The sequence below is a fragment of the Glycomyces amatae genome (assembly GCF_020991375.1).
In the GTDB taxonomy this organism is placed as follows: Bacteria; Actinomycetota; Actinomycetes; order Mycobacteriales; family Micromonosporaceae; genus Glycomyces; species Glycomyces amatae.
The window spans coordinates 1-113,553 of the sequence record NZ_JAJLQZ010000011.1; the positions used below are offsets into that span (position 1 = coordinate 1).

Genomic DNA, 113,553 nt, shown 5'->3' on the forward strand with positions numbered 1-113,553 from the left:
GGGGGGGGGGGGGGGGGGGGGGGGGGGGGGGGGGGGGGGGGGGGGGGGGGGGGGGGGGGGGCGCCCCCCCCCCCCCCCCGCGCGCCGCTACAGCAGGTCGTTCGCGCAGCGCACGGCGGCGGCGAGCGCGTCGGGGTCGGTCCCGGCGGGGGCCTCGACGCGGATCGCGGCCGTCTGCCCGGCGCGCAGGGTGATCATGCCCCGGTCGGCGCGGGCGCGGGGGGACACGGTGTCCGCGTGGCAGAAGACGTCCCTGGCGAGGGAGGTCGCGGTCACGCGCAGCTCCACTGTGGTTCCCAACGACGTGCCTCCTGACGACGTGCTTCCCGACGACATGGTTCCTGACGACATGGTTCCCGACGGCGCGCCGTCGACGGCGGCGGCCTCGACGCGCAGAGGGCTCGGGTCGAGCCGCTGGTCGACGAGTTCGGCGCCGTACCGGAAGGCGGGCGCGAAGACCCCGTCGTCGGCGACGGCCACGATGGACTCCGCGGCCGGGTCGCCGAACTCGGCGACCTCGGCGGGGACGGCCACGGCGGCGGCGTCGCGCGCGGGCACCCGCACCTCGACGCGGGCCTTGGCGAGCTCGGTCCCGTCGAAGGCCTCGCGGACGACGGTGAAGGCCCCCTCGTAGTCCTCGCCGGTGTCGTTGACCAGGACGAGCGCGAGCATGTCCGGTTCGGGGGGCAGGCCCTCCCAGGCGTTCGCGCGGGCGGCCTCGGAGGCTCGCGGCTGGAGCGTCGCCAGCCGCGGGGCGTACATGTCGCGCAGGGCGTGCCACAGCGGTTTGCGGTGCTCGGCGAAGTCGACCGCGGCCCAGGAGACCACGGGCCAGTTGTCGTTGAGCTGCCACAGGATCGTGCCGGTGTTGTGGGGCGTGAGCGAGCGGAAGTGCTCGACGCCGAAGCGGATCGCGTGCGCCTGGTTGAGCTGCGTCGTCCAGTGCCAGTCCCGGATGGACTCCGGGTCGGGCAGGTGGCCCTGCCAGCCGCGCTGGAGCTTGGCGTTGCCCTGGTTGGCCTTCTGGTGCACCAGCATCTCGTGCCCGAAGGGGTCCATCGGCTCGTCGTGGACGACCGCGTCGAGGGTCGACCACGCGGGCGGGGCCTGGAACCCGAACTCGGAGACGAACCGCGGCCGGTAGTCGGCGTAGACCCGGTAGTCGACGCGGTTCCACACGTCCCAGACGTGCATCGTGCCGTAGCGCTCGTCGTTGGGGTGCCGGTAGTCGCCGAACGAGTAGGGGCTCGCGGGCGAGTACGGGCGGGTCGGGTCCAGTTCGGACAGGATCTCGGGGATGAGGCCGTTGTAGTAGGCGTCGCCCCAGCCGCGGCCCTCGAGGCGGTGCGCCCAGGACCAGTCGACCGAGCCCCAGGTGTTCTCGTTGTTGCCGTTCCACAGGATCAGGGAGGGGTGCGGGCTCAGGCGGGTCGCGTTCTCGCGGACCTCGGCCTCGATCTCGGACCGCAGCGGGTCGTCCTCGCTGTAGGCGGCGCAGGCGAACAGGAAGTCCTGCCACATGAGCAGGCCGTGCTCGTCGGCGAGGTCGTAGAGGTCGTCGGACTCGTAGATCCCGCCGCCCCACACGCGCAGGAGGTTGACGTTCGCCTCGAGGGCGTCGGCCACGCGCCGGGCGTACCGGTCGCGGTCGATCTCGGTGAGGAACGCGTGGTCGGGGATCCAGTTGGCGCCGCGCACCAGGACGCGCTCGCCGTTGACGCGGATGTCGAAGGGCGCTCCGGCGGCGTCGGGGGCGGTGTCGAGCTCGACCGTGCGGAAGCCGACCCGGCCGCGCCAGTGCGCCTGGTCCGCTTCGATGCTCACGTCGTACAGGGGCTGGTCGCCGTGGCCGACCGGCCACCAGCGGCGCACGTCGGGCACGTCGACGACCACGGTGGCCGAGTCCGAGCCGGAGGGGACGGTGGCGGCGGTCTCCAGCGGGCGGCCGTCGGGGCCGGCGACGACGACGAGGACCTCCACGTCGCCGTCGTCGCAGGCGCGCTCGATGTCCAGGTGGACGGTGAGGACGCCGTCGTGGCCGCCCTCGGCGTTCGCGGCCACGTCCACCAGGGGCCGGACGGCCGCGATGCGGGCGCCGGACCAGGAGTCGAGGCCGATGGGCTTCCAGATCCCGGCGCCCGCGACGTCGACGCCCCAGTCCCAGCCGAAGGAGCAGGCCATCTTGCGCAGCTGGTTGTAGGCGTGGTGGTTGGTGTGCGGCAGCGCGCCGTCGCGCTCGGCCCGGGCCGCGGCCTCGGGCACGGGGGCGGCGAAGGTCACGGCGAGGGTGTTCTCCCCCTCCCGCAGGTGCTCGCGGACGTCCCAGCGGTAGGAGCGGTGCATGTTCTCGGTGCGGCCGACCTCGACGCCGTTGAGCTCCACGACGGCGACGGTGTCGAGGCCGAGGGCGACCAGGTCGTGGCGGTCCTCGCCGCCGGTCCACTCGAAGGCGGTCGCGAACCGCCAGGCGGTGTCGCCGATCCACTGCTGCGCGGCCTCGTTGTCGCCGTCGAACGGCTCGGCGATCAGCCCGGCGCGGCGCAGGTCCAGGTGGGCCTCGCCCGGCACGGCGGCCGGGACGCCGGCGGCCAGCGCCGCCGGGTCGACGGGGGCCCCTGCGGGGAGTGCGGCGGCGGTCAGGGTCCAGCCCTCGTGGAGCGGGCGGAACGTCGGGGGAAGGTGGCTCATGCGGATCCTCTGGGTCGTGGGTGTGCGGCCTGGCGGGAGTATGGCGCTCCCGTGCGGAGGGGCGGTTCGGCGGGTCGGGGGCGCCCGCCCGCCGGGGTCGTCCGGCGGGCTCCGGCGCCCGGTCACGCGGCGGCGGGGACGCCCGCTTCGCGCCACTCGCCGGCGAAGTGGTCGTAGCAGGCGCTGTTGTCGATCGCGTCCCGGTCGAGCGGCTCGGACGCGGTCACGCGCCCCAGCCGCTCGGGGTCGGGCGCGGCGGCCGCCAGCAGCTTCGTGTAGTCGTGGTGCGGGTCGAGGATGACCGCGTCGGCGGGTCCGCGCTCGACCACGCGGCCCCGGTAGAGGACGGTGACCTCGTCGGAGAAGTGCCGCGCGGTCGCGAGGTCGTGGGTGATGTACAGGACCGCGAGGTCGTCCTCGCGCTGGAGGCGACCCAGGAGGTTGAGCACGCCGAGGCGGATCGAGACGTCCAGCATGGACACCGGCTCGTCGGCGATGAGGACCTTGGCGCCCGGGGCCAGCGCGCGGGCGATCGCCACGCGCTGGCGCTGCCCGCCCGACAGCTCGTGGGGGCGCCGCGGCGCGATGCTCGCGGCCGGGGTCAGGTTGACGCGCTCGAGCATCTCGAGCACGCGCCCGCGGGTCTCGTCCTTGGTCGAGGTGCGCCGGTGGATGCGCAGCGGGCGGGCGATGTGGTGCTCGATGGAGTGGAACGGGTTGAGCGAGGCGAACGGGTCCTGGAAGACCATCTGGACCTCGCGGCGGTAGGCCGGCCCGCCCACGGCGGTGCCGTCCTCGCGCCGGACCTCGACGGTCCCGGAGGTGGGGCGCTCCATGCGGGTGAGGATCTTCGCGATCGTGGACTTGCCCGAGCCGGACTCGCCGACGAGGGCGACGGTGCGGCCCGGGGTCAGCTCGAGGCTGACGTGGTCGACCGCCCGCAGCCGGGTGCGCTTGAGGCCGTTGCGGATCGTGTAGTCCTTCACCAGGTCGGTGACGTGCGCGCTGGTCATGCTCGCTCCTCGGTCGGGTCGCTCTCGGAGGCCGCGGCCCCGTCGGTGCCGGTCTCGCCGGTGCCGGTCTCGCCTGCGTCGGTCTCATCGATGCCGGTGCGGATGAAGGCCCCGCGCTCGCCCGACAGGCTCGGGAAGGAGCCCAGGAGCTTGCGCGTGTACGGGTGGGCCGCCTGCCGGTAGAGCCGCTCGGCGGTGTCGAGCTCGACGATCTCGCCTTCGAGCATGACGGCGATGCGGTCCGAGATCTCCAGGAGCAGCGGCAGGTCGTGGGTGATGAACACGACCGCGAAGTCGAGCTCGTCCCGCAGGCGCACGATCTCGCGGAGGATGTCGCGCTGGACGACCACGTCGAGCGCGGTGGTCGGCTCGTCCATGATCATGATCTGCGGTTCCAGGAGCATGGCCATGGCGATCATGACGCGCTGGCGCATCCCGCCCGACAGCTGGTGCGGGTAGGAGCCCAGGCGCCCCGGGTCGACGCCCACGCGGCGCAGCACGTCCTCGGAGCGGTCCCGGATCTCCTTGCGGGACATGCGGGGCCGGTGGGCGCGGAGCGTGTCGGCCAGTTGCGCGCGGATCGTGGCGACCGGGTTGAGCGCGTTCATCGCGCCCTGGAACACCATCGAGAGGCGGTCCCAGCGGAAGGCGCGCAGCGCGGCGTCCTCCAGGGCGAGGACGTCGACGTCCTCGCCGCTCTTGTCGTGGAAGGTGATACGGCCCGAGGCGATGCGCGCGGGCGGGCGGTGCAGGCGGTTGACCGCGTACGCGAGGGTGGTCTTGCCGCAGCCGGACTCGCCGGCGAGGCCGAGGATCTCGCCGCGGTGGAGGGTGAGGTCCGCGCCGCGCACGGCGGTCACGGGCTCGTCCACCTCGTACACGACGGTGAGGTCCTCGACGGTGAGCACCGGGGCGGCGTCGGGGGCGGTCGTCATCGGTCGGACTCCTTCGCGGCGGTGGTGCGGCGCGAGGCGCCGCGCGCGAGCTCGCGTTCGAGGCGGGCGGCGCGGCGGGCGCGCCTGCGGTGCTGGCGCAGGTTCTTGAGCTTGGGGTTGATGACCTCGTCGATCGAGAAGTTGACGAGGGACAGGCCCATGCCGAACAGGGCGATCGTCAGGCCCGGGGGCACGAACCACCACCAGGCGCCGAGCGAGAGCGCGAAGCCGTTCTGGGCGTAGAAGAGCATGGTGCCCAGGGTCGCGGAGTTGGAGGCGCCCAGGCCGATGTAGGAGAGCCCGGCCTCGCCGAGGATCGCGGCGATGACGGCGAACACGAACTGGGAGGCGATCACCGGCAGCAGGTTCGGCAGGATCTCGACGACGATGACCCGCCAGGGCCGCTCGCCGCTCACCTGGGAGGCGGCCACGTAGTCGCGCTGGCGCACCGAGAGGGTCTGGGCGTGCAGGACGCGGGCCGAGGCGGCCCAGCCGGTGACGGCCAGGACCACGGCGATCGTCCACAGTCCGCGGCTCTCGCGGGGCACGAACCCGGAGATGACGATGACCAGCGGCAGGCCCGGGATCACCAGGAACACGTTGGTGAACAGGGAGAAGGCGTCGTCGAGGAAGCGGCCGCGGTAGGCGCCGTAGATCCCGAAGAAGGCCGAGAGGATCGTGGCGAGGACGCCCACGAGCAGGCCGATCTGGAGCGAGCCGCGCGTCGCGTGGGCGAGCTGGGCCAGCACGTCCTGGCCGGTCTGGGTGGTGCCGAGCCAGAACTCGGCGGAGGGGCCGGTCAGGCCGATGTCGCGGATCTGCCGCGGGTCGCCCGTGAAGAGCGGCCCGAGGAGTCCGAACAGGGTGATGCCGCCGACGAGGACGAGGCCGACGGCCAGCCAGGGCGTCATGGTCGGCAGGAGGGAGCGCCAGCCGGAGCGGACGGGGGCCGCGTCGGGTCCGGTCTCCGCGGCGTCCGCGGGGGTCGCGGTGGCGGGTTCGATGTTCGTCATGGTCGCCTCTCTCCTCAGGCCCGGGCGCGGGTGCGCGGGTCGATCAGGCCGTAGAGCAGGTCGACCAGGAGGTTCGCGCCCAGCACGGCGAGGGTGATGAACAGGAACACGCCCTGCATCAGCGCGTAGTCGTTGTTGGTGACCGCGCCCAGCAGGCGCCCGCCGATGCCCGGGTAGGAGAACACCTGCTCGGTGATGACCGAGCCGGAGACGACGAAGCCGAGCGAGATGGCGAAGCCGGCGACCGAGGGCAGGACGGCGTTGCGGGAGGCGTAGGACCGCAGGATCTTCCGCGGCGACAGGCCCTTGGCCTCGGCGGTGAGGATGTAGTCCTCCGAGAGCGTGGAGACCATCATGTTGCGCATGCCCAGGAGCCAGCCGCCGATCGAGGCGAGCACGATCGTCAGCGCGGGCAGGAACCCGTACTGGATCGCCGAGGCGATGAACTCCCCGTTCCAGCCCGGGGTGAGCACGACGTCGTAGCCGCCCTGGAGCGGGAACCAGCCCAGGACGCGGGCCAGGAGGTACACCAGGATGAGGGCCAGCCAGAAGTAGGGGACGGCCGCCAGGAGCGTGGTGGAGGGGACGAGCGAGTCCAGCCACGTGCCGGGCTTCCAGCCCACGATCGCGCCGAGGAGCACCCCCAGGAGCGCGGCGATGACCGTGGCGACCCCGACCAGCACCACCGTCCACGGCAGCGACGTGAGGATCACGTCGGAGACCTTGGCCGGGTAGTAGCTGACCGAGGTCCCGAGGTCGCCTCTGGCGAGGTTCTTCAGGTAGTCCCAGTACTGGACCCACAGGGGGTCCGAGGTGTCGCCCCCGAGGAGGAGCGCGTACGCCTTGCGGGTCTCCGGCGTGACCGTGCCGCCGCGCTGCTGGAGCTTGGCCAGCAGGATGTCGACGGGGTCGCCCGGCAGCAGCCGCGGGATGGCGAAGTTCAGCGTCAGCGCGGCCCACAGGGCCACCGCGTAGAAGCTCAGTTTGCGCAGGAAATAGTTCACGGTCTCTCGACTCCTCCCCGGGGGCGGTATGCGCCCGCTAGCCCTTCGGTTCGAGCCGCTTGAAGATCTCGGCGGCGTCGTACGCCGACCAGATCGCCGGGAAGGCGTAGAGGTCCTCGTCGGAGGGCCAGCCGGTGTACTCGGCGGTGTTCCAGATGCTGGTGGTGCCGCCGGTCATGATCGGCACGTAGGGCATGTCCTCGACGATCTCGGTCTGGATGGCGTCGAAGTGGGACTGGCGGCCCGCGGCGTCGTCGAGGGGCATGGTCGCGAGCGCGGCGACGGCCTCGTCCACGGCGGGGTTCTCGTAGCGCGCGTAGTTGTTGCCCGCGCTCCCGCCGACCTCGGCGCCGGAGGAGGAGTCGTAGAAGTAGTTGTAGAGGTAGTACGGGTCGGGGGCCGGGCCCTGCCACAGGGAGTCGATGGCGAGCTGGAAGTTCCCCGAGCCCTTCTTCTCGGTCCACTCGTTCCAGGAGGACTGGGCGGCGGTCAGCTCGATGCCGGCGGCCTTAGCCTGGGAGGCCATGGTGTCGATGGCGGTGATGTAGTCGGTCCAGCCGGTGACGACCTCGACGGTGAGGGTGAGCTTCTCGCCGTCCTTGGCGTAGATCCCGTCGTCGCCCTTGGCCCAGCCGGCGGCCTCGAGGAGGTCCGCGGCGGTGTCGGGCTGGGCGGTGGTCGGCGCGATCGGCTCCTCGACGGCGGCGGAGACGTACTGGTCCTGGCTGGGGGTCAGGGTGAACGCCGGCGACATGTCGTTGGCGGTGTCCATGAACGCCAGCGAGTTCAGCTGCTCGCGGTCGATGGCGTAGTAGAGGGCGTGGCGGACCGCGGGGTCGGTCTGCGGGCCCTCGCAGCCGAGTTCGGCGCTGGAGCAGGTGGCGAGGACCATCTGGTTCTGCCACTGCGTGTATGCGTCGTAGTTCGGGAAGTTCCGGTTGGTGTTCTGGATGTCGGGGATGGGCCCGGTCTGCCAGTCGATGGTCCCGGCCGCGATGGCGTCGGCGCCGGCCTGGTTGCCCGAGAGCGAGAGGTAGCGGACCTCCTTGATCTCCGGCTCGCCGCCCCAGTACTCGGGGTTGGACTCGAGGGTGTAGGCCTGCGGCTTGAACTCCTTGAGGAGGTAGGCGCCGGTGCCGACGGGCTCCTCCATGACGTCCTCGACGGGGTTGACGTCCTTCCACAGGTGCTCGGGGACGATCGGGGTGTTGCCCATCAGGTCCGGGCCCTTGACGAACGTGGGCTCCTCGAACGTGAAGGTCAGGTGGGTGTCGTCCTGGGCCTCGACGGTCCCGTCGAAGCCGCTGGCGTTGATCGCGGGCTGCCCCTTGAGCATGTCGAAGGTGAAGACCACGTCGTCGGCGGTGAACGCCTCGCCGTCGCTCCACTCGACGCCGTCGCGGAGGACGACCGAGAGGACGGTGCCGTCCTCGTTCCACGCCTGCTCGGTCGCGAGCAGCGGCGCGGGCTCGGAGACCTCGGCCTTGTTGTAGAAGAACAGGGTCTCGTAGATGGTGCCGAGCGCGCCGATCTTCGTGGGAGAGAAGGGGTTGAAGTTGATCTGGTAGTCGCCTGCCTGTCCGGTGTAGACCACCAGGGCGTCGCCGGAGGAGGAGTCGGCCGAGCCGCCTGAGCAGGCGCTGAGGGCCAGGCCGAGGGCGGCCGCGCCCGCGAGGGCGGCCGCGGCGCGGGGCCGGGGTCCGTTCTTGGGTGACATCGTCGTCCTTTCGGGTCCGGGGCGCCTTCGCCTCGGAGCTGGAGGGGGTGCGCCCGCTCGGGCGCCCGGCCAATTATTAACCTGTTAAATTTAAGGTGTCAAGAATAAGATCCGATGAACTTTCGAAGGGGGCGCCATGCGCCGTCCGGGCGGGGTCCGCGCGAGCGCGGCCCGGCGCGTGCTCGACCTCCTGCGGGCCGAGGGCACCCTCAGCCGCGTCGAGCTCGCCGAGTTGACCGGGCTGACGGCCGCGACCATCACCAACACCGTGCGGCCGCTCATCGCCGACGGGCTCGTGCGCGAGAGCGGCCGCGACGAGCGGCCGGGCCGCGGCCAGCCGCGACGGCTCCTGCGGCTCGCCGCCGACGCCTGGCACGCCGTGGGCATCCAGGTCGACCGCACCACCACCACGATCGTCGTGCTCGACTTCGCCGGGGTCCGGGTCGCCGGCGCGAGCCTCCCCGGCACGGGCGGGCGCGGTCCCGAGGAGACGGTGCGGGCGCTCGCCGCGCACGTCGACGCGCTGCTCGACCGCGCGGGCGTGCCGCGCGAGCGCGTCCTGGGCGCGGCGCTGGCGACCCACGGGCCGCAGGACCTGGAGCGGGGGATGCTGCTGACCGCCCAGCCCGGCCCGGCGTGGCTCGAGTACCCGCTCACCGCGGCGCTCGCCGAGCGGCTCGGCGTCCCGGTGCTGCTGGAGAACGACGCGAGCGCCGCGGCGTTCGGCGAGTTCTGGGCCGGCTCCCCGCCGACGGACACGTTCGGCCTGATCTACATGGCCTCCGGCATCGGCGGCGGCGTGATCGTCGACGGCGAGGTCTACCGGGGCCGGGCCTCGAACGCGGTCGAGATCGGGCACGTGGCCCTCGCCGGCGGGAGGGCGCCGTGCGTGTGCGGCGGCAGCGGCTGCGCGCAGGCCGAGGCCGGACCGCAGGCCGTGGTCGCGAAGGCGCTCGCCGACGCCGGGCTGGCCGAGCGCCTCGCCGTCCGCGGGGAGCCGGACGGCACGCTCGCGGACTTCGACCGGATCGCCCGCGCCTGGCGCGCCGGGGACCGGGACGCGGCCGCGATGCTGGAGCGGTCGGCGCGCTGGATCGGCCGGGCCGCCGTCACCCTGGTCAACCTGTTCGACCTCGACACCGTCGTGCTCGCCGGCCCCGCGTTCACCGTCACCGGGACGCTGTACCGCGAGCACGTGGCCGCCGAGCTGGAGCGGCGGGCGCTGAGCCGCGCGCTGCGCCGCCCCCAGGTGCTCGTGTCGTCCAACGTCGACTCCGCCGCGGCGGTCGGCGGCGCGCTGCACGTGCTGCGCACCATGCGCATCGGGGCGCCGCGCCTCGCGGACCGGGGGCGGGCGTGAAGCCGGGCGGCCCCGGCGGCGCATGCGAGCATGATCCCCGCTCCAGCCGAAGGAGCACCGTGAACCGGCAAGCCCTCCACACCACCGACGAAGGAGCACTGTGAACGCACAGACCTGGACCGTGCTGCGCCGCGACGGCGTGTCGCTGATCCTCGGACATACGGCGGCGGGACTGCCGTCGGTGCTGCACTGGGGCGCCGACCTCGGCGAGCTCGGTGAGGCCGACCTCGCCGAGCTCGACCGGGCGACCAGCCGCCAGACCGCGCCCGGGACGCTCGACGCCGCCTGGCGCCTCCCGCTCGTCCCGCAGGAGGCCGACGGCTGGTCGGGCCGCCCGGGCCTGCTCGCCACCCGCGAAGGACGGCCGGTCTTCCCGCGCTGGACCGCGGCGGTCGAGCGCCGGGACGAGGCCGCGGTGCGGCTGACCGCGACCGACGAGGCCTCGGGCCTGGTGCTGCGCACCGCGATCGCCATCGGCGAGGGCGGCCTGGTGCTGCTCGACCACGAGATCGCCAACACCGGCGACGGCGAGCTGGAGGTCGCGTGGCTCGAGGCCACGCTGCCGGTGCCCAAGGCCGCCGACCACCTCACCCAGTTCGCCGGGCGCTGGACGCGCGAGAAGTCGCCGCTGACGGCCCCGATGCCGCGCGGCACCACCGTGCGCGAGTCGCGCCGGGGCCGCGGCGGCCACGACGCGCCGTGGGTCACCCTGGCGTCCGACGGGCAGCCGCGGAACCGCGGCGGCGAGGTGTGGGCGGTGCACCTGGGCTGGAGCGCCGACGTGCGCCACCGCGTCGACCGCGTGGGCGAGCACGTGACCGCGCTCGGGGCCGGCGAGCTGGTGCGGCCCGGCGAGATCCGCCTCGCCCCCGGCGGCGCGTACCGGACGCCGACCGCGTACTTCGCCTGGGCCGCAACTGGTCTCGACGGCGTCAGCGAGCGGTTCCACACCTGGATGCGGTCGCGCCCGCAGCACCCGAGGACCGCCCGCCCGCTCGTGCTCAACACCTGGGAGGCCGTCTACTTCGACCACGACGGGGACCGGCTCGAAGCGCTCGCCCGCAAGGCCGCGGCCGTCGGCGTCGAGCGGTTCGTCCTCGACGACGGCTGGTTCCCGGGCCGGCGCGACGACACCAAGGGACTGGGCGACTGGACCGTGGACCGCACGGTCTGGCCCAACGGGCTCGGGCCCCTGGCGGACCTGGTGCACTCGCTCGGGATGGAGTTCGGGCTGTGGTTCGAGCCCGAGATGGTCAACCTCGACTCCGACCTGGCGCGCGCCCACCCCGAGTGGCTGCTCGCCAACCCCGCCTCGGTGCCCTCGCCGGAGGGATTGTCGTTCCGCACCCAGTACGTGCTGGACCTGGCGAACCCGGAGGCGTTCGAGCACGTCAGGTCGCAGATGTCGGCGCTGGTGCGGGAGCTGGGCATCGACTTCGTCAAGTGGGACCACAACCGGGACCTGGTCGAGCCGGTGCACGGGGGCGCGCCGGGCACCCACGGGCAGACCCTCGCGGCCTACCGCCTCATCGCGCGGCTCAAGGCCGACCACCCGGGACTGGAGATCGAGTCGTGCTCCTCCGGCGGCGCCCGCACCGACCTGGGCATCCTGGAGCACACCGACCGGGTGTGGGCCTCGGACTCCAACGACCCGGTGGAGCGCCAGGAGATCCAGCGCTGGACCGAGCTGGTGCTCCCGCCCGAGCTCATCGGCGCGCACGTCGGCCCCTCCCCCGCCCACTCGTCCGGCCGCGCCGCACCGCTGTCCTACCGGATCGCGACCTCGCTCCAGGGCTCCGCGGGCTTCGAGTGGGACCTGCTCTCATGCGACGAGGAGGAGACCGGGCGGATCACGGCGTTCGCCGCGCTCTACAAGGAGCTGCGGCACCTGCTGCACACCGGGACCGTGGTCAGGCCCGACGTGCTCGACCCCGCGCTGCGGGTGCGCGGCGTCGTGGCGCCCGACCGGTCCGAGGCGGTCTTCACCGTGGCGACCGTGGCCTCGCTGGAGGACGCGCTCGCCGAGCGGCTGCGCCTGGACGGCCTCGACCCCGAACGGCGCTACCGGGTCCGGGTGCGCGACGAGATCGGCACGGCCCGGTGGGGCTGGGTCACCCCGGCGTGGCTCGACGGGGAGGGGACGGTCCTGCCGGGGCGGGTCCTCGCGGAGGCCGGGCTCCAGCTGCCGACGCTGTGGCCGATTCAGGCGCTGGTGGTGCATGTGACCGCCGTCTGACGGTCCGGGGCCGTTCGCACCGATATGCGGGGCGGCCCCGTCGCCAGGCCCGGCACCGGCCGATTTCGGCCGGTGCCGGGCCCGCACGGGCCGGTAAGGTGATCGGAGCCCGTCACCCCACGCGAGGAGGCCGCATTGCGATCGTTCGGCGCCGACACCCGTCTGCCGACGCTGGCCGTGGTGCTCGACATCATCCGCGAGCGGGGGGCCGTCAGCCGCGTCGAGCTGGCCGACGCCACCGGACTGACCCAGGCCACGATGACCCACGCCGTCAGGAAGCTGACGGCGCTGGGGCTGGTCCACGAGGTCGGCACCGCGCCCGCCAACCGCGGGACCCCGCGGCGCCTCATCGGGATCAGGGAGGACGCCTGCTACATGGTCGGCGTCCAGCTCGACCAGTTCTCGGCGGTCGGCGTCGTGGTCGACCTGGCGGGCCGCGTCGTGGTCCGCCGCGACACGCCCGGCTCGGGCATGCGGCCGCTGGCCTCGGTCGTCGCCGACCTCGCCGAGCTGGTGCGGACCGTGCTCGACGAGGCCTCGGTGCCCCCGCACAAGGTGCTCGGCATCGGGCTGGCGACCTACGGCTCGCAGGACCGCGAGGCCGGCATCGTGATCACGCCCCACCCGACCGCCGAATGGCTCGGCTACCCGCTGGCCGAGACCCTCGCGGCGGCGACCGGGCTGCCGGTCGCGCTCGAGAACGACGCCACCGCCGCGGGACTGGGCGTGCAGACCGCGGGCGGATCGGGCTCGAGCTTCGCCGTCGTGTTCATGTCGGGCGGCATCGGCGGCGGCGTCATCCTCGACGGCCACCCCTACCGCGGGGTGACCTCGAACGGCGTGGAGCTGGGCCACATCTCCGTCGACGCGCTCGGCGAGCCCTGCGCCTGCGGCAACCGCGGGTGCCTCGACCCCGCCGCCGGTCCGCGCGTGGTCGTCGAGCAGGCCCTGGAGGACCCGGCGCTCGCCGCGCGGCTGGGGCTGGGCGCCGACACGCTCACCGACTTCAACCGGATCGGGCGCGCCGCCCGCGAGGGGGACGCCGAGGCGGCCGCGCTGGTCGCGGCCTCGGCGCAGCGGCTCGCGGTCGCCACGGTCTCGATGGTGAACATGTTCGACGTGGGCCGGGTCGTGCTCGCCGGGCACGCCTTCGCCGAGACCGGGCGGGCCTACCGGGACGTGCTCCAGGAGGTGCTCCACCGGTCGGTGTACATGCGCCACGTGCACACCGTGGAGGTCGACCTGGCAGAGGACGTGACGCAGGCGGCGGCGGTCGGCGGCGCGGCCGTGGTGCTGCGCAACCTGCTCGAGTCGCCGAACCCGGAACTGCGGGGCGTCGCGGCGGACGCCGAGGCGGGCGTCTAGAGGGCGGTGCTCGGCGCGGCCTGATGCGGCATACGGCGCGGGCCCCGGCTTCCGCCAGGGCCCGCGGCGCGTCCGCTAGCGCTCGAGCGCGTCGAATCGTTCGCGGGCCTCGGCCGCCGAGGCGGCGTGGGCGTCCATGTCGGCCCACGGGTCGGCGGCCTTGTGGGCGAGGCGCCGGCGCATGGTCGCGATCGTGCTGCCGCCGGGGGTCGCGCGGCCCAGTTCGGACCAGTCCAGCGGCGTGGCCACGCTCGCGCCGGGCCGGGCGCGCAGCGAGTACGGCGCGATGAAGGTCTGGCCGTAGGCGTTGCGGTTGACGTCCAGGAAGATCCGGTCGCCGCGCTTGTTCTTGCGCTGCTCGGTGGTCAGCAGGTCGGGGTCCCGCGCCGCCAGGCGGTCGGCGAGGTCCGCGGCGAGGCCGCGGACGGCGTCGAAGTCGGCGGAGCGGTCCAGCGGCGCGGCCACGTGGAAGCCGCGGCCGCCCGTGGCCTGCGTGTACGGCGCCAGGCCGATTTCGGCGTAGGCGTCGCGGATGCGGCGCGCGACCGAGCGCAGGGTGTCGACGTCGGCGCCCTTCGGCGGGTCGATGTCGATCACCAGCCGGTCCGGGTGGTCCAGGTCGTCCATCGTGGACAGCCAGATGTGGAACTCGACGGTGTTCTGGTTGGCGAGGTACACCAGGGCGGCCTCGTCCTCGCAGACCACGTGCCGGACCGTGCCCTCCTCGCTGCGCTGGGGCACCTCGACCACGCGCACCCAGTCCGGGAAGTACTCCGAGGCGTGCTTCTGGAAGAAGCCCTCCTCGTCGATCCCGTCGGGGAAGCGCCGCATCGTCAGCGGGCGGCCCGCCAGGTGCGGCAGCATCACGTCGGCCACCGTCCGGTAGTGCTCGATGACGTCGCCCTTGCTGACGTCGTCGTCCGGGAAGAGCTCCTTGTCCGGTTTCGAGACCTTGACGTCGCGGTCCTCGACATGGATCGTCTCTGCTTTCGGCCGTGTCATGACCGGCGGTTACCCGGGCGGCGGGGCCGCAAACGGGGCCGCCGGAGCGGGCACTGGCGCGCGACAGGTCAATGTGGATTCCTCATGGGCGCGGCGAGCTGGACTGGAGTCGTTCAATGGGGTGGGTGTTGCGCCGGTCTCATCGATGTAGTTATATTTTAACGTACGTCCCTACAAATACGAACCCTTGCGAACTTCATATACCCGGCATTGGCGACGCCTGCGGCCATGAACCAGCAGAGCACCGTGACTCCCCTACGAAAGGCACCGCGCCATGGGCGACACCTCCAGCGGAACCCGGTTCCGCCTCCAACGCCGAACCCTCTTCCAGGCCGGCGGCGCCGCCGCCGTCACCGCCTCCCTCACCGCCTGCGCCGACCTCGAGGAGGGCCCCGAGGGCACCGCCGCCGGGTCCGACGAACTCGCCGACCTGCTCCCCGAGTTCATCCCCTACGAGGGCGGCGTCGAGCCCGACCTGCCCGGCCGGCCCGACGGCACCGTCTCCCCCGGCTACCTCTCCCGGCCCGACCAGGTGCTCCAGGCCGTCGCCGAGAAGCCCATGACCACCGGCGAGGAGATCACCGCGATCACCCCGCTGTGGAACCCGGCCCCGCCCGGCCTGCCCGGCAACTCCTACTTCACCGCCGTCAACGAGGCCCTCGGCGGCACCGTCACGTTCAACATCGCCGACGGCAACAACTACGTCGACAAGATCACGACCACCCTCGCCGGCGGCGACGTCCCGGACATGTTCCAGATCCCCGGCTGGGAGATCATCAAGCTCTCCGACTTCACCGAGGCCGCGAACGAGCTGTTCGCCGACCTCTCGCCGTACCTGGCGGGCGCCAAGGCCGCCGACTACCCGCTCCTGGCCAACTACCCCACCGCCGCGTGGGCGATGGGCGTCTTCGGCGGCAGGCTCCTCGGCATCCCGTGGGAACGCGCGCCGTACACGAACACCATGTTCGCCCGCCAGGACCTGCTCGACGAGCTGGGCCTGGAGCACCCGACGAACCTGGAGGAGCTGCTGGCGATCGCCGAGGAGGTGAACGACCCCGCGAACAACCGCTGGGCCTTCGCCAGCCTCGACCAGACCGTCCAGGAGGCGATGGGCGTGCCCACCCTGTGGCGCGACGACGGCGGGAAGCTCGTCCACAAGTTCGAGACCGAGGCGTTCGCCGCCGCGATCGAGTTCACCCGCCAGGTCTTCGACAAGGGCCTGGTCCACCCCGACTACGTGGCCGACCGCTTCACCAACACCAAGGAGATCATCGGCTCGGGCCAGGCCGTGTTCTACGAGGACGGCCTCGGCGCCTGGCACGAGATGCTCGGCACCTACCGCGACGTGCCCGGCTTCGACCTCCAGGCCGTGAACCCGATGGCCGCCGAGCCCGGCGGCACCCCCACGATCTGGCGCGACGACCCGGCCGGCATGTTCACCTTCATCCGCAAGGACCTGTCCGAGGAGCGGATCAAGGAGTGCCTGCGCGTCGCCAACTGGTGCTCGGCGCCCTTCGGCACCGTCGAGTGGGACCTGGTGTGGGACGGCGTCGAAGGCGTCCACTTCACCGTCGACGCCGACGGCGTCCCCCAGCGCACCGACCTGGGCCAGACCGAGGTCGCCAACACCTACCTGTTCCTCTCGGGCCGCTCCAACGCGAACTTCAAGTTCCAGTACCCGGGCCAGGTCGAGGCCCAGCACGCGTGGGAGACCAACGCCGCGCCGTTCCTCGACGACCACCCGTTCCAGGGCCTGCGCATCGAGATGCCCTCCGACCTGGCCGCCGAGAACGAGCCGATGACGGACGCGCACCACGAGATCTACCGCGGCCAGCGCGAGGTCTCGGCGTGGGCGGCCCTCGTCGAGGACTGGCGCGCCAAGGTCGGCGACTCGGCCCGCGAGTACTACACCGGGATCGCCGAGGACAACGACCGCCTGTGACCGCTCCGACGATCCAGTCCCCGGCCGATGCGGCCGGGGACGCTCCACCGCGCGCGGCGAAGCCGGGGACGCACTGGCGGGCGCGGCTGCGCCGCGACTGGCCGCTGGTGCTCATGGCGGCGCCGATGATGCTCCTGGTGTGGGGGTTCTGGTGGATCCCCGCGCTGGGCAACGTGGTCGCGTTCCAGGACTACAAGCCCTACACGGGCGGGATCTTCGGCTCGCGCCTGGTGGGCTTCACGCACTTCCAGATGCTGTTCTCGGACCCGGACTTCCTCCGGGCCCTGGTGAACACGCTGTCGATCACCGCGTTCCAGCTGGTGTTCTACTTCCCGGTGCCGATCATGCTGGCGCTCCTGCTGCACTCGCTGACGTCCGCGAAGCTGCGGTCGATGCTCCAGAGCGTGGTGTACCTGCCGTACTTCTTCTCCTGGGTGCTCGTGATCGCGATCTTCCAGCAGATGCTCGGCGGGGCGGGGCTGCTCAACCAGCTGCTGCGCGCCGGCGGGTTCGAGGGCGTGGACTGGATGACCGATCCGGACACGTTCATCCTGCTGGTGACCTCGCAGGCGATCTGGAAGGACGCGGGGTTCGGGGCGATCATCTTCCTGGCGGCGCTGGCCGCGATCGACCCGAACCTGTACGAGGCGGCCGCGGTCGACGGGGCGGGCCGGTGGCGGCGGCTGTGGCACATCACGCTGCCGGGCATCCGGCCGGTGATCGTGCTGCTGCTGATCCTGCGGCTGGGCGACGCGCTCAACGTCGGGTTCGAGCAGTTCTTCCTCCAGCGCAGCGCGGTCGGCTCGCAGGCCTCGGAGGTGTTCGACACCTTCGTGTACTACAGCGGCATCCGCACCGGCGACTTCGACTACGGGGCCGCGGCGGGCCTGTTCAAGGGCGTGGTGGGCCTCGTGCTCATCCTCGCCGCCAACAAGGCGGCCCACATGATGGGCGAGCGGGGGGTGTACTCCAAGTCATGAGCGCTGTGAAACGCGCGGCGTGGGAGGAGCGGCCGACGGTCGCGGGGCGGGCGTCCAAGGGCGTCGCCGTCGTGGTGATCGCGCTGCTGGTCCTGTTCCCGCTCTATACGATCGCGCTGACGAGCCTGTCGAGTTCGGACACGGTGCACCGCGTGGGCGGCCTCGTGGTGTGGCCGGGCGACGGGATCACCTTCGACGCGTACGAGCAGATGTTCCGCAACCCGGTGGTGCTCAGGTCGCTGGCGGTGTCGCTGGGGATCACGGCGGTCGGCACGGCGGTCAGCGTGGTCGTGTCGGTCCTGGGGGCGTACTCGCTGTCGCGCCCGGGTTCGTTCGGGCACAGGACGATCCTGTTCTCGGTCCTGCTGATGTTCGTGGTCTTCCCGGGGCTCATCCCGGTCTACCTGTGGGTGAGCGCGATCGGTTTGCGGGACAACTACCTGGCGATCATCCTGCCGATGGCCGTGTCGGCGTTCAACGTGGTGGTGCTGCGGGCGTTCTTCATGAGCATCCCGCAGGAGCTGTTCGACTCGGCCCGGATCGACGGGGCCGGTGAGTTCCGCGTCCTGTGGCAGATCGTGGCGCCGCTGTCGAAGGCGGTGATCGCGGTGGTGACGCTGTTCTACGCGGTCGCGTACTGGAACAACTGGTTCAACGCGTTCCTGTACCTCGACGACACCGGGAAGTGGCCGCTGGCGCTGGTGCTGCGGACGTACGTGGTGGAGTCGGCGCCGCTGCCGCAGGCGGCGGGGCTGAGCGAGGCGCCGCCGACGCTGGCGGTGAAGATGGCGATCGTGATGATCGCGATCGTGCCGGCGCTGATCATCTACCCCTTCGTGCAGAAGCACTTCAAGAAGGGCGTGATCATCGGCGCGGTGAAGGGCTGACCTGCGGTGCGGGGTCCGGCCGGTCCTCTGAGGGGGCCCGGCCGGACGCCGCAGAAGAATGAGTGTACAGTCACTCACATGAAATCCGATCGCGTGCTCTCCACGGCCGAGGAACGCCGGGCGAAGGTGGTCGCCAGCGCGGTGGCCGCGTTCGCCCGCGGCGGCCTCCACGCCGTCACCGTCGCCGACGTGGCGAAGCACGCGGGCATCTCCCCCGCCTACGTGCTGAAGCTCTTCACCTCGAAGACGCAGCTGTTCGCCGCCGCGCTCGACGAGTGCTACCGGCGCATCGGGGAGGCGATGGAGCGGGGCGCGGCGCAGGCCGAGGAGGAGACGCCCGAGGCCCTGCTGCACACGATGGGCGGGGCGTACGCCGAGCTCATCGGGGAGCGGGACCTCCTGATGCTCCAGGTGCACGCGCAGTCGGCGATGGCCGAGCCGCTCATCGCCGACGCGGTGCGCCGGGGCGCCGCGGGGATCACCGACTACGTCGCCGCGCGCTCGAAGGCCTCGGGCCGCCAGGTCCAGGAGTTCATGGCCTTCGGGCAGCTGTGCCACCTGCTCACCACGATCGACGCCTTCGGCATCGACGAGCCCTGGGCGAAGCTCCTGACCGAGGGCTTCCGGCACTCGGACCCGATCGAGCCGCCGGGAGGCGCACCGGACTGACCAGCGCGTTCGCGCCGCGTTCGCGGCGAGAGGGCACCCGCCTGAGGCGGGCGTTTTTTCGGCCGAATCAGTGAGTGATCAGCCACTCATTCATCAGGAAGAGGAGTACCACCATGAACGACCAGCGACTGCACGTCGTCCTCGGCGCCGGTCCCGCCGGGACCGCCACCGCCGCCGAGCTCGCCTCCCGGGGCGAGCGCGTCCGCCACGTCTCGCGCAGCACGATCCCGCACGTGGACGACCGGATCGAGCGGCGGCGGGCCGACGTCTCGACCGCCGAGGCCGCCGTCGCGGCCACCGAAGGCGCCGCGGTGATCTACCACGCCGTCAACGTCCCCTACCACCAGCAGGTCGCGGTCCTGCCGGGCGTCGCCGAGGCCGTCATCGCGGCCGCCGCACGCCACGACGCGAAGCTCGTCGTCCTCGACACGCTGTACCCCTACGGGACCGCGGACGGCGAGGCCATCACCGAGCAGACCCCGTGGGCCGCGACCAGCCGCAAGGGACGGATGCGGGCCGAACTCGACGAGCGCTACCTGGAGGCGCACCGCGGCGGCGAGGCCCGCACGGTCATGGGCCGCGCCGCCGACTTCTTCGGCCCCGGCGTCCTCACCTCCACGCTCGCCGCGACCTTCTTCCCCGGCGCGCTCACCGGCGAACCCGTCCTCGGCATCGGCGACATCACCCTGCCGCACAGCTACACCTACATCAAGGACGTCGCCGCGGGCCTGGCGGTCCTCGGCGCCGACGACCGGGGCGACGGCCGCGTCTGGCACCTGCCCACGAACCCGGCCGTGTCGACCGCGGAGGTGCACCGGACGGTCGAGTCGATCACCGGGCGCCCGCTCACCGTCGAGCTCGTGACCGAGGCGGTCGCCTACGGGCCCTTCGACGAGCGGTTCATGGCCGAGTACGCCGAGATGTTCTACCAGAACCTGATCCCGCAGAACATGGTCTCCGCCGCGTTCGAGTCCGCGTTCGACGTGCGCCCGACCCCGATGCGCCGGGCCCTCGAGGAGACCCTCGCCTGGTACGCGGCCGCGTTCGCCGGCGACGAGACCCGGTAGACCCCGCGGCGCCCCCGCCGCGGGGGCGCCGCCCCGTCCCCCCCGACGCGACCACCCTGAAGGACCACTGACATGCGACGTCGCAAAGCAATCGCGCTCACCCTCGGCATCGGCGGGGCGCTCGTCCTCGGCCCCGCCGGCTTCTACGGCTACCGGCTCGCCGCCGCGAAGCTCGACACCGTCGGCGAGGTCGCCTTCGACACCCCGCTCGCCGTCCCGCCGCTCGCCGAACCGACCCGGGACCCCTCGGGGGCGAAGGTGTTCGACCTCGAGCTCCGGTCCGGGCGGACGCAGTTCGCGGACGGGGCCGCCACCGCGACGTGGGGCGTCAACGGCGCCTTCCTCGGGCCGACCGTCCGGGCCCGGCGCGGCGAGGAGGTCGCGTTCACCGTCCGCAACGGACTGGACGAGGCGACCTCGATCCACTGGCACGGGATGCGCCTGCCCGCCGTCATGGACGGCGGCCCCCACCAGGAGGTGGCCCCGGGCGAGACCTGGACGCCGCAGTGGACGGTGGACCAGCCCGCGGCCACCCTCTGGTACCACCCGCATCCGCACGGGAAGACCGCCGCGCACGTCTACCGCGGGCTGGCCGGGATGTTCATCGTGGACGACGACGCGGACCTGAACCTGCCGCGGACCTACGGCGTGGACGACGTGCCGATGATCGTGCAGGACCGGAAGTTCGACGGCGACAACCAGTTCGACGACGGGGCGCCGCTGTTCGGCGCGCTCGGCGTGATCGGCGACCGCGTCATGGTCAACGGCACGCTCGGCCCCTACTTCGACGTCACGACCCGGCTGGTGCGCCTGCGGCTGCTCAACGGCTCGGGCGCCCGCACCTATCATTTCGGGTTCGGCGACGACCGGCCCTTCTCGCTCGTCGCCACCGATGGCGGCCTGCTGCCGGAGCCCTGGGAGACCGACCGGATCAGGCTCACGCCGGGCGAGCGGGCCGAGATCGTCGTCGCCTTCGCCCCCGGCGAGACCGTGGACCTGCGCTCCTACCCCTCCGACATCGGGGGCCCGGCGGGGCGGCTCGACGGTTTCGCGGACCGGCTGGACGTCTGCCGGTTCCGGGCGGCCGAGCGGCTCGGCGAGGGCACCGAGGTGCCCGCGGCGATGGGCGCCGCGCCCGCACTGGACGCCGCAGAGGCCGCCGCGGAGCGGTCGTTCACGCTGGGCGGAGACAAGATCAACGGGGAGGCGATGGCCATGGAGCGCATCGACTTCGGCGTCCGGGTGGACACCACGGAGGTGTGGGAGGTGGTCAACGACAACGGGTTCCTGCACAACTTCCACGTCCACAATGTTCAGTTCCAGGTCCTCGACGTGGACGGCGCCGAGCCGCCGCCCGCCCTGCGCGGCTGGAAGGACACCGTGCCGCTGATGCCCGGCGAGCGCAACCGGCTGGCGCTGCGCTTCAGCGAGCACACCGACCCGAACGTGCCGTACATGTACCACTGCCACGTGCTCAAGCACGAGGACGAGGGGATGATGGGCCAGTTCGTGGTCCTCGGCGAGGGCGAGGAGGTCGGCGAGGTCCCCGGGGCGCACGCCCACGGGTGAGGAGCGAGGGGCGGACGGGCGCGGGCGGCATATGATCACTCGACCCGACCGCCCCCGTCGCCCCAGCCGCGGCCCGCTCAGGACAAGGACGCCGATGCCCCGACCAGTGCCCGGACCGGGGGCGCTCGTTTCGTACATCCGGACCGGCGCCCGCGACGCCCGCATCGCCTACCGGGAGCTGCCCGACGGGGAGCGGCTGGCCTACCGCGAGACGGTGCGCCGCGTGTACGAGGCCGCGATCGACCGCCACTTCGGCGGGCGCCCCTCCGACGAGCAGGCGCACGACCTCGCGGAGGCGGTCGCCGCCCGGCATCCGCAGTACGGCGGCGGCGTCAGGCGGGTGCTGCGCTCGAGCGCGGAGGGGGTGCTGCGCAGCGGGATGAGCCCGCGCCAGCTCCTCACCGCGCAGCACCTCGTCGTCCGCGAGGTCGCCAAGCTGCACGCGGACTTCCGCGAGCGGGCCGAGCAGGTCGTCGAGGAGGCGTCGCGGACGCTGGTCTCGGCCGGGCTCCGGTCGGCCCTGGAGGACCGTGCGGCCGAACGGGGCGAGGACTCGGGCGCCCCCTCCTCCGCATCGGGCGCGGGCCCCGTTTTCACGGGCACCGACGCGGACTCCCTGGTGTCGGTGACGATCGGGCTCGACGGCTCGCTGCGCGCGCTCGAACTGCGGCGCGGCGTGGAGCGCCTGGGCGGCAGGTCCCTCGGGTCGAGCGCCGTGCGCGCCTGGGTGGACGCCGAGAAGCAGCGGTGGCGCCGCGCGAAGGAGCTGGGCGTGCACGACGCGTTCCCCGAGATCGGCTCCGGCAGAGGCGGCGGGGACGCGTTCCGGGGCGAGGCCTACTGCGCCAGCGGACTGTGCCGCGCGACCGTGGACCGGTACGGGCGGCTGCGCGACCTCACCTTCATGCGCACCGCGCTGTTCGGCGACGACGGCCGCCTGGGGCTGGCCGCCGAGATCCGCGAGGCGATCACCGGAGCGCAGCGGCGCCTGGCCGACTCGTGGTGAGCCGGGCGCCCGGCGTCTGCGGCCTTTGAGGACCGCGCTCCTCGGTGCGGGGCCGGCCGGGCGTGCCGTCGACCGGTGCAGGCGCCGGCGCGTGCCGCCGGGCACCCGCCTCGGGACGGGAGCAGGGCGCCGGTCCCGCCGCGGCGGCGCCCCGGACGCCGCCGGTCCGGGCGGCGCGACGGTAGCGCTTCCATCGGCATTGACATAGAGAGATTCCTATGTCTATCATGAATGTCACTTAACCGCTTCAGTCACTGTTTTCCCAGTTCGATCCCCTCACGGGGCCGGCCGAGTCCCCAGCTACCCCAGGGACATCGCGCCACGCGGACGCACGAGCCGCGGCCGGGACCCCGGCCGCTCGCGGCGGTGCCCCCGTGCCGTCCGCGGCCCCGCTCGTACGACAGCAACGGACCCCGCTCGCACAAGGGTTCACCGTGCAAAGGAGACGCAAGTGTCTTTCCCTTCCCTCCGCGCGCCGAGGCGCGCGGTCATCGTCATGGGCGCCGCCGCCGTCGCCGCCACCGGAGCCGCGCTCCCGGCCTCGGCGGCGGGACGGCCCGCGCCGGTCCGCCTCGCCGACGACAAGGCGACCCGCGAGACCCGCGCCCTCTTCCAGTACATGCGGGACCTGCGCGGCCGGGGCGTCATGTTCGGCCACGAGCACACCCTCTCCGACGGGTTCACGTTCTCGGGGATGGACGGCGAGTCCTCCGACGTCGAGGCCGTCGTCGGCGACTACCCCGCCGTGTTCGGCTGGGACACCCTGATCCTCAACGGCTTCCAGAAGCCCGGCGTGTACGGCGGGACCGTCGAGGAGAACATCGAGGCCCTCAGCTGGGCCCTGGAGCAGTCGGACGCGCGCGGCGGGATCAACATCCTGAGCGCCCACCTCTACAACTTCGTCACCGGCGGCGACTTCTGGGACACCACCGGCCGGGTCGTGGGCCAGATCCTCCCCGGCGGGGCCAAGCACGCGGACTTCAACGAGTTCCTCGACCGGATCGCCGCGGCCGTCAAGGGCGCGAAGCGCCCCGACGGAACCCGCATCCCGGTGATCTTCCGGCCCTTCCACGAGAACAACGGCGGCTGGTTCTGGTGGGGCGCCGGGCACTGCACCTCGGCGGAGTTCATCGAGATCTTCCGCTACACCGTCGAGTACCTGCGGGACGTGAAGAAGGTCCGCAACCTCCTCTACGCCTACTCCCCCAACTCGAGCTTCGGCGGGGACCCGGCCGGCTACCTCAAGACCTACCCGGGCGACGAGTTCGTGGACGTCCTCGGCTACGACGCCTACGACAACTCCGCGGGCTCGCCCGAGTGGCTCGCCGCCACCGTGACGGACCTCGGGATGGTCGTGGACCTCGCCGCCGAGCGCGGCAAGGTGCCCGCCTTCACCGAGTTCGGCGAGTCCGGCGAGGAGGGCCGGAACCTGACGTGGTTCACCGACCTGCTCGGGGCGATCGAGGCCGACCCGGGCGCGAGGCAGGTGACCCACATGCTCACGTGGGCGAACTTCGGCGGGGACAACCGCGCGTACGTGCCCTTCCCCGGGCACGCGCTGGAGCCGGACTTCGCCGCCTTCCACGAGGACCCGTACTCGCTGTTCACCTCCGACCTGGAGGGCGTGTACGACGCGAAGACCTGCGCGGTCCCCAACGCGCCGTTCCTGCACCTGGCGACCCCCACCGACCGCCAGCGGATCGCGGCCGACGCGACCGTGGTCCGGGTGCGCCTCAACAACGCGCACGCCTCGAAGGTCACCTGCTCGATCGGCGGGGCCGAGCCGATGCGGCTGCGCCGCGACGAGGCCGGCTTCTACTCCGGGGAGTGGGCGATCGACCCGTCCTGGCTGGACAACCGCTCGGTCGAGGTCGCGGTGAGCGCCAAGGTCGGCCGCCGGACGCTCACCGACTCGGCGCTGGTGCTCCTGGGCGAGGTCGAGCCGCTCCCGGCGGGGTGGATCGACGACTTCGAGGGCTACGCGGGCGACGACCTGACGCTGAGCGAGGCGTACAGCCACGTCAACGCCAACACCACGGCCCTGTCGACCGAGCACAAGGCCTCGGGCTCCTACGGCCTGGCGTACTCGTACGACTTCTCGAGCGCCGGGTACACCGGCATCGGCAAGTCGGTGGACGCGGACTGGACGGCCTTCTCGGCGCTGAAGCTGTGGATGCGGGGTGACGGGTCGACGAACGGCGCGACGTTCCAGATCGTCGCCAAGGGCGCGTACTTCGAGTACAACACGGGCCTGGGCGACACGGCCGGGCAGGACGTGAACGCGCCGTTCGCGGACTTCCGGCCCGCGCCGTGGGACACCGCGCACGCGGACGAGCTGCTCGACGCCGAGCACCTCGCCGACGTGACGGCGTTCAACCTCTACCTGGGCTACGGCGGCGCGAACGCCACCGGCACCGTCCACTTCGACGACATCCGGGCGGAGTAGGGCGCGGCTCGGGCGCCCCGCGGACGCTGGTCCCGCGGGGCGCCCGCGCCGTTCAGGAGTTGTGCGGGTCGGCGGCGTTGAGGGCGGCCACGACCTGGTCGTAGTCGCCGCGGGCCTCGCCGTACCGCAGGAACTTCACGCGCTCGACCTGGATCTCGGCGGCGTCCGGCCGCGACTCGATGAGGCCCATGACCTCGGCGACGAACTCGTCGAGCGGCATCGCGTGCTCGTTGTCCTCGTGGCCGGGCATGAGCGCGGTCCGGACCGCGGGCGGCTCGAGTTCGACGACCCGCACGGCCGTGTCGGCCAGCTGGAGCCGGATCGACTCGCTGAGCATGTGGATCGCGGCCTTCGAGGCGTTGTAGGTGGGCGTGACCTTGAGCGGCGTGAACGCGAGCCCCGAGGAGACGGTCATGATCGTCGCCTCCGGCCGGGTCTGGAGGTGCTCGACGAACGCGGCGATGAGGCGGATCGGGCCGAGGACGTTGGTGGTGACGGTGGCCTCGGCCGTCTCGAGGAAGCCCTCGGGCCGGTGCCAGTCCTCGGCGCGCATGATCCCGGCCATGGCGACCAGGACGTCGAGCTCGGGGTAGCGGGCGAGGACGTCCTCGGCGGCGGTCTCGATGCTCGCCGGGTCGGCGGTGTCGATGCGGACGGTGCCCAGGCCCGGGTGCTCGGCGGCGATCCGCTCCAGCAGCTCGGTGCGGCGCCCGCCCACGACGACGGTGTTGCCCCGGTCCCGGAGCGCCAGGGCGAGGGCGAGGCCGATGCCGCTGGTCGCGCCGGGGATGAAGACGGTGTTCCCTGAAATCTGCATGCCTCGATTCTGGACGGGATCGGGCGGTTCGGGCAGAGATCGCCTATCGGGGGATCGGCGGTCCCCCGTTCGAGGTCGCATCGCGAGAGCGGGCGCACGATACTGGAGGCATGGACCGCACCGCACTGGCCGAGTTCCTGCGCCGCCGCCGCGAGGAGCTGCAACCGCAGGACGTCGGGCTCCCCGTCGGGCTGCGGCGCCGCGCCCCGGGCCTGCGCCGCGAGGAGGTCGCGTCCCTGGCCGCGATGTCGACCGACTACTACACGAGGCTGGAGCAGCGGCGCGGGCCGCAGCCGAGCGTCCAGATGCTGACCTCGCTCGCGCGGGCGCTGCGCCTGAGCGACCAGGAGCGCGACTACCTGTTCCGGACGGCCGGGCACAACGCGCCGACGAGCCTCGCCGCGGCCGACCACGTCGCGCCCGCGCTCCTGCGGGTCATGGACCGGCTGGAGGACACGCCCGCGCTCATCCTGTCCGCGCTCGGGGAGCCGCTGGTGCAGAACCGGATGGCGGTGGCGCTGTTCGGCGAGCGCACCGCGTACACCGGGCTGCGCCGCTACGACGCGTACCGGTGGTTCACCGAGCCGTCGTCGCGCCGGATCTACCCCGAGGACGACCACGACCGGCAGGGGCGGGCCCTGGTGTCGAGCCTGCGGGCGGCCTACGGGTCGATGGGGCCCAAGTCGCGGGCCGGGGAGCTGGTCCGGGCGCTGCGCCGGGAGTCCGCCGAGTTCGCGGCGGTGTGGGACCGCCACGAGGTGGCCAAGCGCTTCGCCGACCACAAGACGATCGTCCACCCCGAGGTGGGGCCGATCGAGCTGGACTGCCAGGCGCTGTTCACCGAGGACCAGTCGCAGTCCCTGCTGGTGCTCACCGCCGCGCCGCGCAGCGAGGCGGAGGAGCGGCTGAAGCTCCTGGCGGTCCTGGGCCCGGCGGACACGCGCTGACCGCGGCCCGTTCAGGCGCGGTCGTCGGCCTCGCCCGGTTCGGGCTCGGCGCAGCCGTCGCTCCAGTCGCCGTCCTCCGGGGACGTGCCGCCGATGTACAGCGGTCCGCCGAACGCCCACTCGGCGTCGTCGAACTCGGGGAAGTCGCCGAACACGCCGAAGCGCCGGTAGTGGTCGTCGGCGACCTCGCAGAGGACGAGGGTGACCTCGTACTCCTCGCCTTCGCAGCCCGACTCGCAGAACATGCCGGTGATGCGCCCGGTCGCGACCGCCGAAGCGCCGCCCCAGGACTCCCATTCGAGGTCCCGGCCGCTGGAGAACTCCGAGAGCGTCAGCTCCTCGGGCCGCTGGAGGCTGAGCTCCTGGGAGTCGTCGCCTTCGAAGGTGTCGAGGTCGAGGACGTGGACCTCGCCGGTCGGCTCCTCGGCGGGGCTCGGCTCGGTCGCGTCCGTTGTGGAGGCGTCCGCCGTGGGCGAGGGCGCCACGGCGGCGGGGTCGGCAGTGCAGGCGGCGAGGATCGCCAGGCCGATCAGGACGGGGGCGCCAGGAGACGAGGGGACCGCATGGCGTGCATCCTAAGGCACGCCCGCAAGTCCCCCAGTGTCCGTTCGGGTCCGGAGCGGGCGGGCCCCGCCGGGGCGCCGCTCGCGGCGGCAGTCGGCGCACACGTGTTCGCCGGTCGATCACAGCGGGTACAGTTCTGGGGCGAATCGGCGAGCGGACGGGAGCGCACGTGATCGAGTTCGAATCGGTGTCCAAGACCTATCCGGACGGCACCGTCGCCGTCGAGGAGTTCTCGCTCGTGGTCCCCTCCCACCGGTCGGTGGTGCTGGTCGGGTCCTCCGGGTCGGGCAAGTCGACCCTGCTCCAGATGGTGAACCGCATGGTGGAGCCCACGGGCGGACGGGTCGCCATCGACGGCGAGGACGTCGCCGGGCGCGACGCGGTGGGCCTGCGCCGGTCCATCGGGTACGTCCTCCAGCACGGGGGCCTCCTGCCGCACCGGACGGTCCTGGACAACATCGCCACCGTCCCGGTCCTCAACGGGACGCGCCGCCGCCGGGCCCGGACGGAGGCGGCCGGGCTCCTCGAGCGCGTCGGCCTCGACCCGTCGCTGGGGAGGCGGTACCCCTCGCAGCTCTCCGGCGGCCAGCAGCAGCGCGTCGGCGTCGCCCGCGCGCTCGCCTCCGACCCGAACATCCTGCTCATGGACGAGCCGTTCGGCGCGGTCGACCCGATCGTGCGCCGCGAGCTCCAGGACGAGCTCGCCCGGCTCCAGGCCGACCTGGGCAAGACCATCATCTTCGTGACCCACGACGTGGACGAGGCCCTGCGCCTGGGCGACGAGGTCGTGGTGCTGCGCCGCCACGGCGTGATCGCCCAGCGCGGCACGCCCGCCGAGATCCTGGCCTCGCCGGCCGACGACTTCGTGCGCGACTTCGTCGGCGCCGACAGGGAGGAGCGGCGGCTCACCGTCCGGAAGGTCGACGGCCGCGACGTCGCCGTGGACGGCACCGGACGCCCGGTCGGGGTGCTGCACCCATGACATGGCTGGCCCTGAGCTGGGAGTACGTACTCGAACTGACGCGGGACCACCTGCTGCTGAGCGTCCCCGCGGTCCTCCTGAGCGTGCTCATCGCCGTCCCCATCGGACGACTCGCGAACCGGCGCAGGGTCCTCGGCGGGCTCGTGACCGGCGCCGCGACCCTCATGTACGCGATCCCGGCGCTGCCGCTGCTCATCATCATCCCCGCGGTCTTCGGCTTCCCGCTGCGGTCCTCGGCCACCGTGGTCACCGCGCTCACCGTGTACGGCGTCGCGCTGCTGGTGCGGACCGCCGCCGACGCCTTCGGCTCGGTGGACGCGGAGGTCCGCGACGCCGCGCTCGCCGTCGGCCACTCGCCGCGCAGCGTCTTCTGGCACGTCGACCTGCCGCTGGCGATCCCGGTGCTGCTCTCGGGCACCCGCGTGGTCGCCGTGAGCACCGTCAGCCTCGTGACGATCGGCGCGCTCATCGGCGTGCCGGGCCTGGGCTCGCTCCTCACCGACGGGTTCCAGCGCGGCATCACCGAGGAGGTCGCGGTCGGCGTGGTCGCCACGATCGTCGTCGCCCTGGTCCTCGACGGGCTGCTGCTGGCGGCCGGGCGCGCCCTCACCCCGTGGGCGCGCACCCCGCGCCGGAGCGCGAAGACCGCGGGAGGCGCGCGATGAGCCTGCTCATGGACGCCGGCGCCTGGCTGGGCGACCCCGCGAACTGGTCCGGTGACAACGGCGTCCCGACCCGGACCGTGCAGCATCTGGCGATCACCGGCGCCGCGGTCGGCATCGCCGCCGCCGTCGCCCTCCCCGCGGGGGTCCTCATCGGGCACACGCGCCGCGGGGCGGGCCTCGTGGGCGCCCTCTCCGGCGCCGCCCGCGCCATCCCGACCCTGGGCCTGCTGACCCTGTTCGGCCTCGCCTACGGCATCGGCCTGAAGGCCTCGCTGGCGGCCCTCGTGGTCCTGGCGGTGCCGTCGATCCTGGCGGGCGCCTACGCGGGCGTCCAGGCCGTCGACGCCGCCACCGTCTCGGCCGCCAGGGCCGTCGGCATGCGCCCGCGCCAGGTCCTCTTCGGCGTGGAGCTGCCGCTCGCCGCGCCGGTGGTCGTCGGCGGCGTCCGCGCCGCCGTGTTGCAGGTCGTCGCCACGGCGACCCTCGCCGCCTACATCGCCGACTACGGCCTGGGCCGCTACCTGTTCGCCGGGCTCAAGTCCCGCGACTACGCGCAGATGCTCGCCGGGGCCCTCCTCGTCGCGGCGCTCGCCCTCCTGCTCGAACTCGCCTTCGCCGCCGCGCAGCGCTACGCCGCGACGCGCATCGCCGACCCCGCCCGATCCGACCGGAACGACACCCGAACCGTTCAGAAAGGCCCGACCTCATGAAACGAAGCCTCCCAGGGCAACGCCCCCGCAAACGACGCGCGCTCGCGGCGGCCCTCGCCGTGGCCGGGACCGCCGCCCTCACCGCCTGCTCCGGCGGCGACCCGTTCGACTCCGGCTCCGACGGCGGGGACGGCGACACGATCGTCATCGGCTCCCAGGACTACTACTCGAACGAGATCATCGCCGAGATCTACGCCCAGGCGCTCGAAGAGGCCGGGTACACCGTGGACCGCCAGTTCCGCATCGGCCAGCGGGAGGCGTACCTGCCGGAGATCGAGGACGGCACGATCGACCTGTTCCCCGAGTACAGCGGCCCGCTGCTCCAGTACTGGAACGCCGAGACCTCGGTCAACCTGCCCGACGAGGTGTACGCCGAGCTGGAAGGGGCCGTGCCCGACGGGCTGCGGGTCCTCGACCAGTCCCCCGCGAACGACCAGGACTCCTACACCGTCACGCAGGAGTTCGCCGACGAGTGGGGCCTCACCGCCATCGGCGACCTCGCCGAGGTCACCACGCCGCTCGTGCTCGGCGGGAACTCCGAGGCCGAGACCCGCGCCTACGGCCCCGCCGGGATGATGGAGACCTACGGGATCGAGATCGGCTTCACGCCCATCGAGGACGGCGGCGGGCCGCTCACCGTGCAGGCCCTCGAGGACGGCGACATCCAGCTGGCGGTCATCTACACCGCCTCGCCCGCGATCGCCCAGGGCGGCCTGGTGACCCTCGAGGACACCGAAGGGCTCTTCCTGGCCTCCAACGTGGTCCCGCTCGCCAGCGACAACGTCGACGACGAGGCGGCCGCGATCATCGACGGCATCAGCGCGGGCATGGACACCGAGGACCTCATCGCCTTGAACGTGCGCAGCGTCGAGGAGGAGCTGCCCGCGGCGACCATCGCCGAGGACTGGCTCGCCGAGAACCCGCAGTAGAGGGGTCTCCGCTGCGGCGGCGCGGGCGATTCCCCGTTCGGGCCGCCGCACCGGGCAGGCTCTGGAATCATGCCGGTGGGGTCCGCACAGTCGGGCCCCACCGCACCGGATCGTGAAGGGACAACGCCGATGATCTCCGAGAGAACCGCAGGGCCGCGCGCCGACCGCCCCACCGCGGCGGTGGCGCCGTGAGCACCCGCGAAGTGGACCTGGTCGTCATCGGCGCGGGGCCGGTGGGCGAGAACATCGCCGACCGAGCCGTCCGCGGCGGCCTCGAGACGGTCGTCGTCGAGCGCGAGCTCGTCGGCGGCGAATGCTCGTACTGGGCGTGCATGCCGTCGAAGGCGCTGCTGCGCTCACCGCAGGCCCTCAGCGCCGCCAAGGCGGTGCCCGGCGCCGCCGAGGCCGTCACCGGCGGGCTCGACGTCGCGGCGGTCCTGCGCCGGCGCGACTCGTTCGCCAGCGACTGGTCCGACTCGGGCCAGGTGCAGTGGCTCGAGAGCGCCGGCATCGGCCTGGTCCGCGGCCACGGGCGCCTGAGCGGGGAGCGCGAGGTCACCGTGACCGCCGAGGACGGCGCCACCACGGTGCTGCGCGCCCGCCACGCGGTCGCGGTCGCCACCGGCTCGGTCGCGAACCTCCCGGGCATCCCCGGGCTCCGCGAAGCGAAGCCGTGGACGAGCCGGGAGGCGACGAGCGCCAAGACGGTGCCCGAGAGCCTCGCCGTCATCGGCGGCGGCGTGGTCGCGACCGAGATGGCCACGGTCTACGCCGCGTTCGGCGCCCGGGTCACGATCCTCTCCAGGAGCCGCCTGCTCGGCGGGGTCGAGCCCTTCGCGGCCGACCGCGTCGCCGAGTCCCTGCGGGCGCAGGGCGTCGAGATCAGGACGGGCGTCGAGACGCTCCGCGTCGAGCGCACCGGCGACGGCGTCCGCGTCGAGACCGACCAGGGCGCCGTGACCGCCGCCGAGCTGCTCGTCGCGGCCGGGCGCTCGCCCGCCACCGGCGACCTCGGGCTCGAGACGATCGGGCTCGACCGCCGCGCGAAGCTCGAGACCGACGACACGCTCCGGGTCGAGGGCTTCGACTGGCTCTACGCCGTGGGCGACGTCAACGGCCGGGCCCTCCTGACCCACCAGGGCAAGTACCAGGCGCGCGCCGCGGGCGACGTGATCGCCGCGCGCGCCGCCGGGCGCCCGGTCGACGACGCGCCGTGGGGCGCGCACGTCGCGACCGCCGACCACGCCGCCGTCCCGCAGGTGGTGTTCACCGAACCCGAGGTCGCGGCCGTCGGCCCCACCGCCGACGAGCTGCGCGAACAGGGCAGGAACATCCGCGTCGTCGACTACGACCTCGGCTCGGTCGCCGGGGCGAGCCTCTACCGGGACGGATACGAGGGCGCCGCGCGCATGATCGTCGACGAGGACCGCGGCGTGATGGTCGGGGCGACCTTCGTCGGCCCCGAGGTCGCCGAGCTCGTGCAGGCGGCCACCACGACCGTCGTCGGCGAGGTCCCGGTCGACCGCCTCTGGCACGCCGTCCCGGCCTACCCGAGCATCAGCGAGATCTGGCTGCGCCTGCTGGAGGAGTACGGGCGGCCCGCGACCGCCTGACGCCAAGTGCGGGCGGCCCCGCCCAGGCGACCAGAGGGGCGGGGCCGCCTCGGTGACGGCGGCGGCACCCGCGTTCCGAGGCTCGACGCCCTGCGCCTTCGTTCGTCCCCCGCGCGGCCCGCTTCCCCGTCGAGGCCCGCGGGCCCCTCCGACCGGGAAGGGGTTCCCGCCCCCGTCTTGCCGGTCTCCTGCCTTGTGAACGGCTCCGCCCGCCGACAAACTGGTCCTGATCGATTCGGCCTCCGACCCCCAGGCCGCCTCCTGATCGCGAACCGCAGCGGCTCGCAGCCTCGTCCAAGTGCCAAGGAGTCGGACATGACCTCACTCGACCGCCGTCAGTTCCACCGGTCGCTCCTCGCCGTTCCCGCCGCCGCCCTGGTCGGCACGGGCCTCGGCGCGCTCGCCCCCGCCGCGGCCTCGGCCGCCCCCGCCGACTGGCAGGCGCAGTTCCTGGTGGGCCAGGCGGACGGCGAGCTCATGCACCGAAGGCGAAGGGGCGACGGGTCCTGGGGTCCGACCTGGGACGGGGTCCCCACCGCCACCGGCGCGCTGCTCCGCGTCTCCTGCGCGGGCATGTCCGCGGACCTCCACGTCGTCGCGACGATCAACAGCGGGACTCCGGACCACGCCGTCCGGCGCGGCTCCGACGGCTCCTGGACGGCGTTCACGCCGATCCCCTCGCAGTCGGGCCCCGCCTCGGGCGCCGTCCACGTCGCGGCGACCACGCTCGGCCGCGAACTGCACGTCTTCAGCGCCTCTGAGCGGGGCACCACCCTGTACCACACCGTCCGCGGCGAAGACGGGGTCTGGCTGCCCCGTTGGACGGCGCTGCGGACCTTCGGGCGCATCGGCCACATCGCCACCGCCCGGGTCGGCACGACGATCAGCACCACCGTCATCGCCGACGGCAGGCTGCTCCACGCCGTCCGCGCCTCGGATGGGACATGGAGCACCTGGGGCGACGTCGAGCGCCCGGCAGGCGACATCGGGAACGTCAACCAGGTGGCCCTGGCGGGGATCGGCGCCCAGCTCCACGTCGTGGCGCTGAACGGCTCCAGCGAGGTCCACCACGCCATCCGCAAGGGGGACGGGTCCTGGCAGCGGTTCAGGAAGCCGTCCGTCTTCAACGGCCACTCGCCCTTCGCCGTCTGCGCGGCGAACGTCGGCGGCGAGATGCAGGTCGGGATCATCGACCTCGACGGCAGCCGCCAGATCGTCAAGCACTCCATCCGCCGATCCGACGGATCGTGGCAGCGGGTCGGCACCGTCTCCTCCGCCGGTCTCACCGGTGATCCGGGGACCCTGGCGGTGGCCGCCACCCGGTAGGCCCGGGATCGTCTCGCGACCGGGGACCTGAGCGGCGATGTCGAAGCAGCCCACGCCGAGAGCCGGGCCCTGGCGGGCCCGGCTCTCGGCGGAAGAGGTCAGCCTTCGCGTGAAGACCGGCGGACGTCGTCGGCGGCCTGCCGCGACTCCTCCTTCACGTGCTCGCCCGAGCTCTTCGCCTCGGACTTGACGTGCTCGACCGATTCCTTGGCGCTCTCCTCGAGGTGATGCGCCGACTCCTTGGCGGTGTCCCCGACGTGCGAGCCGATCTCGGCACCGATCTCCTTGGCCTCGGCCTTCATGTGCTCGGCCATGGGCTCGGCCCGGTCGGCCAGCGCCTGCGCCGCCTCGCGGGCCGTGCGGTCCGCGGGCAGGAGCGAGGCCGTGAGGGCGCCCACCCCGAAGGCGATCAGGCCGGCGGCGAGCGGGTTGCCCTTGATCTGGCCCTCGACCTGGTCCGCGTCGACGGCGCCCATGACCTTCTCGCGGACGGTGCGGACGCGCCGCTGGACGCGCTCCTTGCCGCGGTGGGCCATCCGCTTGGGGTTGACCCGGTCGTTGATCTCGTCGATCGTCATGCCGAGGTCTTCCCTCGTGCTCTCGATCTCGTCCCTAATCGCATCTGCTCGCGCACCCATGACGCGTCCTCCTTCAACGTCTCCCTGGTCTGCCGCGGCATCGGCGAGACCTCGCGGAGCTGCTTGCGGCCGTTGACGTACAGCACCGCGGCCACGATCGCGTAGACCACCGCCACGATGAGGAACGCCCAGCCCTCGGGCATGACCTCGGCCAGGCCCCACGCCGCGGCGAACGACGCCAGCAGGAGCGTGAAGTGGCCCATCAGCGCCGCGGCGCCGAGTTTGGCGCCCGCCTTCGAGGCCTTGGACGCCTCTTCGCGCAGCTCCACCTTGGCGAGCTCCACCTCCTTGCGGAGCAGGTCGCTGACGTCGCGGGCGACGTCGCTCAGCAGCGTCCCGAGGGACTGGTCCTCCCGGGAGTTGCGGTCGCGGGCGGCGTGGTCCGGTTCGCGGACCGTCCGCCGTGTCTCATCGGTCATCGCCATGGCGTCTCCTCGGCGGCGGCCTCCCGGCCGGTCCGGTACTCGCCGACCGGCGGGTTGGGCCGGTAGTCGCGGTCGGACCGGTTGGACTGGTACTCCCCCGCCCATCGGTCGGGCCGGCGCGCGCCGGTCGGCTCGGTGTCCGAACCGCGCTCGGCGCCCTCATGGCGCGGGTGCTCCTTGCGGACCTCGTTGCCGCCGCGGAGCAGCCTGCCGGCCGCGAATCCCGCCACGACCGCGGCGCCCAGGAACATGGCGGGCCGTTCGCGCGCGAAGCGCCTGGTGTCGTCGAGGACGCCGTCGAAACCGTCGTCCTGCATGCGTGCGGCGACCCGGCGCATCTCGCCGGCGGCCGACTCGGCGTAGTCCGCGAGCGGGCCGGCGTCCTCCGGACGGCCCTCGGCCAGCGCGCTGAACTGGTCGCCGAAGCGGCGCAGTGAATCGCCGAGCTTCTCGGCCTGGGCCGCGGTCTGCTCCCGCAACTGGGCCCGGGTGTCTTCGGCGAGGTGCCGGATCTCGGCCTTCGCCTCGTCGGCCAGCTCCCGCCCCTCCTCGCGCACGGTCCCGGCGACGTTCTTGGCCTCGTCGGCGGCCGTGTGGGCCATTTCCGTCCCGCGCCGCCGCGCGGTGTCGGCGGTGTCCTCGGCGCCTCCGGTGGTCTTCCCGCCGGTGTCCGGTCCGGACGTCCCTTCGACGGTGGGCCAGTCGGCGGTGCCGGATGTCCTCACCGCGTCGTCTGGCGTCGGATCGGCCGCGCCGGGCCTTTCTGCGAAGCTCATCTTCCCCTCCTTTCCCCGTCCTCCGGACGGGTGATCGTCGAGTGGTGTCAATGCGCTCGCGACGGCGTACCCCTGCTGTAAGCGTCCAATCACCTTCCTCGATGCCCAGCGGCGGCGGACATGAGGAAGACTCTCCTCACCTGGGGTTTCGCTCGCAGATTCCGGGCGTTAAACGCCGAGGTTGGCGATGACCGCCTCGGTGACGGCGGCGGTGCCGGCGGTGCCTCCCACGTCGCGGGTCTTGACGCCCTGCGCCGTGGCGGCCTCGACGGCCCTGTGGACGGCCTTCGCCTCGTCGTGCAGGCCCAGGTGGTCGAGCATCATGGCGGCGCTGCCGATGGCGCCGACCGGGTTGCACACTCCCTGCCCGGCGATGTCCGGGGCCGAGCCGTGGACGGGCTCGAACATGCTCGGGAAGCGGCGCTCGGGGTTGAGGTTCGCGCTCGCGGCCAGCCCGAGGCTCCCGGCCAGGGCGCTGCCGAGGTCGGAGAGGATGTCCGCGTGGAGGTTCGAGGCCACGACCACCGAGAGGTCCTCGGGGCGCAGCACGAACTTCGCGGACATCGCGTCCACCAGGACGCTCTCGGTCTCCACGTCCGGGTAGTCGGCGGCGACGCGCCGGAAGACCTCGTCCCACAGCACCATGCCGTACTGCTGGGCGTTGCTCTTGGTGACGCTGGAGACCTTCTTGACCGCGCGGGTGCGCGCCAGGTCGAACGCGAAGCGGATGATCCGCTCGCAGCCGACCTCGGTGAACAGGGCCGACTGGACGGCGACCTCGCCGCCGTCGCCGCGCGCGGCGAGGTTGCGGCCGCCGATCCCGGCGTACTCCCCCTCGGAGTTCTCGCGCACCACGACCCAGTCGAGGGGGGTGTCGTCGGCCTTGCGCAGCGGGCTGGTGACGCCGGGCAGGAAGGCGACGGGCCGGACGTTGGCCCACTGGTCGAAGTTCTGGCACACGCGCAGCCGCAGGCCCCACAGGCTGACGTGGTCGGGCACGGTGGGCCAGCCGACGGCGCCGAAGTAGATCGCGTCGAAGCCGCGCAGGACCTCCAGGCCGTCCTCGGGCATCATGGCGCCGTGCTCGGCGTAGTAGTCCGAGCCCCAGGGGAACTCCTCCCACTCCAGGGCGAAGCGGCCCCCGGCGTTCGCCTCGACCGCGTCGAGGACGGCGCGTCCGGCCGCGACGACCTCGCGGCCGACCCCGTCGGCGGGAATGGCGGCGATGCGGAAGCGCTGCGGGTCGTCCATGGAAGCTCCGAATCTCTCAGGCCGGGTGCGGCGGGGGGTGACTCGAGTGAACAACGCCGGGGCGGCCGGTGTCCAACACCGGTCTCCGATGAGCGTGATCGGGCGGTCCTATGGTTCAGTGCTGCTGTGAGCCTCCGGCTCGGTGTTGCTGCGAGCCTACGGCTCAGCACTACCGCGAGCCTCCGGCTCAGTGCCGCTACGCGTCGGCGGCCCAGGCGGCGGCCATGTCGACGAACGCCCGCGCGGCCGGGGTGAGGCCCTCGGGGCGGCTCACGAGCGAGGCGCGCAGGTGCATGGTCGACTCGATGCGGTGGACGGCGGCCCCGGCGCGCTCGGCCAGCGGCGTCCACGACTCGGGCATGACGGCGTGCCCGAACCCGGCCAGCACCAGGGGCAGGATCGAGGTGCGGTGCGCGATCTCGGCGGCGAGGACGAGCTCCGTGCCGCGCTCGACGAGGTCGTCGACGAAGCGGCGCATGAGGCTGCCGCGCTGGGAGGCGATGACCCGCAGGCCCCGGAAGTCCTCGTGCCGGACCGTGTCGCCCGGCGGCAGGCCGTGGTCGGGCGGCGAGATGAGGACGAGCGGCTGGTCCCCCAGCGGCACCACCCGCAGGCCCGCGGTGCGGAGCGCGCCGGAGGAGCCGAGCAGGCCGATCTCGCTGAGGCCGGTGCGCACGCTCGCGACCACCTCGTCGGCGGTGAAGGCGCCGTCCACGTTGAGCGTGATGCCGGGATGGGACTCGGCGAAGCGGCACATCATCGTCGTCAGCGGCTCGATGCCCGGCGAGGGCATGGAGACGAGGTCGAGGCGCCCGCGCTGGAGGTCCTTGACGGACTGGGCGGCCGAGCGGGCCGCGTCGAGGTCGCGCAGGACCTGCCGGGCGGGCTCGACGAGGAGGGCGCCCGCCTCGCTGAGCACCACGCCGCGCCCGACGCGGTGGAACAGCGGGACCCCGAGTTCGCGCTCCAGGTTCGCGATGGCCTGCGAGAGCGAGGGCTGGGCGATGTGGATGTGGTCGGCGGCCCGCCCGAAGCCGCCGTGGTCGACCACGGCGAGGAAGTAGCCCAGCTGGCGTGCGTCCATGCCCCTCCGTCCGCCCGGCGGCCCGTCGATAGGCGCCGCCTATCGGAGAAGTGTAGGCCCGCGGCGGCGTCTCAGATGCCGCCGCGGGCCTTGAGCGGGTGTCAGCCGCCGATGCCCGCGACGGCGACCATCACGCCGATGAGGGCGACGATGACGACCGCGCCGATGACGTCGAACGTGACGCCCGATCTGATCATCCTGGTCATCGGCACCGCGCCGGTGCCGTAGACGATGGCGTTCTGCGGCGTCGAGACCGGCAGCATGAAGCCCATGGACGCGGCGAAGGTCGCGCCCATCGCCGGGACGAGCGGGTCGACGCCCGCCGCCACCGCCAGCGGGATGATGATCGGCACCACGACCGCCGCGGAGGCGGTGTTGCTCGTGGTCTCGGAGATGAGGATCGCCAGCACCACCGCGAACACCGTGATCGCGAACGTGCTGGAGATGCCGAGCGTGTCCGAGGCGCCGTTGCCGATGGTCTCGGCGAGCCCGGTCGAGGCCAGCAGCGCGCCGAAGATGATGCCGGTGCCGAACAGCAGGATCGTGCCCCAGTCGATCTTCGCGGCGTCCTTCCAGGTCAGTGTGGGCTCCTGGCGCTTCCAGCTGATCGGCAGGATGAACAGCAGCGAGGCGCCGATGACGGCGGACACGCCCTCGTCGAGCCGGTCGGAGACGCTGGCGTACGTCGAGGAGTCGGTGCCGGCGACGAGGCCGACGACGGCGGGGATGAGCCACAGCACCACGGTGACCAGGAAGGCGATCACGGTGTTCTTCTCGGCGCGGCCCATCGGGCCCTGCTCGGCGCGGCGCTCGCGGATGTACTCCTCGACGCCCTCGATGCGGCGGATCTCGGGCTTGTTCACCAGGATCAGCACGACCGCGAGGACGGCGAACATGATGGCGCAGATCGGCAGGGCCATGACCATCCACTGCCCGAAGGAGATGCGCTCGCCGGTGGCCTCCTCGATGAGGCCGCGGCCGATGAGGTTCGGCGGAGATCCGACGGGCGTGAGCAGGCCGCCGACGCTGGCGCCGTAGGCGAGCATGAGCATCAGGGCGGCGCCGACGCGCAGCCGCAGCGGGTCGAAGTCGGGGCGGACGACCCCCTGGTCCTGCATGAGCCGCGCGATGACGGCGAGGATGCCCATGGCCGTGGGCATGAGCATCGCGACCGTGGCGGTGTTGGAGATGAACGCCGAGAGGACGCAGGTGACGGCACCGAAGGCGATGATGGTCCGGACCGTGGACCTGCCGACGCCGGGCAGCCCCAGGATGAAGTAGGCGACGCGCTGGGCGACGCCGTGCTTGAGCATCGCCGCGGCGAGGATGAACGCCCCGATGAAGGTGAAGACGGTGCTGGAGCCGAAGGGCGCCAGGACGTCGCCGGAGGGGGCGACGCCGAGCAGGATGATCGCGCTGACCCCGATGAGGCCGCCGACGGGGATGGGGATGGGCTCGCAGATCCACAGGACGACCACGCCGAGGAGGACGGCCGCGAGGGACTGCTGGTCGCTCGCCAGGTCGAGCGGGAGGAAGTAGAAGACGACGGACACGAGGGGGGCGAGGAACCAGCCGACGAGGCGGCGGCCCCTCTCGAACCGCTCATCGGCGCCGGAGCCGAGTTCGGTGAGGCTGCGGTAGGTGGAGCCGCCCAGGAGGGCCTTGTCCACATCGGTGCGGGGGGCGCCGGCGGCGTCGGGGGACGCCTGCGAGGCGGGGTCGGACACCATGCCTCCTCCTTGAGGTCTAGGTTGTGGCGACTGTCTCATCCGCCCTCGCTCCCAGTCCAAGACTTGTCTCCTTTGCGGCATATAGGCAACGCCTATCGGAAAACGCGGTGGCGTCGCCCGCGGATGCCGAGGCCGGGGGCCTGGACGTTCACGTATGCCAATACTTGACTGCCTAAATTAAGGCTTGGTACGCTCCGCTCACCTCGACACTCACTTTGGGAGCGCTCTCTTCACCTCGAAGGACGACATATGCGAACGACTCGAAACCGCAAGCGCCTCACCATGACCGCCGTGGCCGTCACGGCGCTCGGCACCGGCGCCCTGATGGTCGCCTCGGCGAGCCCGGCACTCGCCGAGGAGGGCTGCGAAGTGGACTACACCGTGGTCGGCAGCTGGGGCTCGGGATTCCAGGCCAACGTCGCCATCACGGCCGACGAGGCCATCGACGGCTGGGAGATCGAGTGGGCCTTCCCCTCGGGTACCACCGTCGGCAGCGCCTGGAACGTCGACTGGAGCCAGTCCGGGACCGCGTTCACCGGCTCGGACGTCGGCTGGAACGCCGCCATCGGCTCGGGCCAGACCCGCGAGGTCTTCGGCCTCATCGGCTCCGGCAGCGCCGCAGCGCCCACCGGCGTCACCGTCAACGGCGACCTGTGCGACGGCCAGGTCGACCCCACCGACCCGCCGACCGACCCCACGGACCCGCCGACCGAGGAGCCTGGCGGACCGGTCTCGATCATGCCGCTGGGCGACTCGATCACCGGCAGCCCCGGCTGCTGGCGCGGCAACCTGTGGAGCCTGCTCGACCAGGCCGGCCACGAGGTCGACTTCGTCGGCTCGCTGTCGCAGGCCTGCAACCCGGCCGGGTCCGACCCCGACCACGAGGGGCACGGCGGCTTCCTGGTCACGCAGTCGGTCGCGAACGGGAGCGTGCGCGGCTGGCTGGAGCAGAACACCCCCGACGTGCTCATGATGCACTTCGCCACCAACGACGTCTGGTCGGCGGTCCCGCCCGCGCAGATCCTCGCCGCCTACACCGCCATCGTGGAGGACCTGCGCGAGCTCAACCCGGACGCGGTCATCCTGGTCGCCCAGATCATCCCGCTGCACCCGGACGCGTCCTTCGGGTGCACCGACTGCCCGCAGCGGGCGATCGACTTCAACGCCGAGATCCCCGGCTGGGCCGCCGGGCTGACCACCGCGGAGTCGCCGATCACGGTGGTCGACCAGTGGACCGGCTTCGACCCCGCCGTCGACACCTACGACGGGGTCCACCCCGACGAGGACGGCTACGTCAAGATCGCCGCGAACTGGTTCGAGGCCCTCGACCCGATCCTGTAGCACCCGCGGTCGCGGCGCCCGTCTCCGGTGGGGAGGCGGGCGCCGCCGCTTCGCCCCGGGAATGTCCGTTTGCATCGTTGTACGATCGTGAGGATTCGAGGAGGTGCCATGGCGGCGACCCTGCACGACGTCGCGGACCTCGCGGGCGTGTCGTTCAAGACGGTGTCGAACGTGGTCAACGGCCACCCCCACGTCAGGCCCGCCACCCGCGAGAAGGTCGAGCGCGCGATCGCCGAGCTGGACTACCGGCCGAACCTCACCGCCCGGGGCCTGCGCAAGGGCCGCACCGGCGCGATCGCCCTGGCCGTCCCCGAACTCAACCTGAGCTACTTCGCCGAGCTCGCCAGCTTCGTCATCGCCGCCGCCGAGCGCTCCGGCCTGGTCACCCTCGTCGAGCAGACCGGCGGCGACCGCGACCGCGAGCTGGCCCTGCTGCGGAGCCCGCGGCTGCGCATGACCGACGGCCTCATCCTCAGTCCGCTGGGGATGCGGCAGGAGGACGCCGACGCGCTCGACGTGCCCTTCCCGCTGGTGCTGCTCGGCGAGCCGGTGTTCGACTGGCCCAGCGACCACGTCTCCATGCGCAACGCCGAGGCGGCCCGCGCCGCCACCGAGTACCTCATCGCCTCGGGGCGGCGGCGCATCGCCGTCATCGGCGAGTACGAGGACGAGGTCTTCGGCTCGGCCCGCGCGCGCCTGCGCGGCTACCGGGAGGCCCTGGAGGCGCACGGCATCGGGTACGACGGGCGCATCGTCGCGCACGCGACCCTGTGGCACCGGGCCGACGGGGCGCGCGCCATGCGCGAGCTGCTCGACCGCGGCGCGCCGTTCGACGCGGTCTTCGGCTTCAACGACACGCTCGCGCTCGGCGCGATGCGCGTGCTCCAGGAGGCGGGCCTGCGCGTCCCCGAGGACGTGGCGGTGCTCGGCTTCGACGACCTGGACGAGGCCGCCTACGCGATCCCCTCGCTCACCACGGTCGACCCGGGCCGCGAGTGGATCGGGCGGACCGCGGTCGAGACGCTGCTCGAGCGCATCGGCGGCGGGAGGGACGCCGCGCCCGCCACGCGACTGGCCGATTTCAGCATCGTCGAGCGGGAGTCCGCGCCCCGCGGGTGAGCCCGGGGGCGGCCCCGTGTTGACAGGGCCGCGAGGGGCGACGTACGATCCAGAAATTACAACGTTGTACAAGACTCACGTTTTTACAACGTTGCACTAGGCGCAGACAGCGCAGTCTCGCATCGAGAGGGAATTGGACATGACACGCACGCGGATCTGGACGGGCGCCGCCGCGGCGCTCGCGCTCACGGCGGCGGTGGCGGGCTGCTCGGGCGGCGGCGAGGACGACGGCCCGGTCGAACTCACCTTCTGGCACGGCTACTCCGAGGCCGACGGCGACGTGCTCGAGGAGATCGTCGCCGACTTCAACGCCTCGCACGACGACATCACCATCGACACCGAACTGAAGACCTGGGACAGCATCGACGACACGCTGCTCACCGCGCTCTCCGCGGGCGAGGGGCCCGGCCTGGTGGCCATGCCCGCCGAGCGCCTCCCCGTGTACGCCTCCAAGGGCGCCTTCGCCTCGCTGGACGACTTCTACGCCGACGAGGCGAGCAACACCGCGAACCTGGTCCCCGGCGCCGTCGAGATGGAGGAGGTCGAGGGCGAGAAGTTCGGCGTGCCGAGCGGCTTCGTGCCCCTGGCGGTGTACTACAACACCGCGCTCTTCGAGGCCGGGGGCGTGGACGAGTTCCCGCAGACCTGGGACGAGTGGGTCGAGGCCGCGAAGCGGCTCACCGTGGACGAGGACGGCGACGGCACGCCCGAGCAGTACGGCGTCGTGCTCCCCGACCACGCGACGGTCGCGAACGGCCTGTGGCCCTCGCTGTTCTACGGCAACGGCGGCGGCATCGTCGACGGCGGCGAAGCGGTGATCGACTCGCCGGAGAACGCCGAGACGCTCGAGTTCTGGAGCGGCGCGATCGCCGCCGACCAGATCTCCCCCACCGGCGTCGACGGCATCGGCGCCGACGAGCTGTTCAGCGGCGGCAAGGCCGCCATGACCGTCGGCGGCCCCTGGATGGCCTCGATCGCCACCGAGAACGGCATCGACTACGCGATCGCCCCGCTCCCGGCCGGGCCCGCGGAGCAGGCCGCCTCGGCGATCGGCGTCTCCATGGCCGTCACCGTCGACACCAGCCGCGCCGAGCAGGCCGCGGCCGAGGAGTTCCTCTCGTTCTTCCTCAACGAGGAGAACTCCGTGAAGTGGTCGCTCGGCTCCGGCTGGCCGCCGCTGCGGACCGACATCCCGGCCGAGGCGGTCGCCGAGAACCCGGTGGTGGCGTCCCTGACCGAGATCGCGGCGACCGGCCGGCCCCTGCTGCCGGGCGTGGTCAACAGCGTCGACGTGCTCAGCGCCGTCGACGAACTGACGCAGCGGGCCGTCGCGGGCGAGGACGTGGACGCGCTCCTCGCCGAGGCCCAGGCCGAGGTCCAAGCGGCGCTCGAAGACTGACCAGCGCGCCTTAGTCGGGGGCGCCCGGCCCGGGCGCCCCTCCCGCCGAGGTTGAGAGGAAACCATGAGTGCTGACCATCCGCCGGTCCGCCGGTACCGCCCGCCGGCCCCCCTGGGCGGGCGGCGCCGCGCCACCGGCAGCCCCGCGGGGCGCAACACGAAGGCGCTGCTGTTCCTGGCGCCCGCGCTGATCGTCCTGGGCCTGTTCGTGGTCTGGCCGATGATCTCGGCCCTGCGGCTGTCGTTCACCGACGCGAGCGGGTTCGGCCGCGAGGAGTGGGTCGGGCTCGAGAACTACGCCGCGGTCTTCACCGACCCGGACATCCTGAACGCGGTCACCAACACCGTGCTGTACACGGTGCTGTTCACCCCGACGGCGGTGATCGCGGCGCTGGGGCTGGCGCTGCTGCTCAACAGCCCCCGCATGCCGTTCCGGTCGTTCTTCAGGACCGCGCTGTTCGTGCCGTTCGTCGTCTCGTTCGCCGTGGCGGCGTTCGCGTGGAGCTACCTCATCGACCCGCAGGTGGGCCTGGTGAACTACTGGCTGCGCGGCATGGGGATCAGGATGGGCAACGTCCTGGAGGACCCGACCTGGGCCATGCCGATGGTCGCGTTCGTCGCGGTGTGGAAGCTGTTCGGCTTCTACTTCGTCATCTTCCTCGCCGGGCTCCAGGACATCCCGAACTCGCTGTACGAGGCCGCGCGGATGGACGGGGCCGGGCCGTGGTCGCGGCTGCGGAACATCACGCTGCCCATGCTGTCCAACACGATGGCGTTCGTGCTGGTCTTCGCGACCATCGCCGCGCTCCAGGCGTTCGACCAGATCTACGTCATGACCGGCGGCGGCCCCTACGGCAACACCCAGACCGTGGTCATGGAGATCTACGAGTCCGGGTTCCGCAAGCTCGACATCGGCTTCGCGTCGGCGCTGTCCTACGTGCTGCTCGTCGCGACGCTGATCCTGAGCCTGGTCCAGTTCGTGTTCTTCGGCCGCAGAGAGAAGGACCTGTCATGAGCGCCCTCGGCGGCACCCTGACCACCGCGCGCCGGAGGCTGCGCGAACTCCGCCCGAGCACGGTCCTCGCGACGCTGGCCCTCGTCGTGGTGAGCGCGATCGTGCTGCTGCCCATCGCGATCATCGTGCTCACCGCGTTCAAGCCCGCCGGGGAGGTGAACGCGTTCCCGCCGAGCCTCCTGCCGGACACGTGGACGCTCGACAACCTCAAGGAGGTCACCTCCGAGCTGCCGTTCGCCCGGCTGATCGGCAACAGCTTCCTGTTCGCGGGCGGGGTGACGGCGTTCGCGCTGGTCTTCGACTCCCTGGCCGCGTACGCCCTGGCGCGCATCGACTTCACCGGCCGCAAGGTCCTGCTGGTCGCGATCATCGCGACGCTCATGATCCCCTTCCAGGCCACGCTCATCCCGCTCTACCAGCTGGTGGCGGACCTGGGCTGGGTGAACACGTACGCCGGGCTCATCGCGCCGCGCGCGGCCGACGCGTTCGGGATCTTCTTCCTGCGCCAGTTCTTCCTCGCGCTGCCCCGCGACATCGACGCGGCCGCGCGCATGGACGGCGCGGGCGAGTTCCGGATCTTCCGGTCGGTCGTGCTGCCGAACGCGATGCCCGCCCTGCTCACCCTGGGGCTGTTCACGTTCGTGAACAACTGGAACGACCTCCTGTGGCCGCTGGTGTTCACCACCGACGCCGAGATGGGCACCATCACCTCGGGCCTGACGCTGCTGACCGGGCCCAGCGGCATCGTGCCGCACGGCGTGATGATGGCCGGCTCGCTCATCGCGATCGTGCCGCTGGTCGTCGCCTTCCTCTTCGTACAACGCCGCTTCATCGAGAACATCGCCACGACAGGACTCAAATGACCGCTCCCCCGCAATGGCACCGCGACGGATCGCTGCACTTCGCCGTCGGTGTCGAGGACACCTTCGTGCCGCAGGCCGGCCCCGGCCAGCGGCCGATCGACGAGTACGAGCTCACCGAGCACTACGCGCACTGGCACGCCGACCTCGGCCTGGCCGGGGACGCGGGCGCGGAGCTGGTGCGGTGGGGCGTGCCCTGGTACCGGATCCAGCCCGGGCGGGACCGGTGGGAGTGGGGCTGGCTCGACCGGGTCATGGACCGCTTCGCGGAGCTGGGCCTGCGGCCGATCGTGGACCTCATGCACTACGGGACGCCGCTGTGGCTGGAGGGGCAGTTCGCGAACCCGGACTACCCCGAGCGCGTCGCCGAGTACTCGGCGCGGGTGGCCGAGCGCTACGCCCACCTGGGGTTCGCCGAGTACACGCCGGTGAACGAGCCGATGATCCACGCGCAGTTCTCCGGCGAGTACGCGTACTGGCCGCCGTACCTGTCGGGCCCCGAGGGGCTGAGCGCGATCGTGAGGCAGCTGGGGCGCGGGTTCGTGCTGGCGCAGCGCGCCATGCGCGAGGTCCTGGGCGAGGCGGCGGTGTTCGTGCACGTGGACGCGGGCCAGCGCTACGCGGGCGACGTCGACGCCCCGGAGCACCGCGAGCACGCGGCGCGGCTGCGGGAGCAGGTGCACCTCGTGGAGGACCTGGTGACGGGCCGGGTCGGCGGGTCCCATCCGCTGGAGCCGTTCCTGCGCGCCAACGGCTGGTCCGACGGGGACCTGGCGTGGTTCGCGGCCGACCCGGTGCACCCGGACGTCATGGGCGTCAACTACTACCCGCTGCACTCGACCGAGGTGTTCGAGGCCGGGGTGTTCCACTCCGGGGGCTTCCCCGACCCGCGCCCGGCGCGGGACGACGGGGCGGCCGGGCTGGTCGAGCTGCTGCGCGCGGCGGCGGACCGGTACGGGGCGCCGGTGATGCTGACCGAGACGTGCGTGACCGACTCGGTGAAGGCGCGCGTCGACTGGCTCGACGAGTCGGTCGCGGCCGTGCGCGGACTGCGCGAGTCCGGTGTGGACGTGGTCGGGTACACGTGGTGGCCGCTGTTCGACATGTACGAGTGGACCTACCGGCACTCGCAGGCGCCGCGGGAGGCGCACCGGCTGACGATGGGGCTGTGGGAGCTCCGGGAGCGCGGCGGCGAGCTGGCCCGCGTCCGGACGGCCGTGGCCGACCGGTTCCGCCACCACGCGACCGGGGGGCGCTGAACCCGGATCGGAGGCGAGGCGGCCGCGGACTCGTCCGCGGTCGCCTCGCCGCGTCAGGGGCTCAGCCCGCGTCGGCCGTCTCCCGGGCGCGCTCGCGCGCGGCCGGGGTGATGAAGGCCGCGGCGAGCACGAGGACCAGGACGGCGATGAGGGCCGAGCGCAGGCCGTAGTGCTCGCCGAGGAAGCCCAGGACCGGCGGGCCCACGAGGAAGGCGACGTAGCCGATGGTCGCGGCCAGGGAGACCCGCGCGGCGGCGTTCTCGCCGGAGTCGCCCGCCGCCGAGATGGCCACGGGGAAGCCGAGCGAGGCGCCCAGGCCCCACAGGATCGCGGCGCCCCCGGCCACGATCTGGTTGTCGGCGAAGACGACCAGGGCCATGCCGCCCGCGCTCACCAGGGCGCTGGCGCACAGGACCGCGGCGCGGCCGAAGCGGTCGACGAAGCGGCCGCCGATGAAGCGGCCCACGGTCATCGCGGCGGCGAAGACGGCGAAGACCCCTGATCCGAGGGCGTCGTCCAGGCCGTGCCCGTCGACCATGATCAGCGGCAGCCAGTCGTTGGCGGTGCCCTCGGCCATGGCCAGCGCGAGGATGACGCCGCCGATGAGCAGCAGCCGCGAGTCCTTCCAGACCGCGGCGCGCGGCGCGTCCTCGGCGGCGCCGGCGCCGGTCCGCCTGCCGAGGCCGGAGGGGATGGGCCGGATCGCGGCCGCCAGTGCGGCGACCACGACGGCGGCGGCGATCCACAGGTGCGCGATCACGGGGAAGGACACGGCGGTGAGGACCATCCCGGCCGTGGCGCCGACGACGGTGCCGAGGCTGAAGAAGCCGTGCATCATGGGCATCGCCGAGCGCCCGAGCCGGCGTTCGACCTCGGCGCCCTCGATGTTGAGGGAGACCTCGGCGCCGCCCATGCCGCAGCCGAACAGGCCCAGGCCGACCGCGACGGCGAGGCCGGAGCCGAAGTGCGCGCCGGTGCCGATGACCGCGGTGCCGAGCGCGATGACGAGCATCCCGGTGGCCGTGACCCTCCGGGTGCCCCAGCGGGACACGAGCGGCCCGGAGGAGAGGATGCCGGTCATCGAGCCGACGGACAGGCCGAAGAGGATGAGGCCCATCTGGGCGGTCGAGGCGCCGACGAGGTCGCGCACGTCCGGCGTCCGGGTGATCCACGAGGAGATGGTGATGCCGGGCAGGAGGAAGAGCGCGGACAGGGCGTTCCTGTGCGCGCGGACGGATGCGGTCACGGGGCCGCCTTCTGGGGAGGGCTGAACAAGTCTGTACGACCGTACACACTCGGTCGGTCGGCCTCCAGACCGCGCGGCGCCCCGGCTGTGGCAGATTGGTCACATGGGCGGAACACGGCGCGAGGTCCCCAACGACCCCGGACGCAGGGAGCGCATCCTCGACGCCGCGCTCGACGTGATCGCCGGGTCCGGGGTCCACAAGACCACCCACCGGCGCATCGCGGCCCGGGCCGGGGTCCCGCTCGGATCGCTCACCTACTACTTCTCGGGCCTGGACGACCTGCTCGCCCAGGCGTTCATCCGCCTCGCCGACACCATGTCCGCCCACTACCGGCGCACGCTCGAGGGCGCGGCCACGCGGGAGGAGGCCGAGGCCGCGGTCGTCGAGCTCGTCTGCGGGCCCGCGTACGCGACCTCGCGGGAGATGACCCTGATCTTCGAGATGTACGGGTACGCCAACCACCACCCGGAGGTCATGGCGACCGCGCGGGCCTGGCTCCACCGCAGCCGGGCGAGCCTCAGCCTGCACTTCCCCGAGGAGGTCTGCGCGGCGTTGGACGTGCTGATCGAGGGCTGGCCGATCCACCGCGTGCTGGAGGGCGCGCCGCTGGACCGCGAGCTCGTGGCCGCCGCGGTCCGGGCCCTGGTCAGCGGTCTCGGAGCGCGCTGAGGCCGTTCGCGAAGAAGTCGAGGGAACGGTCCACTTCGGCGACCTTCGGGGAGTGGTTGAGGTGGCCGTGCGTCATGCCGAGGGCCAGGTACGGCTCGACCGGGACGCCGACCTCGCGCAGCTGGCGCTCCAGGAGTTCGGCCGAGGAGCGCAGGTCGTCGTACTCGGCGGCCATGAGGAGGGCGCGCGGGAGGCCGTCGAGCCGGGCCGCGCCCGGCAGGGCGTCGGCGGGGACGTCGCTGATGCGGCCCACGTAGTTGCGGACCATCTCCTCGACGCCCTCGGCCTCGAAGCGGAACGGCAGCCCCGCCATCTCGGCGCTCAGCGCCGGGCTCGGGGCCGGGTTCGGGTAGTGCGCGAAGGGGTAGGCCAGCAGCATCGCGTCCGGGAGCCGGGGGCCGGCGTCCCTGGCGCGCAGCGTCGCCGAGAGGGCCAGGGCCGCACCGGCGCTGGCGCCGCCGATGGCGGCGGGGCCGCCCCGGGCCGGGTCCCGCTCGCACAGCCAGGTCCAGGCGGCGTGGACGTCGTCGATCGGCACGGGGTGCCGGTTGGCCCCGCTCTCGGCGAGGCGGTAGTCCACCGAGGCCACGACGACCGAGGCGCGGCGCGCCAGTTCGAGGCTGACGATGTGGCCCTCGGGCATGTCGAGGTCGCCGTGGCGGAAGCCGCCGCCGTGGGCCCACAGCAGCGCGCCGCCCGCGGGCGCCTCGGGGCGGTAGAGGCGCAGCGGGATCGGGCCGTGCGGGCCGTCGATCGACAGGTCCTCGACGGCCACGCCGGCGGCGTCCCAGTCGTCGGTGGCGCGGTACTCCAGGAGGTAGGCCTGGACGAGGGCTTCGCGCTCCTCGTCGTCGGCGGCCGCGGCGCCCGCCGCCTCCATGCCGCGGAACATCTCGGTGAAGTACTCGTCGACCGGCACGGCAGCCTCCTCGTGGCGAACGGGCCCGGCGGGCCTCACGCGTCAATGATGCCGTTTGCCGTTCCGGGGATCAACGGCGCACCTGGATCATCGCGCGGGTGCCGCTCGTGCGCCAGCCGGGCTCGTCCCGTTCGAGGTCGGCGAGGCGGGCCGGGTCGACGCCGACGGCCAGGTCCGACTTGGCGGTGCGCAGCGCGGCCACCGGGCCGGGGAAGTAGGAGGCGACGGCCTCGAAGGGGGTGGCGGCGTCCCACTCGCGGTCGCCGGTGAGCCGCCGATAGTTCAAGTCCCCCTTGAGGATCACCAGCTTCGCGGCGGCGAAGCGGCGCACGAGGCCGGGCGGGAGTTCGCGGTAGGTCGAGGGGAGCGTGTAGAAGCCGTGGGTGCGCAGGTCGAGGCGGCCGATGCGCACCGCCCGCCGCAGGCGCGCCGCGAGCGCCCCGACGGCCGGGTCGGGGTTCGCGGCCATGGTGTCGAGGGTGGCGAGCAGGTCGCGGCCGGTGGCGTCCGAGACGAAGAACGGGTCGGCCTTGAGGTGCAGCTCCACGCCGGTCGTGCCGGTCTCCAGGAGGTCGTCGATCAGGGCGAGGTCGGCGGCGAGCTCGCGGCCGGCGTTGTCGGCCACCACGATCACCGTCCGGCGCCCGGGCGCGTCGAGCAGCTCCCACACGTCGGCGCTGTGGTCGACCACCACCTCGCCGGTGCTCCCGCCTCGGCCCGCCTCGGGGTTGTCGGTGCGAAAGCCCAGGTCGGCCTGGTTGCCCCAGAGCGCGGCGTGCAGGAGCGCCTGGCGCCGCTCGGCGGGGTCGCGCGGCAGGCGGGCGTAGGCGTCGAGGTCGGCCAGGATCTCGGCCCCGTCGAGCTGCCGGTGCTTCTGCGGGGCGAAGGGGTCGACGCCGCGCCAGACGCTGGCGGCGTCGAAGTACTGGACGGCCTCGAGCACGCGGCGGTAGAAGTACGCCTCGGCCCACAGGAACGGCAGGGCGCTCCAGGGACTGCCCGCGTACGCGGCGAGCTGGTCCGCCCAGGCGCGCTCGTCGGGGCCGGGCGGCGGGGCCGCGGGCACGGTGCCGTCGAGGGACTCGGCGAGGAGCTCCTGGAGGTCGGCCCGGATGCGGGGAGGGTAGGGGTGGTCGTCGAGCAGGTTCGCGATGAGGACCGGGTGGCGCTCGTGGAAGACCGAGCGGCTGAAGGAGCCGGGCCGGTCGATTCCGATCCGCGGGGGCGGGCCGTCTGCCGAACGCTCATGGTCCACTGCCGCCGCTCCGTTCGCTCTGGGTGCAACGGCATCATCGCACTGCCGGGAACGCCGTCTCCCGCGGGTATCGAAAGAACTCTTGCGAAAGAAATCTTTTGAATGGTACGGTGCCGCCATGACCACTCCAGAGGACCCGTCCGCCGGCCTGCCGCGCCGCGAGCTGCGGGAGGCCACGGTGCTGCGGGCGCTCGCCCATCCGGTCCGGCTGCACCTCCTCGAAGAGCTCGGCGCGCTGGACCGGGCGACGGCGACCGAGCTGGCGGAGCGGCTCGGCGAATCGCCGGCGAACTGCTCCTGGCACCTGCGCCAGTTGGCGAAGCACGGCTTCATCGAGGAGGCCGGCGGGGGCGCCGGACGACAGCGCCCCTGGAAGCTGGTGGCGCAGAGCAACATCGTCACCGGCGAGGACGAGGCCGAGGGCGGGACCGAGCTGGCCGCCGCCCACGACGAGCTGCTCAATGTGGTGATCGACCGGGAGGTCGAGGCGCTGCGGGGCTGGCAGCGGGCCCGCGGCGGGGAGCCCGCCGAGTGGGTCGAGGCGGTGTTCGCCGCCCAGTCCTCCGCGATCTGGCTCACCGCGGAGGAGACGGCCGAGATCAAACGGGAGCTGCACGCCGTCTACGAGCGGCTGGTGTGGCCGCGGCTCGACCGGATGGAACCGGACCGGCGGCCGGCGGGAAGCCGCCGGGTCAGGTTCGTGGCGTGGGCGATCCCCAACGGCCCCCCGCACTCCGGCGAATGACCGGCAGACCGAACCCCGCGGGCCCGCCCCGCACCACCCTTCGATCGACAGGAGACCCGATGACACCCGAACAGACCATTGCCGCGCTCGCCGACGAGATGCTGTCGGAACTGCTCGGCGGCACGCCCGTGGGGGCGACCCTGCTGGGCTTCCACGAGTGGGACGACCGCCTCCCGGACTTCTCCGAGGCCGGCCAGGACGCCCGGGGGCGGCGGCTGACCGAGCTCGCCGCCCGCGCCGCCGCGGTCGACCCGGCCGCGCTCGGCGGCACCGACCGCGTCACCCGGGCGGTGCTCCGGGAGATGGCGCAGGGCGAATGCGACCAGCTCGCGGCCCGCGCCGTGGAGTACACCGTCACCGACACGTTCATCGCGCCCGCCGTCGAACTGCTGGTGTTCCTGCCGATGACCGAACTCGCCGAGCCGGCGCACGCCGACGGGTACCTGGAGCGGCTGAAGGGGATGCCCGGCCTCCTCGACACGATCGGGGAGCGGCACCGGGCCGGGCTGGCCGCCGGCCGCACGCCCGTGCGGGGCCTGGTCGCCGCCGCCGTCGCGCACCTGGACCAGTACCTGTCCGACCCGGGCCGCGACCCGCTCGCCCGGCCCGACCTCCCCGCGGACCTGCCGTCGCGGGACGCCTTCGCCGCCGAGCGGGACCGGCTGCTGGCCGAGGCGGTCCGGCCGGCGTACGCCCGCTACCGCGAACTGCTGGAGTCGGCGATCGCCCCGCACGCCCGCGCCGAGGAGCGGCCGGGACTGAACTGGCTGCCCGACGGCGAGGCGATGTACGCCGGGCTCGTCCGGGCCCACACCACCACCGACCGCACCCCCTCGGACCTGCACGCACTGGGCGAGGAGCTCATCGAGCAGCTGGCCGGGGAGTACGCGCGGATCGGGGAGCGCGCCCTCGGCGTGGCCGACCCCGCCGAAGTGCGCCGCCGCCTCCGCGACGACCCGGCGCTGCGATGGCCGGACGGGGACGCGCTGCTCGCCCACGCGAAGGAGAGCATCCGGCGGGCCGAGGCGGCGGCCCCGGACTGGTTCGGTACCGTGCCCGAGCAGCGGTGCGCCGTCGTGCCGGTGCCCGAGTCGGACGCCCCCGGCGCGCCCGCGGCCTACTACGTGTCGCCCGCGCTGGACGGCAGCCGCCCGGGCACCTACTTCGCCAACACCCACGACGCGGCGCAGCGCGGCCGGGCGGGCTACGAGGCGGTCGCCTTCCACGAGGCGGTGCCGGGCCACCACTTCCAGATCGCCCGCGCGCAGGAGCTCGGCGAGCTGCCGATGCTGCGGCGGGTGAACGGCTTCAACGCCTACAGCGAGGGCTGGGGCCTGTACGCCGAGCGGCTCGCCGACGAGATGGGCCTGTACTCCGACGACATCGCCCGGCTCGGGCGGCTCAGCGAGGACTCGATGCGCGCCGCCCGGCTGGTGGTCGACACCGGGCTGCACGCCCGCGGCTGGTCCCGCGACCGGGCGGTCGAGTACCTGAGGGCCCACACCGCCACCCCCGAGGTCGAGATCCAGTCGGAGGTCGACCGCTACATCGCCATGCCGGGCCAAGCGCTGGCGTACATGGTCGGCAGGCTGGAGATCGAGCGGGCCCGGGCCGCCGCGGAGCGCGCCCTGGGCGACCGGTTCGACGTCCGGGCCTTCCACGACACGGTGCTCGGCTCCGGCGGCGTCCCGCTGACCGTACTGGCCGAGCTGGTCGAGGAGTGGGCGGCCGCGCAGCGGTGAGGGCGGCTCCCGGGTCGCCGGGAGCCGCGGCCCGTCAGCCGGGCCCTATCGCCTGCGCGACCATGCCGAGGGTGGCCCAGTCGACGAGGCCGCCCTTGCGGATCTCGCCGAACGTGGCGATCTCGATCCAGGTCACCTCTCCCCCGCCGACGCCGTGCGGGCCGGGCGCGGCCGCGAGCGCGGCCAGCTCGTCGTCGGTGATCTCGGCGGCGAACAGGTGCGCGTGGTGGGCCGAGACGGTGGCGGCGACCTGGCGGCTGCCGAGGGGCCGGAGCCGGTCGGCGGCGAGCACGAGGCCGGTCTCCTCCTCGACCTCGGCGAGGGCCTGGACGGTGTCGACCGGCCCGGGGCCGCTGCCGCCGGGCGGCTCGTGGACGGCCCCGTCGGGGGTCGAGGCGGGGCTGCGGAACTCGCGCACCAGGACCACGGCGGTGTCGTCGGGGTCGGGCGCGGGCCGGTAGAGGACGGTGACGGCCGTGTCGGGCCGGGAGATGACGACCTCGTTGTCCTTGACGCGGTCCTCGGCGGCGACGTGGACGCTGACGTGCAGCGCCCAGTAGTGGACGGCCCGGACCGGGCCGACCCTGAACGTCCAGACCAGGCGCGCGGCCAGGAGCGCGTTCCCGGCCTCGCGCTGCGCGGCGAGCCAGCGCTGGAGGCTGTCGACGCGCCACAGGAAGAGCGGGACCTCCCGTTCGCCGCCGGTCCGGACCGCGCCGGTCCCGACCATGTCGAGGGCGTGGGCGACCGCGCCGCCGAGGGTGGCGGCGGTGGGGACGCCGCGGGCCTCGGCCTGGAGGAAGAGGTAGGCGTTGCCGGGCGCGGCCTCGGGGGCGCCGAGCACGGCCTTGCCGGTGCCGTGCCAGGTGCCCCACTCGATGTTGGTGGTGAACGCGGGCATGGTCGCGAGGTCGCGCGGGACCCAGAAGAGGATCACGTCGGCGAGGTGGAGGCAGCGCTCCTCCCAGGCGATCTGGCCGTCGTAGTCGGCTGCGAGCCCGCCGCGCGGCTCGGGCGAGAAGACGACGAGGACGCCGTCGCCGCGCCACCCCTCGCGCAGGAGGCCGATCGCCTCGGGGTGCCAGGAGGCGGCGTTGCCCGAGCGGGGCAGGGGCCCGGCGAGGAAGACCGCCGCGGACCAGGAGTCGGGCGGGGTCTCGTTGGCGTGCACCACGACGACGTCCTGCGGCATGAGGCGGCTCCGATCGGTCTCGGGCGGGGACTCAAGCAGTGTAAGGGTCCCTTGTGACGTTCTCAGGTCGGCAGGAGGCGCCGCACCGATCCGCGCAGGACCAGGTGGGTGCCGAGGACGGTGTGCGGCAGCTGGCCGCCCGCCCGCTGCTGGAGGGCGAGGCGGACGGCGGTGCGCCCCAGCTCCTCGTGCGGGAGGGAGACGGTGGTGAGGTCGATGTCCATCGCGGGCGGCAGGTCGTCGAAGCCGACCATCGAGACGTCGTCGGGGACGCGCAGGCCCGCTTCGAGGAGCGCCTGCCGCGCGCCCGCGGCGATCTGGTCGTTGGCGGCGAAGACCGCGGTGAAGTCCGGCGGGCCCGCCGAGAGGCGTTCCCGCATCATCCGGTACCCCTCGAAGCGCTCGAAGGTGCCGTCCACCTCGAGGCCGGGGTCGCGGTCGACGCCGTGCGCGGCCAGGGCGTCGCGGTAGCCGGCGATCCTGGCGTCGGCGGTGGTGTAGCCCTCGCGGCGGCCGAGGAAGAGGATGCGCCGGTGGCCGCTGGAGAGCAGGTGGCCGGTGGCGGCGAAGGCGCCGCCGGTGTTGTCGTACTCGATGACGATGGCGGGCGCGTCGGGGCCGAGGGACGGGCGGCCGCACAGCACGAGCCGCGAGCCGATGGAGGCGAGGGCGTGCGCGTACCGGGTCATGCGGGCCCGGTACTCGTCGTCGACGGCGACGTTGCCGACCAGGATGACCGCCTCGGGGCGCTGCTCGCGCATGAACTGGACCATGGCGAGCTCGCGTTCGGCGTCGCCGCCGGTGGTGCCGATCTGGCACAGGCGGTTGTCCTCGGCGGCCTGGGTCTGAACGCCTTGGGCCACATGGGCGTAGTGCGGGGAGATCACCGAGTTGAGGATGATCGCGATGCTCTTGCGGGTGGTGCCCTGGAGCGCCCTGGCGTGGTGGTTGGCGACGTAGTCGAGCTCCTCGACGGCCTTCATGACCTTGGCGCGGGTGGCGGGGGCGGCCGGGTAGGTGCCCGAGAGGATGCGCGAGACGGTGGCGACGGAGACGCCCGCCAGCTCGGCCACCTCGCGGATCGTGGTCTGGCGCGGGCCGTCTCCGGTCCTGGCTGCCCTCCGGGCCACGGCGTCCACCTCAATGTTGAAACGGGGGTAAAAACGGTTACTGAAACAATGATTCACCGCCGCCGCAGGGGTGTCAAGCCCCGGCGCAGCAGTGGTTCGTTCGGCCGGTTCCCTTGGGGCGCAATGAGAACAGCGCACCGAGGGGCGGCGTCGAGCCGCCCCTCGGTGCGCCGGTCACCGCGCAGGGCCGGTCACTGCTCAGAGGCGAAGAGGGTCTCGGCCTCGGTGAAGAAGAGGTCGGCGGCCTCCTCGGGGGTCATGGCGGCGTACTGGACCTGCTCGTAGATCTCCTGGTACTTCGCCTCGATCGCGCCCGCCGCCGAAGGGGGGACGGCCGGGGCGGGCTGGATGTAGTCGGCGACGGCGGCCTCGTAGTCGAGGACCAGCTGGGAGGCCTCGTCGATCTCGATGGCGTCGAGGCCCGCGGTCTTGGCGGGGATGCCGCGGTTGGTGCCGAGGATCGCGACGGCCCCGGGGTCGCCGAGGAAGAAGTCGATGAACTTCGCGCAGGCCTCGGGGCGCTCGGTGGTCGCGGAGACCACCAGCTGCATCGAGGGCTTGAGGTAGATGCCGAGGTTGGCGGGGTCGGTGGTGGGCGGGGCGCAGAGGCCGAGCTGCCCGCCCTGCTCCTGGACGGTGGGCAGGAAGCCGGAGACGGCGGTGTCCCAGCGGATCTCGGAGGCGACCGCGCCCTCGGCGATGGGGTCGGTGGCGAAGGCGGCCATCTCCTCCCCGGAGGGGACGAGGTCCTGCTCGACGAGCGGGGCGGTCATGGACCAGTACTCGACGAGCTGCTCCTTGGTGAAGCCGAGCGCGGCCGCGTCGTCGGAGTAGAAGACGCCGCCCTGCTGGCGGACCCACATCTCCATGAACAGGTAGGAGCGGGCCCAGTCCTCCCCCGCCCACAGGCCGTCGGGGAGGCTCCCCTGGAGGTCGGCGAGGAGGGCGGCGTAGTCGTCCCAGGTGTGGCCGGGCTCGGGCACGGCGACGCCGTGGGCGTCGAAGAGGTCGGCGCGGTAGATCAGGCCGAGGGTGTTGCCCGCGACGGGGACGGCGACGAGCTGGTCGTCGAGGCGGCCGCCGTCGAGGAGGCCCTCGCGGAAGCCCTCGGTGTCCACGACGCCCTCGAGGGGCAGGAGCATCCCGCTGGTGGCGAACTGGCGCAGGCGCGGGTAGTCCATCTGGAACACGTCGGGGAGGTCGCGGGAGGCCATGCGGCCGGTCAGGCCCTCCCAGTGGGCGGCGTAGTCGGCGAAGTTGGCCTGGACCTTGATGCCCTCGTTCTTGGACTCGAAGAGGGCGATGGCCTCCTTGGTGAGCTCGGCGCGGGCCTCGTCGCCCCACCACTCGAAGCTGATCTCGATCGGGTCGTCGGCGGTGCCGGCGGGGCCGTCGTCGCTGCACGCCGCGGCCGCGGCCAGGGCGGCGGCGCCGGTGGCGCCCGCCAGGAGGCTCCGGCGGCGGATCGGGGAGAGGGGCATGGTGTCTGCGCTCCTTTGCGGTGAGGGATCGGCGGCCGGGGTCGGGGACCCGGCCGCATGTACGTACTTAAATCGTTTTAACAGTTGATGGCGACACCTTAGAACGCGTTTTCCAAGACTGTCAAGCGCCATGCCGCGATCTTTCGGGAACCGAGGCCGAAGGCCTTCCCGCCCGACGGGAGTCGGGCGGGAAGGCGGGGCTCAGTAGGTGATGTTCGGCGTCTCCGGCTCGTTCATGCCCGCGCCGAGGAAGTAGTCGACGTGGTGGGACTGCATGTAGCCGTGGAGGGTCATGGCGTTGCGGTACGCCGGGTTGTGCGCCAGCGTGTACAGGCGGATGTCGGTCGGGACGTCGGTGGTGAAGACGATGAGCTCGTCGTAGGCGGCGTTGGTGTAGACGGCCTCCTCTCGCCAGTCGCCGAACAGGTCGCCGACGAGGGTGGGACCGCCCTGCGCGGCGGTCACCGCGCCGTAGTTCCAGGTGGACTCCAGGCGCGGCAGGCTGTTGGTCGGCCGCGGGTCCTCGGGGTCCCACTTCTCGATCTTGCCGGAGTTGAGCAGCTCCATCGTGGCGTCGCCGTCCCACCACAGGCCCAGCTGCGGCCACGGCTGCAACTCGGTGTCGGGTTCGGTGAGCTCGTTCGAGGCGGCGTTGTAGAGCCCGTCGAAGGACCAGACCTCCATGCCCGGGAAGTCCGGGTCGACGTCCCCGGCCATGCCGCGGCCGACGTCGCCGGTGCCGTCGAGGGCGTGCTGCCAGATCATGTCGCCGTTGTCGGCGTCGTAGTAGTACTCGCGCAGGCCGCTCGGGTTGTTCTGCTGCACGCCGTAGCCCTCCAGGCCCGGCCGGGACGGGTCCATGTCGGCGATGTGGAACCGGTCGCCGTGCACGATCCCCTCGTCGGCGAGGGAGTAGCGCAGGGTGCCGTCGCCGTTGAGCACGAAGCCGATCTCGGCGACCTCGTCCCTCCCGTCGCCGTCCACGTCGATGATGCGGGTGTTGTGGCCGTCGGGCAGGTCCTGGCCGCCGCGCAGGAACTTCCACTGCTGCGTCAGGTTCTGGCCGGACCAGTTCCAAGCGGCGATCATGAGGTTGAACGCGCCGCCGTCCTGGCGGTTCTTCATGTAGGCCACCAGGCTCGGCGTGACGCCGTCGAGGTGGCCGACGCCGAAGCGGGCGGCCAGCGGTCCGTCGGCGATGTAGTCCTGGGGAATGCTCGAGTAGTTGCGCAGCGCGCCGGTGCGGCCGTCGAGGATCGCCACCCACTGGCGGTTGTCATCGGAGTGGGTCCAGGTCTGGCCGTCGCCGAAGGTCACGCCGTCGGCGATCTTCAGCGCGACCTCGGCGTAACCGTCGGAGTTGAAGTCGTAGACGGTGACGCCGTCGTTGTGGCCGACGTCGATCGTGGCCGACCCGGGTTCGATGTTGTCCTGGTTCGTCGAGTTGGGGCCGAGGTCGACCTCCCACAGGAACTCGCCCGTGGAGGTGTACGCCTCGATCGACTGCGGGCTGGTCTGGCGGTCGATCACGTAGTCGAACTCGCCGTCCCCGTCCAGGTCGCCGGTCCACGCGAACTTGACGGCGCCGCCCGCGCGCAGCGGGATGCGGACGACCGGCTCCTCGGCGTGGTTCGCGCTCAAGGTGAACGCGCCGCTCGGGTCCTGCTCCGAGCCGCCGACGACGGGGACGACGCGGTAGGCGTTGGACTGGGAGAGGTTCGCGGTCGAATCGGTGTAGTTGGTGCCGCCGGTGAGGACCGCGCCGTTGAGCTTGACCCAGGAGCCGCCGTTCGCGGACCGGTAGACGTTGAAGCCGATGCCGGAGGGGTCGAGCCCGAGGAGGCGCCAGCTGACGAGCACGTCGTCGCCCGCGGCGCGGACGGCCACGACGCCGCGGCCGAGGTCCTCCATGGGCCTCGCGGCCTGCTGCGCCCCGTTGTCCGTCGGGGCGGCCGGGTCGTCGGGGTCCGCGTGGGCGGACGAGGCGCTGACGGCGAACGCGGCCCCGGCGGCCAGGAGGCCGGCGGCGGCTGCGATGGCCGACGATTTCGTAAACGTTTTCACTGATGCTCCAGACTTGCCGTTGAACTGGACTTTTGAATCGTTCAAACCGGTCGATCGTCCGCAAGCGCTTCACGCTGCGGAGCCCCGGCGGGCGGCGTGCGCGCCCTCTCGGTGCGGCGCGGTGCCGTCCAACGCATCTAAACATAGATGAATATAGATGACAAGGGCGTGTTCAGCAGTGATGATCTCCGAGAGGAGCACCATCACCCCATGAGATGCGGGAACCCGTTGACCGGGGATCGACTCATGGCTATATTGAAGCCCCTGGAAGTTAAAACGATTTAATCCGGAGTCGTCTCCGGACCCCTTGGAGGACCCGTGTCCGACCCATCACCGGCACTCGAACCCACTCCGTCCCTTCACGAACCGTCCCTCAACGAACCGACCGGCGGCGTCCGCCGCCGGAGCCTCCTCGCCACCGGGGCGGGCGTCGCCGCGGCGGCCGCGCTCCTCGACGGCTCCCCTGCGAGAGCGCAGACCGCGGCCGACCCCGGCCCCGACTCCGTCGAGCTCAAATGGCTCGAAGGCGCGCCCGCCGAGTCGCCCGGCTCGACCTGGGGCGTGCCCTGGGGCCAGGGCCGCTTCCCCGGCGACCAGGCCTTCAAACTCACCGGCAGCGACGGCGCCGCGGTACCGGTCCAGACCTGGCCGCTCGCCTACTGGCCGGACGGGTCCCTGAAGTGGACCGGCCACGCCATCGGCCCGCACGCGACCCAGGAGGCGTTCACGCTCGAGGCGGGCGAGGCGGCCGCGCCGGCCTTCGCCGTCTCGGTCTCCGAGTCGAAGAAGCACATCGACGTCAGCACCGGCGTGATCACCGCGCGGATCGGCAAGTCCGGGACCGACCTGGTCAAGCACGTCAAGCGCGGGGACCGGACCCTCGTCAAGGGCGGGCACCTGGTCAACATCACCCAGGAGGAGGCCCCCGATCCGGAGACCGGCTCGGTGAGCAGGGACCGGTACGTCTCGGAGATCGACGAGGTCACCGTCGAGCAGGAGGGCCCGGTGCGGGCCGTGGTCAAGGTGACCGGCAATCACCGCAAGACGAAGGGCCGCAACAAGTCCTGGCTGCCGTTCACCGTCCGCCTGTACTTCTACGCGGGCGGCGAGTCCTTCCGCATGGTGCACACGTTCGTCTACGACTCGGACGGGAACGAGGAGTTCATCGCCGGCCTCGGCGTCCGGTTCAAGGTCATGCTCACCGACGAGCTCTACGACCGGCACGTCCGGTTCGTGGGCGAAGGCCACGGGCAGCTCACCGAGGCCGTCCGCGGCATCACCGGCCTGCGCCGCGACCCGGGGGCGGCGGTGCGGGAGGCGCAGATCGCCGGGCAGGCGCTCCCGGACCCGGCCACCTGGGACCAGCGGGTGACCTCGCGCCTGCACTGGATCCCCGCGTGGGGCGACTACTCGCTCGCCCAGCTCAACTCCGAGGGCTTCGCGATCAGGAAGCGCACCAAGGAGGGCCACGGCTGGGTCCCGGCCGACCAGGGCCGCCGCGCCTCCGGCTTCGCCTACGTCGGCGGGGTCTCGGGCGGGTTCGGCTTCGGCATGAAGGACTTCTGGCAGCGCCACCCCACCGGGCTCGACATCCGCGACGCCCACACCGACGAGGCCACCGTGACGGTGTGGATGTGGTCGCCCGAGGCGCAGCCGATGGACAACCGGTTCTACCACGACGGCCTCGGCCAGGACACCTACGAGCAGCAGCTCGACGCCCTCGAGGTCACCTACGAGGACTACGAGCCCGGCTTCGGGACCCCGCACGGGGTGGCGCGGACGACCGAGCTCCAGTTCTGGGTCACCGAGGCGACCCCGAGCCGGGAGCGCCTGGGCGCCATGGCCGACGCCGTCCGGGCGCAGCCGCAGGTGATCGCCCCGACCGGGCACATGAGCGCCGCCGGAGCGTTCGGCGGCCTGTTCGGCCCGGTCGACCGGTCGAGTCCGGTCAAGGAGACGGTCGAGAACGGCCTCGACTTCTACTTCGACTACTACCGCCTCCAGCAGGAGCAGCGGCACTGGTACGGGTTCTGGGACTACGGCGACTTCATGCACTCCCAGGACGGCGACCGGAAGGTCTGGCGCTACGACGTCGGCGGCTACGCCTGGGACAACTCGGAGATCTCCCCGGACATGTGGCTGTGGCAGTACTACCTGCACACCAACCGGGCCGACGCGTTCCGCTTCTGCGAGGCGATGACCCGCAAGACCAGCGAGGTCAACGTCTACCACATCGGCGACTGGGCCGGGCTCGGCACCAGGCACGGCGTGCAGCACTGGGGCGACTCCTCGAAGCAGCTGCGCGTCTCGAACGCGAACTACCGCAGGTACTTCTACTACCTGACGGCGGACGAGCGCACCGGCGACCTGCTCCACCTCCTCTCCAAGGGCGAGGAGACGGCCCTGGTGCTCGACACCGGCCGCAAGATCCGCGACCCCGAGGCGGACCCGTGGGAGCCCGACCGGAACGCCGTGGACATCGGCTTCGGCACCTCCTGGGCGGCGCTGGCGGCGGCCTGGCTGACCGAGTGGGAGCGGCGCGGACCGGACTGGGAGTTCTGCCGGGACAAGGTCCTCGGCACGATGGAGACCATCGCGGCCCAGCCCAGCGGCTTCGCTCAGGGCTCGGCGCTGTACGACATCGACACCGGCAGGTACGCCATCGCCGAGGAGCCCGTCGTCGAGCGCTCGAACCTCTCCAACTCGTTCGGCAGGCCGGAGATCTGCGCGGAGCTGATCCAGCAGATCGACATGCCCGCGTTCGAGGAGGACTGGTTCAGGTACTCCCGCTTCTACACCGCCACCTTCGAGGAGCAGGAGGCGGAGTACGGCGGCCGGTTCTCGGACCTGTTCCTGTACGCGTACGCCCGCGCCAACGCGTTCATCTACAGCCGGACCGGCGACGAGTCCCAGGCGACGCACGCCTGGCACCGCTTCCTGAACCCGATCAAGTCCTGGGAGATCCGGACCGAGTGGCCGAAGGAGTCCGAGGCGGTGGGCGAGACGCTCAACCCGACCGACTGGTACGGGGTGGCCACCAACGAGATCGCCCAGTACGGCCAGGCCGCGATCCAGATCCTGCACCTGGCCGGGGAGTTCGCGCCCGAAGCGTAGACGGGGGACGGCCCGCGGGCCCGTGAGGGGTGTCCGCCGGCCGTCCCTGGAGGACCCTTGAGGAGGGGAAGGACGGGACCGCTCGCTTCGAGCGGTCCCGTCCCTATGCGTCGTCCGTCCTCATGAGATCTCGACCTTCACGGCCTCGATCTTCACGGCTCAGTCGCCCCAGTTCGCGGCGGCGCGGCGGCGGCGCATGACGAGCAGGGTGGTGATCCCGGCGGCGGCCACGAGCACGGCGCCCGCGACCGCGGCGGTGAGGGCCGCGCCGGTGGTCGGCAGCTGCCCGCCGCCGCCGCCGTTCCCGACCTCCTCGACCAGTTCGGCGATGCCCCAGTTGGCGTTGGTGTTCCAGGACAGGCCGGTCGGGTCGTACCAGGTGTGGACGGCGGTGCGGACGCCGTCGGTGCCGTCGTTGACCTGGAGATCCAGGCCGTGCTCGGCGCCCACGACGCCCTGGCCCTCGGCCAGCGCGACGGCGATCTCGACCCGGTAGCCGGTGTCGGTGACCGCGGCGGCGCTGGTGAGCTCGCCCGCCTCGGGTCCGTTGCCGCCCACGGAGACCACGTTGGTGAAGCTGACGCGGTACTGGCCGTCGGCCTCGTCGTAGCCGCCGGACTTGGTGTTGCCGGGGTTGAGGAAGACCTCGACGGAGTCCTGCTCCCAGGGGTTGGCGCTGGCCTCGTCGAGCTGCGGGTCGGTGACCTCGAAGAGGGCGTAGACCGCGTCCTCGTCCCACAGGAGCGAGACGTCGGCCTTGGCGCCGTCGGCGCCGCCCTCGATGGTCACCTCGGTCGCGACCGTGGCGGCCCCGTCCCAGGCGGCCTCCCTCTCGCCGTCGACCACCGGGGCGGTGTCGGCGAGGGGCACCTGGACGCGGGCGTAGTCGGGCTCCTCCTGCTCGGGGACGTCGGGCAGGCGGCTCGGGTCGACGATGCCCCAGTAGGCCCATTTGGACTGGAGGGCGTCGTCGAAGACCAGGGGGCTCTCCAGGGGCCGGTCCTCGTCGCGCAGCCAGGAGCGGGCGTCGTGCAGGCCCCAGACGGTCACGGACTCGAGCAGGTCGGCGTGCTCGCGGAACATGGCGAACAGGTCGCGGAAGTAGTGCCCCTGCTCGATGAGCCGGGCTTCGAGCTCGGGGAACTCCTCCCCCGCCCCGGGGGCGCCGATGGCGATGTCGAGTTCGGTGACCGTCTGGAGCACGCCGAGGCCGGCGAACTTCTCGATGCTGTCCTCGATCTGGTCGATCGAGGTGTTGAGGTTGATGTGGGTCTGGTGGCCGACGCCGTCGACGGGGACGCCGTCGGCGATCATGTCGGCGACCAGGTTGTAGAGGTTGTCGCGCTTGCCGGGGTTGTCGGTGCCGTAGTCGTTGATGAACAGCTTCACGTCGGTGGCGCCGACGGCGTCGAACTGCTCGCGGGCGATCCGGAAGGCCTCCGAGACGTACTCGGGCCCTTCGAAGATCTGGTACCAGCGGCTGTTGCGGTAGACCTCGGCGTTGTTGTCGCTGATGACCTCGTTGACGACGTCCCAGGCCCAGATGTCGTCGCCGTAGTGCTCGGCGAGGGCGCCGATGTGCGCCTCGAGGCGGTCGAGCATGATCTGGCGGTCTTCGCCTGCGCTGCCGAGGGGCTCGCCGGCGTTCGGGTGGCCCGCGGGGTACTGGAACCACCACTCGGGGACCTGGTCGGTGTGCCACAGGAAGGTGTGGCCCCACACCTCCATGCCGTTGGCCTGCGCGTACTCGACGAGTTCGTCGGCCGCGTCGAAGGTGAACTCGCCCTCGGTCGGCTGGATCGCGTCGGGCTTCATGTGGTTCTCGGCGGTGATGGAGTTGAAGTGCTTGCTCAGCAGCTGCGACGAGGGGTCGACGAGGTCGCGGGAGTCGACGGCGGCGCCGATGAGGAAGTCGTCGGCGAGGACGTCCTTGAGCGCGGGGATGTCCGGCTCGATGCCGGGCGGGTCGAGCTCGGTGATCGTGAAGTCGTCGATCCAGTAGGAGGCGTCCACGGTGGGCGACTCGATGTAGAAGGTGAGGCTGTCGGCGGGGCCGGTGATGCTGTACTGCCCGGTGAGCTCGGCCCAGTCGGTGCCGACGGCGGACTGGTAGACGACCGAGTCGTAGGAGGTGCCCTCGGCGGTCTCGCGCTGGACGGTGGCGGTGAGCAGCTCACCCTCGCTGCCGTCGGCGAAGCGGACGCCGACGGCGATCTCGTAGGTGCCGCCGGGGACGATGTGGTCGGTGATGTCGACCGAGGGGCCGTGCCAGTCGGCGGAGCGGCCTTCGGTGAGGAGGGCGCCGTCCTCGACGGCGAGGGTGACGGGTCCGCGCGGGACCCAGTCGCCGACCGTCCCGTCCTCGAAGTCCGAGGTGTGGACGACGGCGCCCTCGTCCTGGGCGGCGGCGGGCTGGGCGAACCCGATGGCCGCGGGCAGGAGGAGGGCGCCGGTGCCGGCGGCGAGGGCGCGCAGGCGCCGGTGCCGTTCGCGGGGTTGACGTTTCATGCTGTTGCGACTCCGTTGCGGAGGAGGGATAACGGGGTTCCGGAAGTTTCGGTGATTCTTTGAAACTTCCGAACGGGGTGGTGCCATGCTATGGGGGATATCAACGGCTGTCAATCACCGGGGTCGATGTTCTCTTTCCGCCCGCGGCGCGGCAGGCCCGGCCGGGTCGCGCTCGGCCGGGCCTTCCGTTGGGGGGCTAGGACTGCGGCGCTTCGACGTCCAGGACCCAGGTGACGCCGAAGCGGTCCTTGAGCATCCCGTACAGCGGCGCCCACGCGGACGGGCCGAGCGGCTGGACGACCTCGGCGCCCTCGGCCAGGCCCTTCCAGGCGGCGGTGATCTCGTCGGGGTCGTCGCCGCGGACCGAGACGAAGAACGGGTCCTCGCCGCGGCTCCAGGGCCGGGAGGCGGGCACGTCGTAGGCCATCACCCGGAAGCCGCCCGGGGCCGACACCTGGCCCCAGACGATGTCGGCCGCCTCGGCCGGGTCCTCGGCGGTCCCCATGTCGCCGTAGGTGATGACGGCCAGGTCGCCGCCGAATGCGGAACGGTAGAACTCCAGCGCCGCGCGGGCGTCGCCGCGGAAGTTCAGGTGCGGGGTCGTGTTCACGCTCATGTGCTGCTCCTTGCGGTCCGCCCGGCGGCCTTCGCCGGGCGCGGAACCGATGCTCGCAGCGGTAGCGGACAGGTGGTGTCCGGTACCGGTGGCAGGATGGCGGGTATGACGGGAACCTCATCGCGCGTGCTCACGCTGCTGTCGCTGCTCCAGACGCGCCGGGACTGGCCGGGCGGGCTGCTGGCGGAGCGTCTGGCGGTCTCGGAGCGGACCGTGCGGCGCGACGTCGAGCGCCTGCGCGGGCTCGGGTACCGGGTGCGGACGGTCAAGGGGCCGTACGGCGGCTACCGGCTCGAGGCGGGCGCGGACCTGCCGCCGCTGCTGTTCGACGACGAGCAGGCGGTGGCGCTGGCGATCGCGCTGCGGACGGCCTCGGGCGCCGGGATCGAGGAGGCCGCCGCCCGGGCGCTGGCGACGGTCCGCCAGGTGCTGCCCGCCCGGCTGCGCCGCCGCGTCGACGCGATCCGGGTCAGTGCGGTCCCGCAGGGCGGCGCGGGGGCCGACCCGGGGGTGCTGGCGGCCCTGAGCACGGCGGTCCAGGCCGGTGAGGAGGTCCGGTTCGACTATTCCTCTTCCGAGGACGCCGTCTCCGGCGGCGCCGTTGCCGGCGGTGCCGCTTTCGGCAAGGCGCCCTTGGGCGATGCCTCCCACGACCGCGCCTCGTCCCGGGAGCGGCGCCGGGCGCAGCCGCACCACGTCCTCACCTGGCGGGGACGCTGGTACCTGGTCGCGTGGGACCTCGACCGCGGGGACTGGCGCGTGTTCCGGGTCGACCGGATGGCGCTGCGCGCCCCGAACGGGCCGCGCTTCGCGCCGCGCGAGGTGCCCGGGGGCGACGTGCACGCGTTCGTGCGCGCCCGGTTCAAGGGCTCGGACGGGCCGGACGCCTGGCCCTGCACCGGGTCGGTGGTGCTGGCGCTGCCCGCCGCGGCGGCGCTGCCCTTCGCCGAAGACGGGACCGTGGAGGACCTGGGGCCGGGGCGGTGCCGCCTCACGATCGGCGCGTGGTCGTGGCCGGCGGTGGCCGCCGCCGTCGCCAGGTTCGACGCGGACATCGAAGCGGCGCAACCGGTCGAACTCGCCCGTGCCTTCGCGGCGCTCGCCGCCCGCTGCAACGCCGTCCGCTCCGAAAATCCTGCATGACATCACGCCATGAGTGCGGCGCCCTCGACATCGCGAACAACCGGTACGGTCCCGTTACCTTCAATCCACCGGCACAACACCGATTGCGGGCCTCTCAGGAGAACCCGACACCGGCTACAATGGGAAGACGAGACATCAGCTCTGCGTTACATCGCCACAGCCGCCCTTGCAACACGCAACACAATCCCCCCAATAGGTCGAAGCCGGCAATGCCGTCAACTATCCCTCACATCCCTCGATACCTGTTGGAGCGTGAACCATCACCATGCCCGAACCCGCAGCAACGCTCTTCTTGAGCATTGAAAAACGCTCGCCCGCAGGAGGATCGGCGGGCCGGAGAAGTGCTAGAGACAGCTCCGCCGCGCTTGAATTCGAGCTGCGATTCCTGACGCTTCTCGCGCTCGCCGGAACACAGGCCGCCGGATTGTCAGCACCGAGAATCAGCAGGTCTCCAGGTCTCGGGGAACTCATCTCACTGCTACGCGTGACGCGTGATCAGCTTCAAGAGGCCTCGGGAACCGCCGCAACCCAAATCTGGACAGCAGTGACAGAGGTACTGGAGCTTTTCGATCGGGGTATTCCCAATGACCCGAACGGGCTTCGATCTTTCAGGAACCTCCGAAACCATATCAGCCACGGAGGGCCACTCATCTCCGAGCTGTCTCCTGAGACCGAGAGGATGGTCCGAGCGACATCCGAGGCGATCCTGTCATGCCTCGACGGCGCCCTGCTCGTGGTTCGCGAGACGATGAAAGGCACCCGGTACCCCTCGATCACGTGGGCGGAGGAGGAGATCCCCCTGTGGCCCTTCATCTGCGCCCGAGGCGATGGCAACTGGCTCGTCTACGCCACCTTCAACAGTTCCGTGCCGAAGTACCACTGCTTCGGTCCCGGCGGGGTCGTCTCCAAACCCGAAGATATCGATGGGGAGACCATCAGGGCGCTGGGCTCGCTCGTCCGGGAACGCAAGGACAAGAAGAGCACCGCCCTCTCCGAGTTCATCGCCGATGTCAAGAGGGACCTCGAGGGGTTCACCGAAGACCAGGCCGAGGTTCCTGAGTACTTCGAGCATGAGGACGGATTCGGCTACCAGTGGGTCAGAGCCACCAGCGGCGGCAACGAACCCCGGGTCGACCTGTTCCGGATCGGTAGTGACAACCAACGGCAGTGGCGAGGCGAATCGGCCTGGCTCCGATACTCCAAGTACCTGCGCACCATGGCGAACTGGCAGGTCATCGCCGCTCGGATTCGCAGAGACCTCGAAAGCGCCGAGCAGCTACTGGCCGACGAAGAACAGAGTTTCCTCGACTGGGACGTCAAGACCTCGGCGGATCGGGAGGCGAGGGTCGTGGTCAGTGACTACGACGGACGCAACAAGAAGGAACAGACCTTCTCCGTGCTGATCGACGGCATCGACGAGGACCTGGAGGTCGAGAAGGGCCAGACCCAGGTGGTGTTCGTCAACGGCGAGGCGGGAATCGGTAAGACTCGGGCACTCATCAACGCCGCCAAGCGACGCGCACTCCAAGTCGAATCGGCGGCCACCGCCGAAGACGAGGACCTCCCTCTGTTCCTGTACATGCGTTCGACTGGAAACGCATTCGCCAGCCTCACGACGGCAGTCCGGTCGGCGGTGTCGGTGACGCGCAACCTCACCCAGACCACCGTTGAGGTCCTCTGCCGGAACGGGCAGATGGCGCTCCTGATCGACGGCTTCGACGAGCTTCTCGGTAGTCCCGCCTACAACGATGCCCTAGGGTCTCTCCGGCCGTGGCTCGAAACGCTGAGTGGGCGAGGTGTCCTGGTGGTCTCCGCCAGGTCTTCGTACTATCTGAACCAGTACCGGTCTAGCGTCGAACGCGCGAGCATGCTCGGACACGCCGCCGTGCGCCACCGCATCGCCGAGGTGCAGCGCTGGTCCGAGACTGAAATCCGATCGTTCCTGGCGGACTATCAAGTCCCTGTGCACCTGGTCGAGCGACTCACCGCAAGCGACCGCGAACTGCTGGGCCTGCCGTTCTTCGCCCGCGGTTTCGCCGAGATGTACCGCAAAGGAGCCGACGACCTCAATGCGGGCGTCTCACTGCCCACTTACCTGCTGCGTCAGTACATCACTCGCGAGCAGGGGAAACTGCGGCGAGGCGAGACGGTGGAGGCCGGATCACTCATCAGCCACGAGGAGCTCATGCGCACTTTCGCAATCGTAGCGGACCTCATGAGCGGCAACGACGATCGCGAAGCCGATCTCGACACCTTGGAATACGCCGCCGCAGAGGCGATCGGCGTACCGGCCGACTCCGATCTGGACCAGGCCAGGCCGATGCTGAAGAAGCGTCTTCCGGTGCTCTGCGGTCTCGACCTCCAGTCATTCGACGGCGGAGAAAAACGGTTTCGGTTCCAGCATGAGCTCTTCTACGACCAATTCCTGGCGGAGGCGGCGGCGACCAACCTCAACGAGGCGGACTTGCCTCAGTTCTACTCGATGCTGCGGAGCTCCCTGTGGCGCCGGGCCACTGTGGCCGGCGTGGTCGCCGCCTGCGGCACGGACCTCGTCATCGAAGCCGTGGAATCGTTCAACCCGAGTCAGAGAAAACCGCTCAACAAGGCCGAGACACCGATCGTCCGGGCCAACATAGGTTCGCTGTGGTCGGAGGTCATCAAGCAGACCGGACACTTCCCGACCTACCCGGTGAAGGACGCCGACTTCGCCGGAACACTGGACCTGAGCGGTGTCGAATGCTCCCACGCACAGCTGCTCAACTGCTCCATCGACAGCCTGGTCATCCCCGAATCCCCCAATTGGCGAGTGTCCCTGCAAGGCACCATTGTGAACCAGCTCGTCAGCGGCAACCCGCACCCCAGTCTGTCGGGTCTGACGGGTCTCGCCCACGCGGATCTGTCAGTCCTGCTCATCCGAACAAACCGGATGAACGAGTACTGGGAGCGCCGCTCGGAGATCTTCGACGCGCTTCGGCGCCACGGTGCGAGCGTGGTGGATGCGCCCGACGAGACCACCAGCCAGATTTCACCGAAGGTTGAGCATGCGAGGCACTTCCTCAGCGGACTCATGTTCAAGGCGGAATCCTCTGTGGTCTTGAAGAGCAACTATGAACTCGAGGACGACCGACTGCATAACCTTGTGGACAATCAGAGCGAATGGCGGGATTTCGCAAAACTACTCGAAGAGACCGAACTCGCGACGACCGAGTCGTTCTCGGCCAGTGGCAAACGAAAGATCCGGATGCGGTTCAAAGTCGGCATCAAGGCGGTTCTCAACAACGACGGGACCAACGACAAGGTCACCAAATTCTGGGACCGCCTGCGTTGAGGCCTGGATCGAGCGTTAGACGGCCTGTGCACCACAGGGACAGCTGAACGTTCGAGGCGCCAGTGTAGAGGCGGTGCCGCCTCACGATCGGCGCGTGGTCGTGGCCCAGCACCTGCTCCAGGTCAAGACCGAGCGCCGCTGGATCCACTACGCCCGCAAGCACCTTCGACACCTGTTCCCTTTCATCCCCGGCCAGTCGGGCTACCAGGAGCACGAGACGTTCAGGCGCGGCGGCCTCGGCGGCGTCCTCCAGCGGATCGAGGCGATCATCGACACGCTCGAAGACCACAACGGGAGAACACCCGAAAGGGGGTGTTCTCCTACGCCGCCTCGCGCGTCCTCGCGCTGACCGCCGCCATCTGGAACAACTGGCGCACCGACCAGCCCGTTCTCCGATCGCTCACGGCATACGACCATTAACGATCAATCATCTAGGCCCTGTCGGCGGACTTCAGGGGCGGCATCCGGGTCCATCGGTTCGGTCGGGCGGCAGGCGCTCCGGTGTCGTCTCCGGAGCGCCGACGACGCGGCGAGCGGGCCGTCGGCCGGATGCCGCTGCGCGGCGTCCGGTCCGGGCGCCGACGCGGGCCGCCGACCCGCGGCGTCCCTCAGCAGGACCAGGGACCGACCTCCGGTCACGTGACGGGGGCCTCGCGGGCCGGACTGGAATACTGTTCCGCGGCACGGGGACCGCGCTCCGAGCAAGTGCTCCCCGGCCGCCGACGAGAGGAAGGGAGTGGCGCCGAGTGCCTGACCGCGTCGACTTCAGGGTGCTGGGGCCGTTGGAAGTCCGCATCGACGGCGCCCCGGGGCCGCAGCCCTCGCCGCTGCGCCGCCGCCTGCTCGCGGCCCTGCTGGCCCAGGCCGGGCGCCAGCTCACCGTCGACCAGCTGACCGAGGTCGCCTGGTCCGGGTCCCCGCCGCCGAGCGCCGCCGGCAGCATCCAGGTGCACCTGCACCGGCTGCGCCGCGGCATCGGCGACGCCGGGCACATCGCGCGCGGCGCGGCCGGGTACCAGATCACGGTGACCGCGGACGAGTTCGACGCCATGCGCTTCACCGAACTGGCCGCCCGCGCGCGGCGCGAGCGCGAGAGCGGCCACGCGGAGGCGGCGCTCGGCAGCGTGCGCGGCGCCCTCGCCCTGTGGCGCGGCGAACCGTACGAGGGCATCGCCCGGACCGGCGTCGTCGCGGCCGCGGCCGAGCGCCTCGAGGCGCGGCACCTCGGCGCCCGGCGCGAGCTCCACGAGCTCGGCCTCGACCTGGGCCAGCACGCCGAGGTGCTCGCCTCGCTGTCCCAACTGGCCGCCGAGCACCCCTACGACGAGCACTTCGGCGCCCTGCTGATGCTCGCGCTCTACCGCGCCGGGCGCCAGACCGACGCGCTCGCGGTGTACCGCGCCAAGCGGGCGCAGATGGTCGAGCGGTTCGGCGTGGAGCCCGGGGCCGCGCTCCAGCGCATGCACGAGGCCGTGCTGCGCTCGGACGAGCGGCTGGCGGACGTCGCGACCGCGAGCCTGGGCGGGGCGTGGAGCCCGGTGCCCCGGCCCGCGGCGGCGGCCCGGCCGGCGCCCGCCGAGGTCCCCCGCGAACTGCCCCGCCCGCCGCACCCCTTCACCGGCAGGGACGCCGAGCTGCGCGCCCTCGACCGCCTGGTCGACGGCGCCGGCCCGGTGCCGCTGGCCCTGGTGACCGGCATGGGCGGGGTCGGCAAGACCGCGCTGGCCGTCAGCTGGGCGCACCGGGTCGCCGACCGGTTCCCCGACGGGCAGCTGTTCGTCGACCTGCGCGGGCACGGCGACGCCCCGCCGCTGCGGCCGATCGAGGCGCTGGCGAGGATGCTGTCCTCGCTCGGCGTGCCGCCCGCGCGCCTCCCGGTCGACGTCGACGAGGCCGCCGCCCGCTTCCGCACGCGCACCAGCGGCCTGCGCGTGCTCATCGTGCTCGACAACGCCGCCGACGCCGACCAGGTCCGGCCCCTGCTGCCGGGCGGGACCGGCTCCATGGCGGTGGCCACCAGCCGCCACCGGCTCGGGGGCCTGACGGCCTGGCACGGCGGCGCCCCGCTCACGCTCGGCCCGCTCGAGGGCCGCGACGCGCGCGACCTCCTCGTGCGGCTGCTCGACGTGCCCGATGACGCGGCCGAGGCGCTCGCCGGGCTGTGCGGGCGGCTGCCGCTGGCGCTGCGCATCGCCGCCGCCAACCTGTCCTCGGGGCCGCGGCCCGACATCGCCGCCTACATCGACCGGCTCTCGGGGGCCGACCGCCTCGCCTCGCTCCAGATCAGCGGCGACGACGCGGCCGTGCGAGCGGTCTTCGACTCCTCCTACCGCGCCATGCCCGAGGACGCGCGACGGCTGTTCCGGCTGCTGGGCGCGGTGCCGGGGCCCGACCTCACCGCCGAGGCGGCCGCGAGCCTCGCGGGCGTCTCGGCGGAGGCGACCGAGCGCGCCCTGGACCGCCTCGTCGCGGCCCACCTGGTCGAGCACCACCGCTCGGGGCGCTACCGCCTGCACGACCTGCTCGCGCTCTACGCCGCCGAACGCGCCGAGGCCGAGGACCCCCGGGCCGAGCGCGACGACGCGGTGGGGCGCCTGCTCGAGTGGTACCTGTACCGGGCCGACGCCTGCCGCGCCCGGCTGTACCCGGGCTTCTACCACCTCCCGCTGCCCGAACGCGACGGGCCGCCGATCGAACTGGACGCCGATGCGGCCGCCGCGTGGCTCGCGGCCGAGCACCGCAACCTGGTCGCGGCCGTCCTCCACGCGGCCGAGCACGGCCCGCGCCGGACGGCCTGGCGGCTCGCCGACGTCCTGCGCGGCTACATGTGGCTCGGCGTCCACGGCGACGACGGCGTGCGGACGGGCCGGGCGGCCCTCGACGCCGCTCGGGCCGAAGGGGACCTGACCGGCCAGGCCCTCGCCGCGCTCAGCCTGGTCACCGCCCTGCTGCGCTCCAACCGGTCCGGGGAGGCGATCGAGCACGGCCTGCGCGCGGTCGACATCGCCGCCGAGGCCGGCCTCCTCCCCTGCCGCGCCGCCCTCCAGCAGAACCTCGCGCACGCCTGCGCCGGCCTGGGCAGGCTCCGCGAGGCGATCGCCCACGGCGAGGCGTCGGTGCGGGCCCACCGCGAGCTCGACAGCCCCCACGGCGTGTGCAGCGCGCTGACCATGCTCGGCGTGGCCCACTGCCACCTCGGCGAGGTCGACACCGGCATCGCGCACTTCGAGGAGGCGCTCGCGGTGGCGGTCCGGGAGGGCAGCTTCACCTTCGAGCAGTCCCTGCGCGCCAACCTCGCCCTCGCCCACTACCTGCGCGGCGACCTCGTCAAGGCGCAGATCTACATGGACGCGGTACTCGCCGGGCAGGGCGACGGCGGCGGCATCGGGCACCTCAGCGGCCGGCTCACGCTGGCCGCGCGCATCCACCTCGCCTCGGGGCGCGAGGGCGAGGCGCTCGAGTGCGCCACCCGCGCCGTCGAGGGCCTGGGCGACTTCTCCGACCACCGCGTCGAGTCGAACGCGCTGTCGGCGCTGGCCGCGGTCCGCGACGCCCTCGGGGAGCACCGCGAGGCCGTCGGCCACTACGACCGCGCCCTCGAGCTGATCGGCGACGACGGCGCCTACTACCGCGTCGAGGCGGCGTGCGGGCGCGCCGCCGCCCTCCTGAAGCTCGGGGAGGCCGACCGGGCCCGCCGCGACGCGGCCGCGGCCCTGGCGACGGCCTCCGAGTGCGGGTTCGGGCTCCTCCAGGACCGCGCCCGCGGCCTCCTCGCCGCGGTCGACGCGGCCGAGCGCCGCTGACGCGGCCCCGCGGCGTCTACCAGTCGTGGACGGTGCCGTCGGCGAGGCGGTTGAACGGGAGGTACGCCTGGACGTAGGGGTACTTGCCCGACTCGTCCAGGTCGAGCTCGACGCCCAGGCCCGGCCGGTCGCCGGGGTGGAGGAACCCGTCGTTCCAGGTGAAGGACTGCTGGAAGACCCGGTCGGTCTTCGCGCCGTGCTTCATGTACTCCTGGATGCCGAAGTTGTGGACCGCGAGGCCCAGGTGCATCGCGGCGGCCATGCCCACCGGCGAGATGTCCGTGGGGCCGTGCATCCCGGACTTGATCTGGTACTGCGCCGCGTAGTCGAGGACCTTCCTGAGGTGGGAGATGCCGCCGGTGTGGGTGACCGCCGAGCGCACGTAGTCGATGAGCTGCTCGCGGATGATCTGCTGGTAGTCCCAGACGGTGTTGAAGATCTCGCCGATCGCCAGGGGCGTGGTGGTGTGCCCCCGCACCAGGCGCAGCGCCTCCTGGTTCTCGGCGGGCGTGACGTCCTCGAGCCAGAACAGGTCGTACGGCTCGAGGGACTTGCCGAGCTGCGCGGCCTGGATCGGGGTGAGCCGGTGGTGGGCGTCGTGCAGCAGCGGCAGCTCGGGGCCGAACTCGTTCCTGACCGCCTCGAACACGGTGGGGACGTGGCGCAGGTACGAGCGGGTGTCCCAGTCCTCCTCGCTGGGCATCGCGCCGCGCTGGGCGGGCTCGTGGTCGTAGCGGACGCCTTCCATGGCCTCGTAGGTGGCGTTGGAGGCGATGCCGTAGATGGACTTCAGGCCCGGGACGCCGGTCTGGACGCGGATGGCCCGGTAGCCCTGCTCCTGGTGGGAGCGGATGGAGTCGAACAGTTCGTCGGTGGTCTTGCCGGAGGCGTGGCCGTAGGCCAGGAGCCCGGCGCGGGAGGCGCCGCCGAGGAGCTGGTAGACCGGCATCCCGGCGGCCTTGCCCTTGATGTCCCACAGGGCCGTGTCGACCGCGGCGACGGCGGCCATGGTGACCGGGCCGCGGCGCCAGTAGGCGGAGCGGTACAGGAACTGCCAGGTGTCCTCGATGCGGTGCGCGTCCCGGCCGATGAGCAGCGGCACCACGTGGTCCTTGAGGTAGGCGACCACGGCGAGTTCGCGGCCGTTGAGCGTCGCGTCGCCCAGGCCGGTCAGGCCGTCGTCGGTGGTGAGCTTGAGCGTCACGAAGTTCCGGTCCGGACTGGTGACGATCACCTCGGCCTTGTCGATGAGCATTGCGGTCCTCTCCAGCGCGGCCGATGGCAACTGTTTCGCGGCCGCGAATCGGTGGGGTTCGGCGGTTCGGGTTGCGGCTCCAGGGACGAGCACGAGCGTCATTCTGGCATCGAATCCCCTGACAGTCAATCGATTGCCGCTCGATCTGCCCGGGCGGCGGGCGGCTTCGGCCCGTCGCCGGGGTTCGGTATGATCGGCTGAGCCGGGAGGCAACCCCGGCAACATTCCTCAATCGATTGCCTGGCGACATTCGCGGCGAACTTCGTGAAAGGGGAGACGTGGACCAGCCAGATGGAGCTGCCCCGGCCCAGGACCGCAAGGCGCCGGCGACGATCTACGACATCGCGCGGCACACCGGCGTGAGCCCCTCCACGGTCTCCCGGGCGCTCAACAAGCCCGGGCGGCTCAACCCCGAGACGGAGCGGCGCATCCGGGAGGCCGCCAAGGAGCTCGGCTACCGGATCAACCCGATGGCGCGGGCGCTGCCGACCGGCAAGACCGGCACGCTGGGGCTCATCGTCTCCGACATCACCAACCCCGTGTACTTCGACCTGGTCCGCGGCGCCGAGCGCGTCGCCTCGGAGGCCGGGTTCACGCTGGTCTTCGCCGACTCGCAGGAGTCGAGCGAGCTCGAGCACACCACCGCCGAACGCCTCCAGTCCTATGTCGACGGGCTGCTGCTGGTCGCCTCGCGCCTCGACGACCGGCGAATCCAGGAGCTGTCCTCGGTCAAGCCGGTCATGATGGTCAACCGCGAGGTGCCCGGCATCCCCGCCGTCGTCCCCGACGTGCGCCCGGGCATCACCGACGCGCTCGGCCGGCTCCGGCGGCTCGGGCACCGCCGCATCGCCTACCTCTCGGGACCGCAGCTCTCCTGGCTCAACGGCCAGCGGTGGCAGACGCTGTTCGAGCTGGCCGTCGAGTGGGACATGTCCATCGTGGAGGTCAAGTCGACGGCGCCGACCCGCGAGGGCGGGGCCGAGGCGTTCCAGCGGGTCAAGGCCGCGGGCGTCAGCGCCGTGTTCGCCTACAACGACCTCGTGGCCCTCGGCCTGCTGCGCGAGTGCCGCGAGCACGGCATCGACGTGCCCGGGCGGCTCAGCATCATCGGGTTCGACGACATCTTCGGAGCCGACCTCCCCACGCCCGCACTGAGCTCCATCAAGCTCCCGCTCGCGGAGATCGGCGGGAAGGCCGTCAGGCGCCTCCTCGCCGAACTCGACGGCACCCAGGGCGGCACCGAGATCGTGCTCCAGACCGAGTTCATCAGCCGCGAGTCGGTGGCCGAGCCGCAGGCGTAGCGCACGGGCGTCCGGTTTGCGGCCGCGCCCGCGCGGTATCCGCCGGAGATGGACCACGGCACCACCGGACCCGCGATGCGCCCCGGCCGGTCGCTGGCCGCCTGCGCGCTCATCGGCGCGGCGGTCATGGCCGCGATCGACGAGATCGTCTTCCACCAGATCCTGCGCTGGCACCACTTCGTCGACCGGTCGACCTCCGCGGCGGGCCTGGTCTCGGACGGGCTCCTGCACACCGCCGAGCTGCTGGCCCTGGTCGCCGGATTCGTCTGGTACGCCGACCTGCACCGCCGCCGCGCACTGTCCCCCGCCCACGCGCGGGCCGGGCTGCTCCTCGGCCTCGGCGGCTTCCAGCTGTTCGACGGCCTCGTCGACCACAAGCTGCTGCGGCTGCACCAGATCCGCTACGGCGTCGACCTCCTCCCCTACGACCTGGCCTGGAACGGCGCCGGGCTGGCCCTGCTGGCGACCGGTACGGTCCTGGCCTTCCGGGCCCGCCGCCTGCGCGACCGGCGGGGCCGGCCGTGAGCGCCGCCCCGCTCCACCACACGGGCGTCGGCGCGGCCGAGCTGCTCCTGGCCGCCGCCGCGATCGCGGCCGCCCTGCTCTACGCGTGGGGCGCCGACCGGGTCCGGCGGCGCGGCGACGCCTGGCCGTGGCACCGCGACGCCGCCTTCACCGTCGGCGCCGGGGCCCTGGCCTACGCGTCCACGGCCGCGCTCCCGGGCGGGCCGTTCACCGCCCACATGGGCCGGCATCTGGTCGTCGGCATGGCCGCGCCGCTCCTGCTCGTCCTCGCCAGACCGCTCACCCTCGCCTTCCGCGCCCTGCGTCCGGGCCGCGCCCGCCGCGCCCTGCTGCGCCTCGCCCACTCCAGGCCCGCCGCATGGCTCGCCTTCCCGCCCGCGGCGGCCCTGCTGGACGTCGGCGGGCTCTGGCTGCTGTACCGCACCCCGCTGCTCGCCGCCGTGCAGCACCACCCCACCGCGCACACGCTGCTCCAACTGCACGTCCTCGCCGCGGGAGTCCTGTTCGCCTTCGCGGTCTGCGGGCTCGACCCGGTCCGCCGCCGCTGGGGCCCGGTGTGGCGCGGCGCGACCCTGCTCGCCGCCGGGGCCGCGCACGCCGTCCTCGCCAAGAGCCTCTACACGGCCCCGCCGCCCGGCGCCGCCGTCACCGCCGCCGATCTCCAGACCGGCGCCCAGCTGATGTACTACGGGGGCGACCTGGTCGAACTGGCCCTCGCCGCCGTCATCGCCCTCCAGTGGTACGCCGCCACCGGCCGGGACCGGGCCCGCCGGCACCGCCGCGCGGCGCTGCCCACCGCGCCCGGGCCCGGCAGGTCACCGGCGTGACCGCCCGGCAGGGGACCGAGCCGGGCCCCGTCGACTCCTCGGACCCGCTCGACCCGTTCGGCGACGAGATCTCACCGCGGCTCGAGCACCGGGGCGGCGCAACCCCGGCGAGGCCTTCGACGCCCTCGCGGCGGGCGGGCAGCCCGCCCGCTAGCGATGGTCCCGGGGGTCCGCGTCGCCGCCGACGCGGCCCGACTCGTACGCCCACATGGCGGCCTCGACGCGGTTGCGCAGCCCGAGCTTGGCGAGGATCCCCGCGATGTGCGTCTTGACCGTGCCGAGCGAGAGGAACAGCCGCTCCCCGATCTCGGTGTTCGTCAGACCCGTCGCCAGCAGCGCGAGCACCTCCTCCTCGCGGCCCGTGAGCGGCGCCGACGGCCGGCGCACCCGCCGGACCGGGCGCGAGAACTCGCCGAGCAGCCGCGCCGTGACCTGCGGCGAGATGAGGGCGTCGCCGTTCGCGGCGGCCCGCACGGCCTCGGTGATCAGGTGCGGCCCCGCCTCCTTCAGCAGGAACCCCTTCGCGCCGGCGCGCAGCGCGCCGTGCACGTACTCGTCCAGGTCGAACGTGGTGATGACGACGACCGCGATCGGATCGGCCACGCCCTCCCCCGCCAGCAGCGAAGTCGCCTCCACCCCGTCGAGCAGCGGCATCCGGATGTCCAGGAGCGCCACGTCCGGGCGCAGCCGCCGCGCGAGCCGGACCGCCGCCGCGCCGTCCGCGGCCTCCCCCACCACCGCGATCCCCGGCTGCGCCTCGAGCAGCAGCCGCAGGCCCGTGCGCACCGGCTCCTGGTCGTCGGCCACGAGAACGCGGATCACGCCGCACCCCGCAGCGGGAGCGACGCGCGCAGGACCCAGCCGCCCGCCGGGTCCGGACCGGCGGCCACCTCCCCGCCCAGGAGCGCCGCGCGCTCGGCCATGCCCTGGAGGCCGTGGCCGCCGCCCGGCCCGGGACGCGCGGGGCCGCCGTCGTCGCGCACCACGACGGCGACGGCGTCCGCGTCAGCGGTGACCGCCACCTCGATCGCCGTGGCGCCGCGGGCGTGGCGGCGCGCGTTCGTGACGCCCTCCTGCGCGATCCGGAAGAGGGTCGACGCGGCGATGCCCGGCAGGTCGGCGGGCGCCTCGACGCGCACCCGCACCGGCGGCGGGCCCGGGTCGGCGAGGCGCGCGAGCTCGTCCAGGCCCGCGGTGGGCGCGTAGCCCGCGGGCGCGCGCAGCGTGCGCACCAGCGACCGCATGTCCGCCAGCACCGCCTGCGCCTCGCTCTCGATGACGCCGAGCGACTCGGCCACGCGCCCCGCGTCGCGCGGGTCCGCGCTCGCCACCTGCGCGCGGATCAGGATGGCCGAGACGTGGTGCGCCACCGTGTCGTGCAGGTCCCGGGCGAGGGCCTCGCGCTCGCGGGCCCGCACCGTGTCCAACTGCCGCGCACGCGACTCCACGCGCTCGCGCCGCAGCGCCCCGATCAGGCAGGCGCCGCCGAAGAAGACCACCCCGGCGACGGTGTCGGCGACCGGGTCGCGGCCGAGCGCGCTGGTGAACAGGAGGCCGGCCGCGAGGACCGCGGCGCCGGCGATCCGGTCGCGCCCCGAGCCCCAGCGGAACAGCGTGTAAGGCATCGCCAGGAACACGAACGTCGTGACCAGCGCGTCCGGGTCGGCGCCCGCGAGGGCGTGCGCCAGAGCGAGGGCCGAGGTCGCGGCGGTCATGGCCGCCACGCCGAGCAGCGGGCGGGTGCGGCGCCACAGGAGCACGGGCAGGATCGCGACGGTCGCCAGCACGGTCGCCGGCGGCCACACCAGGTCGGGGCGCAGCGCGCCCTCGACGGCGGACACCGCGGCCGCGGCGGTCACGAGCGCGACGTCGCGGGGCCCGGGGCCGTCGCCGCCCGCGGCGCGGGGGCGCGACCACGCGGCCGCGAACCGGCGTCGGAGGGGCGTCGCGTTCATGCGGCGACCATAGCGGGGCGGCGCTCCGCCGCGCGGCGGCGGGCGATGATCCACTCGGCCACCGCGATGTTGACGAGCCACCCGGCCCCCAGCTGCACGAAGTGCGTGAAGGCGTCGGGTTCGCCGACGATCGGCGTGGACGCCCCCGCCGTCAGCACCTGCGTGCCCGCGCCCATGGCGAGCGCGTAGGCGCGGATCATCCACGAGCCGTGCGCGAAGAAGTCGCGGCGGCGGACCGCGGCGACGCCGAGGACGATGAACGCGAGCATGAGGCCGCCGACGACGTACCGCGTCACCGCCACCGCGCCGTCCGCGATGGCGGGCGTGTCGTAGACCGCGGTCATCCACAACCCGCTCGCGGCGACCGCGAGCCCCGCCGGGACGAGCAGGTACCGCCCGGCGAAGCGGTGCCGGCGCGTGCGCCGCCGCCGCAGGCGCGGCAGGAACTGGAAGGCGCCGACGATCGAGTAGACGAGCGCGCCGACGATGTGCAGCACCACCGGCAGCGGCATCTGCATGAAGCGGGCGTTGGCGTCCGTCTCGGGCGCTCCGACGGCGATCTCGCCGATGCGGAAGGCCCCGGCGACCGAGGGCACGAGGGCGAGGAGGATGAGGCCGGCCGCGATCGGCCACTCGCGGCGGGCGGGGCGCTGAGGTGCGTTCATACCGCAATCCTGATGGCGGCGAAGGGGTCGCCGCTTCAGCCATGTGGCCTAAACGACCTCGCGGAGGCGACGAATCCGCCCGCGCCGCCTCGTCCTACCGTCGACCGAACGAGAAGGAGCCTCATCCATGAACCAGCCCGGGACCGCGGGACCGCAGTACGACCAGGCGCGGCTGTGGGCGATGGTCCACGCCGAACGGCGCGCGCTCGCCGCCGACCTCGCCGGACTGACCGACGAGCAGTGGGCGACGCCGTCGCTGTGCGCGGGCCTGTCCGTGCGCGAAGCGCTCGCGCACCTCACCGCCGGAGCGAGCCTGGGCTGGGGCCGCTGGATGGCCGGGGTGATCAAGTGCCGCTTCGACTTCGACAAGCAGGTGGCGATGCGCCTGGAGGAGCGGCTCGGCGACTCGCCCGCCGAGACCCTGCGGCGGTTCGAGCGGGCCGCGGGCGGCACCACCCGCATGGTCGGGCTGCGGGCGGTGCTCGGCGAGGCGGTCGTGCACGGCGAGGACATCCGCCGCCCGCTGGGGCTGCGCCGCGACCACCCGGCCGAGACGCTCGCGCTCCTCGCCGAGTACTACCGGGGCTCCGACTTCGTCGTGGTCGCGAAGCGGCGCGTGGCCGACCTGCGCCTGGCCGCGACCGACGGCCCGTTCACGGCGGGCGAGGGCCCGCTCGTCTCCGGCCCGACCCTGGCGCTGATCATGGCGATGACCGGCCGCGGGGCGTGCTGCGACGACCTCTCCGGCGACGGCGTCCCGATCCTTCGCGAGCGCTGCGCCGCCGCCTGACCCGGGCGCCGCGCCCCGCTCCTGCGTCAAAAGGCGCAAGCGGATTTGCTCCTCGCGCCAGAGGCGGGGGCGGGGCGGTCCCGGTGAGGATTGACAGGTCCGAAGGGCCCCGGACTCGTCAGCACTCACCGATCAGAGAGGCGTGAGCCATGCGCTTGCCTTCCCACACCACACGGCGGCGGCGGTCCGCCGGACTCGCGGCGTCGGTCGCCGCGGTCCTCGCGGTCGCCGCGGCCTGCGGCCAGGGCGCCGACCCCGCGGCGGTCGCGCCGCACGTCGACGCCCCCGCGGCCGCCGAACCGCTGACCGCGACCGACGTCGACGCCTGGCTCGACGGCCTGGTGCCCGCGGCCCTGGAGCGCACCGGCATCGCCGGGGCCACGGTCTCGGTCGTCCACGACGGCGCCCTCGTCACCGCCCGCGGCTACGGGTACGCCGACACCGAGGCGCAGACGCCGGTCGACCCCGAGGCGACGCTGTTCCGCGCCGGCTCGGTGTCGAAGCTGTTCACGGCCACCGCCGTGATGCAGCTCGTCGAGCGCGGCGAGATCGACCTCGACGCCGACATCGACGCGTACCTCGATTTCGAGATACCACGTGAATACCCCGAGGAGGTGACGATGCGGCACCTCCTGACCCACACCGCCGGGTTCGAGGAGCGCATCGCCGGGCTCATCGGCACCGGCGACGAGACGCCCGACCTGCGCGAGGCACTGGTGAACGACCCGCCCGAGCAGGTCTACCGGCCCGGGACCACCCCCGCGTACTCGAACTACGGCAACGCGCTGGCCGGGTACATCGTCGAGCGCGTCTCCGGGGCGTCCTTCGACGAGTACGTCGAGGCCAATGTGCTCGACCCGCTCGGCATGGACTCCTCGACGTTCCGCCAGCCGCTGCCCGAGGACCTCGCGGGCCGGGTCGCGAACGGCTACGACGACGCCTCCGGCCCGGCGCGGCCCTTCGAGATCGTCGGCACCCCGCCCGCCGGCTCGCTCACGACCTCCTCGGTCGACATGGCGCGGTTCATGCTCGCGCACCTCGACGCGCTGCCGGAGGAGTCGCGGGTCCTCGCGCCGGAGACCACGGCGCTCATGCACGCCCCCGCCCTGACCGGGGACGGGCTGGGCGACTTCGCCGCGGCGCCGCGCATGGGGCTCGGCTTCTTCGACGAGAGCCGCAACGGGCACCGCATCGTCGGCCACGGCGGCGACACCAACCAGTTCCACTCCCACATGCAGATCTACCCCGAGGACGGGGCCGGGATCTTCATCTCGCTCAACAGCTCCGGCCTCGGGGAGACCGACAGCCTCGAGGTGCGCGCGACCGTCCTCGAGGGCTTCGCCGACCGGTACTTCCCGGCCGAGGGCGAAGGCCCGGACGCGCTGGGCGACCAGGAGGCCGCCGAGGCGGTCGCCGGGTCCTATGTGACTTCGCGGGGCTTCCACAGCACGTTCCTGTCCGCGCTCGCCGTCACCGGCGGCACCGGTGTGACCGCCCTCGACGACGGCCGCCTGCTGCTCGAACCCGACCCGGGCACCGGCGCGCCGGCCGTCTACGAGCAGGTCGGCCCCTCGCTGTGGCAGGAGGTCGGCGGCCAGCGCACGATCGCGACGCGAACCGTCGGCGGTGAGGTGACCGCGTTCGTCCACGACGGCGCGTTCACGATGCTGCGGGCCGAACCGGCCCAGACCGCCGGGCTGCCGGTGCTTCTGGCCTCCACGCTGGTGCTGCTCGCGGGCCTGGCCGGCTGGGCGGTGGCCGCGGTGGTCCGCCGCCTGCGCAAGCGGCCGCGCACGCGGGTCCCGGGCCGGAAGTGGCGGGTGATGACGCGCGTCGCCATGGCCGCCGGCGTGCTCGCCGTCGGCACCTGGGTGGTGATCCTGATGCAGGTCATGGGCTTGCAAGAGGTCCCGGTCGGGGCGATCCGCAACGCGCAGCTGCTTCAGCTGGTCGGGGCGCTGGGGACGGTCCCGGCGGCGGTCAGGGTCGTGGGCGAGGTGCGCCGCAGGGCGGGATGGCGGCGTGTCGCAGGCAGTGCGCTGGTGCTGGCGGCGCTGGTCGGCCTGGCCTGGTTCGCGGTCGCGTTCCAGCTGCTCTCCCCCGACGTCTCGTACTGACGGGGCACGGGTCGGGGACGACGGGGACTGGGTGAGGATGAACCGCATGAGCGAACACGACGAGGCCGGGCCGACCGCGCCGCCGAGCCCGGTCCGATGGTTCGACGAGCGGCTCGCGCGCCTCGGCGTCACCGGCCTCCTCGGCCGCGACGCGGTGCTGGCGGTCGCGGTCGCATTGGCCACGCTGGCCTTCTACGGGGTGCTCCTGCCGCTGGCGGCGACCGACGGCGAGGTGGCGCTGACGGCGCCGCAGGTCGGGACGGTCGTCGCGATCGGGTGCGCGCAGTCGCTGCTGCTGTGCGTGCGGCGCCTGCGCCCCCGGCTGTGCCTGGCCGCGGCGATGGCCTGCCAGCTCCTCATCGTGGCCGCGGCGCCCGACCTCAGCGCGAACGGCTTCGCCCTCCTCGTCGCGTTCTACACCGTGGGCACCCTCATGTCCGTCCGCTTCACCGCGATCGCCGCGGCGGCGGGGGCGCTCCTCAGCGCCGCCGCCGCGGCGGCGGTCCTGTGGGTGCGGGGCGGTGACACGGCGATGGTGTTCAGCCACTTGAGTTCGAGCGCGCTCGCCTACATCGCGGCCGGGTTCGTCGGCGTCTACGTCGCCTCCCGGCGCAGCCACCTGGCGATGGTCCGCGACCGGGCCGAGGAGGCGGTCCGGGCCCAGCGCGAGCGGGCGCGGGCCGCCGTGGCGGCGGAGCGGACGCGGATCGCCCGCGAACTCCACGACGTGGCGGCGCACCACCTGTCGGGCATGGTCGTGCAGGCCGCGGCGGTGGAGCGGCTGATCGACCGGGACCCGGCGGCGGCCAGGTCGGGGGCGGTGTGGATCCGCTCGCAGGGCAAGGCCACTTTGGACAACCTGCGGCAGGTGGTGGGGCTGCTGCGCGACTCGGACGGCGCGGGCGAGGACGGCAACGCGCCGGTGCCGGGCCTGTCGGCGCTCGAGGCGCTGGTGGCGGAGGCGCGCGGTCTCGGCGCGGACGTCTCGTTCGAGCGGGAGGGCGAGCCGGTGCGGCTGCCGCCGATCGCGGACGTGTCGGTGTACCGGATCGCCCAGCAGGCGTTGACGAACGCGCGCCAGCACGCACCGGGGGCGCCGGTGCGGATGCGGCTGTCGTGCGGTGCGCGGCAGGTCGGGCTGGAGGTCGCGAACGGGCCCTCGCCGGAGGCGGCGCCGTCCGGGCGGACCGGGACGGGGCTCATCGGGATGCGCGAGCGCGCCGACCTGGTGGGCGCCGAGTTGGAGGCCGGGCCCTCGGCCGACGGGGGCTGGGCGGTGCGGCTGCGCCTGCCGGTGCGGGCCGAGGATGCGGTCCGGGACAGCGAATACGAGAACGGGGTCGCGTCGTGATCAAGGTGCTGCTCGTGGACGACCAGGCGGTGGTGCGCGCGGGGTTCCGGGTGCTGCTGGAGGACGCCGGGGACGTCGAGGTCGTCGGCGAAGCGTCGAACGGCCCGGCCGCGGTGCGGGAGGCGGCCCTGCTGCGCCCGGACGTGGTGTGCATGGACGTGCGGATGCCCGGCGGCGACGGGCTCGCCGCGACCCGGCGGATCACCGAGGGCGCACAGGCCCCGGCGGTGCTGGTGGTGACCACGTTCGACCTGGACGAGTACGTGTTCGGGGCGCTCGAGGCGGGGGCGAGCGGGTTCATCCTGAAGGACTGCGAGCCCGCGGAGCTGATCGAGGCGATCCGCAGGCTCGCGGACGGGGAGGGCCTGGTCGACCAGTCGGTGACGCGGCGGGTGATCACCGAGTTCGCGCGGCGCCGCCGCAGGCCCGAGCCGGGGCCGGAGGCGGCGGCGGTGCTGACCGCCCGGGAGACCGAGATCGTGCTGCTGCTGGCGAAGGGCATGTCGAACGACGAGATCGCGCGGGAACTGTTCGTGGAGACGAGCACCGTCAAGTCGCACCTGCGGCGGGCGATGGCGAAGATCGGCGCCCGCGACCGCGTCCAGACCGTGGTGTGGGCCTTCCAGAACGGCCTGGCGGTCCTTTGAAGCCGGTCCCGTCGGCGCCCCTGAGCGCCGGCCGGGGCGCGGTCGCGCGGGTGGACGGCGGGTCCTTCAGCGGCTGAGCGGGCCGGTCGGGGCGCGCGTCACCGGGTCCCGGCCGCCGGGTCCGCGGAGGGCGCCAGGCCGACGTGGGCGCCGACGCCGTCGCCGTCGGCCGCGTCCAGCACCGCCTTCAGGAGGCCGGGGAACCGGTCGTCGAGGTCGTCGCGGCGGAGCACGACGAAGCAGCGCGTGCCCTCCTGGCGGGTCCGGGTGACGCCCGCGTCCCGAAGCACCCGCAGGTGGTGGCTCAGCGTCGACTTGGCCACCGGCGCGCGCAGCTCGCCCCAGCCGCGCTCGCGGCCGTCGGCCAGGAGCCGCACCAGGCCCACGCGGATCGGGTCGCTCAACGCCCCCATCACCTCGACGAGGGCCATCTCCTCCGGATTCGGATGCCGCATCGGTTTCATGAGCGCCATGCTACCTTGTTCGATGTTTTATAAACATCGAACAAAGGAGATCGCGTTGACCGCCCAGCCGCAGCAGGAGTTCACCGGCAAGGTCGTCGTCGTCACCGGCGCCGGGTCCGGGATCGGCCGCGCCGCCGCCCGCGCCTTCGCGGGGGCCGGAGCCCGGGTCCTCGGCGTCGGGCGGCGCCGCCACGCCCTCGACGAGACCGCCGCGGACCGCCCCGCCATCGCCGTCCACACCGCCGACCTCCGCGACCCCGAAGCGCCCCGACAGGTCGCGGACGCGGCCGTCGAGCGGTGGGGGCGCGTGGACGTCCTGGTCAACAACGCCGGGGCCACGCGGATGATGCCGCTGGACCAGACCACCGCGGCAGACGTGGAGGACCTCTTCGCGCTCAACGTCACCGCGCCGAGCCTCCTCGCCCGCGCGGCCCTGCCCCACCTGCGCCGCACCGGCGGGACGATCCTCAACGTCTCCAGCACGTACGGGCACCGGCCGCTGCCCCACGCGGCCCACTACGCCGCCTCCAAGGCCGCGATCGAGCAGCTCACCCGCAGCTGGGCCCTCGAGCTCGCCGCCGACGGCGTCCGCGTCAACGCCGTCGCCCCCGGCCCGACCGAGAGCGAGGCGCTCGCCGCCGCGGGGCTGCCCGAGGCCGACGTCGAGGCCCTCAAGCGCGAGGAGGCCGCCCGCATCCCGCTGGGCCGCCGCGGCGAGCCCGAGGAGGTCGCCGCCTGGATCCTGCGCCTCGCCGACCCCGCCGCCGCCTGGCTCACCGGGCAGGTCCTCGCCGTCGACGGCGGCCTCGCCCTCACTTGAGCGAGGCGGGCGCTCAGTGGGCGGCGGCCGAGCGCCCGGCTCGTTCGCGCCGCCGCAGCACGCGGCCCAGCCAGAGCAGCGCCAGCACCTCGACGGCGATGGTGACGGCCGCGGTGGCCAGGCCCGGGGCGCCGTGACCGGGGACCATGAACGCGGTGTGGGCGACCATGGCGCCGCCGACGAGCCAGAGGCGGTGCGCGTCGCCCCAGCCGGGGTCGGCCGTCCAGCGGCGCAGGAGCCAGATCACGAGCGCCGCGACCGCGAAGGAGCCGGTCATCGGGAGCGCGAGGGGGACGGCGTCGCCGAAGACCGGGCCGCCGGGGCGCAGGCCCGCGGGCATGAGCAGCCCCAGGTAGGCGAGGGTGGCCGCGGCCGCGAAGGCCCCCACGGTAACCGGGCTGGAACGCAGGGGCGCCGGTCGTCCGGCGCGGCCGGGCAGGACCTTCAGGGCGACGACGGCGAGGACCGCGATGGCGGCGGTGAAGCCGATCAGGGCGGGGAGCGGCGCCTGGTAGCCGGGGTCCTGGGTGGCGGCGATGCCGTACCGCAGGCCCGCCACGCCCAGCGCCGCGACGGCGGCGGTGGTGACGAGGCCGCCGGTGCGCAGGTACGGGCGCCCCCGGTGCCCGGGGAAGAGCAGGTCCATGAGCAGGACCGGGATCAGGACGCTGAAGACCACGTGGATGCCGATCTGCGACTCCCAGTAGGTGGCGTTGAAGCCCAGCACCCGCAGGTTCCAGTCGGTGGCGTCGTACATGTCCGGGCTGGTCAGCGCCTGGAGGCCGAGGCCGTCCTCGGCCAGCTCGTAGGCCAGGCCCAGGACGGCCAGGCTGGGCCAGCCGCCGCCGGTGCGCACCACCGCCTCGCGGATGAGCAGCACGCCCGCGCCGTACATGGGGATCAGCAGGGGCAGGGCGATCCAGGTCTCAGGCAGCGCCACGGCGGTGAAGGTCAGTTCGGCGCACACCGGCGCCAGGACGACGAGCACCCAGGCGGCCTTGATGCGGCCCTTGGAGCGCCGTCGCTCGTCCGTTGCCTGCTCGGTCATGGTGTCAGTCCGTTCCGGCCGCGGTGGCCGCGTCGAAGGTGGCGCGCAGTTCGGTCGCGTACGGTTCGACCGCGCCGCCCGCCGCGATGTGCGCGTGCGCGGCGTCCAGGGCGCCGCGGACGGTCCGCGCCATGACGGGGACGTCGAAGGCGCGGAACTGCCCCTGCTCCTGCCCTTCGCGGAGGAGCCGCTCGAGGTCCTCGAGTTCGCGGGCGTGCCGCTCGTGCCGGGCGCGTTCCACGCCGGGGACGGCGCCGAAGACCGCCGCGAGCGCGGCCATGTGCTTCGGGTGGGCGGCGTACAGCTCGACGCTGCCGCCGATGAACCGCGCCAGCGCGTCCCGCGGCGAGGCGGCCTCGCGCATCCTGGGGAGCAGGAACTCGGCGCCGAGGTCGTAGACCCGGGCGACGACCTGCTCGATGAGTTCGTCGCGGTCCCGGAAGTGGTAGGTGAGCACGCCCCGGCTCACGCCGGCCCGCTGCGCGATGCGCACGGTGGAGGCCTGGGCGAGCCCGGTCTCGGCGATCAGCTCGATCGCGCACTCCACGAGCTGGCTCCGGCGGGCCTGCTGGATGAACGAGACCGGTCCTGGACCGTCCTGCGAAGTATCTGTCATGGCAGTATGAAATTTAGCAGGCCTGTTCAATGCTGTCGCGCGAACCCCCGACCCGGGCCGCGGCGGCGGTGTCAGGGGCGGGCGGCGGCCCGGTCGAAGCCGGTGGCGGCGTTGACGATGAGGATCGCCCAGGCGCAGGCCGCGGGCGCGAAGAGCCCCAGGTTGGCGCCGACGACGGGCAGCTGCGCGGCGCCGTAGGCCAGGGCGGCGACCGCGAGCCACGCGGCCGGGGCCTGCGGGCGGCGGACGGCCGCGCGCAGGCCCGCGGTGAGCACCGCGAGGGCGGGCCCGGCGGCGCCCGCGAGCGCCGCGGCGCTCGCGGCGATGAGGGCCGCGGGGACGAGCGCCGACACCGCCGCGACGGCGGCGAAGGCCGCGTCGCCGCCGCCGTAGAGGACCGCGTTGTACGCCAGCAGGAGTCCGATCGCGGCGGCCCCGGTCCACAGGCGCCACAGGCGCTTCCAGCCCTCGGCCCACGCTCCCCAGAAGCGCCGCAGCGGCCTGCCGGGGTAGCCGGGCTCGGTGAGGCCGAGGCGCATGCACGCCAGGGCCGCGTACCCGCCGGGGCCGATCGGGAGCGCCGCGAGGGCGCCGAGCCAGATCGCGGCGTGCGAGAGCCGCCCGCCGGAGGCGTGGTCGGCGGCGGCGAACGGCAGCGCCGTCGCCAGGAACTGGACCGAGACGATGAACCACCAGAAGGCGGACAGGAGCGCCCGCGAGAGGGGGCCGTCGTAGGCGAGCCACGCCCGCGCCGCCGCGGTCATCCCTTCACCGCCCCGATCGACATGCCCTTGATGAAGTAGCGCTGGAACGCCGCGAACAGGACCACCGAGGGGATGATCGCGAGGATCGCCCCGGCGTAGATGAGCTCCCACTGGGAGGTCATCAGCCCCACCATGCGCTGGAGGGCGACGTTGATCGTCCCGGCCGAGGAGGAGTCGAGGAACACCAGCGGGATGAAGAAGTCGTTCCACAGGCTCAGCGCCTGGATGATCACGAACGCGGAGGTGACCGGCAGGAGCATCGGGAAGACGATGGACCAGAAGGTGCGCAGCCGCCCGGCGCCGTCCACCTCGGCCGCCTCCTCGACCTCGCGGGGCACGCCCTTGATGAAGGAGCAGTACAGGAGCACGCCGAAGGAGGCCGCGCCGCCGAGGTGGACGAGGATGACGCCGGTGAGGGTCGAGTAGAGCCCGACCTGGTTCATGGAGGACACGAGCGGGATCATGCGGACCTGGAAGGGGATCATGAGCCCGGCGATGAAGAGCAGGTAGATCCAGCGCGAGGAGCGTCCGCCGAGGCGTTCGATCCCGTAGGCGGCCATGGGCACCAGGGCCAGCAGGAGGACGAGGGTGCCGCCGGTGACGACCACCGTGTTGAGCAGCGCCTCGCCGTACTCGGTGGTCTGGAACAGCCGCGCGTAGTTGTCGAGGCTCAGGCCCGTGGGCAGGCCCATCGGGTCCCGGGTGATCTCGGCGTAGCCGCGGAAGGAGTTCAGCAGCGCGTACAGCACCGGGAACGACACGGCGGCCACGAGGACGAGGAGCACCGCCATGACGACGGCCTCGCCGGCGGTGAACCGGCGCCGCTCCCTGCGGCGCCTGGTCTGGACGCTCATCCCTGGACCTCCCTGCTGCGCATGTACCGGTTGGCGAGCACCGTGGTCGCCATGACGACGACGAAGAGGACGATGGCCGCGGCGGAGCCGTAGCCGGCGCGGTACTCGCCGAAGCCGACCTTGTAGATGAAGAACGCCATGGTCTCCGAGATGAAGCCCGGTCCTCCGGCGGTGAGCACCATGACCTGGTCGAAGATCGTCCATCCGGCGATCATCGCGAGGGTCATGTTGACGGTGACGGCCCCGGCGAGCATGGGCCAGGTGACGTAGCGGAACACCTGGCGGCCCGAGGCGCCGTCGATCTTCGCGGCCTCCACCAGCTCCTGGGGCACCGACTGGAGGTTGGCGAGGTAGATGAGGGTGGTGTTGCCGCCGAGGGTGAAGCAGATGATGAACAGCAGGACCCCGACGACGATGTCGTTGTCCCCCAGCCAGTCCATGGCCGCGCCCTCGAAGCCGAGGTCGCGCAGGACCGTGTTGGCGGCGCCGAAGTTGAAGTTGAGCATGTACTTCCAGATGGTCGCGGCGATGAAGCCCGAGACCAGGGCCGGGAGGTACACGATGGTGCGGAAGAAGCCCTGGGCGCGGTGCAGCCGGTCGAGCATGAGCGCGACGGCGAGGGCGATGACGTTCACGATCACCGCCGAGCCGAGCCCGAGGACGAGGGTGTTCCGGGTGGCGTTCCAGAAGCGGTCGCTGGTGAGGATGTCCTGGTAGTTGCGCAGGCCCACGTAGTCGTAGGCGGGGTTGACGCCGTCCCAGTCGGTGAGGCTCAGCTGGACCGACTGGAGCGAGGGCGCGATGACCATGACGACGTACACCGCGAGTGCGGGCGCGATGAACAGGAGCATCACGGTGCGCTGGCGCTTCGCGCGCGCCCGGCCGCGGGGTGCGGCCGGGCGCATGAGCGCCTCGGGCGCCGGGGTCTCGGCGGTCGCCGCGCTCACCCTTCGGCCGCCAGGTTCTCGAACTCCTCCTGGGTCTTGGCGATGCACTCGTCGAGGGTGGTCTGGCCGTCCTGCATCTCGATGCGGGCCTGACGGAAGAAGGTGTTGAAGGTGCTGAAGGCCGGCATGGCGGAGTCGTTCTGGAACCAGGTGAGGTCCGGGTTCTCCAGCAGCGCGAAGTAGTCGGCCGCGCCGGGGATCGAGTCGTTGCGCCGGATCTGGTCGGCGGCCTCGATGTTGGGCGCGATCATGCCCTGCTCCTCCATGAGGTCGCAGGTGCCGACGGCGAAGTAGAACTTCAGGAACTCGACGGCGGCGTCGTACTGCCGCCCGTCCTCCCGCGCCTGGGCGCTGATCGCGAAGCCGGAGGCGGTGTCGCCGTTGACGGAGTTCTTGAGGACGTGGAGCGCGCCGTCATCGGCGGGGACGGCGAAGATCCCGGCGTTGAAGCCGGGGTCGACCTTGGCGATGTCGTTGAGGCGGCCGATGCCCGCGGAGGAGGTGGCCATGACGGCCTGGCCGTTGACGAGCAGCGTGGAGGTCTGGGCGTCCTGGGTGGACTGCCAGCCCTCGATCACGTACTCGTCGGTGATGGTCTTGAGGCGCTCGAGGGGTTCGCGGAGGTCCTCGATGGAGGCCTCGCCGGCGGCGACGGCGTTCCAGAACCCGCCCGCCTCGTCGTAGCGGGCGAACCAGGGGGCGGCCAGGGGCTTCCAGAGCTGGTCGGAGGGCCAGACCTCGCCTGCGGCGGTGGCGAGCGCGCCGTCGCCGTTGGATCTGACCGCGTCCAGCAGGGCGATGAACTCGGCGTAGGTGGCGGGGACGGCGAGGCCGTGCTCGACGAAGTAGTCCTTGTCGTAGACGATGTTGAAGCCCAGTTCGCCGTTGAGGGCGGTGGTGGGGACGATGTAGACCTCGCCGTCCTCGGAGGGGGCGTAGACCTCCTCGTTGAGCAGGTCGGTGACCTCGGCGGGGATCGGGGCGAGCTTCCCGGCCTCCAGATAGGTCGCGGTGTCGCGCATGTCGACGAGCGCGGGCCAGTTCCCGGTGGCGTCCATGGTCTTCATGGCGGTGGCGTAGTCGCTGCCCGCGGGGAGCGGGTCGAGTTCGACGACCGCGGTGGCACTCTGGGCGTTGAAGGCGTCGGCGACGGCCTTGGCGACGGTGTTCCAGGTCTCGTCGCCGGTGGCGTAGAGGAAGCGGATCGGGGTCTTCCCGCCGGTGGTGCCGCCCCCGGTGCCGCAGGCGGCGAGGGGCAGGACGGCGGCGAGCGAGAGGCCGCCGCCGGCCTGCACGAGCGAACGGCGCGAGAGCCCTCGCGGCAGAGCGGCACCGGCGGACGAACGCGCCCTGGCGTTTCGCATGTCATCTCCTTGAGCAGTGAGAGGTTCACGGACATCTATAGATACCGTTATCTGCGATACTAGGCGCGACGGGCCGCCGACACAAGCCGACGTTGCCGAATCGTTACCGGTGATGATCATTTTCATTGCGGCGCAGGATGTTTTCGCAGTTGAGGACGGGTACGGCCTTTGCGCTGCGGGATCGGCGACCGGAGTTCAACGAAGCAGTGTGGGGCCTCTATGGTAGAAACCGATAACTGCCCTCACGATCCGCCGGCGGCCGGGCGCCCCGGCGGGGAAAGCAGGTGCCGCGTGCCGAGGAGACCGGAGCGGGGAAGGCGGCCGACGCTCGCCGACGTGGCCGAGCGCGCGGGCGTCTCCGCCATGACCGTCTCGCGGGTCCTCGCCGGGAACTACCCGGTCGCGCCCCCGACCCGCGCGAAGGTGCTGCGCGCCATGCGCGAACTCGACTACGTGGTCAACGCGCACGCCCGCTCGCTGGCGGCCACGACCACCAGGACCGTCGCGTTCGTCGTCGACGACGTGACCGGACCGTTCTTCGCGCTCATCGCGCGCGGCGTGGAGCACCAGGCGTCCTCGGAGGGGCGGCTGTGCCTGCTGTGCACCACCCACGGCGACCCCGAGCGGGAGCTGGCGGTCGTGGAGCTCATGCGCGAGCAGCGCGCCGAGGCCGTGATCCTCGTCGGCGGCGCCCGGGACACGGCGACCTACGCCGAGCGCACGGCCTACTTCGCACGGGCCCTGGAGAAGTCGGGGTCGCGCCTGGTGCTGTGCGGGCGGCCCGCGCCGGAGGAGGGCGTCCCGGCCAGCACGGTCCAGTACGACAACGAGGGCGCGGCCTACGCCGCGACCGCGTACCTGATCGCCAACGGGCACCGCCGGATCGCCTACGCGGGCAGGGCGGTCGGCCTGTCGACCACGGACGAGCGGGTGGCGGGCTACCGCCGGGCGCACGCCGACCACGGGGTCGCCTTCGACGAGTCGCTGGTGCGGGCCGGGGAGTTCTCGCGCGAGAGCGGGAGCGCGCTCGCCGACGCCCTGGTGTCGGAGCGCCCCGACGTGACGGCGGTCTTCGCGGCCACCGACATGGTGGCCGCCGGGGTCCTCGCGGCGCTGCGGCGGCGGGGCGTCCGCGTCCCCGAGGACATGTCGGTGGTCGGCTTCGACGACATCCCGCTGGCCTCGGACCTGACCCCGGCGCTGACGACGGTGCACGTGCCGCACGAGCAGCTGGGGCGCGAGGCGGTCCGGCTGGCGCTCCACCGGGGCCGCGGCGCGGAGGACCGGGTCATGCTGGGCACCCACATCGTCGTCCGCGACTCGGTGGCCCCGCGCCGCCCGTGACCTTCCGCCCGCGGCGCGCGCGCCCGCGCCGGGTTCACCGCCGCGGCGGCCCCGCCGTCGCTCAGGTCTGCGGCAGGTCGGACATGTCCAGCACGAAGCGGTGGCGGACCTCGCCTCGGGACAGGCGGTCGAGGGCCTCGTTCACCTGCCCCGAGGGCACCAGCTCGATGTCGGCGGCGACGTCGTGCGCGGCGCAGAACTCCAGCATGGCCGCGGTCGCGGCCAGGCCGCCGCTGCCGGCCGAGCTGAGGCTCTTGCGCCCTATGAGCAGGTCGAGGGTGTGCACGGTGACCGGGCCGAGGTGCCCGAGATGGCTGAGCGTCCCGTCCACGGCGACGAGTCCCAGGTAGGGGGCGACGTCGTGCGGGACGGCGACGGTGTCGATGACGACGTCGAACCGGTCCCGGGCGGCGGCCATGTGCCGCTCGTCGCCCGACACGACCAGGTCGGCGGCGCCGAGGCGGCGCGCGTCGCCCGCCTTGTCCGCCGAGCGGCTGACGACGGTGGTCTCGGCGCCGAGCGCGACGGCGAGCTTGACCGCGAGGTGCCCGAGGCCGCCGAGCCCGACCACCGCGACGCGGCTGCCGGGCCCGGCCCCGAGCGCTCGCAGCGGCTCCCACACGGTGACGCCGGCGCACATCAGCGGGGCCGCGGCCGCGGGGTCGAGGCCCGCCGGCAGCCGGTGGGCGAACCGGTCGCGGACGACGTACTCGCGGGCGAATCCGCCCAGTGTGGTGGATCCGTCCCGGCGGTCGGTGCCGCCGTAGGTCAGCGTCGGAGACTCGCGGCAGAAGTTCTCCTGGCCCCGCCGGCACATGGCGCACTCGCCGCAGGAGTCGACGATGTTGCCGACCGCGACCGGGTCCCCGACGGCGAACCGGGTGACGTCGCCTCCGGTCTCGGTCACGATGCCGGTGAACTCGTGGCCCGGCACCAGCGGTCCGCCCGGCCCGCCGGGGGCTCGGACCGCGTGCAGGTCGGTGTGGCAGACGCCGCAGTAGTCGATCCGGACCGCGATGTCGTCGGCGCGCAGGTCGCGGCGCTCGAACGTCGCGCGGCGCAGCGCGGTCGCGCCGCGGTCCCGGACCCATCCCGTCGTGGTTCTCATGCGTCTCCTCAAATAAACAGACTGTTCTGTCTATTCGAGGCTAGCCGGATTCCGACGGGATAACAAACAGACCGGTCGGTTGCTATCGTGGGCGCCATGCCCGACAAGCCCTTGACGCCGCGCGGCGCCGCCACCAGGCGGCGCCTGCTGGAGGCGGCGACCGAGGAGTTCGCCCGACACGGCATCGCCGGGGCGCGCATCGACCGGATCGTGGCCGACGCGCGCAGCAACAAGGCGCAGCTCTACGGCTACTTCGGCGACAAGGAAGGGCTGTTCGACGCCGTCTTCCTCGAGTCGCTGGAACGCATCGTGAACGTCGTGCCGATCGACGCGACCGACCTGGCCGACTGGGCGGTGCGGCTCTACGACGAGTACCTCCGCCGGCCCGACCTCATCCGGCTCGCCACCTGGACGCGCCTGGAGCGGCGCCCGACCGGCCACCTCGTCGACGACGCCGACCGCCTCGACGACCCCAAGCTGCGCGCCATCGCCGAGGCCCAGGACCGGGGCCTCGTACGGGAGGGGGACCCGTTCGACCTGATGGCCATGGTCATCGCCATGTCCATGGCGTGGTCCCCGGTCAGCAACGTCTACGCCGCCTCCGACCGGGAACCGCCCGAAGCCCACCGGCGGCGCCGGGCCCTGCTCCGCGACAGCGTCCGGTCCGTCGTCGCGCCCGCGGCCCCCTCATGAGCGGCCGGGCGCTCCCCGATCCGGCCGGGCCCGCTCGCGCAGGCGCTCGGCGAGGAACGCGGTGATGCGGGTGCGGGCCTCCTTCGCCTGGCGGACCAGGCCCGACATGTTGAGGAACGCGTGGCCCGCGCCGGGGTGCTCGCTGAGGCGCACGGCGGTCCCGGCCTCGCGGAGGCGTTCGGCGTAGGCCCGCCCGTGGTCGGCGAGGGGATCGAGGACCGGGACCACGACCAGCGCGGGGGCCAGGCCGCCGAGGTCGCCCGCGTGCAGCGGCGAGACCGCGCGGGCGTCGGCGCCCTCGGGCACGGCGAAGCGGCGCAGCAGCTCCAGGCGCGGCATGTTGAGGGTCGGGCTGTCGCCGTGCTCGGCCATCGACCCGTAGTCGAAGGCGGTCGCGGTCAGGTCGGTGCAGGGGTTGACGAGGACCTGGGCGCGCAGCGGCAGTCGGGCGTCCCTGGCGCGGATCGCGGCCATGGCCGCGATGAGGCCGCCCGCGCTCTCGCCGAAGACGGCGACCCGCTCGGGGTCGACGCCCCACTCGGCGGCGTGCCGGACGAGGTGCCGCAGCGCGTCCCAGCCGTCGTCGACGGCCGCGGCCATCGGCAGGTCGGGGGTGAGGAGGCGGTGGTCGACCGAGACGACCACGGCGGGCAGCTTCGCGGCGACGCGGCTGCTGACCCAGTCGCACTGCGCGGCGGTGCCGAGGTAGCCGCCGCCGTGGACGTGGAGGACGAGCGGCAGGCGGCCCTGCGGGGCGGCGCGCGGCCGGTAGACCCTGACGGGGAGGTCGCGTCCGGGCAGCGCCAGGCGGTCTCCGGCGATGTCGGCGCCGCGGTCGGGGAAGCCGGTGACGGCCCGCAGCCTCCCGGCCGCGGCGGCGCGGTTCTGCGCGTCGCGGAGGGCGTACAGCTCCGGGAGGGGCAGCGACTCCCAGTCGGGCTCCTTCCGCAGGCCGAAGACGAGCCGGATGCCGAGGGGCGGCCGGGTGCGGGTGGTGGCCATGGGTCCTCCTGGATCGCAATTTCGCTACTTGAGGTATCGATACTGAAGGTAGCACAATTGGATATGCTGGCGCCATGGCCCGAACCAGCACCGCCTCCGGCTCGCCCGGCCGGCCCCGCTCCAGCGTCGACGCCGCGGTCTTCGCCGCGACGCGCGCCACGATGGACGAACTCGGCTACGCCCGCGCCACGGTCGACCGCATCGCCGCCGCCGCGGGGATCGCCAAGACCACGATCTACCGGCGCTGGCCCACCAAGGGCGCGTTGATCACCGCGTTCCTGATCGACGCGTTCGACGCGCCGCCGATGGAGGACTTCGAAGGGCGGGAGGCCCTGCCCGCGCTGATCCGCTGGGTCGCGGCGAAGATCGCCGAACCGGGGGTCGGCGCCGCGTTCGCGGGCGTGTTCACCGACGCGGTCAACGACCCCGGGCTGCGCGAGCTTTTGTCGACGCGGTTGCAGGAGCCCCACCTCCTCACGCTCCAGGAGCTCCTGGGCCGGCCGCGGCGGCGGGTGCTGTTCGTCGTGGACGTCGTGGTCGGCACCCTGCTCCACCGCATGGGCATGACCGGCGAGCCGATGGCCGAGGAGGACGTGGACGACCTGGTGGCGATGGTGCGGCGGGTGCTGGACTGACCGGTTCCCGCGCCTCGGTGCCCACCGCTCCGCCCGGGCGGTCCTACTCCTTGCAGGGCAAGGCGAAAGGGCTCCCGGCGCGGTGTCCGCGCGGGGAGCCCTGACGGTGCCGCCTCAGCAGCGGCGCTTCAGCGGGGCCGGGTCACCAGGAGTAGGCCTCGGGCGCCGCGCCGCCGGGGCCGGGGAACAGCTCGTCCAGGGTCTTCAGGTCGGTCTCGTCGAGCTCGACGTCCAGCGCGGCCACGGCGTCCTCGAGCTGGGACATGGTGCGCGGGCCGATGATGGGGCCCGTGACGCCGGGCTGGTGCAGGACCCAGGCCAGGCCCAGGATCGCCGGGGAGACGTCCTTCTCGGCGGCGAGGGCCTCGTACCGCTCCAGCTGCGCCCGGTGCTTCTCGACGCCCTCGGCGAAGTGCTCGCCCGAGCGGCGGCCGGTGGCGGGCCGCTCGCCGAGGACGCCGCCGAGGAGCCCGCCCGCCAGCGGCGACCACGGGATGACGCCGAGGCCGTACTGCTGCGCGGCCGGGATCACCTCGAGCTCGATGTTCCGGTTGATCAGGCTGTAGATCGACTGCTCCGACACCAGGCCGAGGCTCCCGCGCTTCGCGGCGCGCTCGTTGGCCTGCGCGATGCCCCAGCCGGGGAAGTTCGAGGAGCCGGAGTAGACGACCTTGCCCTGGGCGACCATGACGTCGACCGCCTGCCAGATCTCCTCCCACGGGACCGTCCGGTCGATGTGGTGGAACTGGTAGAGGTCGATCCGGTCGGTCTGGAGGCGCCGCAGCGACGCCTCGATCTGGGACCTGAGGTGGTAGGCGGACAGGCCGCGGTCGTTGGGCCCCTCCCCCACGTTGCCGTACGCCTTGGTGGCGAGGACGACCCGGTCGCGGGCCTCGGGCCGGGAGGCGAGCCAGCGGCCGATGATCTCCTCGGTCCAGCCCTTGCGGGTGCGGCCGTAGACGTTCGCGGTGTCGAAGAAGTTGACCCCGAGCTCGAGGGCGCGGTCCATGATGCGGTGCGCGTCGTCCTCGTCGGTCTCAGGACCGAAGTTCATGGTGCCGAGGACGATTCGCGAGACCTTGACGCCGGCGCGGCCCAGCTGGGTGTACTCCATGAGTCCTCCTGTTGACGGGAGCCTTCATCCTAGCGCCGTCCTGAAAACCCTTGCCGGAACGCGGGGCCGCGCCCGCAACGCTCAACGGAAGTAGTGGCCCCGCCCGAGGCCCTCGAGCAGGCCCGGGCGCTTCGGCTCCCAGCCGAGGAGCTCGCGGGTCAGGGCGCTGGAGGCGGCCCGGTCGAAGGCGGCGAAGCCGGCGAGCCAGCCGAAGTGCGCCTGCGCCTCCTCTGACGCGATCGAGACGGTCGGGACGCCGAGGCCGCGGCCGACGGCGGCGGCGATGTCGCGGAACGGGACGCCCTCGTCGGCGACGGCGTGGAGGGTCGAGCCGGCCGGGGCCTTGTCGATCGCGAGGCGGACCAGGGTCGCGACGTCGCCGCGGTGGGCCGCGCTCCAGCGGGTGGCGCCGTCGCCCACATAGGCGGAGACGCCGCGCTCGCGGGCGATCTGGACGAAGGTGGCGAGGAAGCCGGGGTCGCCCTCGCCGTGCACGATCGGGAGCCGCAGCACCTGCGAGCGGACGCCGCGCGCGGCGAGGCCGAGCACGTGCTCGGCGATGAGCGCGCGGCCGTGCGGGCCCGAGGCCGCCGGGTCGACGTCGTGGCCGTCCAGTTCGGTCGGCAGACCGCCGTTCGCGGCGGGCGTGCCGGCGGCGACGGCGAAGAAGCGGTCGGTGCCGGCCAGCGCCTCGCCCATGGCTTCGACGGCGCGGCGGTCGGCCGCGACGGCCTCGTCGAACCCGCCCGCGAAGGCGATGTCGTGCTTGAAGGCGAGGTGGACCACGGCGTCCGCGGCGGCGGCCTCGCCCTGCAGGACGTCGAGGTCGTCGACGGTGCCGCGGCGGGCCTCGGCCCCGGCGGCGGCGAGGGCGGCGGCGGACGCGTCGGAGCGGGCGAGCCCGACGACGCGGTGTCCGGCGGCGAGGAGTTCGGGCACGACGGCGGAGCCGATCCAGCCGGACGCGCCGGTGACGAAGATGCGCATGAGAGACCTCCCAGTGGGCCACCCGGCCCGCAGGGGCGGGACGGGCAAATTGATGTCAGCTTCTGACATCAACCGTAGCACGTGACGTCAGGGACTGTCATCGGTAGGATCGGGGGCATGAGCCGATGGGAGCCGAACGCGCGCGGACGCCTGGAGGCGGCCGCGATGGAGCTGTTCGCCGAGCGCGGCTTCGAGCAGACCACCGTGGCCGAGATCGCCGGGCGCGCCGGCCTCACCGAGCGGACGTTCTACCGGCACTTCGCCGACAAGCGCGAAGTGCTGTTCCCTGACGCGAACCCGTTGGGCGCCTTCTTCGCCGAGGCCATCGCGGACGCCCCGGACGCGGCCGTGCCGCTGGACGTGGTCGCCGCCGTCCTCGACGCCGCGGCGGACTACTTCGCGGACCGCCGCGACTTCTCGCGCCGGCGCCAGGCCGTGGTCGCCGCCAACGCCGAGCTCCAGGAGCGCGAGCTCGTCAAGCTCGCCACGCTCACCGCGGTGCTCGCCGAGGGGCTGCGCGGGCGCGGGATCGGCGAGCCGGCCGCGAGCCTCGCCGCCGAGGCGGGGACCGCGGTCTTCAAGGTCGCCCTGGTCCGGTGGGCGGCCGAGGCGGAGGAGCGGCACCTGCGCGAGGTCATGCGCGAGGCGCTCGAGGCGTTCAGGGCCGTGGCCGCCCGCGAGTGAGGGTCGGCGCCGACGCACCGCACCGAGCCGCGTTCCCGCGAGTGGTCAGGCGGAACCGTCCAACGCGAGGCGCACGCGGCGCGGCAGCGAGTCGCGTACGATGCCGTGGGCATCGCGCACCAGGTCGGCGACCAGCTCCCGGGTGATCCCCTCGCCCGCGGCGACCGAGATCCAGAGGCGCTTGTTCACGTGGTACCCGGGGGTGATCGCCGCGTACTGCTCGCGCAGGGCGATCGCCTCGGTCGGGTCGGCCTTCATCGTGGCCGCGGGGACGCCCTTGACCTCGCCCAGGAACATGAAGATCTTGCCGCCCACGCGGTAGACGTCGGTGTCGGGGCCGAAGGGGTGGTCGAGCTCCGCCCCGGCAGCTCCTCGGCGGCCTCGGCCGCCACCGCCAGCAATGCCACGCCGTCCATGCGCGCTCCCTCCGGTCGCCGCCCACGCTACCGGGAGGCACCGACATGGGGCGTTCGTCGCCGGTGCCCGGGTCCCCGGCGCCGGGACCTGCGGCGGGTTTGGCCCGTGCGGTTCGGGGCACTCGGTGCGCCCACAAAACGACCTCGACCCGAGGACCGGCGGCCCCAGGCGCCCGGTTCACCGTGGATGGGAGCGACATCATGAGCGGAGAAGCCTTCAGGTGCCTCAACGGGGGCATCGAGTACGAACTGCGGTGCGACGGCTGCGGCGGCGCCTTCCACTGCCACGACGACTCCTTCTACAGCTGGGACCTGCTGTGCGCGGCCGCCGAGGCCGAGGGGTGGCGGGTCGAGCCCGACTTCGAGGGCGAGCACGAGTGCGGCGCCTGCATGGCCAGGGCGACGTTCAAGCACCACCGCCACCGCTTCGCCGCCTCGCGCGCGGCCTGAAGCGCGCCCGGTGTCGTACGCCGGGCCTAGGCTCTGCACGGGCGCCGGTGCTCCACCGGCGCCCGTGGCTTCGAGAGGGGACGGCGACATGACGGCGACCAGGGCGCAGCTGCTGCGAGCGGTGATCGAGAGCCGCCGGGGCGGGGCCGGACTGCCCGCGATCGGCAGGCCCGCGACGCAGGCGCTGCGACAGGAGGGCGTGACCACGCTCGACCAGGTCGCGGCGTGGTCGGAGCAGGAACTGCTCGCGCTGCACGGGGTCGGCCCGAAGGCCGTCCGCATCCTCACCGAGGCGCTGGAGCGGCGGGGCGGGGCGCTCCGGAGCTAGAGTCCCGTCTTCCCTTCGGGGCCCGGGCCCGAGAGGGGGCCCGCGGCCGCCGCGCGTTCGGCGTCGGTGCCGCGCATCTGGCGGATCCGGCGCAGCGTCCATCCGATGTGCTTCTCGATCGCCGCGGCCGCCGCGGCCGGGTCGCCCTGCGCCAGCACGTCGCGCAGCTCGGCGTGCTCGCTCCAGGCCGAGGACCGGAAGTCCTCGCGGTCGGTGCGGGCGTTGAGGAACATCGAGACCTGGCTGCGCAGCAGCGCCCAGGTCCGCCGCAGCCGCGCGTGGTCGGCGGCCTCGTAGACGAGGTCGTGGAACTCCAGGTCCAGGGCGACGTGGTCGGGGGCGGCGCGGTCGCCGCCCCCGTCCGGGCCGGTCAGCGCCTTCATGCGCGCGATGACGTCGTCCATGGCCTCCAGGACCGCTCCGGTGACGCGCGCGGCGCACCGCTCCATGGCCAGGCGCTCGATGGCGAGGCGCAGCGAGTAGACCTCTTCGATGTCGTCGTAGGTCAGGGTGATGACGCGCGCGCCGCGGTGGCGCTGGAGTTCGATGAGCCCGTCGCGCTCGAGGATCGAGATGGCCTCGCGCACCGGGCCCCGGCTCACCGCCATCGACTCGGCCAGCTCGGTCTCCTTGAGCCGCTCCCCCGGGGCGAGGACGCCGCGCGTGATCATCTCGCGGAGCCGGTCGGCGACGAGCGTGGACATGGCCGGCGGCATCGCCGGGCCGCTCAGGAAGTCTGACGTCGCCACGCTCGCCCTCTTTCGACTCGTCCTGGATCTGACGGGGTCTCAGTGTATGCCGCTGCGGCGGTGGCGCCTCAGGCCCCGAGGACGCGGTCGAGGAAGGCGTTGCGGAACTTGCCGCCGGGGTCGGCGTACTCGGCCAGCTCGCGGAACGCGCGCCCGCGCGGGAAGCGGGGCAGCCGGTCGGTGAAGGCGGGTCCGACGAGCTTGCCCCAGTGGGGCCTGGCGTCCGCGTCGGCGAGGACCCGCTCGACGGCGGCCAGGGCGGGCGCGACCGCGGCCGGGTCGGGCTTCCACGTGAAGTGGACGCCGACCGTGTCGCGGCGGTAGGCGCCGCTGAGCCACAGGTCGTCCGCGGCCATGGTCCTGATCTCGGAGACGAGCAGGGCCGGGTTGACCGCCGCGGCCTCGCGGCGCAGGGACTCCAGGACGCGGGGCGCGAGCGCGCGGTCGATGAAGTACTCGCTCTGGAGCTCGTCGCCGGCGTTGCTCGGCTCGGCGTCGTGGCGGAAGTGGGGCAGGCGCTCGAGCCACGGGCCGATGCTGCCGCCCTGGGTGGTCACGGTGTCGTCGGAGGCGCCCGCGACGGGCGAGACGGCGCGGGCGAGGGACCGCCCGGCGTCCACGCCGGGGGGCAGGGCCGGCACCGCGTCCGGGTCCTCCACGACGGACTTCCACAGGATCTGGTCGATCGCGGACGAGGCCCAGTCCTGGATGAACAGGCTGGCGCTGTAGGCGCCGGAGGTGACGGCGTCGAACGCGTCGAGGACGGGGTCCCAGGCGGCGTCGAGGAAGAGGTCCTGGCGCATGTCGAAGGCGTCGCGGACGTCGAGTTCGAGGCGGGTCGCGACGCCGAGGGCGCCCAGGGCCACGACCGAGCCGCCGAAGGCGTCGTCGCCGCGGCCGACGGTGGCGAGCGCGCCGTCGGCGCGGACGTACTCGATCGCCGAGACCTGGGCCGACAGGACCCGGTTGCGGTCGCCCGATCCGTGGGTCCCGGTCGCCACGGCGCCGGCGACCGAGATGTGCGGCAGCGAGCCGAGGTTGGACAGCGCGAGGCCCTCGGCGTGGAGGGCCCGGGCGACGCGGGCGAAGGGGACGCCCGCCGGGACGGAGGCGGTGCGGCGGTCGGGGGCGACGCGCACGTCGCCCGGCAGGCCCGCGACGCTGACCATGGTGCCGGTGGTGTCGGCGATGTCGTTGAAGGAGTGGCCGGTGCCGAAGGCGCGGACGCGGTCGGCGGCGGCCACGGTCTCCTGAAGCTCGGCGACGGTGGCGGGGCGGGCGATGCGGTCGGCGGCGAACACGACGTTCCCCGCCCAGTTGGTCGGCATGGGGTCAGCTCATCCTCTCGGGGGCCGCGGGCGCGGCGTCGGTCTCGTTGACGTGGGAGGGGGCGAGGCGGTGCAGCGCCCACCCGATGTGCCGCTCGACGGCCTCGGCGGCCGCGGCGGGGCCGCCCTCGACGAGGACGTCGCGCAGCGCGCGGTGCTTCTCCCAGCTGGTGCGCCGGAAGTAGTCCTTGTCGGTGCGGGCGTTGAGGAAGACCGAGACCTGGCTGCGGATGGGGGCCCAGGTGCGGTCGAGGCGCCGGTGGTCGGCGGCCTCGTAGACGAGGTCGTGGAACTCCAGGTCGAGGGCGACCACGTCGGCGACGGCGGCCTCGGGCGGGAGGTCGCGCATGCGCGCGAGGACGTCGTCCATGGCGCCCTGGATCTCCGCGGTCATGCGCTCGGCGGCGCGGGCCATGGCGAGGCGCTCGACGGCGAGGCGCAGCGAGTAGACCTCGTCGATGTCGCGGGCGGACATCTCGATGACCCGGGCGCCGCGGTAGCGCTGCGTCTCGATGAGGCCCTCGGCGCTCAGGAGCGCGATGGCCTCGCGGACGGGGCCGCGGCTGACCTGCATGGCCGCGGCGAGCTCGGCCTCCTTGACGCGCTCGCCGGGGGCGAGGTCGCCGTGCACGATCATGTCCCGCACCCGGTCGGCGACGAGCGCGGCCAGGGCGGGGAGGTTCGCGGCGACGGCGAACGGTGTGGTGTCCACGTGTCCTCCCGGGAGTGGTGGTGGCCCCGAGCCTAGCAGATTATTGCAGATTATTAATTGTTGACAATCTGCAATCACTGGGATAGCGTCGGCGGCGTCGGCACGAAGGTGCCGTCCCGAACCCCCGATGACCACCGCCCGGCGCTCGCGCCGGGTCGCGCAAGGAGGCGCGCCGAATGGTCCAGATCACACGAAGACGACTCCTCGGAGCGGGCACCGCGGCCACCGCGGGCGCGCTCCTCACCGCGTGCAGCTCCCCCTTCGACGACACCACCGCGGGCGGCGGCAACGTCCTCGAGTTCGTCACCTTCTACACGGGCCCCGACGGCGTCGTGATGCAGGGGATCGTCGACCGCTACAACGAGCAGGCGACGGGCGCGCAGATCCGCATGTCGGCCCCCGCCTACGGCGGCGACTACCTCACCAAGCTCGTCACCTCCACCATCGCCGGGAACCCCCCGGCGATCATGGCCCTGCACAACAACGAGGTCCCGCCGCTGCGCCGGTTCCTCCACGAGATCGACCTCGCCGACATGGGCTTCACCGAGGACGACTTCGTCGCCGGCACCCAGGACCTCGGCGTCGTCGACGGCCGGCGCCTCGGCGTCACCATGAGCACCGGGCCGCAGGCCATGGTCTACAACCGGCGGCTCTTCGAGGCCGCCGGGCTCGACCCCGACGCGCCGCCGCAGGACGCGGCGGCCTTCGTCGAAGCGGGCAGGGCGCTGCGGGAGATCGACGTGTGGGGGTTCATCCGCGAACCCGCCGCGTGGATGCCCTGGCTGACCATGCACTGGCAGAACGGCGGCGAGCTCCTCGACGGCGACCGCGCCCTGTTCGGCACCGACGCCGCCGTCGAGGCGATCGAGATGGAGCGGCGCTGGGTCCACGAGGACGGCATCGCCCCCAGCCAGCTGCTCGACGGCGTCCAGATGGGGCAGCAGTTCGAGGACGAGCAGGTCGGCATGATCTTCATCGGCCCGTGGGGGCTCGCGGGCCACATCCGGTCCAACGAGGAGCGCGGCATGGACTTCGGAGTGGCGCCGGTGCCGGCGTTCTTCGACGCCGCCCCGGCCGTCGCCGCCTCCTCCCACGTCTACTGCATCCCCAAGCAGCGCAGCAACGACGACTGGGTCCGCGCCGAGGCCGCCAAGTTCATCGAATGGGTCGTGCGCGAGGGCAGCCTGACCTGGGCCGGCTCGCAGGCGCCCTCCTTCAAGGGCGTCGGCGACGCGGTCGCGGCCAGCGACGACCCCGTGGTCACGGCGATGGACACGTTCATCGACGAGCAGCCCCGCGCGCGCTACATCCCGTACGCCCCGCGCTGGAACCAGGCCTACACCTACCTCACGAACGCGACCCAGTCGATCGTGTACCGCAACGAGGACGCGAAGACCCTCATGACCGACGCCGCCGAGCAGGCCACCGCCGCGATCCGGGGGGCGGGCCGATGAGCACTGCCACCGCCACCGGGCCGACCCGCGCCGCGAAGCCCCGCCGCAAAAGGCTCACCCGCGTCGGCATGCTGTTCGCCGCCCCGTTCCTGGCGCTCATGGTGTTCCTGTGGGGCGTCCCGGTCGTCTCCGGGTTCTGGACCAGCCTCACCGACACCAACATCGCCGAAGGCACCGGCGGGTTCGTCGGCGCCGACAACTACGCCCACCTCCTGACCGACCCCGACTTCCGCGCGGCGCTGGGGAACACGGCCCTGTTCACGGTCCTCAACGTGCCGATCCTCGTCGCCGTCGGCCTGCTCCTGGCGATGCTGCTCAACCAGCCGCTGGGCGGGCGCGGCGCCATCCGCGCCGCGTTCATCTCGCCGTACCTGCTGACCGGCGCGGCGGTGGCCATCATCTGGCAGACCGCGCTCAACCCGCTGGGCGGCAACCTGAACCAGGTCCTGTCCGCGGTCGGACTGCCGGAGCAGGCGTGGCTGTCCACGCCCGGCGAGGCCATGGGCGGGGTCGTCCTCATCACCCTGTGGTGGCGCGTCGGCTTCCCGCTCCTGGTGCTGCTCGCCGCGCTCCAGGACATCCCCGCGCAGCTCTACGAGGCGGCGAGGATCGACGGCGCGAACGTCTGGCAGCGCTTCCGGTACGTCACGCTCCCGGCGATCGCCCCGGTCCTCATGCTGGTGGTGCTCCTGCGGCTCATCGACTCGTTCAAGGTCTTCGAGCAGGTGTACCTGGTGACCCAGGGCGGGCCCGCGGGCTCGACGCGCGTGGTCCTCCAGATGCTCTACGAGACCGGCTTCCGCGACTTCCAGACCGGCTACGCCTCCGCGATCGGGTGGACGCTGGCCTTCATCATCCTCGTCGTCACCGTCGTCCAGCTCGCCCTCACCCGAAGGAGGGAGTCGCGATGAGCACCGAAACGCTCGCAGCGCCCCAGGCCGGCGCCGCCGCCCGAGGCCGCCGTTCGCGCATGACCGCCTCCCGGCGCGCCAAGTACCTCGCCACCGCGATCGCGGCCGTCGTCGCGGTCGGGTGGAGCCTCCCGCTGGTGTGGACGCTCATCGGCTCGTTCAACGCCGAGCGCCTGACCTCGGGGGCCGGGTTCGTCCCGTCGCAGCTCACCGCCGAGAACTGGACCAAGCTCGTCCAGCCCGACGGGCGGGCCGTGAACGTCTTCGTGGCGTTCTTCAACAGCACCGTCGTGGCCGTGTGCGCCACCGTGCTCGCGCTCGTCGTGTGCTCGATGATGGCGTACGCCCTGGCGCGGCTCCCGTTCCGCGGCAGCGCGCTCGTCCTGAGCGTCATCGTCCTGGCGATGCTCATCCCCACCGAGGTGATCCTGGTGCCGCTGTTCCAGCAGTTCGCGGCGCTCGGCCTGCTGAACACCTACGGGGCCCTGATCATCCCGCACGTGGTGTCGCTGTTCGGGGTGGTGCTGCTGCGGCAGTTCATCGCGAACCTGCCCGTCGAGCTGACCGAGGCCGCGAGGATCGACGGCGCGAACGCCTGGCAGAACTACCGGTACATCGTGCTGCCGCTCATCCGGCCCGGGCTCGCGACCCTCGGCATCCTGGTGTTCCTCGCGGCGTGGAACGACTTCCTGTGGCCGCTCATCGCCACCAGCACGCCGTCGATGCAGACCCTGCCGCTGGCGCTGATCACCTTCCGGTCGGCGTACGGCGACAACGAGTACGGCGTGGTGATGGCCTCGACCATCCTCGCCATCGCTCCCCCGCTCCTCGTTTTCCTGTTCGCCCAGCGATTCATCGTCGCCGGGATCAGCAACACCGGCCTGAAAGGTTGACCATGACCAGCAGCAAGCGATCCACCGAGCACGCGGGGCACAACGACGCGCACCCGAGGGCGGCCCTGTCCGACCCGGGCGCCCCGCACGTGGGCGCCGCCGAGGTGCGCATCGACGCGGCGAACGCGCTCGGGGACCTGGCGCCGATCTGGGCCAGCGTGGGCTACGACGAGTTCAACTACACGTACCGCCCGGACGGCAGGCGGCTCCTGAAGGAGATCGGCGACTTCTCTCCCGGGTCGTTCCACGTGCGGCCCCACTACATGTTCTGCTCCGGCAGCGGCTGGGGGCAGCCGCACTGGGGCAACGGGAACGTCTACCACGAGGACGCCGACGGCAACCCGTTCTACGACTTCACGCTCCTGGACCAGGCCTACGACGCGATCGTGGGCGGCGGCCACCACGTGCTCGTCGAGCTCGGGTTCACGCCGAAGGACCTCGTGCCGGAGACGGCCTACGACGTGTTCACCACCATCCCGAGCCCCACCGTCTACAGCGCCTACGAGAACGGCCTGTGGTCGTTCCCGCCGAAGGACTACGGCAAGTGGGCGGGGCTGTGCGCCGCGACGGCGGCCCACGTGCTCGAACGGTACGGCGCCGAGGAGGTGTCGACGTGGGTGTGGGAGCTGTGGAACGAGCCCGACATCTTCTACTGGCGCGGGACCCCGCAGCAGTACTACGACCTGTACACCGTGACCGCCGAGGCGATCCGGGGCGTGCTGCCGGACGCGAGGATCGGCGGCCCGTCCGTCACCGGCGGCGACCGGGGCGTCGAGTTCCTGCGCGGGTTCCTCAAGCACTGCAAGGAGACCGAGACGCCGCTGGACTACGTCTCGTTCCACACCAAGGGTTCGGCGTTCACGCCGTGGCGCACCTACGGGCCGATGGGCGCGCCCGCGCCCGTGCGGGAGTCGCCCTCGGCGGTGAAGATGCTGTTCGAGGTGGACCGGCTGCTCGCCGTGATGGGCGAGTTCCCCGAGTACGCGGGGCTCCCGGCGATCGTGGACGAGTGCGACGCGGGCGTCCCGGCCCACCACAGCGCCTACGACAACCCGAACTTCGCGTTCCAGAACAACGAGTACTACCCGGTGTTCCAGGCCAAGCTCATGAAGAAGCTCCTCGACCTCAGCGCGAGCCACCGGGGGAACATCGAGCAGGCGACGACCTGGTCGTTCTACTTCGAGGGCGAGCGCTACTTCGAGGGCACGCGCTCGTGGATCACCCAGGGCGGCATCGAGAAGCCGTTCATGAACGCCTACCGGCTCTTCGCGAGGCTCGGCGAGCGGCGCCTCGCCGCCGAGTCCGACGCGGCCTGGCCGATCGACGACCTGTCCGGGCGCGAGCACGGGATGCCCGAGGAGGTCGACGCGCTCGCCTCGATCGCCGCGGACGGGACCGTGGCGGCCCTGGTCTGGCGGCACACCGACGACCAGTACGCCGAGGACGCGGAGGCGACCGGGACGGCGCTCGACTTCACCGGCCTCGCGGCGTCCTCCTACGCCGTGACCGAGTACCGGATCGACGCCGAGCACTCCAACTCGCACACGGTGTGGCGGGAGCTGGGGTCCCCGCAGGACCCCGACGCGGACACGCTCGCGAAGATCCACGCCCGGCAGGGCCTGGAGACCGTCGGCGAGCAGCGGGTCCTCGACGCCGCCGGCGGGAGGCTGCGGTACGAGACGCGGCTGCCGCTGCCGTCGGTGTCGCTCGTGGTCCTGGAGCCCCGATGAGCGCGGGCACCGGAGCGTCGCTGCTCTTCATCGACGGCCGCTGGCGGCCGGCGGCGGACGGCGCGGCCGACGAGCTGCGCGACCCCGCCACCGGCGAGGCGATCGGCACGGTGGCGCGGGCGGGCGAGCATGACGTGGACGAGGCGCTCGCCGCCGTCGACCGGGGCTTCGCGGCGTGGCGCCGGTCCTCCCGGGAGGAGCGCGCCCGCGTGCTCGCCGCCGCGGCCGCGAACCTGCGGTCGCGCGCCGAGGCGATCGCGCGGACGATCACGGCCGAGCAGGGCAAGCCCCTCGGCGAGGCCAGGTCCGAAGTGGAGCAGTCCGCGGGCTACTTCGACTGGTACGCCGAGGAGGCCGTGCGGGAGCTCGGCCGGACCTGGACCGAGGGCGGCAGGGAGTTCACCGTCGAGCGCCGCCCGGTCGGGCCCGTGGCCGCGTTCTCGGCGTGGAACTTCCCCGCCTCGCTGCCGGCCCGGAAGATCGCCCCGGCGATCGCCGCCGGGTGCGCCGTCCTGGTCAAGCCCGCCGAGGAGGCGCCCGGCGCCGCGGCCGCGATCGTCGACGCGCTCGTGGACGCGGGGCTGCCGGGGTCCGCGATCGCCCTCGTCACCGGCGACGCGCCCGCGATCGCCCGGCAGGTCATCGGGTCGCCCGTGATCCGCAAGATCACGCTGACCGGGTCGATCCCGGTCGGCCGGGAACTGGTGCGGCTGTCCGCCGAGCACCTCCAGCCGCTGAGCCTGGAGCTCGGCGGGCACGCGCCCGTGATCGTGCTGCCCGGCGCCGACGTCGAGGCCGCCGCGGAGGCGCTGGCCGGCGCGAAGTTCCGCAACGCCGGGCAGGTGTGCATCTCCCCCACCCGGTTCTTCGTCCCCGAGGCGTCGGCGGCGGCGTTCGCCGAGCGGTTCGCGGCGGCGGCCGCGGCGCTCCGCGTGGGCCCGGGCGACCGCGACGGCGTGGACGTCGGGCCGCTGGCGAACGAGCGGCGGCTCGAGGCCGTCGAGTCCCTCATGGACGACCTGCGGCGGGGCGGCGCGCGGGTGCTCACCGGCGGGCGCCGCGTCGAGGGCCTGCCGGGCTGGTTCTACGAGCCCACGGTGGTCGTGGACGTCCACGAGGACGCGCGCATCCTCACCGAGGAGCCCTTCGGTCCGATCGCGCCGGTCCTGCCGTACCGGTCCGTGGACGAGGCCGTGGACCGGGCGAACGCCGTGGAGCAGGGGCTCGCGGCCTACGTCTTCGGGCCCGAGGACGCGGCCCGGGAGGCGGCCGCGCGCCTGGACGTGGGCATGATCGGCGTCAACGGCACCGCGCTCGCGGTGGCCGAGGCGCCGTTCGGCGGCGTCAAGGCCTCCGGGTACGGCCGCGAGGGCGGCACCGAGGGCATCGGCGAGTACACCGTCGCGGTCTACACGCAGGCGGCCGCGCCGTCCGAAGGGGAGGAACGATGAGGGTGCTCGTCACCACCGCCTACCTCGAGCCGGGCGGCGAGGTCGACCGGCTGCTCCGCGGGGCCGGGCACGAGACGGTGTTCCGGCGCGCCGCCGACCGGCGCGCGAGCGGCGAGCGGCTGGCCGACGTCGTCGGCGACGTGGACGCGATCGTCGCGGGCACCGACCGGTTCGACGCCGAGGTGATCGCGGCCGCGCCGCGCCTGAAGGTGTTCGGGCGCTGCGGGGTCGGCTACGACAACATCGACGTCGCGGCCGCGACGCGCCGCGGGGTCGCGGTGACGTTCACGCCGGGCGTGAACCGGAACTCGGTGGCGGAGCTGGTGATCGGCCAGCTCGTCAACGGCGCCCGGCGGCTGCCGCAGAACATCGCGGGGGTCCGGGACGGGCGGTGGGACCAGCCGAGCGGCACCGAGCTCGGCGGATCGGTGCTCGGCATCGTGGGCCTCGGGTCGATCGGCAAGGCCGTCGCGGTGGTCGCCCGGGCGATGGGCATGGCCGTGAAGGCGTACGACCCGTACTTCGACCGGGACTTCGCGGCCGCGCACGGCGTCGAGGAGGCCCCGCTCGACGCGGTGCTCGCCTCGGCGGACTTCCTGACGCTGCACCTGTTCCTGGACGAGACCACGCGCGGCCTCGTCGATGCGGAGCGGATCGCCGCGATGAAGCCCGGGGCGTTCCTCGTCAACACCGCCCGGGGCGGCATCGTGGACGAGGCGGCGCTGGCCGCCGCGATCCGCGACGGGCGCCTCTCCGGCGCGGCCCTCGACGTGCTGGAGGCGGAGCCGCTGCCCGCCGACAGTCCCTTGCGGGGGCTCGACGGGGTGTACGTGACGGCGCACATCGGCGCCGCCACGCACCAGGCCCGGGCGCGCTCGAGCCTGGCGGCGGCGCGGCAGGTGGTCGACCTGCTCGGGGGGAACCCCGAGCCGGACAACCTGGTGAACCCGGAGTACCGGTCGGAGGCGGGGTCATGAGCGGTCTGCGGTTCGACGCCAACCTGAAGTGGCTGTTCACCGAGCACGACTTCCTCGACCGGTTCGCGGCCGCCGCCGAGGCGGGGTTCGCGGCCGTGGAGTACCCGGCCCCGTACGCGTACCCGGTGTCGGAGCTTCGCGCGCGCCTCGACGACAACGGGCTCCACCAGGTGCTCGTCAACACGCCGATGGGCGAGCGGGGCACGCCGGAGCAGCAGGGCGTCACCTGCTTCCCCGACCTCGTGCCGCGGTTCAGGAGCGAGTTCCTCACGGCGCTGGAGTACGCGGTCGGCCTCGGCGCCGACTTCGTGCACCTCGTGGGCGGCATGGTCCCGCCGGGGGTGAGCCGCGACCGGGCGTTCGCGCGGTACGTCGCCAACGTCGCGTGGGCGTCCGAGCAGGCGGCCTCCACGGGGGTCCGGCTGCTGCTGGAGGCGCAGAACAAGCGGGACGCGCCGGGGTTCGTCCTCGAGACGCAGGCGCAGGCGCGCGCCGTGGCCGAGGCCTGCGACGCGGGCAACGTCGGGGTCCTGCTCGACGTCTACCACGCCCAGATCGACGAAGGGGACCTGCTGCGGCGCATCGAGGAGGGGCTCCCCGAGGCGTTCCACGTGCAGATCGCCGACCCGCCGTCGCGGCACGAGCCGGGCACCGGGGAGCTGAACTTCCGGGCGGTCTTCGCCGCGATCGCGGCGAGCGGCTACGAGGGCTGGATCGGCTGCGAGTACGAGCCGCTGGCGGGCACCCGCGAGGGGCTCGCCTGGCGAGAGGAGCTGACCGCATGAGCGGTGAGCGACCGCGCATCGCGCTGGTCCACGGGACGGACGCGGCCGTCGCCCCCGCGGTGGAGGGCCTGGCGGCCGCGTTCCCCGAGGCCGAGCCGTGGAACCTGCTCGACGACCGGCTCCTGCCGGACGCCGATGCGGCCGGGGGACTCACCCCCGAACTGGCCGAGCGCATGTCGCGGCTCATCGGCTTCGCCCGTGCGGGCGGCGCCTCGGGGGTGCTGCTCACGTGTTCGATGTACGGGAGCGTGGCGGCCGCGGCCCGGCTCGACATCCCGGTGCTGGCGCCGGACGAGGCCGCGTTCGCGCGGGTCGCCGGCGCCGGCTGGGGCGGCGTGCTCGTGGTCGGGTCCTTCGCGACGGCCGCGCAGGACGCCGGGGAGCGGCTGCGGTCGGCCCTCGCGGCGGCCGGGGCGTCGACGCGCGTCGACGCCGTCACCGCGGGCGCCGCGCTGGGGCCGAGCCGCGAGGGCGACACGGCGGCGCTCACGCGGGCCCTGCTCGACGCCGTGTCCGGCAGGGCGGCCGACGCGGTCGTCCTCGCCCAGTACTCGCTCGCGCCCGCCGCCGGGGAACTGGAGCGGCGGCTCGGACTGCCGGTCGTCGCCGGCCCGCAGGCCGCGGCGGCCATGCTCAAAGAGAGGCTCAACGCATGACGATTCGGCTCTTCAGCACGCTCGCGGTCCGGCTCGCGCTGGACGAGGGCGTGGTCGACGGCTTCACCCGGGCGACCGGGCACGCGGTCGAGACGGTCTACGACCCCACCAACGTGCTGCTGGAACGCATCGCGGGAGGCGACCTCCCGGACGTGATGATCGGCGTGCGGTCGCAGTTGGACGGACTGGCGGGCGACGGTGTGCTGGCAGGCCCGTCGCTCACCGACATCGCCCGCGTGGGCGTGGGGATCGCGGCGGCGCCCGGGGCGGGCCCGCTCCCCGACCTCTCCACGGTGGATTCGCTGAAGGCGGCGCTGCTCGGGGCGCGCTCGGTCGCGTACTCGCGGACGGGGGCGAGCGGCGTGTACTTCGCTTCGCTGCTCGGGCAGCTCGGCATCGCGGCGGCGGTGAACGCGCGCGCGACGGTGGTCGAGAAGGGGTTCACCGCGCAGGCGCTGCTCGACGGGCGGGCGGACCTGGCCGTCCAGCAGCTGAGCGAGCTGCGGTTCGTGCCCGAGGCGCGGCTCGCCGGGCTGCTCCCGGACGCGGTGCAGCACTACACGGTGTTCGCCGCAGGCGTGGGCGCTCGGGCGCGGGAACGCGAGGCGGCGCAAGGGCTCGTGGAGCACCTGGCCGCCCCGGACGCCGTGGGTCGGTACCTCGCGGCGGGCCTCGAAGCGGTCTGAACGACCGGAAGCGCCGGGTCCGCGGACCCGGCGCTTCGCCGTGCGGTCAGCCGCCCCCGCCGCCCGAGGGCTGCGTGTAGTCGGTGTCGGTGTCGAACGCGGCGGGGCGGTCCAGGTCGGGTTCGACCAGGGTCGCGCCGCGCTCGCCGACCATGATGCGGACGGGGAAGCCGGGCAGCGGCACGCGGTCGGAGTCGGTGGCCATCGCGGCCCGGAACGTGCGGGTCTCCCCGCCGAGGGCGTAGCGGATCGTCGCGTCGAACTGGGGGCGGCCCGCGATCCACTCGCGCTTGAAGTCGAGCGAGTCGACCTCGCCGGTGAAGCGCCTGCCGGTCTCGCGGAGCCGGACGATCTGGCGCTGGCGGCGCCGGGCCCGGAAGAAGGCGAACGGGAGCCACGCCAGGACGCCGACGAAAGCCGCCAGGGCCACGGCGGTGAACATCAGAGCGATCGTGGCGTCCGGGCGCTCCCAGGAGGGCGTGTCGGGCGGCAGGGACGCGGCGTAGTCGGCGATCATCCGCAGGTGGACGACCCCGGCGACGAGAAAGCCCGCGGCCGCCACGGCGACGGAGAGGCCGAAGCCGATCGACTGCTGCCCGAAGCGCCGCTTCGACGCGCCGTAGAACCACGGCGTGGCGACCATCAGGCCGACGACGCCCAGGAAGGAGAGCGCGAGCCACCACCAGGACCGCGCCGGTCCGTCGATCGCGGGGGCGGTGTAACCGCCGCCGAGGATCCGCGGGAGGCCCGCGAACGCCAGGCCCGTCCACGTGGCGCAGGTCAGCACCGCGCCGACGGCGAGTCCGGGCGTGAACCTCCCGATCCGCTCGCCGGGCGCGATCGTC

98 protein-coding genes and 2 pseudogenes (1 of these 100 only partly in view) are annotated in these 113,553 nt (G+C 72.9%); 56 read left to right on the forward strand and 44 right to left on the reverse strand.

The window, feature by feature from the left end; translation table 11 throughout:
• Nucleotides 1–87 precede the first annotated feature (87 nt).
• The 6 genes from LO763_RS17085 to LO763_RS17110 form a co-directional block, all read right to left on the reverse strand.
• The gene (locus LO763_RS17085; protein ID WP_230786510.1) at nt 88–2,688 is read right to left on the reverse strand and encodes a glycoside hydrolase family 2 protein; all 2,601 of its coding nucleotides are present in this window, start codon (nt 2,686–2,688) and stop codon (nt 88–90) included.
• 122 nt (nt 2,689–2,810) lie between these two features.
• The gene (locus LO763_RS17090; protein ID WP_230786512.1) at nt 2,811–3,701 is read right to left on the reverse strand and encodes an ABC transporter ATP-binding protein; all 891 of its coding nucleotides are present in this window, start codon (nt 3,699–3,701) and stop codon (nt 2,811–2,813) included.
• Complete coding sequence (locus LO763_RS17095; RefSeq protein ID WP_230786514.1) at nt 3,698–4,636, reverse strand: ABC transporter ATP-binding protein; 939 nt, start codon at nt 4,634–4,636, stop codon at nt 3,698–3,700. Before LO763_RS17095 ends, LO763_RS17090 begins: the two co-directional genes overlap by 4 nt.
• A complete protein-coding gene (locus LO763_RS17100; RefSeq protein WP_230786515.1) occupies nt 4,633–5,649 on the reverse strand; it encodes an ABC transporter permease in 1,017 nt (338 codons plus the stop codon). The genes LO763_RS17095 and LO763_RS17100 overlap by 4 nt, the downstream gene beginning before the upstream one ends.
• A 14-nt stretch (nt 5,650–5,663) precedes the next feature.
• Complete coding sequence (locus LO763_RS17105; protein ID WP_230786517.1) at nt 5,664–6,653, reverse strand: ABC transporter permease; 990 nt, start codon at nt 6,651–6,653, stop codon at nt 5,664–5,666.
• A gap of 37 nt (nt 6,654–6,690) precedes the next feature.
• Nucleotides 6,691–8,370: an ABC transporter substrate-binding protein gene (locus tag LO763_RS17110; protein ID WP_230786518.1), complete on the reverse strand. Its 1,680-nt coding sequence runs from the start codon at nt 8,368–8,370 to the stop codon at nt 6,691–6,693.
• 136 nt (nt 8,371–8,506) lie between these two features.
• Between LO763_RS17110 and LO763_RS17115 the strand changes: the two genes are divergently transcribed.
• The 3 genes from LO763_RS17115 to LO763_RS17125 all read left to right on the forward strand — a co-directional run bounded on the left by LO763_RS17115 (nt 8,507) and on the right by LO763_RS17125 (nt 13,331).
• Complete coding sequence (locus LO763_RS17115) at nt 8,507–9,730, forward strand: ROK family transcriptional regulator (protein WP_230786520.1); 1,224 nt, start codon at nt 8,507–8,509, stop codon at nt 9,728–9,730.
• 100 nt (nt 9,731–9,830) lie between these two features.
• Nucleotides 9,831–11,966 carry an alpha-galactosidase gene (locus LO763_RS17120; protein ID WP_230786522.1) on the forward strand — a complete coding sequence of 712 codons (2,136 nt, stop codon included), beginning with the start codon at nt 9,831–9,833 and terminating at the stop codon, nt 11,964–11,966.
• Between the two features lie 135 nt (nt 11,967–12,101).
• Nucleotides 12,102–13,331, forward strand: a complete 1,230-nt coding sequence (locus tag LO763_RS17125) for an ROK family transcriptional regulator (RefSeq protein WP_230786523.1) — start codon at nt 12,102–12,104, stop codon at nt 13,329–13,331.
• A gap of 75 nt (nt 13,332–13,406) precedes the next feature.
• Here the strand turns inward: LO763_RS17125 and ligD are convergent, their stop codons facing one another.
• Nucleotides 13,407–14,333, reverse strand: coding sequence for a non-homologous end-joining DNA ligase (ligD, locus tag LO763_RS17130; protein WP_230786525.1), 927 nt, complete (start codon nt 14,331–14,333; stop codon nt 13,407–13,409).
• A 274-nt stretch (nt 14,334–14,607) separates the two neighbouring features.
• Between ligD and LO763_RS17135 the strand changes: the two genes are divergently transcribed.
• From LO763_RS17135 to LO763_RS17170, 8 genes are all read left to right on the forward strand, one after another.
• Nucleotides 14,608–16,275 carry an extracellular solute-binding protein gene (locus LO763_RS17135; RefSeq protein ID WP_230786526.1) on the forward strand — a complete coding sequence of 556 codons (1,668 nt, stop codon included), beginning with the start codon at nt 14,608–14,610 and terminating at the stop codon, nt 16,273–16,275.
• Entirely contained in the window at nt 16,272–17,255 is a 984-nt protein-coding gene (locus LO763_RS29950) for an ABC transporter permease (protein WP_230786528.1), read from the forward strand. The genes LO763_RS17135 and LO763_RS29950 overlap by 4 nt, the downstream gene beginning before the upstream one ends.
• A complete protein-coding gene (locus LO763_RS17145; RefSeq protein WP_230786530.1) occupies nt 17,252–18,142 on the forward strand; it encodes a carbohydrate ABC transporter permease in 891 nt (296 codons plus the stop codon). The genes LO763_RS29950 and LO763_RS17145 overlap by 4 nt, the downstream gene beginning before the upstream one ends.
• 78 nt (nt 18,143–18,220) lie before the next feature.
• Nucleotides 18,221–18,811, forward strand: coding sequence for a TetR/AcrR family transcriptional regulator (locus LO763_RS17150; RefSeq protein ID WP_230786532.1), 591 nt, complete (start codon nt 18,221–18,223; stop codon nt 18,809–18,811).
• Between the two features lie 113 nt (nt 18,812–18,924).
• Nucleotides 18,925–19,878 (forward strand): NAD-dependent epimerase/dehydratase family protein, encoded by a 954-nt coding sequence (locus tag LO763_RS17155; RefSeq protein WP_230786533.1) that lies wholly within the window; start codon nt 18,925–18,927, stop codon nt 19,876–19,878.
• 72 nt (nt 19,879–19,950) lie between these two features.
• Nucleotides 19,951–21,447: a multicopper oxidase family protein gene (locus LO763_RS17160; protein WP_230786535.1), complete on the forward strand. Its 1,497-nt coding sequence runs from the start codon at nt 19,951–19,953 to the stop codon at nt 21,445–21,447.
• A 94-nt stretch (nt 21,448–21,541) separates the two neighbouring features.
• Nucleotides 21,542–22,453: a hypothetical protein gene (locus LO763_RS17165; RefSeq protein ID WP_230786536.1), complete on the forward strand. Its 912-nt coding sequence runs from the start codon at nt 21,542–21,544 to the stop codon at nt 22,451–22,453.
• Between the two features lie 451 nt (nt 22,454–22,904).
• Nucleotides 22,905–24,899, forward strand: coding sequence for a glycosyl hydrolase (locus LO763_RS17170; protein ID WP_230786538.1), 1,995 nt, complete (start codon nt 22,905–22,907; stop codon nt 24,897–24,899).
• Between the two features lie 52 nt (nt 24,900–24,951).
• On the opposite strand, the gene LO763_RS17175 is transcribed toward LO763_RS17170, so the two are convergent.
• Nucleotides 24,952–25,716: an SDR family oxidoreductase gene (locus LO763_RS17175; protein WP_230786541.1), complete on the reverse strand. Its 765-nt coding sequence runs from the start codon at nt 25,714–25,716 to the stop codon at nt 24,952–24,954.
• Between the two features lie 110 nt (nt 25,717–25,826).
• Here LO763_RS17175 and LO763_RS17180 point away from each other — a divergent pair, with 110 nt between their 5' ends.
• Nucleotides 25,827–26,663 carry a helix-turn-helix transcriptional regulator gene (locus LO763_RS17180; RefSeq protein ID WP_230786542.1) on the forward strand — a complete coding sequence of 279 codons (837 nt, stop codon included), beginning with the start codon at nt 25,827–25,829 and terminating at the stop codon, nt 26,661–26,663.
• Between the two features lie 11 nt (nt 26,664–26,674).
• Here LO763_RS17180 and LO763_RS17185 read toward each other — a convergent pair whose 3' ends face one another.
• On the reverse strand, nt 26,675–27,148 hold the full coding sequence (locus LO763_RS17185; protein ID WP_230786544.1) for a hypothetical protein: 474 nt from the start codon (nt 27,146–27,148) through the stop codon (nt 26,675–26,677).
• Nucleotides 27,149–27,396: 248 nt separating this feature from the next.
• On the opposite strand from LO763_RS17185, the gene LO763_RS17190 reads away from it, so the two are divergent.
• From LO763_RS17190 to LO763_RS17215, 6 genes are all read left to right on the forward strand, one after another.
• Nucleotides 27,397–28,209 carry an ABC transporter ATP-binding protein gene (locus LO763_RS17190; protein ID WP_230786545.1) on the forward strand — a complete coding sequence of 271 codons (813 nt, stop codon included), beginning with the start codon at nt 27,397–27,399 and terminating at the stop codon, nt 28,207–28,209.
• Nucleotides 28,206–28,874, forward strand: coding sequence for an ABC transporter permease (locus LO763_RS17195; RefSeq protein ID WP_230786547.1), 669 nt, complete (start codon nt 28,206–28,208; stop codon nt 28,872–28,874). The genes LO763_RS17190 and LO763_RS17195 overlap by 4 nt, the downstream gene beginning before the upstream one ends.
• On the forward strand, nt 28,871–29,584 hold the full coding sequence (locus LO763_RS17200) for an ABC transporter permease (protein WP_230786548.1): 714 nt from the start codon (nt 28,871–28,873) through the stop codon (nt 29,582–29,584). Before LO763_RS17195 ends, LO763_RS17200 begins: the two co-directional genes overlap by 4 nt.
• Nucleotides 29,581–30,513, forward strand: coding sequence for an ABC transporter substrate-binding protein (locus tag LO763_RS17205; protein ID WP_230786550.1), 933 nt, complete (start codon nt 29,581–29,583; stop codon nt 30,511–30,513). Before LO763_RS17200 ends, LO763_RS17205 begins: the two co-directional genes overlap by 4 nt.
• Nucleotides 30,514–30,701: 188 nt before the next feature.
• Entirely contained in the window at nt 30,702–32,126 is a 1,425-nt protein-coding gene (locus LO763_RS17210; RefSeq protein WP_230786551.1) for a dihydrolipoyl dehydrogenase family protein, read from the forward strand.
• 315 nt (nt 32,127–32,441) lie between these two features.
• The gene (locus tag LO763_RS17215) at nt 32,442–33,452 is read left to right on the forward strand and encodes a hypothetical protein (RefSeq protein WP_230786554.1); all 1,011 of its coding nucleotides are present in this window, start codon (nt 32,442–32,444) and stop codon (nt 33,450–33,452) included.
• Between the two features lie 98 nt (nt 33,453–33,550).
• On the opposite strand, the gene LO763_RS17220 is transcribed toward LO763_RS17215, so the two are convergent.
• From LO763_RS17220 to LO763_RS17245, 6 genes are all read right to left on the reverse strand, one after another.
• Complete coding sequence (locus LO763_RS17220) at nt 33,551–34,030, reverse strand: DUF3618 domain-containing protein (RefSeq protein ID WP_230786555.1); 480 nt, start codon at nt 34,028–34,030, stop codon at nt 33,551–33,553.
• On the reverse strand, nt 34,027–34,509 hold the full coding sequence (locus LO763_RS17225; RefSeq protein WP_230786557.1) for a phage holin family protein: 483 nt from the start codon (nt 34,507–34,509) through the stop codon (nt 34,027–34,029). Before LO763_RS17225 ends, LO763_RS17220 begins: the two co-directional genes overlap by 4 nt.
• On the reverse strand, nt 34,506–35,291 hold the full coding sequence (locus LO763_RS17230; protein WP_230786558.1) for a hypothetical protein: 786 nt from the start codon (nt 35,289–35,291) through the stop codon (nt 34,506–34,508). Before LO763_RS17230 ends, LO763_RS17225 begins: the two co-directional genes overlap by 4 nt.
• 168 nt (nt 35,292–35,459) lie before the next feature.
• Nucleotides 35,460–36,542, reverse strand: a complete 1,083-nt coding sequence (locus tag LO763_RS17235) for a tartrate dehydrogenase (protein WP_230786560.1) — start codon at nt 36,540–36,542, stop codon at nt 35,460–35,462.
• A gap of 196 nt (nt 36,543–36,738) precedes the next feature.
• Nucleotides 36,739–37,626: a LysR family transcriptional regulator gene (locus tag LO763_RS17240; RefSeq protein ID WP_230786563.1), complete on the reverse strand. Its 888-nt coding sequence runs from the start codon at nt 37,624–37,626 to the stop codon at nt 36,739–36,741.
• Between the two features lie 101 nt (nt 37,627–37,727).
• The gene (locus LO763_RS17245) at nt 37,728–39,356 is read right to left on the reverse strand and encodes an SLC13 family permease (RefSeq protein ID WP_230786566.1); all 1,629 of its coding nucleotides are present in this window, start codon (nt 39,354–39,356) and stop codon (nt 37,728–37,730) included.
• Between the two features lie 249 nt (nt 39,357–39,605).
• Here LO763_RS17245 and LO763_RS17250 point away from each other — a divergent pair, with 249 nt between their 5' ends.
• The 6 genes from LO763_RS17250 (at nt 39,606) to LO763_RS17275 (ending at nt 46,349) form a co-directional block, all read left to right on the forward strand.
• Nucleotides 39,606–40,697 carry a cellulose binding domain-containing protein gene (locus LO763_RS17250; RefSeq protein ID WP_230786568.1) on the forward strand — a complete coding sequence of 364 codons (1,092 nt, stop codon included), beginning with the start codon at nt 39,606–39,608 and terminating at the stop codon, nt 40,695–40,697.
• A 108-nt stretch (nt 40,698–40,805) separates the two neighbouring features.
• Nucleotides 40,806–41,816, forward strand: coding sequence for a LacI family DNA-binding transcriptional regulator (locus LO763_RS17255; protein ID WP_230786570.1), 1,011 nt, complete (start codon nt 40,806–40,808; stop codon nt 41,814–41,816).
• Between the two features lie 139 nt (nt 41,817–41,955).
• The gene (locus LO763_RS17260) at nt 41,956–43,215 is read left to right on the forward strand and encodes an ABC transporter substrate-binding protein (protein WP_230786572.1); all 1,260 of its coding nucleotides are present in this window, start codon (nt 41,956–41,958) and stop codon (nt 43,213–43,215) included.
• Nucleotides 43,216–43,279: 64 nt separating this feature from the next.
• Complete coding sequence (locus tag LO763_RS17265; RefSeq protein ID WP_230786574.1) at nt 43,280–44,230, forward strand: carbohydrate ABC transporter permease; 951 nt, start codon at nt 43,280–43,282, stop codon at nt 44,228–44,230.
• Complete coding sequence (locus LO763_RS17270; RefSeq protein WP_230786575.1) at nt 44,227–45,093, forward strand: carbohydrate ABC transporter permease; 867 nt, start codon at nt 44,227–44,229, stop codon at nt 45,091–45,093. Before LO763_RS17265 ends, LO763_RS17270 begins: the two co-directional genes overlap by 4 nt.
• Nucleotides 45,090–46,349, forward strand: a complete 1,260-nt coding sequence (locus LO763_RS17275) for a family 1 glycosylhydrolase (RefSeq protein ID WP_230786577.1) — start codon at nt 45,090–45,092, stop codon at nt 46,347–46,349. Before LO763_RS17270 ends, LO763_RS17275 begins: the two co-directional genes overlap by 4 nt.
• Before the next feature lie 61 nt (nt 46,350–46,410).
• Here the strand turns inward: LO763_RS17275 and LO763_RS17280 are convergent, their stop codons facing one another.
• A complete protein-coding gene (locus LO763_RS17280) occupies nt 46,411–47,595 on the reverse strand; it encodes an MFS transporter (protein WP_230786578.1) in 1,185 nt (394 codons plus the stop codon).
• A 103-nt stretch (nt 47,596–47,698) separates the two neighbouring features.
• Between LO763_RS17280 and LO763_RS17285 the strand changes: the two genes are divergently transcribed.
• Nucleotides 47,699–48,265, forward strand: a complete 567-nt coding sequence (locus LO763_RS17285; RefSeq protein ID WP_230786580.1) for a TetR/AcrR family transcriptional regulator — start codon at nt 47,699–47,701, stop codon at nt 48,263–48,265.
• On the opposite strand, the gene LO763_RS17290 is transcribed toward LO763_RS17285, so the two are convergent.
• Both LO763_RS17290 and LO763_RS17300 read right to left on the reverse strand, forming a co-directional pair.
• Nucleotides 48,243–49,184, reverse strand: a complete 942-nt coding sequence (locus tag LO763_RS17290; protein ID WP_230786582.1) for an alpha/beta hydrolase — start codon at nt 49,182–49,184, stop codon at nt 48,243–48,245. The genes LO763_RS17285 and LO763_RS17290 overlap by 23 nt on opposite strands.
• 70 nt (nt 49,185–49,254) lie before the next feature.
• Nucleotides 49,255–50,439: a damage-control phosphatase ARMT1 family protein gene (locus LO763_RS17300; protein ID WP_369432020.1), complete on the reverse strand. Its 1,185-nt coding sequence runs from the start codon at nt 50,437–50,439 to the stop codon at nt 49,255–49,257.
• Between the two features lie 118 nt (nt 50,440–50,557).
• Between LO763_RS17300 and LO763_RS17305 the strand changes: the two genes are divergently transcribed.
• Together LO763_RS17305 and LO763_RS17310 are read left to right on the forward strand one after the other, a co-directional pair.
• Complete coding sequence (locus LO763_RS17305) at nt 50,558–51,184, forward strand: winged helix-turn-helix domain-containing protein (RefSeq protein ID WP_230786583.1); 627 nt, start codon at nt 50,558–50,560, stop codon at nt 51,182–51,184.
• A 59-nt stretch (nt 51,185–51,243) separates the two neighbouring features.
• Entirely contained in the window at nt 51,244–52,926 is a 1,683-nt protein-coding gene (locus LO763_RS17310) for a DUF885 domain-containing protein (protein ID WP_230786585.1), read from the forward strand.
• Nucleotides 52,927–52,960: 34 nt separating this feature from the next.
• On the opposite strand, the gene LO763_RS17315 is transcribed toward LO763_RS17310, so the two are convergent.
• The 4 genes from LO763_RS17315 to LO763_RS17330 form a co-directional block, all read right to left on the reverse strand.
• On the reverse strand, nt 52,961–54,118 hold the full coding sequence (locus tag LO763_RS17315) for a nucleoside 2-deoxyribosyltransferase domain-containing protein (RefSeq protein WP_230786586.1): 1,158 nt from the start codon (nt 54,116–54,118) through the stop codon (nt 52,961–52,963).
• Nucleotides 54,119–54,180: 62 nt separating this feature from the next.
• The gene (locus LO763_RS17320) at nt 54,181–55,248 is read right to left on the reverse strand and encodes a LacI family DNA-binding transcriptional regulator (protein WP_230786588.1); all 1,068 of its coding nucleotides are present in this window, start codon (nt 55,246–55,248) and stop codon (nt 54,181–54,183) included.
• Between the two features lie 191 nt (nt 55,249–55,439).
• Nucleotides 55,440–56,729, reverse strand: coding sequence for an ABC transporter substrate-binding protein (locus tag LO763_RS17325; protein WP_304608848.1), 1,290 nt, complete (start codon nt 56,727–56,729; stop codon nt 55,440–55,442).
• 201 nt (nt 56,730–56,930) lie between these two features.
• Nucleotides 56,931–58,793: a rhamnogalacturonan lyase family protein gene (locus LO763_RS17330; protein WP_230786589.1), complete on the reverse strand. Its 1,863-nt coding sequence runs from the start codon at nt 58,791–58,793 to the stop codon at nt 56,931–56,933.
• Between the two features lie 318 nt (nt 58,794–59,111).
• Between LO763_RS17330 and LO763_RS17335 the strand changes: the two genes are divergently transcribed.
• A complete protein-coding gene (locus LO763_RS17335; protein ID WP_230786591.1) occupies nt 59,112–61,907 on the forward strand; it encodes an exo-rhamnogalacturonan lyase family protein in 2,796 nt (931 codons plus the stop codon).
• A 159-nt stretch (nt 61,908–62,066) separates the two neighbouring features.
• Here the strand turns inward: LO763_RS17335 and LO763_RS17340 are convergent, their stop codons facing one another.
• Together LO763_RS17340 and LO763_RS17345 are read right to left on the reverse strand one after the other, a co-directional pair.
• The gene (locus LO763_RS17340) at nt 62,067–64,415 is read right to left on the reverse strand and encodes an endo-1,4-beta-xylanase (protein WP_230786592.1); all 2,349 of its coding nucleotides are present in this window, start codon (nt 64,413–64,415) and stop codon (nt 62,067–62,069) included.
• Between the two features lie 196 nt (nt 64,416–64,611).
• A complete protein-coding gene (locus tag LO763_RS17345; protein WP_230786594.1) occupies nt 64,612–65,031 on the reverse strand; it encodes a VOC family protein in 420 nt (139 codons plus the stop codon).
• Between the two features lie 105 nt (nt 65,032–65,136).
• On the opposite strand from LO763_RS17345, the gene LO763_RS17350 reads away from it, so the two are divergent.
• The 5 genes and pseudogenes from LO763_RS17350 (at nt 65,137) to LO763_RS17365 (ending at nt 73,305) form a co-directional block, all read left to right on the forward strand.
• Entirely contained in the window at nt 65,137–66,174 is a 1,038-nt protein-coding gene (locus LO763_RS17350) for a helix-turn-helix transcriptional regulator (protein ID WP_230786595.1), read from the forward strand.
• 265 nt (nt 66,175–66,439) lie between these two features.
• Nucleotides 66,440–69,502, forward strand: a complete 3,063-nt coding sequence (locus tag LO763_RS17355) for an NACHT domain-containing protein (RefSeq protein WP_230786597.1) — start codon at nt 66,440–66,442, stop codon at nt 69,500–69,502.
• Nucleotides 69,503–69,596: 94 nt separating this feature from the next.
• Nucleotides 69,597–69,707 (forward strand): annotated as a pseudogene (locus LO763_RS30280) (IS982 family transposase); the annotation flags it as partial.
• A 45-nt stretch (nt 69,708–69,752) separates the two neighbouring features.
• Nucleotides 69,753–69,922 (forward strand): annotated as a pseudogene (locus LO763_RS29955) (IS982 family transposase); the annotation flags it as partial.
• A gap of 326 nt (nt 69,923–70,248) precedes the next feature.
• Entirely contained in the window at nt 70,249–73,305 is a 3,057-nt protein-coding gene (locus LO763_RS17365) for an AfsR/SARP family transcriptional regulator (RefSeq protein WP_230786600.1), read from the forward strand.
• Between the two features lie 16 nt (nt 73,306–73,321).
• On the opposite strand, the gene manD is transcribed toward LO763_RS17365, so the two are convergent.
• Nucleotides 73,322–74,560: a D-mannonate dehydratase ManD gene (manD, locus tag LO763_RS17370; protein WP_230786603.1), complete on the reverse strand. Its 1,239-nt coding sequence runs from the start codon at nt 74,558–74,560 to the stop codon at nt 73,322–73,324.
• Between the two features lie 278 nt (nt 74,561–74,838).
• On the opposite strand from manD, the gene LO763_RS17375 reads away from it, so the two are divergent.
• The 3 genes from LO763_RS17375 to LO763_RS17385 are packed head-to-tail and all read left to right on the forward strand — an operon-like array spanning nt 74,839 to nt 77,213.
• The gene (locus LO763_RS17375) at nt 74,839–75,861 is read left to right on the forward strand and encodes a LacI family DNA-binding transcriptional regulator (protein WP_230786605.1); all 1,023 of its coding nucleotides are present in this window, start codon (nt 74,839–74,841) and stop codon (nt 75,859–75,861) included.
• Between the two features lie 48 nt (nt 75,862–75,909).
• Entirely contained in the window at nt 75,910–76,386 is a 477-nt protein-coding gene (locus LO763_RS17380; RefSeq protein ID WP_230786607.1) for a DUF2243 domain-containing protein, read from the forward strand.
• Complete coding sequence (locus tag LO763_RS17385) at nt 76,383–77,213, forward strand: cytochrome c oxidase assembly protein (RefSeq protein ID WP_230786608.1); 831 nt, start codon at nt 76,383–76,385, stop codon at nt 77,211–77,213. Before LO763_RS17380 ends, LO763_RS17385 begins: the two co-directional genes overlap by 4 nt.
• 150 nt (nt 77,214–77,363) lie before the next feature.
• On the opposite strand, the gene LO763_RS17390 is transcribed toward LO763_RS17385, so the two are convergent.
• From LO763_RS17390 to LO763_RS17400, 3 genes are read right to left on the reverse strand one after another with little or no spacing between them, the layout of a single operon-like run.
• Complete coding sequence (locus LO763_RS17390; protein WP_230786610.1) at nt 77,364–78,035, reverse strand: response regulator; 672 nt, start codon at nt 78,033–78,035, stop codon at nt 77,364–77,366.
• On the reverse strand, nt 78,032–79,168 hold the full coding sequence (locus tag LO763_RS17395; RefSeq protein ID WP_230786611.1) for a sensor histidine kinase: 1,137 nt from the start codon (nt 79,166–79,168) through the stop codon (nt 78,032–78,034). The genes LO763_RS17390 and LO763_RS17395 overlap by 4 nt, the downstream gene beginning before the upstream one ends.
• On the reverse strand, nt 79,165–79,833 hold the full coding sequence (locus LO763_RS17400; RefSeq protein WP_230786614.1) for a DUF2306 domain-containing protein: 669 nt from the start codon (nt 79,831–79,833) through the stop codon (nt 79,165–79,167). The genes LO763_RS17395 and LO763_RS17400 overlap by 4 nt, the downstream gene beginning before the upstream one ends.
• Nucleotides 79,834–80,014: 181 nt before the next feature.
• Between LO763_RS17400 and LO763_RS17405 the strand changes: the two genes are divergently transcribed.
• From LO763_RS17405 to LO763_RS17420, 4 genes are all read left to right on the forward strand, one after another.
• Nucleotides 80,015–80,623 carry a maleylpyruvate isomerase family mycothiol-dependent enzyme gene (locus tag LO763_RS17405; RefSeq protein WP_439650301.1) on the forward strand — a complete coding sequence of 203 codons (609 nt, stop codon included), beginning with the start codon at nt 80,015–80,017 and terminating at the stop codon, nt 80,621–80,623.
• A 149-nt stretch (nt 80,624–80,772) separates the two neighbouring features.
• Nucleotides 80,773–82,740: a serine hydrolase domain-containing protein gene (locus tag LO763_RS17410; protein ID WP_230786618.1), complete on the forward strand. Its 1,968-nt coding sequence runs from the start codon at nt 80,773–80,775 to the stop codon at nt 82,738–82,740.
• Between the two features lie 46 nt (nt 82,741–82,786).
• Nucleotides 82,787–84,091 (forward strand): sensor histidine kinase, encoded by a 1,305-nt coding sequence (locus LO763_RS17415; RefSeq protein WP_230786619.1) that lies wholly within the window; start codon nt 82,787–82,789, stop codon nt 84,089–84,091.
• The gene (locus LO763_RS17420; protein WP_230786621.1) at nt 84,088–84,738 is read left to right on the forward strand and encodes a response regulator; all 651 of its coding nucleotides are present in this window, start codon (nt 84,088–84,090) and stop codon (nt 84,736–84,738) included. Before LO763_RS17415 ends, LO763_RS17420 begins: the two co-directional genes overlap by 4 nt.
• A 98-nt stretch (nt 84,739–84,836) precedes the next feature.
• Here LO763_RS17420 and LO763_RS17425 read toward each other — a convergent pair whose 3' ends face one another.
• Nucleotides 84,837–85,211, reverse strand: coding sequence for an ArsR/SmtB family transcription factor (locus LO763_RS17425; RefSeq protein WP_439650300.1), 375 nt, complete (start codon nt 85,209–85,211; stop codon nt 84,837–84,839).
• 13 nt (nt 85,212–85,224) lie between these two features.
• Between LO763_RS17425 and LO763_RS17430 the strand changes: the two genes are divergently transcribed.
• Nucleotides 85,225–86,022: an SDR family NAD(P)-dependent oxidoreductase gene (locus tag LO763_RS17430; protein WP_369432022.1), complete on the forward strand. Its 798-nt coding sequence runs from the start codon at nt 85,225–85,227 to the stop codon at nt 86,020–86,022.
• A gap of 13 nt (nt 86,023–86,035) precedes the next feature.
• Here LO763_RS17430 and LO763_RS17435 read toward each other — a convergent pair whose 3' ends face one another.
• The 6 genes from LO763_RS17435 to LO763_RS17460 all read right to left on the reverse strand — a co-directional run bounded on the left by LO763_RS17435 (nt 86,036) and on the right by LO763_RS17460 (nt 91,615).
• Complete coding sequence (locus tag LO763_RS17435; protein WP_230786635.1) at nt 86,036–87,070, reverse strand: AF_0692 family protein; 1,035 nt, start codon at nt 87,068–87,070, stop codon at nt 86,036–86,038.
• Nucleotides 87,071–87,074: 4 nt separating this feature from the next.
• Nucleotides 87,075–87,686 carry a TetR/AcrR family transcriptional regulator gene (locus LO763_RS17440; protein WP_230786636.1) on the reverse strand — a complete coding sequence of 204 codons (612 nt, stop codon included), beginning with the start codon at nt 87,684–87,686 and terminating at the stop codon, nt 87,075–87,077.
• A gap of 71 nt (nt 87,687–87,757) precedes the next feature.
• On the reverse strand, nt 87,758–88,450 hold the full coding sequence (locus tag LO763_RS17445) for a hypothetical protein (RefSeq protein ID WP_230786651.1): 693 nt from the start codon (nt 88,448–88,450) through the stop codon (nt 87,758–87,760).
• Nucleotides 88,447–89,304: a carbohydrate ABC transporter permease gene (locus LO763_RS17450; RefSeq protein ID WP_230786653.1), complete on the reverse strand. Its 858-nt coding sequence runs from the start codon at nt 89,302–89,304 to the stop codon at nt 88,447–88,449. Before LO763_RS17450 ends, LO763_RS17445 begins: the two co-directional genes overlap by 4 nt.
• Nucleotides 89,301–90,251: a carbohydrate ABC transporter permease gene (locus tag LO763_RS29960; protein ID WP_230786654.1), complete on the reverse strand. Its 951-nt coding sequence runs from the start codon at nt 90,249–90,251 to the stop codon at nt 89,301–89,303. The genes LO763_RS17450 and LO763_RS29960 overlap by 4 nt, the downstream gene beginning before the upstream one ends.
• A complete protein-coding gene (locus LO763_RS17460) occupies nt 90,248–91,615 on the reverse strand; it encodes an ABC transporter substrate-binding protein (RefSeq protein WP_230786656.1) in 1,368 nt (455 codons plus the stop codon). Before LO763_RS17460 ends, LO763_RS29960 begins: the two co-directional genes overlap by 4 nt.
• 336 nt (nt 91,616–91,951) lie before the next feature.
• On the opposite strand from LO763_RS17460, the gene LO763_RS17465 reads away from it, so the two are divergent.
• Nucleotides 91,952–92,959, forward strand: coding sequence for a LacI family DNA-binding transcriptional regulator (locus LO763_RS17465; RefSeq protein WP_230786658.1), 1,008 nt, complete (start codon nt 91,952–91,954; stop codon nt 92,957–92,959).
• Nucleotides 92,960–93,020: 61 nt separating this feature from the next.
• On the opposite strand, the gene LO763_RS17470 is transcribed toward LO763_RS17465, so the two are convergent.
• Nucleotides 93,021–94,067, reverse strand: a complete 1,047-nt coding sequence (locus LO763_RS17470; RefSeq protein WP_230786660.1) for an NAD(P)-dependent alcohol dehydrogenase — start codon at nt 94,065–94,067, stop codon at nt 93,021–93,023.
• 96 nt (nt 94,068–94,163) lie between these two features.
• On the opposite strand from LO763_RS17470, the gene LO763_RS17475 reads away from it, so the two are divergent.
• Nucleotides 94,164–94,760 carry a TetR/AcrR family transcriptional regulator gene (locus LO763_RS17475; RefSeq protein ID WP_230786661.1) on the forward strand — a complete coding sequence of 199 codons (597 nt, stop codon included), beginning with the start codon at nt 94,164–94,166 and terminating at the stop codon, nt 94,758–94,760.
• Here LO763_RS17475 and LO763_RS17480 read toward each other — a convergent pair.
• Entirely contained in the window at nt 94,755–95,762 is a 1,008-nt protein-coding gene (locus tag LO763_RS17480) for an alpha/beta hydrolase (protein ID WP_230786663.1), read from the reverse strand. The two genes, LO763_RS17475 and LO763_RS17480, sit on opposite strands and share 6 nt — an antisense overlap.
• 74 nt (nt 95,763–95,836) lie before the next feature.
• On the opposite strand from LO763_RS17480, the gene LO763_RS17485 reads away from it, so the two are divergent.
• Nucleotides 95,837–96,397 (forward strand): TetR/AcrR family transcriptional regulator, encoded by a 561-nt coding sequence (locus tag LO763_RS17485; RefSeq protein WP_230786665.1) that lies wholly within the window; start codon nt 95,837–95,839, stop codon nt 96,395–96,397.
• Between the two features lie 142 nt (nt 96,398–96,539).
• Here LO763_RS17485 and LO763_RS17490 read toward each other — a convergent pair whose 3' ends face one another.
• On the reverse strand, nt 96,540–97,511 hold the full coding sequence (locus LO763_RS17490; protein WP_230786666.1) for an aldo/keto reductase: 972 nt from the start codon (nt 97,509–97,511) through the stop codon (nt 96,540–96,542).
• 81 nt (nt 97,512–97,592) lie between these two features.
• Nucleotides 97,593–98,498 carry an NAD-dependent epimerase/dehydratase family protein gene (locus tag LO763_RS17495; protein WP_230786668.1) on the reverse strand — a complete coding sequence of 302 codons (906 nt, stop codon included), beginning with the start codon at nt 98,496–98,498 and terminating at the stop codon, nt 97,593–97,595.
• Between the two features lie 117 nt (nt 98,499–98,615).
• On the opposite strand from LO763_RS17495, the gene LO763_RS17500 reads away from it, so the two are divergent.
• The gene (locus tag LO763_RS17500; protein ID WP_230786669.1) at nt 98,616–99,182 is read left to right on the forward strand and encodes a TetR family transcriptional regulator; all 567 of its coding nucleotides are present in this window, start codon (nt 98,616–98,618) and stop codon (nt 99,180–99,182) included.
• Nucleotides 99,183–99,227: 45 nt separating this feature from the next.
• Here the strand turns inward: LO763_RS17500 and LO763_RS29965 are convergent, their stop codons facing one another.
• Nucleotides 99,228–99,497, reverse strand: a complete 270-nt coding sequence (locus tag LO763_RS29965; RefSeq protein WP_230786671.1) for an MmcQ/YjbR family DNA-binding protein — start codon at nt 99,495–99,497, stop codon at nt 99,228–99,230.
• A 302-nt stretch (nt 99,498–99,799) separates the two neighbouring features.
• Between LO763_RS29965 and LO763_RS17510 the strand changes: the two genes are divergently transcribed.
• The gene (locus tag LO763_RS17510; protein ID WP_230786673.1) at nt 99,800–100,048 is read left to right on the forward strand and encodes a GMC family oxidoreductase N-terminal domain-containing protein; all 249 of its coding nucleotides are present in this window, start codon (nt 99,800–99,802) and stop codon (nt 100,046–100,048) included.
• Nucleotides 100,049–100,136: 88 nt separating this feature from the next.
• Nucleotides 100,137–100,376 (forward strand): helix-hairpin-helix domain-containing protein, encoded by a 240-nt coding sequence (locus tag LO763_RS17515; protein ID WP_230786676.1) that lies wholly within the window; start codon nt 100,137–100,139, stop codon nt 100,374–100,376.
• Here LO763_RS17515 and LO763_RS17520 read toward each other — a convergent pair.
• The 3 genes from LO763_RS17520 to LO763_RS17530 form a co-directional block, all read right to left on the reverse strand.
• Nucleotides 100,373–101,125: a GntR family transcriptional regulator gene (locus LO763_RS17520; RefSeq protein WP_230786678.1), complete on the reverse strand. Its 753-nt coding sequence runs from the start codon at nt 101,123–101,125 to the stop codon at nt 100,373–100,375. The genes LO763_RS17515 and LO763_RS17520 overlap by 4 nt on opposite strands.
• Before the next feature lie 68 nt (nt 101,126–101,193).
• Nucleotides 101,194–102,453 carry an FAD-binding protein gene (locus LO763_RS17525; protein ID WP_230786681.1) on the reverse strand — a complete coding sequence of 420 codons (1,260 nt, stop codon included), beginning with the start codon at nt 102,451–102,453 and terminating at the stop codon, nt 101,194–101,196.
• Nucleotides 102,454–102,457: 4 nt separating this feature from the next.
• Nucleotides 102,458–103,165 (reverse strand): GntR family transcriptional regulator, encoded by a 708-nt coding sequence (locus LO763_RS17530; RefSeq protein ID WP_230786683.1) that lies wholly within the window; start codon nt 103,163–103,165, stop codon nt 102,458–102,460.
• A gap of 176 nt (nt 103,166–103,341) precedes the next feature.
• On the opposite strand from LO763_RS17530, the gene LO763_RS17535 reads away from it, so the two are divergent.
• Genes LO763_RS17535 through LO763_RS17575 form a run of 9 tightly spaced genes read left to right on the forward strand, consistent with a single transcriptional unit; the run spans nt 103,342 to nt 112,708 of the window.
• The gene (locus tag LO763_RS17535) at nt 103,342–104,619 is read left to right on the forward strand and encodes an extracellular solute-binding protein (protein WP_230786684.1); all 1,278 of its coding nucleotides are present in this window, start codon (nt 103,342–103,344) and stop codon (nt 104,617–104,619) included.
• Nucleotides 104,616–105,530, forward strand: coding sequence for a carbohydrate ABC transporter permease (locus tag LO763_RS17540; RefSeq protein ID WP_230786686.1), 915 nt, complete (start codon nt 104,616–104,618; stop codon nt 105,528–105,530). Before LO763_RS17535 ends, LO763_RS17540 begins: the two co-directional genes overlap by 4 nt.
• Nucleotides 105,527–106,423 carry a carbohydrate ABC transporter permease gene (locus LO763_RS17545; protein WP_230786688.1) on the forward strand — a complete coding sequence of 299 codons (897 nt, stop codon included), beginning with the start codon at nt 105,527–105,529 and terminating at the stop codon, nt 106,421–106,423. The genes LO763_RS17540 and LO763_RS17545 overlap by 4 nt, the downstream gene beginning before the upstream one ends.
• Before the next feature lie 2 nt (nt 106,424–106,425).
• Nucleotides 106,426–108,153 (forward strand): GH39 family glycosyl hydrolase, encoded by a 1,728-nt coding sequence (locus LO763_RS17550; RefSeq protein WP_230786690.1) that lies wholly within the window; start codon nt 106,426–106,428, stop codon nt 108,151–108,153.
• Complete coding sequence (locus LO763_RS17555) at nt 108,150–109,604, forward strand: aldehyde dehydrogenase family protein (RefSeq protein ID WP_230786691.1); 1,455 nt, start codon at nt 108,150–108,152, stop codon at nt 109,602–109,604. Before LO763_RS17550 ends, LO763_RS17555 begins: the two co-directional genes overlap by 4 nt.
• On the forward strand, nt 109,601–110,581 hold the full coding sequence (locus tag LO763_RS17560; RefSeq protein ID WP_230786694.1) for a phosphoglycerate dehydrogenase: 981 nt from the start codon (nt 109,601–109,603) through the stop codon (nt 110,579–110,581). Before LO763_RS17555 ends, LO763_RS17560 begins: the two co-directional genes overlap by 4 nt.
• Nucleotides 110,578–111,366, forward strand: a complete 789-nt coding sequence (locus LO763_RS17565; RefSeq protein ID WP_230786696.1) for a hydroxypyruvate isomerase family protein — start codon at nt 110,578–110,580, stop codon at nt 111,364–111,366. Before LO763_RS17560 ends, LO763_RS17565 begins: the two co-directional genes overlap by 4 nt.
• Nucleotides 111,363–112,022, forward strand: coding sequence for an aspartate/glutamate racemase family protein (locus tag LO763_RS17570; RefSeq protein WP_230786697.1), 660 nt, complete (start codon nt 111,363–111,365; stop codon nt 112,020–112,022). The genes LO763_RS17565 and LO763_RS17570 overlap by 4 nt, the downstream gene beginning before the upstream one ends.
• Nucleotides 112,019–112,708: a substrate-binding domain-containing protein gene (locus LO763_RS17575; protein WP_230786699.1), complete on the forward strand. Its 690-nt coding sequence runs from the start codon at nt 112,019–112,021 to the stop codon at nt 112,706–112,708. Before LO763_RS17570 ends, LO763_RS17575 begins: the two co-directional genes overlap by 4 nt.
• 46 nt (nt 112,709–112,754) lie before the next feature.
• On the opposite strand, the gene LO763_RS17580 is transcribed toward LO763_RS17575, so the two are convergent.
• A protein-coding gene (locus tag LO763_RS17580) for a hypothetical protein (protein ID WP_230786701.1) crosses the window boundary here: on the reverse strand, nt 112,755–113,553 show its 3' portion. The gene runs 80 nt beyond the window's last position; only the last 799 of its 879 coding nucleotides appear in the window; its start codon lies beyond the right edge, outside the window — the gene reads right to left on this strand; the stop codon is at nt 112,755–112,757.

Excerpts from the sequence above, each read along its gene's own strand:
- LO763_RS17085 (WP_230786510.1), bottom strand. The coding sequence starts at position 2,688 with ATGAGCCACCTTCCCCCGACGTTCCGCCCGCTCCACGAGGGCTGGACC.
- LO763_RS17090 (WP_230786512.1), bottom strand. The coding sequence starts at position 3,701 with ATGACCAGCGCGCACGTCACCGACCTGGTGAAGGACTACACGATCCGC.
- LO763_RS17095 (WP_230786514.1), bottom strand. The coding sequence starts at position 4,636 with ATGACGACCGCCCCCGACGCCGCCCCGGTGCTCACCGTCGAGGACCTC.
- LO763_RS17100 (WP_230786515.1), bottom strand. The coding sequence starts at position 5,649 with ATGACGAACATCGAACCCGCCACCGCGACCCCCGCGGACGCCGCGGAG.
- LO763_RS17110 (WP_230786518.1), bottom strand. The coding sequence starts at position 8,370 with ATGTCACCCAAGAACGGACCCCGGCCCCGCGCCGCGGCCGCCCTCGCG.
- LO763_RS17115 (WP_230786520.1), top strand. The coding sequence starts at position 8,507 with ATGCGCCGTCCGGGCGGGGTCCGCGCGAGCGCGGCCCGGCGCGTGCTC.
- ligD (WP_230786525.1), bottom strand. The coding sequence starts at position 14,333 with ATGACACGGCCGAAAGCAGAGACGATCCATGTCGAGGACCGCGACGTC.
- LO763_RS17135 (WP_230786526.1), top strand. The coding sequence starts at position 14,608 with ATGGGCGACACCTCCAGCGGAACCCGGTTCCGCCTCCAACGCCGAACC.
- LO763_RS17145 (WP_230786530.1), top strand. The coding sequence starts at position 17,252 with ATGAGCGCTGTGAAACGCGCGGCGTGGGAGGAGCGGCCGACGGTCGCG.
- LO763_RS17150 (WP_230786532.1), top strand. The coding sequence starts at position 18,221 with ATGAAATCCGATCGCGTGCTCTCCACGGCCGAGGAACGCCGGGCGAAG.
- LO763_RS17155 (WP_230786533.1), top strand. The coding sequence starts at position 18,925 with ATGAACGACCAGCGACTGCACGTCGTCCTCGGCGCCGGTCCCGCCGGG.
- LO763_RS17160 (WP_230786535.1), top strand. The coding sequence starts at position 19,951 with ATGCGACGTCGCAAAGCAATCGCGCTCACCCTCGGCATCGGCGGGGCG.
- LO763_RS17165 (WP_230786536.1), top strand. The coding sequence starts at position 21,542 with ATGCCCCGACCAGTGCCCGGACCGGGGGCGCTCGTTTCGTACATCCGG.
- LO763_RS17175 (WP_230786541.1), bottom strand. The coding sequence starts at position 25,716 with ATGCAGATTTCAGGGAACACCGTCTTCATCCCCGGCGCGACCAGCGGC.
- LO763_RS17180 (WP_230786542.1), top strand. The coding sequence starts at position 25,827 with ATGGACCGCACCGCACTGGCCGAGTTCCTGCGCCGCCGCCGCGAGGAG.
- LO763_RS17195 (WP_230786547.1), top strand. The coding sequence starts at position 28,206 with ATGACATGGCTGGCCCTGAGCTGGGAGTACGTACTCGAACTGACGCGG.
- LO763_RS17200 (WP_230786548.1), top strand. The coding sequence starts at position 28,871 with ATGAGCCTGCTCATGGACGCCGGCGCCTGGCTGGGCGACCCCGCGAAC.
- LO763_RS17205 (WP_230786550.1), top strand. The coding sequence starts at position 29,581 with ATGAAACGAAGCCTCCCAGGGCAACGCCCCCGCAAACGACGCGCGCTC.
- LO763_RS17215 (WP_230786554.1), top strand. The coding sequence starts at position 32,442 with ATGACCTCACTCGACCGCCGTCAGTTCCACCGGTCGCTCCTCGCCGTT.
- LO763_RS17220 (WP_230786555.1), bottom strand. The coding sequence starts at position 34,030 with ATGACGATCGACGAGATCAACGACCGGGTCAACCCCAAGCGGATGGCC.
- LO763_RS17225 (WP_230786557.1), bottom strand. The coding sequence starts at position 34,509 with ATGACCGATGAGACACGGCGGACGGTCCGCGAACCGGACCACGCCGCC.
- LO763_RS17230 (WP_230786558.1), bottom strand. The coding sequence starts at position 35,291 with ATGAGCTTCGCAGAAAGGCCCGGCGCGGCCGATCCGACGCCAGACGAC.
- LO763_RS17235 (WP_230786560.1), bottom strand. The coding sequence starts at position 36,542 with ATGGACGACCCGCAGCGCTTCCGCATCGCCGCCATTCCCGCCGACGGG.
- LO763_RS17240 (WP_230786563.1), bottom strand. The coding sequence starts at position 37,626 with ATGGACGCACGCCAGCTGGGCTACTTCCTCGCCGTGGTCGACCACGGC.
- LO763_RS17245 (WP_230786566.1), bottom strand. The coding sequence starts at position 39,356 with ATGGTGTCCGACCCCGCCTCGCAGGCGTCCCCCGACGCCGCCGGCGCC.
- LO763_RS17250 (WP_230786568.1), top strand. The coding sequence starts at position 39,606 with ATGCGAACGACTCGAAACCGCAAGCGCCTCACCATGACCGCCGTGGCC.
- LO763_RS17255 (WP_230786570.1), top strand. The coding sequence starts at position 40,806 with ATGGCGGCGACCCTGCACGACGTCGCGGACCTCGCGGGCGTGTCGTTC.
- LO763_RS17260 (WP_230786572.1), top strand. The coding sequence starts at position 41,956 with ATGACACGCACGCGGATCTGGACGGGCGCCGCCGCGGCGCTCGCGCTC.
- LO763_RS17265 (WP_230786574.1), top strand. The coding sequence starts at position 43,280 with ATGAGTGCTGACCATCCGCCGGTCCGCCGGTACCGCCCGCCGGCCCCC.
- LO763_RS17270 (WP_230786575.1), top strand. The coding sequence starts at position 44,227 with ATGAGCGCCCTCGGCGGCACCCTGACCACCGCGCGCCGGAGGCTGCGC.
- LO763_RS17275 (WP_230786577.1), top strand. The coding sequence starts at position 45,090 with ATGACCGCTCCCCCGCAATGGCACCGCGACGGATCGCTGCACTTCGCC.
- LO763_RS17285 (WP_230786580.1), top strand. The coding sequence starts at position 47,699 with ATGGGCGGAACACGGCGCGAGGTCCCCAACGACCCCGGACGCAGGGAG.
- LO763_RS17305 (WP_230786583.1), top strand. The coding sequence starts at position 50,558 with ATGACCACTCCAGAGGACCCGTCCGCCGGCCTGCCGCGCCGCGAGCTG.
- LO763_RS17310 (WP_230786585.1), top strand. The coding sequence starts at position 51,244 with ATGACACCCGAACAGACCATTGCCGCGCTCGCCGACGAGATGCTGTCG.
- LO763_RS17315 (WP_230786586.1), bottom strand. The coding sequence starts at position 54,118 with ATGCCGCAGGACGTCGTCGTGGTGCACGCCAACGAGACCCCGCCCGAC.
- LO763_RS17325 (WP_304608848.1), bottom strand. The coding sequence starts at position 56,729 with ATGCCCCTCTCCCCGATCCGCCGCCGGAGCCTCCTGGCGGGCGCCACC.
- LO763_RS17340 (WP_230786592.1), bottom strand. The coding sequence starts at position 64,415 with ATGAAACGTCAACCCCGCGAACGGCACCGGCGCCTGCGCGCCCTCGCC.
- LO763_RS17345 (WP_230786594.1), bottom strand. The coding sequence starts at position 65,031 with ATGAGCGTGAACACGACCCCGCACCTGAACTTCCGCGGCGACGCCCGC.
- LO763_RS17350 (WP_230786595.1), top strand. The coding sequence starts at position 65,137 with ATGACGGGAACCTCATCGCGCGTGCTCACGCTGCTGTCGCTGCTCCAG.
- LO763_RS17355 (WP_230786597.1), top strand. The coding sequence starts at position 66,440 with ATGCCCGAACCCGCAGCAACGCTCTTCTTGAGCATTGAAAAACGCTCG.
- manD (WP_230786603.1), bottom strand. The coding sequence starts at position 74,560 with ATGCTCATCGACAAGGCCGAGGTGATCGTCACCAGTCCGGACCGGAAC.
- LO763_RS17380 (WP_230786607.1), top strand. The coding sequence starts at position 75,910 with ATGGACCACGGCACCACCGGACCCGCGATGCGCCCCGGCCGGTCGCTG.
- LO763_RS17395 (WP_230786611.1), bottom strand. The coding sequence starts at position 79,168 with ATGAACGCGACGCCCCTCCGACGCCGGTTCGCGGCCGCGTGGTCGCGC.
- LO763_RS17400 (WP_230786614.1), bottom strand. The coding sequence starts at position 79,833 with ATGAACGCACCTCAGCGCCCCGCCCGCCGCGAGTGGCCGATCGCGGCC.
- LO763_RS17405 (WP_439650301.1), top strand. The coding sequence starts at position 80,015 with ATGGTCCACGCCGAACGGCGCGCGCTCGCCGCCGACCTCGCCGGACTG.
- LO763_RS17410 (WP_230786618.1), top strand. The coding sequence starts at position 80,773 with ATGCGCTTGCCTTCCCACACCACACGGCGGCGGCGGTCCGCCGGACTC.
- LO763_RS17415 (WP_230786619.1), top strand. The coding sequence starts at position 82,787 with ATGAGCGAACACGACGAGGCCGGGCCGACCGCGCCGCCGAGCCCGGTC.
- LO763_RS17425 (WP_439650300.1), bottom strand. The coding sequence starts at position 85,211 with ATGGCGCTCATGAAACCGATGCGGCATCCGAATCCGGAGGAGATGGCC.
- LO763_RS17430 (WP_369432022.1), top strand. The coding sequence starts at position 85,225 with ATGTTTTATAAACATCGAACAAAGGAGATCGCGTTGACCGCCCAGCCG.
- LO763_RS17435 (WP_230786635.1), bottom strand. The coding sequence starts at position 87,070 with ATGACCGAGCAGGCAACGGACGAGCGACGGCGCTCCAAGGGCCGCATC.
- LO763_RS17440 (WP_230786636.1), bottom strand. The coding sequence starts at position 87,686 with ATGACAGATACTTCGCAGGACGGTCCAGGACCGGTCTCGTTCATCCAG.
- LO763_RS17445 (WP_230786651.1), bottom strand. The coding sequence starts at position 88,450 with ATGACCGCGGCGGCGCGGGCGTGGCTCGCCTACGACGGCCCCCTCTCG.
- LO763_RS17450 (WP_230786653.1), bottom strand. The coding sequence starts at position 89,304 with ATGAGCGTCCAGACCAGGCGCCGCAGGGAGCGGCGCCGGTTCACCGCC.
- LO763_RS17460 (WP_230786656.1), bottom strand. The coding sequence starts at position 91,615 with ATGCGAAACGCCAGGGCGCGTTCGTCCGCCGGTGCCGCTCTGCCGCGA.
- LO763_RS17470 (WP_230786660.1), bottom strand. The coding sequence starts at position 94,067 with ATGAGAACCACGACGGGATGGGTCCGGGACCGCGGCGCGACCGCGCTG.
- LO763_RS17475 (WP_230786661.1), top strand. The coding sequence starts at position 94,164 with ATGCCCGACAAGCCCTTGACGCCGCGCGGCGCCGCCACCAGGCGGCGC.
- LO763_RS17480 (WP_230786663.1), bottom strand. The coding sequence starts at position 95,762 with ATGGCCACCACCCGCACCCGGCCGCCCCTCGGCATCCGGCTCGTCTTC.
- LO763_RS17485 (WP_230786665.1), top strand. The coding sequence starts at position 95,837 with ATGGCCCGAACCAGCACCGCCTCCGGCTCGCCCGGCCGGCCCCGCTCC.
- LO763_RS17490 (WP_230786666.1), bottom strand. The coding sequence starts at position 97,511 with ATGGAGTACACCCAGCTGGGCCGCGCCGGCGTCAAGGTCTCGCGAATC.
- LO763_RS17495 (WP_230786668.1), bottom strand. The coding sequence starts at position 98,498 with ATGCGCATCTTCGTCACCGGCGCGTCCGGCTGGATCGGCTCCGCCGTC.
- LO763_RS17500 (WP_230786669.1), top strand. The coding sequence starts at position 98,616 with ATGAGCCGATGGGAGCCGAACGCGCGCGGACGCCTGGAGGCGGCCGCG.
- LO763_RS17510 (WP_230786673.1), top strand. The coding sequence starts at position 99,800 with ATGAGCGGAGAAGCCTTCAGGTGCCTCAACGGGGGCATCGAGTACGAA.
- LO763_RS17515 (WP_230786676.1), top strand. The coding sequence starts at position 100,137 with ATGACGGCGACCAGGGCGCAGCTGCTGCGAGCGGTGATCGAGAGCCGC.
- LO763_RS17525 (WP_230786681.1), bottom strand. The coding sequence starts at position 102,453 with ATGCCGACCAACTGGGCGGGGAACGTCGTGTTCGCCGCCGACCGCATC.
- LO763_RS17535 (WP_230786684.1), top strand. The coding sequence starts at position 103,342 with ATGGTCCAGATCACACGAAGACGACTCCTCGGAGCGGGCACCGCGGCC.
- LO763_RS17540 (WP_230786686.1), top strand. The coding sequence starts at position 104,616 with ATGAGCACTGCCACCGCCACCGGGCCGACCCGCGCCGCGAAGCCCCGC.
- LO763_RS17545 (WP_230786688.1), top strand. The coding sequence starts at position 105,527 with ATGAGCACCGAAACGCTCGCAGCGCCCCAGGCCGGCGCCGCCGCCCGA.
- LO763_RS17550 (WP_230786690.1), top strand. The coding sequence starts at position 106,426 with ATGACCAGCAGCAAGCGATCCACCGAGCACGCGGGGCACAACGACGCG.
- LO763_RS17555 (WP_230786691.1), top strand. The coding sequence starts at position 108,150 with ATGAGCGCGGGCACCGGAGCGTCGCTGCTCTTCATCGACGGCCGCTGG.
- LO763_RS17560 (WP_230786694.1), top strand. The coding sequence starts at position 109,601 with ATGAGGGTGCTCGTCACCACCGCCTACCTCGAGCCGGGCGGCGAGGTC.
- LO763_RS17565 (WP_230786696.1), top strand. The coding sequence starts at position 110,578 with ATGAGCGGTCTGCGGTTCGACGCCAACCTGAAGTGGCTGTTCACCGAG.
- LO763_RS17570 (WP_230786697.1), top strand. The coding sequence starts at position 111,363 with ATGAGCGGTGAGCGACCGCGCATCGCGCTGGTCCACGGGACGGACGCG.
- LO763_RS17575 (WP_230786699.1), top strand. The coding sequence starts at position 112,019 with ATGACGATTCGGCTCTTCAGCACGCTCGCGGTCCGGCTCGCGCTGGAC.